This window comes from Arsenicibacter rosenii (assembly GCF_001870735.1).
In the GTDB taxonomy this organism is placed as follows: Bacteria; Bacteroidota; Bacteroidia; order Cytophagales; family Spirosomataceae; genus Arsenicibacter; species Arsenicibacter rosenii.
On sequence record NZ_MORL01000016.1, the window covers coordinates 1 to 115,343 of the forward strand.

Genomic DNA, 115,343 nt, shown 5'->3' on the forward strand with positions numbered 1-115,343 from the left:
GGGAGTGCAAAATTAGTGTTTTTCAAATTCGTTGTCAAGCGTTTTTCAAAATATTTTTTTCAATTTTTATTTCGAAATTCAGCTTGTCAAACGCCGTATCAGGAGGACTCTTTCGTGTCGGCTGCTTTCCCTCATTTGGGAGTGCAAAATTAGTATTTTTCAAATTTCGTGTCAAGCGTTTTTCAAAATATTTTTTTTAACCTTTCTGAAAAACAACTTGTCAATAATTAATTGATAGTCAGAGCGTTTGCTTTGTTTTCTCAATCGTTCCCCTCATTTGGGACTGCAAAGGTAGGGCATTTTCTACCCTCTTGTCAAGCCTTTTTCAAAAAAAAGTTCTTACGATTTCAAACAATCCGGCCAATCATTTGGTTAACAGACGATTGGCCGGATTGTTTTCTTAAACTTTTTTCAGAAGATGGTTCTTCTTGCCTTTTGAAACGAGTAAATATCGTCCCTGCAACCACTCCAGATTAAGAGCTAAATTCGGATCTGAAATCTTTGTTTTGTTTAAACTGACTGCATTTTGGGTAATTGCCCGTCTGGCTTCGCCTTTTGAGGCGTAGATCTCTCCTTTGGATATGACCGATAACAGATCTGTTATCGTTTGTGCTTCCGCCAATTCGCTTTCCGTGACTTCCGTTTGCGGTACGCCCTCAAAGATGATATCAAATTCGTCGGCTTTAATTGACCGCAGCGTGTCTAATGTGGCTTTCCCGAATAATACCTCAGACGCTTTCACGGCTAGTTCATATCCTGCTTCCGAATGAACACGGGTTGTTACCTCTCTGGCAATGGCTTTTTGCAGAACCCGCAGATGGGGTGCTTCAGCGTGCTGACGTTCTAAATCCTCAATCTCGTCTTTCGACAATAAGGTATACACCCGGATCAGCCGGCTGCAATCTTCATCGGCAGCATTAATCCAGAACTGGTAAAACTGGTACGGTGTTGTCATGCCGGGGTCCAGCCAGACGTTTCCGCTTTCGCTTTTTCCGAACTTTGTGCCGTCTGACTTCGTCACCAGCGGTGTCGTCAGGGCAAAGGCCTTGCTTTCTTCCTGCTGTTCTCCGTTGGCATTATCAATCCGCCGGATCAGTTCGGTCCCAGTCGTGATGTTTCCCCACTGATCCGACCCACCCATCTGCAGCCGTACGCCCTTATTCTTATATAACCAGTGAAAATCGTACCCCTGTAGCATCTGGTACGAAAACTCAGTGAATGAAATCCCGGTCTCAAGCCGTTTCTTCACCGAGTCTTTTGCCATCATATAATTGACGGTAATGTGCTTGCCGGCCTCCCGCAAAAAGCCAAGGAATGAAATGTTTTTAAACCAGTCGTAGTTGTTTACCATTTCAGCCGAATTGGCACCACAGTCGAAATCAAGAAATTTCTCCAGTTGTGCCTTAATGCCTTCCTGGTTTTTGCGCAGGGTCTCTTCGGACAGGAATTCCCGTTCTGCGGCTTTACCGGACGGATCTCCGATCATGCCCGTAGCCCCGCCCACGAGGGCAAATGGTTTGTGACCGGCCCGCTGCAGATGCACCAGCAGCATAATGGTTGCAAGATTACCGATATGTAACGACGAAGCCGTCGGGTCGAAACCGATATAGCCGGCCGTCATTTCCTTTACCAGTTGTTCTTCGGTACCGGGAGTCATGTCGTGCAACATGCCCCGCCAGCGTAGTTCTTCAATAAAATTCATAAAATAGTAGTTTATGGTAAAAGCAGGGATGAGTCGCCATAACTCAGAAACCGGTAATCGTTGGCCAATGCTTCATCATATACTGTACGCCAACCTTCGCCCAGTAGTGCAGCTACCAGCAGAATCAGTGTTGAGTTTGGCTGATGGAAATTGGTTATGATTCCGCGACACATCATAAACCGGTATCCCGGCATAATGTAAATACCCGTATGGGCAATCACCTGCTCTTTGTGTGCCTTATCCATATAAGTTAATACTGCGCCCAATGCCTGAACCGGTGCCGGCCGCTCTGGTTCAGGCACCGAATAGGCATAATGCTGATCGAGCCGGAACGGATCGGTATCCTGACGGATTAACTTGACGCCCATCCAGTACAGGCTTTCCAGCGACCGCATAGACGTTGTTCCGACCGGTAGCAGATGGCCGGCATGCGCGATAAAATGCTCCACGTTCTGACGGGTATATACTACCTGCTCGACATGCATCTGATGTTCCCGCACATTATCCGTTTTAATCGGCTGAAAGGTACCGGCCCCGACGTGCAGCGTCAGGAAATCGTGCCCGATGTTTTTCTCCGCGAGGTCAGCAAACACCCGGTCCGTAAAATGGAGGCCGGCAGTCGGTGCAGCAACGGCCCCTTCTTCCTTAGAATATACAGTCTGGTAGGTATCGTCATCGGCACGGGTGGCGTCCCGCTTCAGATAAGGCGGTAACGGCATCTGTCCGGCCAGCTGAATAACATGCGCGAAGGATTCCTCCGCAGGCTGCCAGCTAAACCGAATGAGCGAGTCCTCTTTATGTTCCCGGGCGGCCGATAAGACAATCGTCCGATCACCGGCAGGAATCTGCATCTGTAGCACCTCATCGTCTTTCCAGCGCTTCCGGTTTCCGATCATGCACTGCCAGACGGTCGTAGCGGTGTCCTGCATGGCCTCGCTCATGGAGCGGTCAGCAGGGACCGGGTTCAGCAAAAACAGTTCAATAACGGCACCGGTTGCCCGGGAGAACAACAGACGGGCCGGTATTACCTTCGTATTATTAAAAACAAGATAGCTGTGCGGCGGTACCCATTCGGCCAATGCATAAAAACGCTCATGGCTGATCTTGCCGCCCTGATATACTAACAGTTTTGACTGATCCCGCACCGCCAGCGGAAAGCGGGCAATCCGCTCGTCGGGCAGGTCATACAAAAACTGTTTATTACTCAACTCCTCCATTTCCTTATATAATCAACTTAGCCAAGTACCTCCTCAGCATCCGGCTTCATTAGCAGAAGCCGCACTGGTAACGAAATGAACACAAGAGCAATAATCGCGGTACTCAGCGGTAAAAGCCAGCTATAGTTCATCGAGTCGTTCTGGATATCCGACCGGTTCAACATAGAAAGAACAAACAAGGCAAGGGCCAGAATGGTATTAATAGCAGCCATCAGGGCATAAAACCAGTTCAGGATAACTTCGTTCAGCTGATCCCGGTGGGCTATCCAGTGCGGGGCAAACGGTAACCGCTCATTGGGCAGCTTCGGAAACAGGCGTGCAATTGAATTAATCAGCGTGTTGTTGATAAGGAATATGGCAACGCTCGCATAAAATATTGTTTCCCGGTCAATATACTTTGTTGCCTGACCAATATCGTTGAATAAGACTGCCACCTCGGCCGGATAGGCTATGTAACAACTGATTAGTGAAACAGCTACCCCCAGAATAGACCCGAAACGCCATACGCGGACAAAAAACGTTCCTACTTTCATAATACATTTAACATGTTACCTGACCAAAGCACAGGAGTAATACGGTGTTTATCCCGCTCCGGCCGGATATACAAGAATCTGTTCAGTTAATTAAGCTGCAAAGTTAGCCACAGATTAACCGGTTTTACACAGATATTTACAGATAGCCTGAGTTTGTCTGTATTTAACCGCATATTTACGAACCAATAAGGATTATCACCTGACTCATGAAGATTTACACGAAAACGGGAGACAAAGGACAAACCTCACTCATCGGCGGCCGGCGGGTCAGCAAGGCCGATCTGCGGATTGACGCTTACGGAACCGTCGACGAGCTGAATTCGTGGATTGGTCTCCTGCGGGATCAACCCGTTAATGAACCCCGGAAAGAAGTACTGAAAGAAATTCAGGACCGGCTGTTTACAGTTGGCGCTACCCTCGCTACCGATCCGGAAAAAGCGGTAAAAAAGGCGATTCCGGACATTATTCCGGATGACATCACCTTGCTTGAACAGAGCATGGACGAGATGGATACGCAACTGCCGCCACTCCGTGCGTTTGTATTGCCGGGTGGTCATGCCTCGGTATCGTACTGCCACCTGGCCCGTACGGTCTGCCGCCGTGCCGAACGGCTGGTGATTCACCTGAGCGAACAAAGCCCGGTTGATGAGCTGGTGATTCAGTACATGAACCGGCTGTCTGATTATCTGTTTGTCCTTAGCCGCAAAATGGCACAGGAACTGGGCAGTGAAGAAGTAGCCTGGAAACCACGGGTATAAGATGAAAGCAGCTAACCGGATTTTACATCATATCATTTATTTCGATGCCCACCAACGTTTACTGATTAGTGTATCGGTTGGCGGATTATCACTGTTGATTATTCATGGCAGCTTATCCTGGATTGCCCAGGCAGTAATTGCCTGGGTCTCGTATGCAAGTACAGCTTTATCACTAACCTGGACAACCATGCTATTAGCCCATCCGGCAGATATTTGCCGGATGGTACAACTTCAGGATGCCAAACGGTCACTGATCTATATAATTGTGGTAGTAGCAGCGATGGTTAGTCTTTTTGCTGTAATGTACCTCATCAGCTCGGTGCAGAATGAGTCGCAGAACATGATTGCCGAGCATATTATCCTGTCCTTGTTCTCAATTAGCTGTTCGTGGTTCCTGGTACATACGCTCTTTACAATTCATTATGCACATATATATTATGACAGCACGGAAAAAGGTAAATCCGGTGGCTTAGACTTTCCCGGCGGTGAAGCACCTGACTACCTCGACTTTGCCTACTTCTCGTTTGTGATCGGGATGACCAGTCAGGTGTCGGATGTGCAGATTTCGTCGAAACCCATGCGGCGGCTTGCGCTGTTACACGGCTTACTGTCGTTTCTGTTCAATGCACTGATCGTTGCGTTAACCATAAATACAGTTTCCGGGCTGTTAGGGCGTTAATCTGCGCAAATTCTGCACGATTATTGCCCGCCCATCACTAATTTAGGTCCGGAAAACGTTAGATGTTTTTGGGTTTCTCATTTATATTACGTTTTTAGTCACTTACTGACTGCATTTGTAAGCTGTTTTCGTTCAAGGCAACCTGATGAACTTTTTATATCCTCAGTTTCTTTTTGGCCTGCTGGCCGTTTCTGTACCCATTGCCATTCACCTGTTCAACTTTCGCCGGACACGCCGGGTTCTGTTTACGAATGTTGCGTTACTGAAGAATGTTCAGACAGAAACCAAGTCGTTCCGGCGGCTGAAGCATTTACTGATCCTGCTGGCACGCTGCCTGTTTCTGGCATGTCTGGCCCTGGCGTTTGCCCAGCCGTTTATTCCCAGCAAGAGTAAGCTTGGCCTGTCCCGTCAGGGTGTTACCAGCCTGTACGTTGATAATTCGTACAGCATGCAGAACGAGCAGAATGAAAAGCGGTATCTGGATATGGCCACCGGCAAGCTTGATGAGCTGCTGACCCTGTTCCGCAACGCCACCTCTCTCCAGTTAATTACGAACGACTTTTCGGCCGACGAACAGCGGCCGGGCAGTGCCGAAGCCATCCGCGACCGGGTCACTTCGGTGCGGTTTGCTCATACGCCCCGTAGCCTCGAATCGGTTTACCGGCGGCAGCGCAACCTGATGGCCACCCTGAACCCGGGCGGAAAAAATCAGTTGTTCTGGTTTTCGGATTTTCAGAAAAGTACAGCCGGTGAGCTCTCGCGACTCAAGACGGATACCTCCGACCGTGTTTTTCTGGTGCCTATGAACGCCAAACAGACCAAAAACGTCTATGTCGATTCTGTCTGGCTGGCTACGCCGTTTATCCGGGAAATGCAGAACAACAGCCTCAACATTAAACTCAGCAACGGTGGCCGCGAAACGGTCAAAAACCTTCCGGTACGGCTTTATATTGACAATACACAAACCTCGACCGGTACGGCCAACCTCGACAGCGAAGGTAGCGCGACCATTGCCCTGAACTTCAACGTAACGTCGAAAGGCTACCACCGCGGCCGGATTGTGTTCGAAGATTACCCGATCACGTTCGACAACGAATATTACTTTGTCATTGAAGCCTCACCCTCAATCCGGGTCCTGCACCTGTATGGCGAACGGGCGGGCGGCAATGGTATCGATTATGTATCGACCGTATACTCAAACGACAGTCTGTTTGTCCGCCGGAGTTTTTCTGCGCAGAACTTTGATGTCGGTCAGTTAAAAGAGACGGATCTGGTTGTGCTGGAAGGCGTCAGCCAGATTGCCGGTACACTTCGTACCGAACTGGACCGTTTTGTACGCCAGGGCGGCAGTTTAGCCGTTATTCCGCCCTCGACGCCGGATGTAAACAGCTATGGCCCGTTTCTGGCTGGTCTGGGCATAAGCGGCCTGCAGGTGACACCACCGGCGGCCAATGCGCCTACCCTGCCCCTCAACGACCCCGACCGGCGCAACCCGTTCTTTGCGGATGTGTTCCAGCAGAGTTTTCAATCGGAACCGCTCAACTTGCCGGGGGCCTTGCCGGTCTGGCGCTGGAATGCCGGTCAGCGGTTGCTGGCCATCCGCGACGGTAATCCGTTTCTGACCCAAACCACCGTTGGCAGTACAAACGGCCGGCAGGGTAAGGTGTATGTATTTGCGAACCCGCTCGGCAGCCAGTACGGCAATCTGGCCGAGCATGCGCTGTTTGTGCCGATTATGTACAAAATTGCCGCCCTGAGCGTGCAGGCGCAGCGAACCGCTTATTCGTTCGACGAAAACGTAGTCACGATCCCGGTTGCGAATCCGTCGGAGAAGGCCGTTTATAAACTGAAGAAAGATAAGCTGGAGATTATTCCGGTACAGCGGGTTATCAGCAACCAGCTGGTGCTGGAAATGCCGAAGAGCAATCAGCTGGCAGCCGGTCAGAATGTGGAAGCCGGTTACTATGAATTGCAGGACAACAATGGCAAAACCGAGCGGTTGCTGGCGCTGAACCACGGCAACGAAGAGTCGGCGATGAGCTTCTATTCGGCCGATGAGTTGCGGCAGGCCTTCAGCGGGCAACCGAATGTAGAAGTATTCGACAGTATTACCGACAATGATTTTGTTCAGGTTCTGGAACAGGAAAATCTGGGCAAAAGTCTGTGGAAATACTTCCTGCTGGCAGCGCTTGGTTTCCTGCTGTTTGAGATCGCCCTCGTCCGGTTTATGAAGGGATAAATGCTTATATTTGACCAGCTAACCTGCATCCGCTCATGCCTACGATTCAGTTACAACTACCGATTCAGCTTGAGCCGGGCGATCACCATCGTCTGGCCGAGGAAATCCGACAGATGACGGATGATGAGTTTTATTACTTCTGTCAGGACAATGCTGACTACAAGTTTGAAAGGGACGCTTTGGGTAATATTGACATCCTAGGACCAACAGGCGGTGAAACCGGCGAACGCAACAGCGAGTTAAATGCAGAGCTTGGGCTCTGGAACCGCAAAGACCGGACAGGCTTTGTGTATGATTCGTCAACCGGTTTCCGGCTACCGAACGGCGCCACACGGTCGCCGGATGTAGCATGGGTCTCAGCTGACCGCCGGAATGCCCTGACAGCAGAAGAACGTAAAAAATTCCCGCCCTTGTGCCCGGACTTCCTGGTAGAATTGCTTTCGGAGTCAGATTCACTCACAGAAGGCCGGAAAAAGATGCTGGAATATATGGATAATGGCTGCCTGCTTGGCTGGCTTATCTATCCAAAAACAGAAACGGCTTACATTTACCGCAAGGATGGTTCGGTCAGCGTCGTTCAGGGGTTTGACAATCATTTATCCGGTGAAGACATTCTGCCTGATTTCAGCTTTGACCTGTCACTGCTCCGGTAAGCAGGCCAATGCGGTAATACTGACAGTAATACACCTTACCAAACTCTTCAATAGACCGGCGATACGTGGGTTCAAACCCGTAGCGTTCATAAAAAGCCATTAATTTAGGGCGTGTCGCATCCGTTTCTAGCTGGATTTCGCGAACGCCCTTTTTTCGTCCCTCCGCCAGACAAAAATCAAGCATCCTCTGAAAGAGATTCTGCCCGGCAAAAGTGCGGCGAATAGCGACTTTATGCACAAATCCGGCCGTGCCGTCAGGGACGTTATCATAATACAGCGGATCTTTCCACTGAAGGATAAACGTAGCCGCAGGCACCCCATCGACATACATCACATAGCAGTTATCGCGTGTGTAGTCATCGACCAGCGTTTCAACAGACAGGTCCTCTATATCCCACATCACCTGCCCGTTATCGATCAGCCATTGCCCGACTTCGCGTAACACAGTGATAAACTCGTCCAGGCGGTCGTTGCGGAATGTAATCGTCATAGCTTATCGGGTTAAACGGTAAAAACAGCGGTAAATAAACAGGTTTTCAGCCTTTTCTGTATACCAACGAAACGTTATTCCTGTGAAAATACGGCTTTCTGTTATCCTGATCACCCTAGCTACCTGTGCCATGGCGCAATCTTCGTTTAAACCCAATTACGACGAAAGTAAGGTACCGGCCTATACCCTGCCTGATGTCCTGAAGATGCCGGACGGGCAACGGGTGGCTTCGGCAAAGCAATGGACAAGCGTTCAGCGGCCAGCCATTCTGCAACTTTTTAAAGAGCATGTGTATGGCCAGATGCCTGGTAACCCCCGCGTAGTTCGTTCCGTAGTGCGGTCAGTAGACAAGCAGGCATTAGGCGGAAAGGCTATCCGGAAGCAACTTACCCTGTTTTTTGGTAACGGCGACGACGCCCCAGGTATGGAGGTATTGCTTTATCTGCCCAAAACTGCAAAACCGGCCCCCGTTTTTGCCGGACTCAACTTTTTCGGGAATCACTGCGTCAGCAATGATCCGGGCATTCTGCTGTCAACGCGCTGGTTGCCGAACCGCAATGAAGAAGTCGTCAACAACAAAGCAACGGAAAAGGCGCGGGGTATGCAGGCTAGTCGCTGGCAGGTAGAGGAACTTATCGCCCGCGGATACGGAACGGCTACGGTTTATTATGGAGACCTCGAACCAGACCACGCAACGGGCTGGCAAACCGGTATCCGGACTACGCTGAAAAACGACCTGCACACAGCTCCCGAAGACTGGTCGGCCATTGGTGCATGGGCCTGGGGCCTCAGCCGCCTGATGGACTATCTGGAGACAGATCCGGCTGTCGATGCAAAGCGGGTGATGCTACACGGTCACTCACGGCTGGGCAAAGCCGCGCTTTGGGCCGGCGCTAATGACCCACGGTTCGCTATGGTGATTTCAAACGATTCGGGGGAAGGCGGAGCAGCCATTGCCCGCCGGATGTTCGGTGAAACCATTGAGCGGATTAATACCTCATTTCCGTACTGGTTTGTCGGGAAGTTCAAAAGCTACAATCAAAACGAAAACGCCATGCCAACCGACCAGCACATGCTGCTGGCTCTGGTAGCGCCACGGCCGCTTTATGTGGCGAGTGCCAAAGACGATCAGTGGGCCGACCCGAAAGGCGAGTTCCTGGGCGCGAGAGCAGCAGAACCGGTCTGGGCACTTTTTGGTAAACAGGGGCTGGGCATAACGGACATGCCACCGGTTGACCAGCCGGTCGGACAAACCATCGGTTACCACATCCGGACGGGCGGTCACGACATCACAGCCTATGACTGGCAGCAATATATCCGGTTTGCCGACCGGCATTCCGGAAAGCAGTAATGACCTGCAGCAGAACAGGCATATAACGGTAGCAGGCGCCCAAAGCAGACATTTTGACAAAGAAACAGCAAACAGCGTCCTGTTTTACGACAGATTGTCACTTAATCCGGTTTGGTACATGGTTTGTTAGATTAGCGATGTCTTTAAACAACAACCAACGAACAAAGTCATGAAATCAATAGCACGCTTCCATAATCATATTCCGTCTTTTTTTGACAACTTTTCGTTTGGCCGTGAGCTAAGCAGCGCCTGGACCAACGGTACCGCAACTCCGTCTGTTAACGTGGTCGAACACGAGAACGGCTTCCGGATTGATGTTGCAGCACCAGGCTTACCTAAAGAAGCATTTTCACTGAACCTTGACCAGCGCACGTTAACCATCACTGCCGTTTCTGAAGCAAAAAAAGAAACAAACGATGGTGAGAATTATACCCGCCGTGAGTTTAGTTATTCATCGTTCAAACGTAGTTTTACGTTGCCGGACACGGTAGACAGCGATAAAATTCAGGCGGGCTACAAAGACGGTATTTTGTCGGTTGACTTACCAAAACGGGAAGAGGCAAAACCGAAAGCCGCCCGGCAAATTGAGATTATCTAAAGCCCTTTAACAAGCGCTTGTTAAAATTTGTTAAGTAGCTAAATAGCTGAAATTTTTCGAGCGCTTGTTTTCGTTATTTTGTCGAAGGTTTTCTTCAGAACAACACAAAAGGAACAGTAAAATACACCCTAGTAAATTGACCATGAAAAGTAACTGGAAAGCATTAACGTTAATTTCGCTGTTATCAAGCGGTTTAACACTGGCTGCCTATAACTTCCTGGGTTTTAACAACAAGGACGTTATCTTTAGTGAATCGGGCGGCAACCCCATTAGTCGTTTAGTCTCTATGCCTGGCGGTGCAACTACTGCCGGTGCTCCCGGTGATTTCTCATACGCGGCCGAACTGGCTTCGCCAACGGTTGTACACATTCGTACAACGATGACCCGTACCGTTCGTCAGCAACAGGTTCCTGATATTTTCCGCGATTTCTTCGGTGATGATTTTGGCGGGGCACCCCGTCAGCAGCGCCAGCAGGGCCAGGCGTCCGGTTCGGGCGTGATCATCAGCAAGGATGGTTATATTGTCACAAACAACCACGTTGTGCAGGACGCCGACCAGGTTGAAGTCGTTTTAACGGATAAACGTAGCTTTAAGGCCAAAGTAATCGGTACTGACCCGCTGACTGACCTTGCCGTTGTGAAAATCGAAGCCGCTAACCTGCCTGCCATCACATTAGGTGACTCAGATGGGCTGAAATTAGGGGAATGGGTACTGGCTGTTGGTTATCCGCTCGATCTGGAATCGACGGTAACGGCCGGTATTGTGAGCGCGAAAGGCCGCCGGATCGGTATTCTGGAGCAGGATTTTGCCCAGCGTCAGCAACGCCAGGGTCAGGGCTCCGGCCAGCAAAAGGCGGTTGACACACCGGTAGAGGCCTTTATCCAGACTGATGCCGCCATCAACCCTGGTAACTCAGGTGGTGCACTGGTAAACCTGCGCGGTGAACTGGTCGGTATTAACTCCGCCATCGCTTCTGCAACCGGCTATTACAGTGGTTACGGTTTTGCCGTACCAGTATCGCTGGTGAAAAAAGTAACCGCTGATATTGTGAAGTTTGGTAACGTACAACGGGGTTATCTTGGTGTATTACCTATAGAACTTGACAGCAAAAAAGCGCAGGAGCTGGGGGCAAAAGTAGGTCGTGGTATCTACGTGAATGAAGTAACTGACAACGGTGCAGCGAAAGCTGCCGGTCTGCAGAAAGGCGACGTGATCGTGAAAATGGAAGGCCAGAGCATTGACTCAGATGCGCAGATGCGTGAAATTATCGGCCGTCGTCGTCCGGGAGATGCCATTACCGTAACCGTTAACCGGAATGGTTCTGAGCGCGATGTCAAAGTAGTACTGCGGAACCGCAACGGGGGGAACGAAGTCATCAAACGCGAAGAAGTAGCCGCTACCTCGTTAGGCGTACTGGGTGCTCAGTTCGAAGACCTGACCCAAAACGATGCCAAGCAGTTAGGTGTCAGCGGCGGGGTTCGTGTGAAACAAATCACCGACGGTAAACTGGCAGAGACGGATATTGAAGAAGGTTTCATCATCGTGAAAGCGAATGGCAAAAACGTAAAATCGGTTAAGGATCTGCAAGCCATTCTGGCTAATGTTCAGGAAGGGGAAGGACTGATGTTGATCGGTATGTATCCGAACAGCTCACGGATGTACTACTACGCCGTGCCTGTTTAAGTCTCTCAGATCAGATAAAAAAACGGCTGTCCGGAAAACCGGACAGCCGTTTTTTTATCTGTAAACCGTTTACTGTTTAATCACTTTAACAACCTGCCGGCTATTGCCGCTGATCGCCTGCACAAAATAAATGCCCGCCGCCCGTTTTAGCGGAATGATTCGGCGTTCGGTGGCCGATGCGGCCTGAATCACCTGATCGTGCAGCAGTTCGCCCTGTGCGTTCATCATCCGGAGGGTCAGTTCGTTACCTACTGCACCCTGCACCTCAACGGCAACCTGCTCTTTGTTGGTTGGATTTTCGAGCACAGTCAGTGTCAGATTACCGGCCGGCTCACCCGCAGTAATCCGTGCAGCACCTGAACAGAACGCAGCGAAGTTGAAGGTATAGTTGACCGTCACCCCGTTTTGCGTTGCATAGATCATCAGTGGTTTCGGATCGGCCCGTAGCCCTGGCTCCACAATGCCGGTCGGATTGCTGAGCGATGCCCGCTGCACACCGATGGCAATGTAATTGATCGGGCTGCCGTCTCCACCGGTTGTCCGGAACGTAATAGCCCCGGTAGCGCAGTCATATAAAGGTGCAGTCAATACCAGCGGCTGCATTCCACCCGTCGGCGATACGATGATGTTAAACATTGCCTGGGCCGACAAATTACCCGGATCAGTAGCGGTAATAATAACCGGATAGTTGCCCGATACGGTAGCCGTTCCGGAAATAGTACGGCTGGCAGCATTAAACGTTAAACCAGCCGGTAAACCTATTGCACCATAAGTCAGTCCATCGTTGTTGGGATCCGCAAATGTGTTTACCGGAATCTGGAAACTAAAGGCCGCTCCTAGTTGTACCACCTGATTCGTTAACGGCATTACCAGTACAGGGGGCTGATTGGCTCCGCTCCCCTGGCAATACGTACGGAAATTAAACAGGTATGATACCACCTGACCGTTCTGGCGGGCCATCAGGTTCAGCACCTTTGTATTCGGGTCACCGAGAATTGCCGCCTCAATGGTATGGGTCGGATTCGTTGTCCAGCCGGTCACCCCGATAGCCATATAGTCAATTGGTGATCCGTCGCCGCCGGTTGTCTGAAAAGTCAGCTTACCGGTCTGGCAATCGAATTGTGGCTGAACCAGGGCCAGTTGCTGAATAAACGTCATGGCCTTATCGGCCTGTATCAAGCCATAGCCGGTCAGGTAATCAAAACCGGTATCAAAATCTGGTGTTAAGGGATCATCCATGTCCAGCGTAGACCGCTGCAGGTAATCTTTCATCAGAACCGGAGACAGATTCCCTTTCGCTTTTTCGATCAGTAATGCACCGACTGCCGCTGCATGTGGTGCTGCCGCTGAGGTCCCGAAGAAATTGGGGATACCATCTTTTTCCAGATCGTTACTAGCTGCGTAAAAAAATGTAGTATTTCCTCCGTCCGGCGCCACAATTTCCGGTTTCCGGCGATATACCGCGCTGATGGCAGCATCACTGCCATCAAACAGAATGGGCACACCGCCCCCCGACGAAAACGTTTCGATAACCGGAGCGGCTAATGTTGTATTAAAAGCCGGTGTCAGTGTATAGCGTGCAGCACCGACCGCGATTGCATTTTCAGCATTGGCATGTCCGTAGCTTGTCCCGCTTTTTGTGTCGAAGGCCACACTTACATTGGAGCCGAAATTTACCCATTTAATCCGGGCCGGATTCGGGCCGCTATACCGCACCACAACCAGATCAATGGCAACCGTTGTTGAGGTAGCATTAGTGACCGATATGCGCTCAAAAGGGCCGGAAAAGGAATTTCCGTCCAGGCTCGACAGATCTGGCCGCAACACGTTGTTGTAGTAAACCAACAGGTCCAGATCCGTTTTAGCTGTATTGCCGTTCAGGGCATAAAACGAATCGGTCCATTGTAAAATCGCATCAAACGATCCGCGTGCCGGTATAATGATTCGTTGGGCAATCGCATTGGTCCCGAAGTCATGAGCTACCCCTAACGTTCCCAGAAAAGGATCGGATACCACTCTTCCTGAGCTTTTAAAAGGAGCTTCATAGGAATTACGGCCATTATTACCTGCCGCCGAGAAGTAGGAAACTCCGAATTTTTTCACTACATAATCAACAGCCTGTGCCACAATACCGTCCTGAAACATAGGCTCGGCGAAATAGATAATGTCATCGACAATAACTTTACAGCCTGCTTCTGCCAGTTTAATGATGCCTTCGGCAAAACCTTCCTGCCCGTTAAACGCTGTATGGAAGGCAATATCTGCCCCCGGCGCTACATCATGGACGATTTCGGCCATGGCCCGGCCTTCGTCTGTTGCGTCGTCAAACAGGTAATCTTCCAGTACCTGTACGTTAGGCGGCAGGTCGCCGGATGCAACGCCACTGGCCGCCCCGCCTAACCCATCAAAAGAGTCTGACAGAATCCCGACCTTGACTCCTTTGCCCGTTACGTTAGCCTGAGCCCGCGCCATGTCGGCCCGCATAGCTCTATCGCCTTGCGAGTTAACCGATCCGGTCTGTAATCTGGGTTTGTAGACCTGAGAGACAAATGCCAGACCGGGCAGATTTTTCAAGTCACCCAGCTTTGCCTGTGGAAAGAAACCAAAGATTGACCGGCCTTTTACCTTAGCTCCCTGAAGCCCGGCAGCCTGCAGCGTACTCAGCAACTCACTGGCATTGGCATCCGTTGCATAGGCATTGATCGCAATCAGGCCGTTTTTACTCCACAAGCCTGCATCTGTTTTCAGATCACCGTTCCCAGGCTCAGTAAACGCCTTATCGGGAGGCAGAAGTACCGTAGCCAGTTTCGCCTCTGCCGAGCGCTGTTTTAGTTGTCCGATAACCGTTTGGGCAGAGGCGGTTAACGCCGTTACCCCCACCGCAAGAAGCGGAATCAATAATCCTGCTGAAATTTTTTTTCGTATAAATGGAAGCATACAATTGGTGAGATGATTTGAAGTAGAAATATGACAAAACAAATGCAATAAATCAATACACAATCATGCTTTTCCCCATAAAGCACTGAGCGAATTTGACCGTGGTCAAAAGAGTATGTTTGACTCAAAAAATTATTTAGGTAATAGCCTGTCTCCCGAAGTCAGCAGCATTCTGTCTTTATCTCACTGATTATCTACATTTTACCAAGCCTGATTACTTTAAGCAATAGTTTTTAAAAAATTTTAAAAATTTACAGGGAGAACATTCGCTAATACATTGTTTTTCCTGAACTTTGCAATTCACTTTCAATCATCGTCAAAGTCAACGATATGATTACCGAATCATCAGTACTTGAGACGCCAACGGGCGGCCCCGTTCAGTCGGCGATCACGTACGAAAAAATCCCGACGCACATTTACTCAGACGCTAAGGCTGCCTCACGGGCTGTAGCGCGTGAGATTGCCGCTCTGATCCGGCAGAAACAAAGTGAAGGTTTGCCATGTATCCTGGGCCTCGCCACCGGTTCTTCACCCAAAACGGTCTATGCCGAACTCGTTCGGATGCACCGCGAAGAAGGGCTAAGCTTTCAAAATGTGGTTTCTTTCAACCTGGATGAATATTATCCGATGGAGCCTGACTCGCTACAGAGTTACTGGCGCTTCATGAAAGAACAGTTATTTGACCATGTAGATATTCCGGCAGGAAACTACCACATTCCGGACGGCACGGTAGCGTATGATAAAGTTGCCGAATTCTGCCGCCATTACGAAGACATGATTGAAGCGGCCGGCGGCCTTGATTTCCAGCTATTGGGGATCGGGGGTAACGGTCATATCGGCTTTAACGAACCGGGTTCACTGAGCAATTCCCGCACCCGTCTGATGATGCTTGACCACTCGACCCGGGCGGCCGCATCGATGGACTTCGGCGGACTGCCGCGGACACCGCGTAAAGCTATCACTATGGGGGTCGCCAGCATCCTGAACGCCAAACGGGTAGTCCTGCTGGCATGGGGTGAGCGTAAGGCTCCGGTTATCAGCAGCGCGGTTGAAGGCACCGTAACGGAACATAACCCGGCATCGTACCTGCAAACGCATCCGAATACCCTGTTTGTCATTGACGGAGCCGCTGCGTCGGGCCTGACCCGGATGAAAGCGCCGTGGCTGGTTGACTCGGTTATCTGGGACAACAAGATGAAGAAAAAGGCGGTTACTCACCTGTCGCTGACACTGGGTAAGCCGATCCTGAAGCTGACTGACCGCGATTACAACGACAACGGTATGAGCGATCTGCTCGCACAGTACGGGCAGGCGTACGACATCAATATTGACGTCTTTAACCAGCTTCAGCGCACCATCACCGGATGGCCGGGCGGTAAGCCAAACGCCGACGATACCTTCCGGCCGGAGCGTGCCCTGCCAACCAGCAAACGGTGTCTGATTTTCAGCCCGCACCCCGACGATGATATTATTTCCATGGGTGGTACGTTTCAGCGTCTGCAGGATCAGGGCCATGAGGTTCACGTTGGTTACCAGACTTCGGGCAACATTGCGGTAGCCGATGATGAAGCCCTGCGCTTTGCGGATTACGTGGTTGACTTCAACGAAAAATTCGGCATCAACAGCCCTGAAGCAACGCGGATTTTCCAGGATGCCGCTGCGTTCCTGCGGACGAAGAAAGACAGCGAAATGGATACTGACGAAGTGCGTTATGTGAAAGGGCTGATCCGTAAAGGTGAAGCTAAATCAACGTGTCGCTTCGTAGGGATTCCGGTCGAAAACGCCCACTTCATGAACATGCCGTTCTACGAGACCGGTAAGGTCGAAAAGAAACCACTGGGCGAAGAAGACATTCTGGTTGTGATGAAGCTGATCGAAGAAGTGAAGCCGCATCAGATTTACGCCGCCGGTGACCTTGCCGATCCGCACGGTACGCACAAGGTGTGTCTGGATGCCATCATGGAAGCCGTTCGCCGATTGAAAGGCAAGGACTTCATGAAAGACTGCTGGGTGTGGCTCTACCGTGGTGCCTGGGCCGAATGGGATATTCACGAAATTGAAATGGCGGTACCAATGTCGCCGGATCAGGTGATGAAGAAGCGGTTCGGTATCTTCAAACACCAGTCGCAGAAAGACGGTGTGGTCTACCAGGGCGCCGATTCGCGCGAGTTCTGGCAACGGGCTGAAGAGCGTAACCGCGGCACCGCTGAATTATACAACCGCTTAGGCCTCGCCGAATACGAAGCCATGGAGGCTTTTGTACGCTGGCAGTACTAATTTTAGAACAGGAGTACGGGATTACGGGGATTTTGCTGAACTTAGTATCACAGAATCCGGTAATCCCGTATTCGTTTCTGACCTTACGTTTCGCGCACATGCAAGCAACCTCAACGCCAACCACCACACCTGTATCTGCCGGTACGGCCCGCCAACGCCTTTTATCCCTCGATGCCTTCCGGGGCATTACCGTAGCTGCCATGATTCTGGTAAACAATCCCGGCGATTGGGGCCACATCTACCCGCCGCTGGAACATGCACCCTGGAACGGCTGGACACCTACTGACCTTATTTTCCCGTTTTTCCTGTTCATCGTCGGCGTATCGATTACGTTCGCGCTGGGCAATAGCGGGCAGGGAGCAAAAGGCATAGAGAGTATGCGAGGTGCGCAGTGGAAGATTGTGAAGCGGGGGCTGATCCTGTTTGGGTTGGGGGCTTTTCTGAACCTCTTCCCGCGTTTTGATTTCAGCAGTTTCCGGATACCGGGCGTTTTGCAGCGCATTGCCCTGGTGTATACCATCTGCTCCCTTATTTACCTCCGCACAAACACCCGTCAGCAGATACAGCTTGCTGCCATTCTGTTGATCGGCTATTGGCTGCTAATGACGCTGGTGCCGGTGCCGGGCGTCGGCTACGCCAATCTGGAGCCGGAGACCAATCTGGGAGCCTGGTTCGACCGGAGCCTGTTGGGCAACCACCTCTGGAAGAGTTCGAAAGTATGGGATCCCGAAGGGCTGCTGAGCACTATGCCGGCTATCGGTACCGGTCTGCTGGGTATGTTGACCGGCACGTGGCTACGGCGGCAGGACAAGCCCGTCACTGAGCGGCTGGCGGGTCTATTTACCGCCGGGGTATTACTCACTATCGGCGGCCTCTGCTTCGACGGCATTTTCCCGATCAACAAATCCCTGTGGACCAGCTCGTTTGTACTGTTGGCCGGTGGACTGGCCATGATCGGGCTGGCAACCTGCTACTACCTGATTGATGTGCTGGGCTACCGCACGTGGGCTAAGCCGTTCGTGGCCTATGGTGTCAATGCCATCACCGTTTTCTTTCTCTCCGGCCTAATTCCGCGTATCCTGAACATGATCCACGTCACCACACCCGACGGAAAAGAACTAGGTGCCAAAGAGTGGATGTACCAGACCTTTTTTGTTCCCTACTTCGCCGAGCCTATCAATGCCTCCCTCGCCGGCGCGCTCACCTTCGTCCTGATCTGGCTGGGAATTTTGTGGGTAATGTATCGGAAAGGGATTATTATTAAGGTGTAATCATGGACATTGGTTTAGCCTTTAGATAAAGGCTAAACCCCAATAAATAAAAATCAGAAACTTATCCCTACCTTTGCCCCTCAACTTCAACAATCCATGGTTCTGATCACCTGCTAAGTCCCGTCCGGGTGCAAGGCGTCCCGCACGGGTGACCACTTCCTGTTACCGCCGTCACGCGCTCCCTGTCGTGACGCACGCTTTCCTGTTTTCTTTTTTATCATTCATCCATCTGTCAATCCGGCATTACCGTGTCGCGTTGGTCTGCTGGTTTGCGCAGCAACCGCTGTATCGGTCTGCGGCAAACCGGACCACGATCATAGGCCGCAAAGTGCCTTTGCATCATGAAAAAGTTTCTTAAGCTACTACTGGCTGCACTACGCGGCTCAGAAAAAAATTACACGACCGTCAGCATCAATAAGGCGATCTTTCTGCTCTCCGTTCCGATGATTCTGGAAATGGTGATGGAATCGCTCTTTGCAGTCGTTGACGTGTTTTTTGTCGCCAAAATCGGCACCGAAGCCGTGGCCACCGTCGGGCTGACTGAGTCGGTGCTGACGCTGGTCTACTCCATTGCCATTGGTCTCAGTACGGCCGCAACGGCGCTTGTCTCCCGCCGTGTGGGCGAAGGCGATCACCGGTCGGCAGGCATGGCCGTGGGTCAGGTCATTCTGGTCTCGCTGGCGGCCTCGCTCCTGCTCGGTATTCCGGGACTGCTTTGGGGCGACGAAATCCTGCGGCTCATGGGCGGCGACGAACGCCTGATTGCCAACGGCTCTGGCTTCACCCGCATGATATTTGCCAGTTCGCCGGCCATTATGCTGCTGTATACCCTCAGCGGGGCCTTACGTGGTGCCGGTGAGGCGTCCGTAGCGATGCGGTCGCTCTGGATCGCCAACGGCATCAACATTGTTCTGTGCCCGATTATGATCTTTGGCTGGGGACCGATTCCCGCCATGGGCGTCATGGGGTCAGCCATCGCCACAACGGCCGGCCGGTCGGTCGGGATGATTTACCAGCTCAGTGCGTTTCTCGGCAATAAAAAGACGATTACTGTCTTTGGCAAAGACCTCCGCCCGAACGCAGATATGATCCGGCAGTTGCTGGGGCTGGCCGCCGGGGGTACAGGGCAATTCCTGATCAGCTCGGCCAGCTGGGTATTCCTGACACGTATCCTGTCGACGTTCGGCAGCGATGTGGTCGCCGGGTATACCATTGCGATCCGGATCATCATCTTTACCATTCTGCCGTCGTGGGGTATGGCCAACGCAGCGGCTACGCTGGTGGGCCAGAATCTGGGCGCGAACCAGCCCGACCGGGCCGAAGCCTCAGCGTGGCGGGCAGCTTTCTGCAATTTTGTCTTTTTGTTGCTGGTGGGCGTTGGGTTTTACCTTGGTGCAGAACCCATTGTGCGGTTGTTCAACGATACCCCGGCCGTGGTCGGCGTTGCCGTGCAGTGTCTGCGGATTTTCTGCCTTGGGTATGTATTCTGGGCCTATGGTATGGTGATCAGTCAGTCTTTCAACGGGGCCGGTGATACCAAAACGCCGACTATCATTAACATTGTCTGCTTCTGGCTGATCGAAATTCCGCTGGCCTATGCGCTGGCCGAATGGCTGGATTTCGGGCCGTCGGGCGTGTTCTGGTCGGTAGCCATCAGCGAGTCACTGCTCGCAGTTATTGCCGTGATTATTTTCCGGCAAGGCAAATGGAAACTGGTTCAGGTCTAACAATACGTCCCTAACGATGTTATCAGTATCTACGAAACAGTCATCACAGGCTGTTTCGTAGATACAACATGTCTGCACCTACGCTAAACCGCTTACTTCAGCATCTCGACGAACTGATGCACACCGACCGCTACGATTCAGATGAAGCCGGCGGCCTTTATGCCGGCATGTCATCCGGACATCCGGTCACCCGTCTGGGTGTGGCCCTCGACCCGTGGCCGGGCTTACCGGGTTGGGTCAGGCAGCATCAGATAGAAGCCCTCTGGCTGCACCGCCCCTGGAAACTCCCTCCCAATGCCCTGCCGGTTCCGGTCTTGTACCACCACCTCCCGTTTGATGAGCAGCTAACCATGGGATACAATATCCATCTGGCGGATCAGCTACAGCTGACAGGCCTGGAAGAATTTGGCTATAAACAATCGGTAAACGGGCTGCACCGCCCCATAGGTATGATCGGTAATGTGATAACCCGCCCCCCAGAATATTGGGTGAAAGAACTCGAAGGTATCTTCTGCGGCCTGGATGTATCGGCTATACGGCCGACCGGACCAATCCGGCGGGTTGCTGTTGTCGGTGCCATGTCGGAGGCTTTACTGGAAGAAGCAGAGCATCGCGGAGTCGACCTGTACACTACCGGGCAGTATCGTTCTGCTGCCGTCAGGCAAGAGCCCGCCGTATCGGTTATTGCAGTTGGCCATGAACGCTGTGAACGGCAGGGAATAAACACACTGGCCAATCTGTTAACAGCCACTCTGCCCGATACAGCCATTATTTTTCATTTATAATCAGTATCATAGTACGACTGCAATATTCTTATAAAAACTTGACTTTACCTTATATCCTTCGGCAAATTAAGGTTTTTTCAAAATTTTCAATGAAATTGCTCAACCATTAGCAAACACTTCGATCAGCATCCGCCTTAATTGAAAATTATGTAGTAATTGTAAACATTTTTTACCCTTCGGGTACAAGTTGTTTATGTGGTCATTCACTCTTTCGTTTGCCGGATAACCGGTCATGAATCCAACATGAAAGAATACATCCGTCCGATTAATCGTTTGCTGGTTGCCAACCGGGGCGAAATCGCGATCCGCATCATGCGGGCCGCGACAGAATTAGGCATTACAACTGTTGCCGTTTACACGTACGAAGACCGCTACTCGCTTCACCGCTACAAAGCCGATGAAGCTTACCAGATCGGCCGCGATGACGAAACGCTCAAGCCTTACCTCGATATTGAAAGTATCATTGCGCTGGCCAAACATAAACGGATCGACGCCATTCACCCTGGCTATGGCTTCTTATCTGAAAACGTAACGCTGGCCCGCCGGTGCCGCGAAGAGGGAATTATTTTCGTAGGGCCGTCTCCGGAAGCCATGGATGCCCTGGGCGACAAGGTCCGCGCGAAGAACCTCGCAACCAAGGCCAATGTACCGATGATTCCGGATACCCGGCTGGATCTGTCAGATTTCAGTGTAGCCCAGTCAGAAGTAGAGCGGATCGGCTTTCCGGTGATGATTAAGGCGGCAGCCGGTGGCGGTGGCCGGGGAATGCGGGTGGTCCGGAATCCGGATGATTTCGAGCGGTCGTACAATGAAGCCCGGAACGAAGCGAAAAACGCGTTCGGCGACGACACGATCTTCCTCGAAAAATTCATCGAAGACCCGAAACACATTGAGGTACAGCTCCTGGGCGACCAGCATGGCAACCTGATTCACCTCTACGAGCGTGATTGTTCGGTACAGCGTCGCTTCCAGAAAGTAGTTGAAGTAGCGCCATCCTTCGGCCTTCGGCAGGATACTAAGAATAAGCTGTATGAATATGCCCTGAAGATCGGGAAGCAAGCCGGCTATTACAACGCCGGTACCGTTGAGTTCCTGGTCGACCGGCACGAAAATATCTACTTCATCGAAGTAAACCCACGGATTCAGGTTGAGCACACGATTACGGAAGAAGTCACGGGCATCGATCTGGTCAGAACGCAGATTCTGGTGGCGATGGGGTATAAACTGTCGGACAACGGCATTTATATCAACCACCAGGACGAGGTACCGCTCAACGGCTACGCCATTCAGTGCCGGATTACGACCGAAGACCCGGGCAACGGCTTCAAACCGGATTTCGGCACGATTACAGCCTACCGGAACGCGGCCGGTTTCGGCATCCGTCTTGACGAAGGCAGCAGCTACGCCGGTATGCGGATTTCGCCGTACTTCGACTCGATGATCGTGAAGGTTTCCGCCCGCGGACGGACGCTGAAAGGCGCTACCCAGCGGCTGACCCGCGCCCTGATCGAATTCCGGATCCGCGGTGTAAAAACCAACATTTCGTTCCTGCTGAACGTGATCAGCCACCCGATTTTCCAGCGCGGTGAAGCACGGGTTTCGTTCATCGAGAATCATCCTGAGCTGTTTAATCTCCGGAAAACCAACGACCGGTCAACACGCGCCCTGCGTTACCTGGCCGAGGTGATTGTTAACGGCAATCCGGAAGTGAAATTTAAGGATCCGACAAAGGTTTTCCGTCAGCCGGTAGTCCCTGCCTTCGACCCGTATGCTGCGTATCCGAAAGGCAGTAAAGACCTGCTCCGTGACATGGGGCCGGAGAAATTTACGCAGTGGGTTCGTGATCAGAAGCAGGTACTTTATACCGATACCACCTTCCGCGATGGCCACCAGTCGCTGCTCGCCACCCGCGTCCGGACGAAGGACATGCTGGCAGTAGCCGAAGGGTTTGCCAAAAGCCATCCGGAGCTGTTCTCGATGGAAGTCTGGGGCGGTGCTACCTTCGATGTAACGATGCGCTTCCTGCACGAGAACCCGTGGAAACGCCTGCAGGCCTTCCGTGAAGCCATGCCGAACATGTTGCTGCAAATGCTGTTCCGTGGCTCCAATGCGGTTGGCTACTCAGCCTATCCCGACAACCTGATCGAAGAATTTGTGGAAAAATCGTGGGAAAACGGCATCGACGTCTTCCGGATTTTTGACTCCCTGAACTGGGTGGAAGCGATGAAGGTCAGTATCCGTGCCGTGCGCGAGCGGACGACCGGTATTGCCGAAGCCGCCATCTGTTACACCGGCGACATCCTCGACCCGAATCAGCATAAATACACGCTTCAGTACTACCTCGATATGGCGCGTCAGCTCGAAGACGAAGGCGCACACATGCTGGCCATCAAAGACATGGCCGGTCTGCTGAAGCCGTTAGCTGCGGAGAAACTTGTAACGGAACTGAAGAAAGCGGTTAACATCCCGATTCACCTGCACACCCACGATACGGCGGGTATTCAGGCGGCAACGTACCTGAAAGCCATCGACGCAGGTGTCGACATCGTTGACTGCGCGCTGGGTGCTCTATCCGGACTGACCTCACAGCCGAACTTCAACTCGGTTGTGGCGATGATGAAAGGTCATGAACGCGAATGCCCGGTTGATCAGCACTCATTGAATGCTTACTCAAACTACTGGGAAGATGTCCGCGAATGGTACTATCCGTTTGAGTCGGGCATGAAAGCCAGCAGCGCCGAGGTATACGAAAACGAGATTCCGGGCGGTCAGTACTCCAACCTGAAACCACAGGCTATTGCCCTCGGTCTGGGCGACAAGTTCGAAACCCTGAAGAAAAATTACTCGGTGGCCAACCAGTTGTTCGGCGACATTGTAAAGGTTACGCCATCGTCGAAAGTAGTCGGCGATATGGCCCTCTTCATGACCTCGAACAACCTGACGGCGCAGGATGTGCTTAGCCGCGGCGAATCGCTGTCGTTCCCTGAGTCGGTAAAAGAACTGATGAAAGGCATTCTGGGGCAGCCATACGGCGGTTTCCCGAAAGAAGTGCAGGACGTAGTGCTGAAAGGTGACGAGCCGCTGACCGGACGCCCGAACGAACACCTGGCACCGATCAACTTTGACGAAGACTTCGCGAAGTTCCAGGCCAAATACCCGAACAATGAAGGCTTCCTCGACTACCTGTCATTCCAGATGTACCCGAAAGTGTACGACGAATACTACAAAGCCCGCGAACAGTACGGCGAAGTGAGTATTATTCCGACACCGGCGTTCCTGTACGGTCTGAAAGAAAACGAGGAGATCATGATCCCGATTGATGAAGGCAAGAATATTCTGGTTCGCTTGCTGTTCATGTCCGAGGCCGACGATCAGGGAATGCGAACGATTACGTTTGAGCTGAACGGACAAAGCCGTCAGGTAAAAGTCCGTGATAAGTCGCAGAAGGTTGACCGCCCGCAAAACCAGAAAGTCAGCAAGGACGGCGACGTCGGGACACCGCTGCAGGGTCGTCTGTCGAAAATCATGGTGAAAGCCGGCGATGTGGTGAAGAAAAACCAGCCGCTGTTTGTGATCGAAGCCATGAAGATGGAAAGCATCGTGGCCGCCCCGCGCGAGGGCACCGTCAAGCAGGTTATTCTCCGCGAAGGCGTCGTTGTCGAGCAGGATGACTGGGTAGTGGAACTTGTCTGACAGCAGAAATGGTTTTAAACCGACAGACAACATCAGATTATGCGACTTGTTCTTGATAATGTGGCTCCTCAGTATATCGGCGTTCTACGCGAACTGGCAACTGCACTTCAGTTTACCATCAGCGAGGCTGATGTAAACGACAGGCGTGCAGAGATTGATCGCCGTATTGAACGATTAGAGGCCGGGAAAACAACTGTGGTTACACCTGACTGGGAAACCATTCAGCAGGAGAACGGATTGAGCTGATGAGATTTATCCGGTTTGATCCTGATGGCTGGGATGAATTTACCGGCTGGAACAATCGTGACCGTAAGGTTTGGTTGCGTATTGTGGAGCTTCTGAATGAGGTACAACGTAATCCCTTTAGTGGTAAAGGAAAGCCCGAGCCATTGAAGCATCAATATAAGGGGTATTGGTCTCGCCGGATAACGGATGAGCACCGGCTTATTTATAAAGTTACTGACGAGGACATTACTGTTATTTCCTGCGTTGGTCATTATTGACAGAACACTTCGTGGACTTATTAAAATATCAGTCACGATTTTATACCTTCTGAGGGGCAGCCGGACCGGCTGTCCCTTTTTTATTTTACAGCCCCAAAAATTATTGTCATTTCGCTGAAAATAAGCGACTATTACGCTGTTAATCAAACCGGAAACCTCTGCAACATGGAAAACCAACAATTGCCTCCTCCACTACCACCGGCTCAACCGCTCAGTCCGCAGGACGAACGTACCTGGGCCATGCTGGCTCACCTGCTGGCCCTGACCGGTCTTATGATTCCTTTTGGCAGTATCATAGCCCCGCTTGTGGTTTGGCAGGTCTACAAAGACAGGTCAGCCTATGTTACTTACCATGCTAAAGAATCGTTGAACTTTCACATTACGATCGCCCTTGCCGTGGTCGCCTGTATTATCCTGATGATTATTCTGGTCGGTCTTTTTCTGATCTGGGTGGTAGGTGTGGCCGCGCTGGTGCTTACCGTTGTTGCCGGTATAAAAGCCAACAACGGCGAGTATTACCGATACCCGCTTACGATACGGTTTATCAGCTGATGTAGCGCGGAATGATAGTCCGCGTAAAAAAAATAATGGCACCACTGAATCCAGTGATCTGCTTCAGTGGTGCCACCACGATACATACATGACAACAACCGGACTATCATTCCGGTTTACATCAGATTTTTTCTCCCTTATAACCGGCTCCGGCAAGGGCTTCCTGTATGGCTTCGGGCGTAGCGCCATCGGCTTCAACGGTAAGCACCCGCTGCGGACTGGTTAAATCGACTGACCATTTTGCAACGCCTTCGAGCGCATCCAGTCCCGGGGTTACTTTCGCGACGCAGGCGCCACATTTGATATTGGTTTTGAACGTTAGTGTTTCCATTATTTTATAGTTTAATGAACCGTAATCGTAAGCTGTTGGTCACGACCGATACCGAGCTGAGAGCCATCGCTGCCCCCGCAATCATCGGGCTTAGCAGAAACCCGAATGACGGATACAACGCTCCGGCCGCAATCGGGATACCAATCAGGTTGTAAATAAATGCCCAGAATAAATTCTGCCGGATGGTCTGCACAGTCCGGCGGGACAACCGCAGCGCTTTCGCCACCAGCAACAGATCAGAACTGATCAGGGTCATGTGGGCCACGTCCATCGCAATGTCTGAACCTTTGCCCATCGCCATGCTCACGTTTGCCCGCGCCAGCGCCTGCGAGTCGTTGATACCGTCGCCGACCATGGCCACTACCCTGCCTTCGCGTTGCAGCTGCACTACCAGTTGTTCCTTATCGTCGGGTAACACACCGGCCCGGACGTGTGTTATGCCCACCTGTCCGGCAACTGCCTTTGCCGTCTGCTCATTATCGCCGGTCAGCATCCAGACCTCGATGCCTTGTTGCTGCAATTCGTCAATCGCCGCTTTTGCCGTTGGTTTTACCGGATCGGTAATGCCCAGAACCGCCAGTACCTGCGTTGAATCCGCAAAAAAGACGACGGTCTTCGCCAACTGCCGTAACAACGCGGCTTGTTGCGATAGTTGATCCGGCAGCGAAATGTGCTCTTCGTCCATCAGCCGCTGATTTCCGACCCGGTACGTTTTATCACCGGCAATACCTTTTGCCCCCCGGCCCGTCAGGCTCTCAAAACCCGACAGAGCGGCATCCGGAACAGTCAGCGCCTCCACAACGGCGGCGGCCAGCGGGTGTTCTGACCGGCTTTCCAGGGCACGGAGTACACCGGAAACCGTCGATACCTCTACGCCATCCGCCCAGTACCAATCGGTCACTGTTGGTTTGCCAACCGTAATCGTACCCGTTTTATCGAGCACGACCGTATCTACCTTGTGCCCGAGCTCCAGGCTTTCGGCATCTTTGATCAGGATGTTAAGGTCTGCCCCCTTGCCGATACCGACCATAACCGCCGTGGGCGTTGCCAGACCCAATGCACAGGGACAGGCAATGACCAGCACCGTCACCATCGACATCAGCGCCTGCGGCAGCGCCTGTTGACCACCAAAGACCAGCCAGGCAATGCCGGTCAGCACGGCAATGCCTATTACTACCGGCACAAAGATACCGGCGATTTTATCGACCAGTTGCTGCACAGGGGCCTTACTTCCCTGCGCTTCCTGTACCCGGCGGATGATCTGCGCCAGAATAGTTTTGCCGCCAACTTGTTCAGCCACAAACAGAAAACTGCCTTTCTGATTCAGCGTACCGGCAAATACCGGACTGCCTGCCGTTTTTTCGACCGGCACGGGTTCGCCGGAAATCAGGCTTTCATCGACAAATGACTGTCCGGACTGCACGCGGCCATCGACCGCAATCTGCTCGCCGGGCCGCACCTGCACCACCATACCCGCCTGCACCTGTGCCAGCGGAATGGTCTGCTCCTGCCCGTCGGCCATGATCCGCACGGTCTTTGGCTGAAGGCCCATCAGCTTTTTCAGGGACGCTGTCGTATTCGCCTTTGCCCGTTCTTCGAGCCATTTCCCCAGCAGGATAAAGGCAATAACCACCGTCGCCGACTCAAAATAAACGTGCGGATGGCCCGCCTGCCCGAACGTATGCCAGGCTTCCGGAAAAAGCGTGTTGAAAGCACTGTAGAGATAGGCAATACCGGTCGAAAGCGCCACCAGCGTATCCATGTTGGCCTTGCCGTGGCGCGCCTGCTTCCAGGCGTTCACAAAAAACGGCCAGCCAAAACCGAATACCACAGGCGTACTGAGCACCAGCATGATGTAGTTGGCATACGGCAGATCCATCAGAAACATGCCCAGAATCACGACAGGAACCGACAAAACAGCGGCGCCGGTCAGGCGTCGGGTAAGCGACTGATAATGCTGCTGACGGGCGGCTTCGGCTTGCCGGCGGCTTTCTTCCTCATCGTCTTCAATCACGAGGTCATAGCCCGCCTGCTGAACGGCCTGTTGGAGGGAGGGCAGATCCGTAGCCGCCGGATCATAGTCGACGGCTACGGTCTGTGTAGCAAAATTGACCGAGGCATCGAACACCCCGGGCGTATATTTTAAGGTACTTTCTACGCTGACGGCACAGGCCGCACAACTCATTTCGAGCACGGGCAGCGTTTTCCGTATATGTTGCTGAGGCCCGCGAACGGGACCCTTTGTGATGGTTGCCATGTCTGGAAGCAATAGGGAACTATGCTTTTTACTAACATGACAAAGGTAAGGCCGGTTCACCCTGCCTTTTGTACAGGATTCGGTACCGGATGTACAGGATTTATAGCCCGAGGAAACCGCCGCCTTTCCACGTCTTGCGCATACCGCGCAGAAGGATCAGAATGGCGAAAATACCGAACAGAATAGCCAGCAGATTGATCTTCAGCAACGCAAATACGATGGCAAACAAAACCAGTACCACCCCCGCTTTCAGGTTCCAGTTGATCCGCTCCCAGGCGGTTTTCGGCTTTTTTTCCGGCAGGCCAAAAAACTCCCGCAGGGTCATCCCTTTTTTCTGCGTCTTTGGTCTCGGACGGGGTTGCTGCGGCTCAGACACCGGTGTATTGGCCGACACGTTCAGTAACCGCTGAATATGCTGCAAACGACGCTGCACCTGCTTGTTTGCCGACGAAGTAGTCAGTTGCCGGTCAACAGTAGCCACCGCTTCAGGCGTTACGGGTTCGGCGGGCAGCGCCTCAAAAGCGATGTCTGCCCGGGTTGTATCAACGGGTATGTCGGCAGAAGCCGTCGGTGCGGCGGCTTGTTTTGCGGCATAATGGTCTGTCGGGGTGCGCTGAAGTAACGCATACGGACGGTGGCAGGCCACCATCGAAGTCAGTAAGAGCAGGACAAGCCCGCGAACCGGAATTTTTCTCATTCGGTAATTTTTGTCGAAAACGGACAGGCAAAAATTCCATTAAACAACGGTTAAGCCAAGCCCTGCGATATAATTAAGCCGAAAAATTATTCATCTGCGCGGTTATCAATCAGTAATTCTGCCCGAACCATACACTCAAATCAATCGCTTTTTGCCAAATTAGACTGCATCTTTGTGAACGAGTGAGCCATTAAGCAGGGCCGGCTGGTTAAACGTGATCCGGATTCCGGTCAACGATTTCACCGTTGCCTGACGGAGTACTCGTCCATGTTTTCCTTCATTTACATAAATGCGACGTCTGATCTGGCTATTGCTCCTGATAACTACACCTGTTTTTGCACAACTGCAGCTCACGGCTCCGGTTGCCCGGCTGGTTGTCCAGCGCGGCAGCGACGGCACCGGTAAGCTGCTGGTAAGCGGCCTGATTAACGGCGTGGCCGCCGATCAGATTGACGCCCGGCTCACCCCCGTTGCGGCCAATCAGGGTGTGACAACCGGCTGGCAGACACTCCGGCTCGATCCGCAGAAAAATTTGTTTTACGGCTTTATTACCGGCTCCGGCGGCTGGTATATACTGACCGTACGGGCCACGCTCAACGGCGCCCTGATCAGTCAGACCACCCTGCAACCCGTCGGTATCGGCGAGGTGTTTATTACGGCCGGACAATCGAACTCCCGTGGCTTAGGTATCGGCGATAACGACCTTGGGGCCATCAGCGACCGCGTCAGCACCATTGACACCATCAACCACTATTATCCTCCCGGCAACTCACCCCTGTTTTCGTCCGGCGATCCGATGCCGTATCCGGCCTATAAGGCCTTATCAGCCACGCGGCGTGTTTTCCCGATGGGCGAAAGTTCGTGGGGATGGGGGGAATTAGGCGATTATATCGTCAATCGCTACAATGTGCCGGTTGCGTTCTATGATGCCGGCTGGGATTCGTCGACCATCGAAAACTGGATCAATACCGCCAATGGCATTCCGGCCTGCAACCGCTACTGGTGTAACGGCGACTGGCCGAACCTCCAGCCGTATACTAACCTCAAAAATCTGTTACAGTATTACGGGTCAACGGGCGGGGTCCGGGCGGTTTTATGGCATCAGGGAGAAGCTGAATATGGCGATAACGGCAGCGGGAGCGTACCGTTTTATGTAGACCGGCTGCGGCAACTGATTCAGCGCAGCCGACAGGATTTCAACAACCGGAATGTACCCTGGATGATTGCCAGGGTATCGTTCGACGGATCGGTCAATAAACCGGATTTGATTACCAAACAGATTGAGGTTGTCAACACAGGCGGGCTCAACGCTTTTCTGGGGCCCTTCAACGACACGATCATTAACCGGAACGCGGGCTCGGTCGACGTTCACTTCCGTAACAGCCAGCGTGTCACACCGTTTCCGTATTATTATCTGAACCCTAACGGTATTCCGGCCGACATGGGCCTCTCGCGTTTTGCCCGTAACTGGAATACCAGCCTCGACAATTCGTTTTTCCAGTCGGCCACGCCGGTTCTGCCCGATCAGCTGGCTGTTACCGGCCCTGTGGCCAAAATCATCCCGGCAGGCAGCAGCCTGAGTGTAGCGTTTGTTACAGCAGGGACATTCAACAACGATAATCAATGGCAGGTGCAGCTTCTGGACGCACAGGGGCGTTTTGTGACGCTGCTGGGTGGCGGTAGCAGCAGCCCTATAACGGTCAGTCTACCCGGCTCGGTTTCATCCGGAAGTTACCGGATCCGTGTCGTGGCAACCAATCCGGTTCTGCCGGGTGTCCCATCAGCTGTCTTTCAGATCGGTACCCCGCCGGCCTCCACTGACCTTCAGTTAACACAGACCCCCAGCCGCCGGACGGTTCCTATTAATGACACAGCAACCATTACCCTGCGCGTTCAGAACCAGGGGCCGGCAACGGCAACAAATGTAGTCGTTCAGGATCGCTTACCGGGCAATATGGTCTTTGACGCCGGCTCGGGTATTGCCCATCAGAACGGTGTGGTTTCTACCACCTTTACCCAGATTCCGTCGGGCTCCAGCGTATCAGTTACATTCAGGGTTCGCCTGACGGCAGCGGGCATCTACCGGAACGCTGCGGAAATCATGCTTGCCGACAATGCCGACCCCGACAGCCGTCCCGGCTCCGGCACGGCCGACGGCGAAGATGATACCGCCATCATCGACATCCGGACTACTCCGGTCAGCGACGCCGCCGTCTTTACCTCCCCGAACCCAAACCAGTTTCCGGTCCCCGCTGTCCAGTCTAATCAGCCAACGCCAAACCCCAATCTGGCCGATTTGTCGGTTCAGTTAGTGGCCAGTAACCGGGCCCCGGCACTCAATGAGGTACTGACTTATACGGTTCTGGTGAGCAATGCCGGTGGCGCAACGGCAAACAACATCAGTCTGGGTGCCTATTTGCCGCCCACGCAGCAGTTTGTGGCCGGTAACGCATTCAGTCAGAACGGCAATGCGCTGACGGCGACGATTGGCAGTCTGGGAGCCAACAGCACCACCTGGCTGGCTTTCAGAAGTCAGGTAACAGGCAGCGGGCAAAGCATCGTGAAGATTCAGATCACGGCTGCGTCGCCCGCTGACCCCGATTCAACGCCCGACAACGGCACCGATAACGGTGAAGATGATACCGCCCGGGCCGACGTCCGGGTACATCCTTAAAGAATGCTTTCGCGCACCCGCACCAGGCGTTCGAGCAAGCCCTGCAGCTGGTCGAGCGGCAGCATGTTGGCGCCGTCTGATTTCGCTTCGGCCGGTACAGGGTGCGTTTCGATAAACAGCCCGTCGGCTCCGACGGCAATAGCGGCTTTAGAAATGGTAGCGATCAGCGCCGGTTTGCCGCCCGTCACACCAGACGATTGATTGGGCTGTTGCAGGGAGTGCGTACAATCCATTACAACCGGTACGCCAAACTGCTGCATGGCCGGTATATTCCGGTAATCGACCACCAGATCGCCATAGCCGAATGAGTTACCACGGTCGGTCAGAATCACGGTAGCATCGGGGTTTACGGATTTTACCTTTTCGGCGGCAAAGCCCATGCTCTCGCCCGACAGGAACTGCCCTTTTTTGATATTCACGGCCTTACCGGTTTTCGCAGCCGCCTCCAGCAGCTCGGTCTGGCGGCACAAAAACGCCGGAATCTGGAGTACATCAACGGCTTCAGCCGCCATGGCTGCTTCTTCTGACTCGTGGATATCGGTCACGGTCGGAATATCGAACGTACGGCCTACTTCAGCCAGGATCGATAAGGCCAGTTCATCGCCGATGCCCGTGAAGGAATTCGCTTTTGTGCGGTTTGCTTTCCGGTATGACCCTTTGAAAATATAGGGAATGCGGAGCTTATCGGTTATGGTAACGATCTGTTCAGCAATGCGTAAGGCCATATCACGCCCCTCAATGGCACAGGGGCCTGCCATCAGAAAAAAGTTAGGCGAATCGGTATGTTTTAACTTGGTCAGCTGCATGTTTTACGGAATTTTTCAGAAATGCAAAGTTTGCAAAAAGCCAACGATTCTTTGGTGAGCAATCCTTGGCGACTACTGGTTTTATACTAGAAAAGTGGATAATTCCATAGGAATGCCTGATCCGGAGTGTCCGAAGAAACCACTCCTTTTACACACATAAGCCATTGACTGTAAGAGCACTAGACCACTTACTAACAAAAGAGATTAACGTTTTACCATCCAAAAAATTGTTTGACAATAAAGAGATAAATGGTTTTCTTTGCGTCGTTTTTTAACCCCAATGGACTACTAAAATGTCGGAAATTGCAACTAAAGTTAAAGCGATTATCGTTGAAAAACTGGGTGTAGAAGAGTCTGAGGTTACGCCTGAGGCAAGCTTCACTAATGACCTGGGTGCTGACTCACTGGACACAGTTGAGTTGATCATGGAATTCGAGAAAGAATTTAACATTTCTATTCCTGACGATCAGGCTGAAAACATCGGCACTGTTGGTCAGGCAATTACTTATCTGGAAGAAAACGCCGGCAAGTAATTATGTTTTAAAGTTGTAGAGTTGTTACGGTTCAGCGTTCGCTAAAACAACTCTGTAGTCTGGTCTCACTCTACAACTATAAAACTTTTTCCAGTTACTTTACAGAGTTCAGAATGAGCTCTTTTGATTTTTCCCCTACAGTCCATCTGTATGACGCTTAGACGAGTTGTCGTGACGGGCCTCGGTGCATTAACACCGATAGGCAACGACGTTCCTACTTACTGGGATAATTTAGCTGCCGGTACCAGTGGTGCTGGCCCCATCACCAAATTTGACGCCAGCAAATTCAAAACACAGTTTGCCTGTGAATTGAAAGGGCTGGATGTTACACAGTACATTCCTCGTCAGGATGCACGCAAGATGGATCCTTTCACGCATTATGCGTTGATCGCTGCCGATCAGGCTGTACGTGACTCAGGGTTAAATCTGGATACCATCAACAAAAACAAAGTTGGCGTTATCTGGGGGTCGGGCATTGGCGGTCTTAAGTCATTCGAAGAAGAAGTTATTAACTACGCTCAGGGCGATGGTACGCCTCGTCTGAACCCGTTCTTCATTGTCCGGATGATTGCCGACAGTGCACCCGGCCAGATTTCGATGCGCTACGGTTTCCGCGGACCAAACTACGTAACGGTTTCGGCCTGTGCGTCGAGTCTGAACGCGATGATCGATGCGTTTAACTACATCCGCCTGGGCCGGATCAACATCTGTGTGACAGGTGGTTCTGAGGCAGCGGTAACCCGTGCCGGTGTCGGCGGATTTAACGCCAACCGCGCCTTGTCGGAGCGTAACGATTCGCCGGAAACCGCCTCACGTCCGTACGACAAAGACCGTGACGGGTTTGTGTTGGGAGAAGGCGCCGGCGCCCTGATTCTGGAGGAATACGAACATGCCAAAGCGCGTGGTGCCAAAATCTACGCCGAGCTGATCGGTGGCGGTATGTCATCTGACGCTTACCACATCACCGCGCCACACCCTGATGGCCTTGGTGCTTACCTGGGTATGCAGGATGCCATGGATGATGCCGGCATCAAGCCTGAAGACATTGATTACATTAATACGCATGGCACATCGACCCCGATCGGTGACCCGCAGGAGCTGAAAGCGATTGAAAAAATCTTTGGTGAGCACGCGTTCAGGATGAACATCAGCTCAACCAAATCGCAGATCGGTCACTTACTGGGTGCCGCCGGCGCTGTTGAAGCCATCGCGTGTTTGTTTGCGTTAGAACGCCAGATCGTTCCGCCTACTATCAACCATTTTACGGCTGATCCTGAGATTGATCCGCGTTTTAATCTGACGCTGAATCAGGCCCAGCCCCGCAAAATGACGACAGTTATGAGCAACGGTTTTGGCTTCGGTGGGCATAATGCTTCCGTTATTTTCCGAAAACTTTCTGAATAGTGCAGTTTGCTTTGTCGCGCAGCGTTTTTCACCCCATACTGAGTTTCCTCCGGCTTTCTGACCTCGAGTCAAAACAAAAGCTGAAGAAGTCTATTACGCATATTATCGGCGAACGACCTTCTAATATCGGGTTGTATCAAATGGCGCTGCGCCACTCTTCTGCCTCGAAAGAGACTGTTATTCAGGGATTCCGCGAGTCAAATGAACGTCTTGAGTACTTAGGCGATGCCGTGCTTGGCATGGTTATCGCCGAGTTTCTCTTTAAAAAATACCCTTACAAAGACGAGGGCTTTCTGACCGAAATCCGCTCCCGCATCGTGAACCGGGAAGTGCTTAACGGCATTTCGCGTAAAATCGGGCTCGACCGGCTGATCGAGTACGACGGCAGCCGTACGCGCAATCTCCCCGCCCGTACATCCATGTACGGCGATGCGCTCGAAGCCCTGGTCGGGGCCGTTTACCTCGACAAAGGCTTCCGGTTTACGCGCCGGTTTATCCTTAAGGAGTTGCTGACCCACTACGATCTTGATGCCGTTGTGAACAACAACGCCAATTTCAAGAGCCGTCTGATTGAGTGGGCACAGCGTGAAGGCAAAGAAATCCGGTTTGAGATCATTTCGGAAAAAGGCAATAGCCACTACCGCGAGTTTATTGCCCAGGTCATGGTTGATGATGAGCCTTATACGACCGGCAGCGGCTACTCAAAAAAGAAAGCCGAACAGTCCGCCGCCGAGAAAGCCTTTGAAATGCTACAGTTGAAGTAGTTCTTACGGATTAAGCAGCGTATACAATCCTACCAGTAAAATCAGGAGCAATGAAATCAGCCGGAAGCGCTCGTACGTTAGCCGGTCCAGAATGATTTTGCCCATGTAGGAACCCATACCGGAAACCAGTAACAGCGGTATCGCCAGCATCAGATCGTCTGATACCAGATAATCCTGTGCCACATAGACGCCGAACCGCGTCGCATCTACGCCAAGATCAATCAGCGCCGAGGTCGCCAGAAATACGGCCTTATCAACTCTGAAGGCCGAAAGCGTCAGTCCGCGTATGGCACCGCCTGTACCAACCAGACCCGCCATAAAACCGGCAAGTCCGCCGCCGACAGCAGCATTCGTATTCGTAGGTGAAATAACAAACCCCGGACGCAGCAACAGAAAGCCGGCAAACAAACACATAAAAATACCCAGTACCAAGGTGGCCGTATCGCCCGGAATATATCGCGACAGCCAGGCCCCTACAATTACCAGCAGGATACTCGTTATTCCGATCCGGAGAAACAGTGACCAGTCAATACCTTCCCGAAACAACGCAATTTTAGACACATTGCTGAAAAGGTGAAGCATAGCCGTAATCCCCAGCGCCCGATGGAAGCCGAAGAAGTGAATGGCGAGCGGGACAAAGAATAGCGATGAGCCGAAGCCTCCGACTGTACCGATAATTTCGGCGAGTAATGCCAATGTATAGAAAACAATCATACCATCATTTTACCTGCTGAAAAGTAGGTTTTTCTCCGCATTTTACCAGCTATTTTCCGTTTTTTACGGGCAAGATGACCGAGGCCGGGCACCAGTAGCAACCTTTCCGGCACAAAGCAGTGTTAAACACATACATCAGTACCTTTTACCATGACAAATACGCTGACTCCGCCCGTGGCGGTCCCCAAACCAACCGAACTGACTACTCACGGGCATACCCGTATCGACCCATATTATTACCTTAACGACCGCGAAAATCCGGACGTTATTAACTACCTCAACGCCGAAAACGACTATCTGGAACAGGTGCTGGCTCCCGTGAAGGAATTCCGCGAAGCCTTATTTACGGAGATGAAAAACCGGATTAAGGAGCAGGATGAGTCAGTGCCCTACAAAGACGGGGACTATTTCTACTATTCACGCTTTGAAGTTGGGGGTGAATATCCGGTTCTGTGTCGTAAAAAAGGGTCTCTGACCGCAGCGGAAGATGTCATTTTTGACTGCAATGCATTGGCAGCCGGCCACGACTATTACAATCTGGGCGGCTACGAAATTTCGGACAACGACGAGCTGGCCGCTTTCGGCGAAGACACCGTCAGCCGGCGCAACTACACGCTCCGGATCAAAAACCTGGCAACGGGCGAAATCTATCCCGAAAGTATCCCGAATACCGAAGGAGGCAGCTACGCATGGGCAGCCGACAACAAACACCTCTTTTATATCCTCCGCGACCAGCAAACGCTGCTGGGTTATCAGGTATACCGCCATGAGCTCGGCACCGATCCGGCGCAGGATGTGCTGGTATACGAAGAACAGGATAACCAGTTTTATATGGGCCTGTACCGCATGAAGTCGAAGAAATACATTGCTATTGTGTCGGACCATAACGGCGTTTCGACGGAATACCAGTTGCTCAATGCCAGCGAGCCGACAGCGCCCTTCACGACCTTTTACCCCCGTGAGCGCGGCCACGAATACAGCCTGGAACATTTTCAGGATACGTTTTATATCCGTACCAACGACGAGGCGGAGAACTTCCGGCTTATGGCCGTGACAGAAGGGAAACAGGCCGATAAAGCCAACTGGCAGGAAGTTATTGCGCATCGGCCCGATGTGTATCTCGAGCAAATGGAGGTGTTTGCCAATCACCTGGTGCTGGGCGAGCGCCGCGAGGGTCTGGTACAGTTGCGGGTGATTAACCAGCAGACCCGGGAAGAACATTACCTCGACTTCGGCGAGCCGGCTTACGACGCCGGGATTTCGGTGAATGCCGACTTCAATACCAATGTGCTCCGGTTCGGCTATTCATCGCTGACAACACCGGGTTCGACGTTTGACTATAACATGGACAGCCGCGAAAAAACGCTTCTGAAACAGCAGGAAGTCCTGGGCGATTTTGACCGGACCAACTATGTTTCGGAACGGATTTATGCCACCGCCCGCGACGGCGCACAGGTGCCCGTCTCGATTGTGTACCGGAAAGATACGCCCAGAGACGGTTCGGCTCCGCTGCTCCAGTATGCCTATGGCTCCTATGGCTACTCCATTGACCCGACGTTTAGTTCAACCCGTCTGAGCCTGCTCAACCGCGGCTTTATCTATGCCATTGCTCACATCCGGGGCGGTCAGGAAATGGGACGCCGGTGGTATGAAGATGGTAAGATGCTGAAAAAACGGAATACGTTCACCGATTTTGTCGATTGTTCGGAGCATTTGATAAAAGCAGGTTACACCCGAACCGACCGTCTGTTTGCCATGGGTGGCAGCGCGGGTGGCTTATTGATGGGTGCGGTTATTAACCTGCGTCCCGACCTGTACAAAGGCGTTGTGGCCGCCGTGCCGTTTGTCGATGTGGTTACGACCATGCTCGACGAAAGCATCCCGCTCACGACCGGCGAATTTGAGGAATGGGGTAATCCAAAACAGAAAGTTTATTACGATTATATGCTTTCGTATTCGCCCTACGACAATGTTGAGGCCAAAGCCTATCCCAACCTGCTCGTTACGACCGGTCTGCATGACTCGCAGGTACAGTACTGGGAACCGGCCAAATGGGTAGCCAAGCTACGTACCTTGAAAACCGACAACAACCAGCTGCTGCTACATACCAATATGGAGGCTGGTCACGGAGGGGCGTCGGGGCGTTTTCAGGCCCTGAAAGACATTGCGCTGGACTTTGCCTTTGTCCTGAATCTGATGGGAATACGGAATTAATTATAAGGTGGCACGAATGGGCGTCCCTGTCAGAGTCGTGCCACCACTACACAGTTCTCCTGTCAATCTTATGCAAACACGACCAACTACCTGCCCGCGATGCGGAGAACCAGTTAGCTGCGGGGTCAGCGCCATCGGTCACTGCCCCTGCGCCGGTATTGTTCTGACGGAGCCCGAACGGGCCTATATCCGTTCGCAGTTTACAGACTGTTTATGCATAACGTGCCTTAAGACCTTGCAGGAAGCCTGTCAGGTGCAGAAAACAGACTAAGCTCTGGTCAGGGTATCCACATATTTCAACAGAGTCGGCATACGGTACGGACCGTCCATACTGCTGACCCACTCAGCGGCCTGATCGACCTCTACGCCGATGGCCGTAATGTATAACGGTTTCTGACTATTGCCTCGTATCAATGCTCGTTTCGCGGTCGTGATACGAACAAAATTGGTTTTAGCGATGCCGATCACGGGAATTCTGCCACCTAAAGCCTGGTACAGACGCCCACCCAGTCCAAATGATCCGGCATCGTCCAGATACACGTATCCATCTACCAGAATGGCGTCTATGTCTTCCTGCGGTATCTTTTCCAGTAAACTTAGCAGACACGGTAACTCCCGCCGGTAGAATTCCCCTGACACATAGTCTTCAATACCGTCACGGTCTTCGGTGTACACATGAGCCGGTTCGTTATCCTGCCAGCCCTTGAAGGCAATGCAAACGGTTTTGGCAGTATGGCCGGTATAATACGTGTCGAATGCTAACAACATGTGTGGTACTCGGTTATCGATTTACAATTCCTTGCCGCAGTGCGGACAAAAGCGTTTTTGGGAAGCGGTCTTAGTGGTCCGGACGTGGTCGAGAAAACCGGATACCAGAATACCGGTCGGCAGCGCAAACAAGCCAACGCCCATAATAGCCACCAGTCCGCCGAGCAGCTTACCCAACGGGGTAATCGGGTAAATGTCGCCGTAGCCCACCGTAGTCATTGCCGTAACGCCCCACCACATCGTCGCCGGAATGCTGGAAAACAGCTTCGGCTGTACGTTATGTTCGACGTAATACATCAGGCTCGACACAATAATCAGCATAAACACAATCAGGACCACACTCAGTACCAGTTCTTCCTTGCGGTCGGCTACGGCATGCTGAATCATCCGGAAGGCGTGCGAATAACGCGAAATACGGAATAACCGGAAAATCCGGAACAGACGAAGAATCCGGATAATGGCCAGATCGGCCGCAAATAACGTAAAGAAAAACGGAAAAATGGCCAGAAAGTCGATGATGGCCGAGGTCGAAAAAATGTAGCGCAGGCGCCCTTTTACGGGATGCTGGTACTTCTCGTTCTCGACACACACCCAGATGCGGAGCAGGTATTCAATGGTAAAAAACGTGACCGAAAACAGCTCAAAGTCGTAAAACAGCTTTTCATACTTCAGATTGTAGGCCGGTACGGTGTGCAGCACAATGGCCAGGGCATTCAGGGAAATGACCGTGACCAGAATCAGGTTAAAATATAAATTAACCCCACGGCGCTTGCCATAGGATGTTTCGAGCGCACGATAGAGCCGGTGCCGGATCGTATGCGTACGGGTTTTATAAGCAGGTTTTTCGGTGGCTAGCATATTTCAGGTGGTTTGCACCTAAAAATACCAGGGAACCCCGTTTGCTGCAATGATTTCCGCACTGGTTTTTCAAACGTACCGGTCGTTGTCCATCCTGATCGGTTCATCAACGACCGGTACATTACCAACCGCGTTCATTAGTACCCTCTAAGGGCATCGGTTAGCCGAAATAGTTACGCTTTGACTAGCCGTGCCGACACCGCAGCTGTTGCCCGACATCACGGTCAGGGTGTAGGTACCAGGCTCCTTAACGACCAGCCCCTCTACTGAATACGTTCCGGGATTCCGATAGATAGTACTAAACACATATCTGCCGGGCGTCGCTACGCCCGGCGTAGCGACGCCCGGCCCCGTAAAGACGAAGGATGTCCCCGTTGCGACGGCCTCAAGCCGGTAGGGACACGCCGAAGTAGCTGCCAGCAAACTCTGGATCGACGCTGAACCGGGCTGCTGCTGGTTCACGCCGACGGCCACTGTCCGGGTACACGTATTGACATTGTCGGTTACCGAAGCGTACAGGATCGTTACGCCCGCGGGCAGACTGTTGGCCGTAAACGTATTCGTTGCCGGGTTATAGGTACCGGCCGGTTGCGTCAGGGCAGCATCACGGTACCAGGTCGTACCGATACTAAAGCTATTGCTTCCGCCGATCTGAAGGGCATTGGCATATACCGCACTACAGGAGGTAACCTGCGGAATTATCAGGTCATTGTTTTCCACATTGGCAATCGGATTACCCTGCGGATAACTGATGGTTCCGTTGTTGATTATTGTAGCCGATACAGGCAGTTCCTGACTGATCTGTGAACTGCTTACCGTCAGCAGACCGTCGTTGGTAAACGAACCATCCTGATGCGAAACCGGCGCAAACGCCTCAATAATCCCGCAGACCTGATTCGTAAACAGGGCTTGATGACCGGATTGCGTTTTAACATTCAGAATAGCCAGCTCAGACGGCGGAACAACGGCCCCGATACGCATCAGACCCGCGTTGGAAAAGACTTCTACATTGGTCATTCCCCGCGTTACCCGGTCAATATGAATTTCGGCACCTGCACTGTTCATGAACAGCGTACCGGTGCAAAGCATACCCACCCCCATATTGGTAACGGAGCCGATTATCAGCTTGCCATCGTTGCGGAACCGGCTGTTCGGCAGGTTCCAGAGGCCATTACCAAGCGCCCGGTCCAGCCGGATGATACCGGTTGTAGTATTGGTAAAACTCCCTGCATTGTAGATATCATCCTGCCCCACAAAAGCAACGTCGCCAATCGTCAGGGCCGATGCGTTGACAAATGTTGCGGAACCACCATTGAACACCCCGTCACCGCCAACACCCGTACCGGTCCGGTTGATGCTGATGTTGCCCCCCGAAGCGTTTGTGAATGATCCGCTGTTGGAAATTCCCTGTCCGGCAACCGTACCCAGGCTGCCAATCCGGATGCCGGCGCTATTGGCCAAAACACCGGCGGTCAGTATTGCTGTGCTGCCGGTATTATCAATCTGAATCAGACCGGCACCCGTATTTGTAAACGATCCCGTACTGGTCAGCCTTACACCTGAACTGCTGACAGATGCCGAAGCCCCAACGGTAATCGTAGCCGAATTTACAAACCCGCTAGTGGTAACAATGGCATTCGGTACCCTGGTAATATGAATTTCAGCGCCGGTATTGTTCCGGAAAGGGGCATAATTCAGGATACCGGTACCGGTGTTGGCTATAAGGCCGACAAAGATTTTACCGTCATTAGTAAAACTCCCCGAAAGATTCCAGAGGCCATTGCTTGTTCCCCGATCCATCCGGATTATCCCCGTCGCTGAATTGATAAACGTGGCGTAATTTTCGATATCATTCTGGTTATTAAACTCAATATTTCCGATGGTAATCAGACCATCGTTCACAAACGTTCCTGAGTTATTCAATCCGCCAGACCCTCCCGCCCGGTTGATAGTTATTGATCCGCCTACAGCGTTTGTAAAGCTCCCTGTACCTCCGTTCAGAATACCGCTCAACGTAACCGCTACGGAGTTTCCGATGGATATAGCACCCGCACTCAGGACCGTTCCTGAATTCAACAAACCATATGTCGTTGAGCCATTCAGGCTCAGGCTTCCCGTAGCGGTGATTGTCAGTGATGCACCGTCTTTTACTTCTACGTATTTAGCCTCTGCCATCGTACTAAGTACCGGCTGTACGGTGGCGGTACCGGAAATGACCGCATTCAGCGTTGCCGTGGGAACGCCGTTGTCCCAGTTACCGGCATTGTTCCAGGCATTGCCGGAACCGCCCGTCCAGTTTGTAGTCTGGGCCATCAGGGTGGTCAGCGGTAACAAACATACCGCCAGCAGCAAACACAGGGCTGCCATAGAATGTACAGGTCTTTTTGTCATATAAGTTTTGCTAACTGACAGATTAAACAGAAGTAATCAATAGGCATAGAGCCGGGTAATGTGGTTATGTTCGATGGTATAAATCAGGCAGACGGGCTGTATGGTATCAGGCGGATCGCCCCGGGCAAGGCCTTCGACAATCACATGGTATTTACCAGCCGGATAAAGCTGCCGGATTTCCAGCGCGCGGCGGACGCCGGCATAGCGCAGGTGCCGGTAGTGGTCCAGTAACCAGGCTCTGGACTCTTCTACGTCGGCAAGCAGCATGGTGCGGTCCCGATAGCGTATCCGATCGGCACATAGTGTACCGGCCGCCTGCCAGTTCTGATCGTTCAGGTGTTTATGCAGCGTTTTTGTCAGCTGCATATTGGCCGTCTGCTGCTGTTCCAGCCCCGGGGAATCACCGGACTGACAGGCAGCCAGCACTAACAGCATGTAACCGGAAAAAAGGAACCTGACGCGGACAGGCATACGTGACAGACAGGCGCAGTTCATGGTAGCAGCAAGGGCTATGTTGCGGCCACAAGGTGAGGTTAAACCGGCAAAAAGGGCTCTGCTATTGTGTCAGAAACTTCGTTTATTAGTGCAGAAAGCAGAAAAGCTTCGTCTATTGTTGCAGGGGGAGTCTGTTAGTTTTCCGGCAGGTTAAACCGCCGCAGAACCGCCTTAAACACCGGCTGTGTATGGTAGTTACGGAAGGGTGGCATAACCCTGGTATCACGGTACAAATACCCGCCGTCGGCCGACCTTTTAAGGTAGTAGAGGCTGCTGTCTGTCTGGTTGAGGCCGGCATACACAACGGCCCGTTCATAGTCGGCCCGGGGTGTGTCGGCCGTCAGATTCCGGAGAAACTGAATGGCCTTCTGCCGGTCACCGCGCCGTGCTTCGCAATAGAGTAATAGCGGAATCTGCCCGCGGTCATCCGGATTCAGTACCATCATCTGCCGGAAACAAGCAGTTGCCCGGGTGTAGTCTTCCCGCGCCAGCCAGTAGTAAGCGATACTCATCTGAAAGGCGAACGACTTATCAAACAACCCGTGCCCCGCATCAATGCCGGCACGGGCAGAATCAAACCGGCCCGCCAACGCACAGTTCATAATATGTGCGCCCATCATGATCGGATGGAGCGGATCCAGCGCAATGGCCCGGGTACTGTACCGGACAGCCTCGCCAAGCTGACCGGTGGTACGCATCAGCAGGCCGAACCAATGACAGGTCTGGGCATCATTCGGGTTATATTGCAGGGCAATCCGGTAGGCGTTGGCCGAAGCCTGCCACTGATACGTTGAATAATACAGGCTACCCAGTACCGCATAGGCCGAACTGTTGGCCGGATCGAGTTCAATGGCCTTCAGCGCATTTTCTTCCGTCAGCCGGTTCAGCGTCGGGGTATCAATTTTCTCTGACCCGATCAGCAGGTGACAGGCAATTGCCTTCTGGGCATAGGCTTCGGCAAATGTTGAGTCAAGGCGAAGTGCCTGATCAAACCGGTTCCGCGCCTCCATCAGATCCGGTTCCAGCCGGCTCACCAGCAGTTGCTTCCCCTGGACAAACAGATTGTAGGCGCTGAGGTTATGGGTCCGGATATGAGCCAGCTTTTCGGAGACCGACGGAATAGTGGTCAGTTTCAGTTCACGGGTCACATCACGGACGATCTGCTCCGTCAGGGTAAAGAGGTTTTTATAGGCCGATTGATACGTATGTGCCCATAACCGGATATCGTCCCGGGTATCCATGATTTCTACTTTAACCTGTAGCTGATCAGCCGTTTTCAGCACACTGCCCCGCAGTACGGTAGCGACGTGAAGTTCATCGCCGATCTGCCAGATGCTTTTCTGTGTATCCCGGTACTTTTCCGACGACGAACGCGAAATCACCTTCAGCTTTCTGAAGCCCAGCAATGATGTATGAATCTCATTCATGATGGCTTCGCTGGTAGGGTCATCATTTGCCATCCCCAAACTGGTAAACGGCAACATGGCGATTGATTGTTCTGACGTATCCGGTGTACGGTCCGACGGCCGGAAAAACCACCGGTACAGGCTAAAACCAGTTACCAGCAACAGCAATACCGCAATGACAACCGGACGCCACTGTTTCTTTTTTGTGCTAACCGGTATTGGCGGCAGAATGGTCTCAGCGCCAATACCGGGGTCCTCAGCGGGTTGTGGCGGGGGAGATCCGGCAGGTTGCGGGGCTTTCCGGTACTGTTTCCGGTACTCCGTAGGGCTTACCTTATATTCCTCAATAAAGTAGGTACTGAAATTCTGAGGATTCTGAATGCCAACCAGGTCGCTGATTTCGGAGATACGCAGATCGGTGTCCAGCAATAAGCCGCCAGCCTTCTCCAGGCGGTATTTCCGGATATAAAGCGACGTTGAAAGCCCTGTGTACTCTTTAATAACCCGGTGTAGCTGCGAGCGGCTGACGCCAAGCATCTGGCAGATCATATCAACCGAAAATGCCGGATTGTTAAGGTTTTCATCAATCAACCGATGTAGTCTTTCGATGAAAAGCCGGTCATTACTAACCATATGGGCTGTTGTTATATTGACCCAATATAGCCTTTTTGATTTACTCGCCAGCGATTATTTCTAGTAGACGGTAACTATAGAAGCCCTAAAAGTAACTGATGTGGCTACGTATGATACAGCTGTCAAGCGGGATATCGCCGGCAAAGGAATCGGCGATCCGCTCAACAGGGTCAAAAAAAGAAAGGCCGGTTTTCAGGCAATCGGGGCGACATTGGGCCAGAAACCGGTCGTAGAAGCCACCACCATACCCGACCCGCTGCCCTTGTTGGTCGGCGACCAGCAAAGGGACCAGCACCACATCCAGAGCATCGGGTGAAACCGGTTTGTGGTGTGTCAGATCGGGTTCCTGAATGCCGTATGCGTTTGTGATCAGGGGCGTATCGGGTTGTAAGCGGACATGAGCTAAACTCCCCCCGCCAAAATCGGTCACCGGCACGATGACTTCTGCCCCCGGCTGTTGCCAGAGCCAGCGAATCACCGGCCACGTATCGACTTCATTCTGACGGGTAATGGGCAGGAAGCAATGCACCCGTACCGGCTCTGGAAAGGACTGTTGCCATACCGGAAACTGCGCCATGACCGTTCCGGCAATCTGCGCACTCCAGGCATTGACCGTGTCGCGGCTCAGTGCTTTACGTCGCGCCAGATACGTTTTCCGCAGTGATGCCTTATCGTGTCCGGAATCGTGCATTGGTTTTTAGCTTTCCAGACAAATCTGCATCCGGAAATCAAACGGGTCGAAATTATGCAGCAGTTTTTTCAGGAAATCCTTGTCGTTCAGGTAGAACGTCAGGTAGTTTTCGCTGCGTTCCTGCAGGCCGTCGCCGGGAAACAGTTCGTTTTTCACGGCCAGCAACTGGCTCACACCTACGGCCTGATTCCGTTCTTCGGCACGGCGCATTTTCTTTTCAAGGTTGGTTACGGCGTTGGCAAACCGTTTGGTCTCGGCCAGCACGGCTTTTTCCAGCGTCGGGTCTACCAGCATCGCCTTCTGCAGCATCATCTCCAGCGCCTGATTCACCAGCTTGCTTTCTTTACCGAATTTCAGGGCGTTGTGAGCGTGTTGCTCCACAAAATCGCGTTTGAGTTCGAACGTATTCCGGAACAAATCTTCGGGAGTAATGCCCAGCCGGGCGATGCGCTTAGCGCTTACCCGTGGTACGTACAACGCAAAGTTCCGTGGCATCAGGATCGGAAACGGCAGGTTGTAGTGGTCAAACACCGATTTCAGCTGCATCCAGTACGGCACCTCCGACGGGCCGCCGATGTAAGCCAGATTCGGCAGAATGGTCTCCTGATAGACCGGCCGCAGGACCACATTCGGGCTCAGCTTTTCCGGATATTCGGCCACCAGCGTGTCCATTTCTTCGGCCGTAAACGTCAGTTTCGTGTTCACGACGCTGAACGATCCGTTTTCCTTACGCTCTATGCGTTCCCGCAGCTGATCGTCCAGATAAAACAGGTTGATGTCGCGGGGTGAAATAACGGAATGGTAGCCCAGTGTTTCGAGCTCCTGCGTGGTTTGCTGCACCAGCCCGGCCGACGCCTGCTGAAACAGTTCTTCGTGGAGCACCGGCGTAAACAGCTTTTTCAGGTCGGCATCGTCGGCATCCAGACAAATCAGCCCTTCGCTGCCGAAGAGCTCGTTCATGTAATAACGGGCGGCATCGGCCAGCGTATCATGCTTCAGATAGGCCTCTTCAAACAGAAACAGCTTTTCGGGAATGGTTTTGAACAGGTCTGCCAGCTCCGCCGGATTCATGCGGCCAACGGCTCCCTTTTGGGTAGTCTGCCAGGTATGTTTGCGGCCAAAGAGGCTGAAGTGGTTGATTTCGTCGAAGTCATGGTCTTCGGTAGCCATCCAGTAAACCGGCACAAAGTTGTAATCCGGATAGGTCTCCTTCAGCTTTTTCGCCAGATTAATAATCGTCACCAGCTTATAGACCACATATAACGGCCCCGTAAAGATATTGAGCTGATGCCCGGAGGTTACGGTAAATGTATTCGGATCATTCAGGACAGCGAAGTCCGGCTTCTGCTGAATACCGGCATATTGCCGTTCCAGCACACTAACCAGCGTTTGCCGGTGTGCGGCAGGAAACGTCTTTTTCTGCTGAATTTGGGGTCCGAAGGCGTCAATCGATGGGAACCGGTTGTAGAATGGCGTTAGCGCCGGATTCTGGGTAATGTAGTCTACAAAAAAAGTCGAAAACTGACCTGTAGTGTCAAGTGGCAGGTACTGACAGTCCATGAAGGAGTAAGGTTTACGAATTATCACAACACACGAAAAAGCGCCAAGGTTCACCCTGGCGCCAATCATGCTGTTAATGCTTTGTTAATGTAGTTACAGTCTTGATTCAATATCCTGTGCAATATCCAGAATCTGTTCTTTTAATACAGGTAAATCTGTCTGTAAGATACTCCATATTAATGCTGCATCTACGCCAAAATATTCATGAACTAACAAATGTCTGAGTCCTATCACTTTGCGCCATTCTACATTTGTATATTCATCTCTCAAGTGAGAAGTCAGGCAATTACACGCTTCTCCTATAATTTCAAGCTGTTTGATGCAGGCATAGCGCATCATTGAACTCGCACAGAAGTCACTGAATTCCTGCTGATTAGTATAAGATTCCAGTTCAGTAATAGCATCAAGAATATGCCCTAACCGTTGCGGATCACCGATGCGGCCTTTCATAAATCAATGTCTTATCGGCTTGTATATAAGGAAGAATCCTGTCGGATACTCCCTCTGATGATACTAAATCGACCGGTCGATGCAGTTGATCTTCCAGATCCAGCTTCATCCCCACAAAACCTAACCCAATATGTGCTGAATAATCAAGTTCTACCAGAATATCAACATCGCTTTGCTCATCAGCATCCCCACGCGCAAATGAACCAAACAGATATGCTTTCAAGACAGGCTTATCCTGAAAATAGCGTTTAATTGACTGGATTTGATTTTGCGTAAGCGTCATCATCATTAAGGATTACACAACCTCCCCGTACAGATCAAACTCGTGGGCTTCGGTAATGCGGACATTGGCAAAATCGCCCTGACGAACAAACTGTGTGGCCTTCACCAGCACCTCATTATCCACTTCCGGCGAATCAAATTCGGTCCGGCCGATAAAGTAGCCTCCCTCTTTACGGTCGAACAGCACTTTATAGGTGTTTCCGACGCGCTCCTGGTTCAGTTCATAAGAAACGCCCTGCTGTACTTCCATGATGGCATCGGCACGCTCCTGCTTAATGTCGTCCGGCACATCGTCGGGCATCGAGAACGAGTGCGTATTTTCTTCGTGCGAATACGTAAACACGCCCAGGCGGTCGAACCGCATGCGTTCGACGAAATCATAGGTTTCGTCGAACATGGCTTCGGTTTCGCCCGGATGACCCACGATCAGGGTCGTCCGCAGGGCAATACCGGGTACTTTCTCACGGATGGTATGCACCAGTTCTTCCGTTTTTTCGCGTGTAATACCGCGCCGCATCAGCTTCAGCAGCTCCGTTGAGCCTGTCTGAAGCGGCATATCGAGGTACTTAGCCACGTTCGGGCGCTCGCGCATCACATCGAGTACGTCCATCGGGAAGCCCGACGGATAGGCGTACTGCAACCGGATCCAGTCGATGCCTTCGACATCGGCCAGTTGGTTGATCAGGTCGGCCAGATTTCGTTTCTTGTAAATATCAAGGCCGTAATAGGTCAGGTCCTGCGCAATCAGAATCAGCTCTTTGGTTCCTCGGCGGGCCAGCGACCGGGCTTCGAGAACGAGCTCATCGATTGACCGCGACACGTGGTGACCACGCATCAGCGGAATGGCACAGAATGAACACGGACGGTCGCAGCCTTCCGCGATTTTCAGGTAGGCATAGTGCGCCGGGGTGGTCAGTAACCGCTCGCCTACCAGTTCGTGTTTGTAGTCGGCTTTCAGCGTTTTCAGCAGCCGGGGCAGTTCGTTGGTCCCGAACCACGCGTCTACCGACGGAATTTCGACCGACAGTTCATCTTTGTACCGGTGCGACAAACAGCCCGTTACATACACTTTATCAACAATGCCCGCTTCTTTGGCGTCGGCATAGCGCAAAATGGTGTTAACCGATTCTTCTTTGGCGTTGTCAATAAATCCGCAGGTGTTAATGACCACAATATTGGCATCGTCTTTTTTCGACTCATGCGTCACATCGTAGCCATTTCCTTTGAGCTGCGTGAATAAAACTTCGGAATCAACCAGGTTTTTTGAACAGCCCAGCGTAACGATATTGACTTTATTGGTCCGTAATCCTTTTGTTTTCAATGTACTATCTGCTTTAGCAGCCAATCGTGGCTCTCTCAATGGCCAACGTTGAACTATTCCTCAAAGTTCGGAAAAATAGTACACCGAAAAAAACCTTCCCTACTTCCGGACCGGAACAAACAGGACGGCATCGGCCACGACAGGCCCGTCGGGCTGGCTGGCGCCGATCTCCACAAAGCCGTTTTTACCCGCGCTGAAATCATATTCACCCAGAGCTACCCACTCGCCCGACGTTTGACCAACAACCACAATATCAGCCGGTTTAACTTTAATTTCCTTTTTGGCTTTACCATCCGACACCGTAATTCCCAGCTCGGTGGCACTTTTAGCTAGTCGCGGGAAATACGTAAACACCTGATATTTTCCCGGACGCGTAATTGTCGGGGTAAACCGTACTGAAGGGGTGCCGTTCTGCGCTTCATAGACCAGATACGACGCGCCATAACCGGCCTTACTCTTGTCGGTTTTCCATTCGCCCGACGCCGTAATACCGTCTTTATCTTCGTTATCCACCAGAATTTCAGGCGTCGAACCGTCGGCCAGCGGGTTCATGTTCAGTTCCCGCTGCAAACGGGCAATGTCTACGTGATGCACATCGGTTTTGGCATCAATCGCCATGGCGGCGGCCAGTGCTGTCGACTGACCCAATACCATAAACACCGGCTCCATCCGGATGGAACCATAGGCAATGTGGCTGGCCGACAGACAGACCGGCACCAGCAGGTTCCGGCATTCGGTTGCCTTCGGAATCAGGGAGCGATACGAAATCGGATACGGCCCAAACCCGCCTACTTCGACATTTCCTTCGTTTTTGACGATCAGCTTACCGTCTTTTTCGATCACCAGCCGCTGGCAGTTGTGAGAATCCATGGTATAGGCCGCCAGCCCGACGCCATCGGTCACGACTTCCTTCGCCTGGCAGTTGGCCTGCGTCATGACATAGGCCCCGATCATCCGGCGCGCTTCCCGCACATACAGCTGCGAGCTCCAGTTGCCGGTATCGGTGTATTCGTCTTTCGGATAGCCCCACTTCCGCATTTCCCTGCGCAAGTCTTCCGGCACGCGCGGGTCATGACCAACAAAATAGAGCAAGCCTTTAGTATACAGCTCGTGATCGCGGATGATGCGTTCCCGTTCGGCATAGTCCGCATCCGGATAGCGGTAATTCATGCCAATCATATCCGTCGAAAAGCCGTTGCGGTTGTTGATGTCCGTTTTTTTGTTCGGCATTCCGCTCCAGATAAAATAGTCGTTCAGTGTTTTTTTCTGCGGTTGAGCCGCCATCAGCCGGGCCAGCAACTCGTATTTGGTAGAGTCGTAGCCAGCCGGGCGGGTAATGGCCACCTGATTGGCAGGGTCCGACGACAGGCAGATGCGGTAGTTATAGGCCTGTACCGATTTATCACCGGTGCCGTTGGGAGCGAGTTTAGCGGTGCTGATTCCCCACAGCAAGCCGGACTCCGGTTTGCCCGGTACCCTGTATGGATCAAGGCCATCGGGCAGCTGGTGACCATTCATGAGCTGTACACCGCTCAGCGTCTCGTTATACACCGAATTATCTTCACGACCAACGAAATACGACACACCGGCTTTGGCCATCAGATCCCCTTCGTAGGTGCAGTCGATGAACATTTTGGCGCGGACAGTCTGCTTTTTCGCCGGTGCATCCGATTGCTCCAGCACAATTTCCTGAATCAGGCCGTCTTTTTTCTTCACGCCGGCCAGCCGGTGTTTGTACAGCACCGATACGTTTCCGCGCTTAACATAGTCGTTGAAGAGGTCTTCGGCCACGTGCGGCTCAAAAATCCATTGTTCAAATTTACCATAATGCTGACCGATGCGCCGGTAATAATCGCGGGCAAGGCCGGTGATGGCGTATTTATTGCCGATGTCGGTCAGGCCGAGGCCGCCGGAAGTCATACCGCCCAGATGCCGGCCGGGCTCAATGAGCAGTACGGTTTTGCCCATTTTACGGGCGGTATAAGCGGCAATTACCCCGCCGGAGGTACCACCGTAAACACAGATATCGACTTGCTGCTGCGCCACGGCTACCGACGCCAGCATGCTCAGGAAAAGGATTTTCAGGATTCGCATAGGGATTTGAGGGGGTAATGGTGCAGGTCGGACCTTCCTGGAAGTTTAAAACTTCCAGGAAGGTCCGACCTGTATATCGAAACACAGATCAATCACTTACCATTCAGTGCTTCCCACTGAGCGGTTTCAAAGGTCGGGTCGGTGGGCGAGAGTTTTGGCGGATAGATCAGAATCGCTTTTTGTTGCAGGAGCGACTTTTGCAGGTCTTTCACCGGCAGGGTGTGTACCGTCTTATTCTGCTGAATGCACAGCGCACCGGCCGTACCGGCAGCCTGTCCCAATGCCATCCAGCACGGTTCCATCCGGAGGGTCGAAAAGCCGATGTGCGTGGCCGAGGCGGGTACCGGAGCCAGCAGGTTCTCAATCGGTGAGTCGGGCACAATCACGCCATAGGGCACGGTGTAGACCGCCGACGGATAGCTCAGGAAGCCGTCGAGGTGAATCCGGCCTTTTTCCCGCTTCCGGACCGCATGCGAATCAAGGGCGTAATGACTGGCCGTAATGCTGTCGGCATGTACCGGCGGACGACCACCTGGTTGCGTTGGCCGGGCGTCGTGGGCCTTGAAAATGTATTTGCCTTTCATCCGGCGACCTTCGCGCACGTAGAGCTGCCGCGGGAAGTTGCCGTTGTCGGTATATTCGTCCTTAGCCCAACCCCATTCCGAGCATTGTTTCCGGAACCACTCCGGCAGGGCGGGGTCGTTCTGAGCGAAGTAAAACAAGCCTTCGGTATACTCCCGCAGACGTTGCGCAAACCGGTCGCGCCATTCCCAGGCCGATGTTGGATAGGGCCAGTTTTCTTCCGGCAGATCGGTCGAAATAAAGGCCAGGTGCTGGTTGTTCCCGTCGTTTTTGCCGTTCGGCAGCTTCACCATATTGGTCAGCCACGCAATCCCTTTCGGCATCCCCGGCACAACCGGCGGCATACCCGCCTTTGCCAGTCGCTCGTTTTCAGCCTTTTGGGCGTCGGTCAGTTTCAGGACATCAACACCCGTATGAATACCGGTTTTCACATCATCCACCAGCGACATATACTCTTCGCGGTTATAGCGGGCCGGTTTCTGAATTTTCGTCCGGATTTTCGGATCGTTGGTCACACACAGGCGGTAGTTGTAGGCCTGGACCGCATTATCAGCCTCAAATGTTGAACCGGGGCCTTCCTTCCCGCCCCAGTGCTTATAAACGCGGCCGGCACCGATCTCGTCGTATTCCGATTTTCCTTCACGACCAAGCATAAACGGCACACCCGCCGCTGCAATCAGGTCGCCCTCGTAGGTGGCATCCACAAACATCCGCCCCTGATATGTCTCCGGCTGCCCTGTGTTGCGGTTAATAACCCGAATGCCCTGAATCCGGTTTTGCTGAATCGTCAGGTTTTCGGGTTCAAAATCAAACTGCCGCATCGTCAGCACCGTAATGGCCGGATGTTCGCGGAGCAGGTCTTCGAACACCTTTGCCGCTACCGACGGCTCAAAGTGATAGCCGTCCGAGCAATCTTTTACCTGCTGCGAATCAGCGCCGTACGTATCGACATACTGCTTTTTGATGCGCTGTACAAACTCCAGAAACAGCCCGCCGGTCGCACCCCGGGTAGCAATATCGGTCGCCCCCAGGCCGTTGGCTGGTAATCCGCCCATGTAGGCCGTCCGCTCCAGAATCAGGGATTTTTTGCCCAGCCGGGCCGCTGCCACCGCCGCCATGATGCCCCCGGGCGTACCGCCGACAATGATCAGGTCATAGTCGGCGGGGGCCGGAGCGGCTGACGTATGGATAGACAGTGCAGATAAGCCGGTTGTCAGCGCCAGCCCACCCAGCCCTGACAGTTTTATAAATTCGCGTCGTGTTGCGTGCATATGTATGTAGGGGCGACCCCACGTGGTCGCCCGTTAAAATTTTCCCCACGTGGTCGCCCATTAAAAGTTTCCACCCCACGTGGTCGCCCATTAAAAGTTTCCGCCCCACGTGGAGTCATCCGTTAAACCAATATAAAAACGTGTTTCTGAAGTAAGCACCCATCCGTCGCTTTATACCGATCTACCTGATACTTAATAGCCTGGATTTTGCGTCAGCGCCTTATTGGTAACGGTTTCGATGTTCGGAATCGGCCACAGGTAATCGCGGTTCGTATTGAACACCCGCACCTCCACCACCCGCATATCCGCACGGTTGGGCACCACGCTGTAATCCGGTGTACCGTTTTCGTCGATTTTCGGTGCCGTTGCCAGTAAGCCCTTCGGAATCCGGCCGAGGAAGTTACCGGGCATTACCTTATCGGCAATTTTCCAGCGGCGGATGTCAAACAACCGCAAGCCCTCATTCGCCAGTTCGTACTTCCGTTCTTTCCGGACTGCCGACCGCAGCGCCGCCTGTGACTGACCCGTTTTGATGGCCGGCATGTTCACCCGCTGCCGCACAGCGTTGATGGCATCGTATACCGACTGATCAAGCTGATTGGCTTCAATTTTAGCTTCGGCATAAATCAGCAGCACCTCGGCATACCGGATCAGAATCGCGTTGATTTCCGAATTGCTGCGGTCATCCTTGTCGGTCATATCCGTGTATTTCCGCCAGCAATACCCCGTGTAGGTCGCAAAGGCGTGAATAGCGTCCTGATTATCAATCCGCGTGGCCGGTGTGGTGTTGTAGTTCCAGGTCTTCACACTGTCTTTGTGCGTTTCGAACTTAAAATTAAAATAGTTCGATCCGGGTACGGCCATTGTAAAGTCGAGGCGCGGGTCACGGTTTTTAAACGGATCTTTGGGGTTATACAACGGCGACTTGTCGATTGACAGGCCATCGGTACATTCGTAGGAATCGACCATGCACTGCCCCGGCACTTTGTTGGAAGCTCCCTGTGCATTCCGCGACAGCAGGTTCTGCGGCGTGGCGTGCGTTTGTGTGCCTTTCAGGTACTGAAACGCAAAAATAATCTCGGTCGCTGTCTGCCCTTTATACGAAAATAACTCCCCGAAGTTGGTGTGCAGCTTGTGGTAGTTAAGGTCCATGACGGCCTTTGCGGCCGAGGCTGCTATATCCCATTTTTCGTTGTAGAGCGCAAACCGGGCTTTGGTCGCCAGAGCCGCTCCTTTCGTGGCACGGCCGTTATTTTTTGCATCATAGCTAACCGGCAGATCTTTGGCGGCTTGATCGAGTTCGTCCAGCATAAACGTCACCAGTTCGGCCTTCGGGCTCTTGGGTATCTGTGCCTCCGACAGGGCCAGCACATGGGTAACCAACGGCACCTCTCCGAACAAACTGACCAGATAATGATAGGTGTAAGCCCTGACAAACCGTGTTTCGGCCTTGTAGCGCGCAAACAGCGCTGCGTCCATTTTGCCCTGCAGCTTGTCGATATTGTCCAGAATGAAATTACAGCGCGCAATGGTTTTGTACGATTCTTTCCAGACCGACACCACAAACGAGTTATTGCTGTCGTGGCTGCCTTTGCCGATCTGCTGCCAGGCGCTGTTGTTGCGGTCCCACGAAATATCGGTCACCACATCGAGCAGCAGCGGTACCGGCATCCCGTCGCTCGGTGTGTAGGTCATGGCTTTATAGGCCCCGTTGACCGCCAGCAGCAGCTCACTTTCGTTGGAGAAAAATGATTCGGCCGACGGGCCTTCGAGCGGATACCGCTCCAGATAATGGTCGTTACAGGCGGGCAGGGTAAGGATCAGACCAGCCGCCAGCATTCCGTATTTGATGTATTTCAACATGATGAGTTCAGCTGTTTATCAGAAGTTTGCGTCGATACCAAAGCTATAGAGCTTCACTTGCGGGTACGCGTTGCCCACGCCCACCGGCGTTTCCACATCATACCCGTTCCAGAATTTATCGATGGTGAACAGGTTCTGACCATTGGCGAAAATCCGCAGGTTTTTGATACCTGCCCGCTGTACCACCTTCGACGGAATCGTATAGCTCAGCTGCACGTTTTTCAGGCGCAGATATGCCGCGTTTTTCATCCAGAAACTCGACACCTTTTCGTTGTTGGCTTCGCTGAAGGCCAGACGCGGGAACATGGCGTTCGGATTCTCCGGTGTCCAATGGTTTTTGTGCTGTTCCTGCACGGTACCGCCCAGGTAGAACGGCATAATACCCTGCTGGTACAGGAAGCCATTGGCTTTGCCCACACCCTGCACCAAGACATTCAGGCTGAAGCCTTTCCACGACGCATTCAGGGTGGTTCCGTACGTAAACCGCGGCAGCTGACTGCCCAGCACCACTTCGTCGCTGGCGTTAATGATTCCGTCGTTGTTCTGGTCCTTATACTTAATATCGCCCGGTTTGATTACCCCGAACTGCTGGGCGTGGCTCGCCACCTCATCGGCGGTCTGGAACAACCCTTCGGCCACCAGCCCGTAAATCGAAGCGGACGGATAGCCTTCACGATTTACGGTCAGACCGGTTTGATTCACCCCGCGCATGTCAATGACTTTGTTTGTCAGATCCGAGATATTGAAACCCACGTCGAACTTAAAGTCCTTAACAGCAGCGCGGTAGTTCAGACCAAGCTCCCAGCCACGGTTGTCGACAATACCCGCATTCTGCGTTGGTGCGCCCAGGCCGATGATGCCGGGAATATCCAGCGTCAGCAGAATGTCGTATGTGCGCTTGTAGAAATAGTCAGCCGTCAGCGTAAAATGCGAAAACAGCGTAGCGTCGAGCCCTACATCGGTCATTTCACTGGTTTCCCACGAAGTTTCCGCATTCGCCATTGTATTCAAGGCAGCCACATTAACAATCTGCTTACCGAATGTATAGGCGCCGAAATTCAGGTACGACGTAAAGCCGTATGTACCGGTCGTATTCTGGTTGCCCAACCGCCCCCACGAACCGCGCAGTTTCAGTTCATTGACCACATGCGACAACGGCTGCATAAAGTTCTCCTGCGAAATCCGCCAGCCGGCCGATATCGATGGGAAGAAACCGTATTGCCGACCGGCCGCAAACCGTGAAGAACCATCATAGCGTGCATTGGCTTCGAGCAGGTATTTCTGTTTGTAGTCGTAGTTAATCCGGCCAAAGAGCGACTGCAACGCCCACTCAGATGCACTACCCGACGACCGCTGAATATCTGAGGCACCAGCATTCAGCACCTGATAATCAGGCAGGATAAATCCTTCGCGATAGGCCGAACTGTTGTCGTTCCGGAAGTCTTCGCGCTGGAAGCCCAGCAGCATTTTTACCCCGTGATCACCGAATACCTTGTCGGCCGTTACGGTACCGCGCAGGGTGTTGTAGAACGACCGGCTATTGGCTTCGGTCAGCGTACTTTTGGCTGGTGCCAGGAAGCTGAGCGTCCCGTTTGGCTTGTAGGTCTGTACGGCTTTATTGAAGTTTTTGTCGAACGAGATGGCATACTTTGGCGCAAAGGCCACTTCGGCCGTCAGCCAGTTGGTCGGGCGATAGGTCAGTGCGCTGTTCAGCAGCACATACGGGCTGTTGTTTTTGCGGGTACCGCCGTCGCGTGAAAAGGCAATCGGATTATCACCGTTCCAGCCATCCCCCCATGTTCCGTTTGCGTTAATGCCGATCTGGTTGGCCGGAATCCGGTTCATCCAGTGAAAGACCTCATCTGTACCCCGCCCCGGTTCTATCGTAGTAGGTGCGACAAGCTGCAAATCGACCCGGGCGCTGAATTTCTTCGAGAGCTGAATATCGGCGTTGTTCCGGATTGTATACCGCCGGAAGCTTGAACTTTCGATGATGCCTTTCTGGTCGAAAAAGCCGATTGATGTCAGGAACCGGATACGGTCGCTGCCACCGTTGATGCTCAGGAAGTGGCTTTGCTGTAAACCGGAGCCGGTCAGCACGGCCTTCTGCCAGTCGGTGTCCGGATACAGATCACGGTTAGTGGCTCCTTCTGTACGGTATTTCTGGATCAGATCATCCGAATACAGCGGAGAGCGGCCAACGTTCACATAGGCTTCGTTGGTCAGCAGCATGTGATCAACCGCGTTGGCCATTTTCGGCAGGTTAGTCGGTGCCTGCCAGCCTACATAATTGTTGTAGTTCACGGAAATCCGGTTGCTTTTGGCCCGTTTCGTCGTCACCAGAATTACCCCACCAGCTGCCCGTGACCCGTAAATGGACGAGGACGCGGCATCTTTCAGCACCGAAATCGTTTCGATCAGATTCGGATCAATGTTATCAATTGACCCTTCGATCCCGTCGATCAGTGTCAGTGGTGCTGCCTGTCCAATACCTCCCAGACTGTTCCGGATCCGGATAGTTGCTCCGTCGCCGCCCGGCCGGCCCGAGCTCGTTTTTACGATGACACCCGGCATCAGGCCCTGCAGCGCCGAAGACGTTTGTCCGACCGGACGTTTGGCAATTTCGACCCCATCGACCGCCGCTACGGCACCGGTCAGGTTTACCTTTTTCTGCGTGCCGTAGCCAACGACAACCACCTCTTCCAGCGATTTTACGTCGTTTTCAAGCGCGACATTAATCTGTGTCTGGTTTTTTACCTCTACTTCGCGCGTTTCGTAGCCGATGAACGAGTAAATCAGCGTAACGTTGCCGTTCGGTATGTTCAGCAGGTAGTTGCCGTCCTGATCGGTGGTGGTGCCACGGGTGGTGCCTTTCACTACCACACTCACACCCGGCAGCCCGTTTCCGGTTTTGTCGGTTACCTTACCGGTGATCCGCTCATCAGCCGCCGTAGCCGATGGCTGCACCGACTGGAGCTGATTCATCACGGGCACCATATTCTGCCCGCCCACCGGCAGCGCCGTTGTGTAGGTCATGGCACTGAACGGAGTCATTACCTCATTCGTCTGCCGTTTGGGCGTAATGATATAGGCACTCTGATTCAGTTTTTTAAAGCGGAGCCCCTGCGCTTTCAGCAGCGCAGTCAGATTGGTTTCCAGTTGAGCATTCAGGTCAATAACGGCCGATGTCTGCCGGTCTGCCACGAATTTATCCTCAAACAGAATATCAATGCCATAGTGATTTTTCAGGTTCAGCAACTGCTGCTTCAGGGAGTGTTTTTCCCTGCGGGACGCTTCGGTCGAAGTCCGTTTCTTTCCCTGTGCAAAGGCCCAGGTCTGAGCTTGCACCCAACACGGAAAACCAGTCAACAAGGTACCAGTAAGCCAGGCTATTGGTAACAACTTTTTCATTGTTAATCAGTTAAAGGTTGAACTACTAATTACGATTTACGAAGGACGACTTACGATATGCTGAAAATCTCTTTTTCAGCACGTTTTCAAGGCATTCTTCTGAAATGGAAGTAGTATAAGAGGTTACAGTCTGGGTGGTATAGCAGAGAGTGTCAGGGTTTTGCCGGAACGGGTCACCTGTAACTCAAGCACTTCGGCAATGGCCCGGATCAGGTCATTTGAGGTGCGGGCCTTGTAGGTACCGCTCAGTGTACGGTCGGCCAGGGTTGTATCGGCCAGCCGAACGGTCAGGCCATACGTTTCCTTAACCATATTGACAATTTCGCGCAGGGGCGTATTGTCGAATACAAACTGGTGCGAACGCCAGGCCGCGAAGGTCTCGTGATGGGTATTACGGCCCTGCGTCAATTCTCCCTGCTGCGAGAGTGTTACCCAATCGCCGGGTTTCATCATCAGCTGCTGCCGCTGCGCATTGAGAGTCGGATAACTTAGCTGCACTTTACCACGGTTCAGCGCCACTTTTGTCGCATGCGGGCGGGCCATAACCGAAAACTCAGTGCCCAGCACTTCCACTTCGACCCCATCCGGCGTTTCGACCAGAAACCGCTGGTGCGTAACGGTGTGGCGGACATCAAACACGGCTTCTCCCTCCAGCCGGACACGGCGCGTCGACTCACCGAAGCCAAACCGCGGGATATACAGCATTGAATGTCCGTTCAGCGTAACGACCGAACTGTCAGGCAGTTTCAGCAAGCGGGTCTGCCCGAAATCCGTTGCGTAGACCTTATACCAGACAAGATCCTGGCCAGTATAGGCCAACACACCCAGCACCAGGCTCGCCGCAGCGGCCCACAGCCACGTCCGGCGGCCAATCCGCACCAGTTGTTGTCGTTCTTCGTACTCGTACGGATCGATTACCGCAGTCTGCGGCTGGTCAATGCGCTGGCGAAATCGGCCGAGAGCCTGATCAATGTCAGGCGCATACTGGGGCACGCGTCGTTCCCATTCTTCCAGCCATCGAAAATACAGCTCGCGGTTGGCGGGCTGCTGCTTCAGCCAGTCAGCAATCATTTTCCGTTGAAGCGGTGTGACCTGACCGGCAAAATAGGCCTGCATTAATTCTTTTGTCACCATGTCAGCTTGATGTATAATGGACAATGAATAATGTATAATGATTTGGCATAAAGCGACTTACGACATCACATCATACTCATGGAGCCTCAAATCAGATTATCATTTTACATTGTTCATTACTCTTCCCCATTGTTCATTTTACATTGTTCATTAATTTTCCCCGATCCAGTTGGCGAGCAGGGCAAGAAACAGGACATTTTTCTGTGTCAGAATTGTTCTGAGCGTGGCAATCGCCCGCAGCAAGTGATTTTCAACCGTTTTAGGGGCGAGGTTAAGTTCGGCAGCAATTTCCTTGTATTTCTTGCCTTCAAAGCGACTCATCAGAAAGATACGCTGCTGCTGAGGGGTCAGCTGACGCATAGCCTCGTCGAGGGCTACCTGTAATTCATCCTGCTGCATGAGCCGGTCGGGCTGAGCTGCTTCGGCTTCGGGGCGATCCAGATCATCGGGCATCGGTTCCTGCCGGTTTAGTTCCCAGCGGATGTAGTTATACGCGCGGTTGCGGACCGCGTAGAACAAGTAAGCCCGGAAGGAAGTCGTCACGTTGAGGTAAATTTCCTTAACCCAGAACGCATAAAACACATCACTCACGAGGTCTTCGGCAACCTCCCGGTTTTGCACAAACCGAACCGCATGGCTGCACAACGGCCCGTAATATTGCCGGAATAATAATTCACACGCCTGTCTCGGATTATGGCTGAAGGCCTGCCGGATAAAAAACTCACCATCGTCGTCGGCCTGGGCCAATTCGTCGGCAGGATGCATGGGCACAATACGGGTAGACCATTTTTCTGAGGGCTGATCAGGGTTGAGCTTCGATAACATACGCTTCAGGGGTATGACATACTAAAGACAAGGTCAGGGCGCAAATCCCCCAGAAATTTTTTATTATTTCTCCAAATAGTTAAGCATATGCCCCCCAGGCATTGGAAGGGCATATGTTGTCAGAAAAATCATTTTGCAGCAGCCTGCATCAATACCGGTTTCATACCGGCAGCCCGATTGTGGCTCAACATCCGGCGGCTTCCACCGCTCCGCTGTTATGTCCCTGACGAGACAAGTCTGTGAAACGTGAATTCATTTACAACATTGTAAAAAATTTACGTTTTTTGTAAATTCGTAATTAAATTATGTGGGGATGTATTTGCTCAATAAGGGTTCAGATCCACCTGTACCTGTCGAGGCTATCATAGAGCCTGTGGCCATTAGTGACCTGAAAAAGCTGACAAAAAAAGATTTCTATTTTGTATGGAAAGACTTTCTGGAAACCGAACTGTGGAAATTAAGAACGACAGAAAGCAGAGAGATTCTCGGTGTCATGTCGCTCACGTATTACCCGCTTGAATACCGTATTGAAATTAATCTTATTGCCAGCCGACGGGATAACACTGGATCAGACAAGCAATATGATCGGGTTGCCGGTTGTCTGATTGGCTGGGCATGCCGGCTGGCAGTGAAGGAATATGCCCATCTGGCAGGAATATCACTAAAACCCAAAACACGTTTAGTAAAACATTATCAGGAAAAGTATGGTATGCTGAGTGGTGGGCAACAATTGTACCTTGATGGACGCCCTCTTTATCAGCTTATAGAAACGTATATTGATCATGAACCTTGACGAACTTACTCCTGAAGAACTAGCAGATGGTTTTATGATACCGGCCCGAATGACTCCTGAACAGAAACGCCGGGCAGATCAGGAATTAGCCGCTATTCGTCAGAAGAGATTCACAGAACAATCTGAGCAGGATATACTCTATGGCCGGATGCTGCAATTGAAAATACATATCGAAGACTATATCAAGCAAGACACGTTTGATCCCAACAAAGACTTTTCATACTTCCTCAGGTCGTACATTGATATTCAACATAAAAAAAAGGTCGACATAGCATCTGAGCTTGATATTCACCAAACTAAGCTTAGCCAACTCCTGTCCGGACGCCGGGAACCTTCTGAAGATATTTTTATCCGGTTAGAGTTTCATTCTAATCAGTTTATTTCTGCCCGTGACTGGTTTCGTCTTTCTATGAAACAGCAGGAGCATGCGATTATGACAAATGCTTCACTCAGGAATAAAGAAAAAAAGCATGTTAAAGGGCATTTGAACCTGAATGCATCCATCCGATAGCTCATAACCCGTGGCTACCGACAGCTACCGACGCTCCGCTGTTATGTCCCTGACGGGACAATGGATGTACACACCATTTTTTTAAAAATTCTGACTTACCTTTTGGCACTTCGACAGATTAAGGCAGTAAATCAACGTGACAGAATGCGTTTACCCATCATGCCGGGTACGTAAATGCCCGTTGCTTATTTTTACCAGACAGCCGCTGTATGCCGAATGTTTTCCCCCGTTTTCACGACGACCGGGATTTATACGAAGCCCTGCTACAACGCCATGACCGTGCGTTTGACTACCTCTATGCCGAACTGGCCCACCGGTTCCGGCATTGGGTGATCCAGCATAACGGAACCGGCATGGACGCCGAACTCGCCACCCGAAAAGGGCTATGAAACTGACCGAAGCACAATATGAATTGATTGAAGCCTATCTGAACCGGGAACTCTCCCCCACCGATCAGGCTACTTTTGAGCAGGACATGGCACAGGATCCGGCCCTGGCCGAGGCCGTTGCCCTGCAGCAGCAGGTCAGGGACAGTTTCCGGGCCATTGGGCTGGAACGCAAGCTGCAACAGGCCCGTGAACGCTGGCAGGTATCGCAGGCCCGCGAAAGCACACCGGAAACAATCATCCGGCCGATGCCGCAGCCACTGCCCCGGACAAGCAACCGGATGTATTGGCTGGCAGCCGCTTCGGTGTTGCTGGCCGTAAGCCTGGGGATCTGGCTAGACCGGTCGCAGCAAACGGAACGTACCACCAGTCTGGCGTTCAACGAAGCCTACCAACCTGACCGGTCCGGCGATCTGAGCCAAAGCTTCAGCACCGATATGCGGCCGCGTCAGCAGGCACAGTTCCGGGCGATCTACCACCAATACCAGACCGGGAATTACGACGCGGTGATCCGCGAGCTGAAAACGCTCCCTGCCGATCAGCAGACGATCCATTACCGGAATTATATGCTGGGCCTGAGCTATCTGGCCAAAAAAGAACCGTCCAAAGCGATTCCGTACCTGACGTCGGCCCTGAAAACGCCCACCAGAACATTACACCAGAAATCGGAATGGTTTCTGGCACTGGCCTACCTGAAAAACGGCGAAACGGTCAACGCACGGGAAGCCTTACAGCGCATTGCCGGATCAGCGAGCCATCCGTATCGTAGGCTGGCGGAAAAGGTACTGGCGAAGTTTTAGTTTTTTGTCATTCCGGAATCACGAGGGATCTTCAGGCTATCAATAGTATTGGCCAATGAGATTCCTCGTGACCCCGGAATGACAAAACTGGTCAGCCAGCCAGCTACTGATTCGTCAGTGTTTTAATCTCCGTATCGGTCAATACGCGCTGATAGATGCGGATATCATCCATCGCGCCATTGAAGAAATATTCGTAGTCCTTAATCTGGGCACCGAAACGCAGTTCACCGCCCAAACAGTTGTCGTAACCATTGCCCGGCAGGGTGTTATTAGTAGCAAAAAGCTGACCACCGATGTAGAGTTTAGCGACATTGCCGCCCAGGGTAAAAGTCAGGTGATACCACTGATTTGCCTGAATCAGGCCGTATAACACGACCTCCTGCCAGCCTCTCGATACCTGGCAGCCACCGTTTTGCTTAAAAGCGACAACGACTTTTTGCTGTGACCCGCCGTTTTCCGAGGGTTTCAGCTGGGCGGCATACTGTTCCGAATTGCTGTCGGCAAAACGGGACTTGTTGAAGAGCTGCATGGCCGTTCCGACTACTGTCGGGCGGACCCACATGCTGACTGAAATCGCTTCCGGCCGCAGGGAAGCATGATCCGCGATCGTGAGATAGTCGGTAAGGCCATTCAGCAGGATGGCCCCGTCCGGATTGCCTTTGCGATCGGTGATAAACGTGGGTTTACCGACCATTTGGGCGTTATTGCCGGTTCCGCTGGCATCGGCCGTCGATCGGTTTGTAAACGGCAGGTACAAGACTAGTCCTGTATTGGAAACAGCCTCGGCCTGCGTGGTAAACGAGCGCGGCGGTGTTCCGTAGACCACGCCCTGCGCCGTACGGGCATAGGTGCGGTAAGTATAGGGTGTATTTGGTGTCAGGTTGTTCAGCACCACCGGCACATTGCTGCCCACAATCGGGTTAGTGACTTCAACGAACGGCGAATTGGTTACCTCGGGGCTGGTGTTGGCCGATGAATAAACGATACCGAACTGTGTCGCTGCCGGTGAACCGGGATTGTCGACACGCAGAAACAGCCTGGCCGTTTTGTCATCCACGGTGGGTGTGCCACTCACCGATACGACCGCCTGCGAGCCTGTCGTTATCGACTTGACGTTGCCGTAGCCCTTACCGGCCTTGTTTTCAGCAAAGGCCCGCAGGTAATACACCGTATTGGCGGTTAACTGACTGACAACAAAAGACTTGATTTCGTTCAGCGACGGAGTTCCTGTCAGCTGAATAACCTGATCATCGACGGTTGGCAGGCTGTTGGTACTCGAGTAACAGATGCCATAACGTGTAACGGTTGCGTTTCCATTGTCGGTCAGCATCATGCGGAGCGTCGCTGATGACACAGCGATAGCCGCAGGGTCTAATGTTGTCACGGCAGGTACTACGGCATCGCTGACTTCGATACTCAGACTCAGCGGCAACGACTGTTTACAACCGTTGCTTAATGTCGCTTTGACAACATATTTACCGGCATTTTTGTAGGTGTGCTGAATGATGGTTTCCGTGTTCCGCTTCGTGTCACCATCGCCAAATTCCCAGAGAATTTCATCGATGGTGCCCGATGGTTGCCGCAGCGAAATAGTCGTTACCAGCCGGTCGGCCTTAACGTCCAGACTGGCAGACAGCGGATTGCATTGGCGAAGTTGCTTTTGGGCGGGGAGTTCTTCCCAGGTAGCACAGCTCACGACGCTCAGCGTCAGAACGAGCAGTGCGGTGTAACCGATTATGCGGTGGGCAAGATCGGTTTTTACTTTTTTGACGTGGTTTTTCACGTTACTTTTAGCGTTTGATTTATGAGAATTCACACGGTTACTATACTTATGGTCAAGAAAAAGCAACATAAAAACGCCCGATTGGTCCTCTTTTGTCTGATGAGTATACTCGGGGCAGGATGTTCGGAGTGATCGGTCAATATTCCCGGCAAAAAACTCTACCAGGCTCCTCAGGTTGAAACCCTTACGCTGGGGTATTCGTCGGTGTCGGTACAGGCAAAGGCGCTGAATGTTACCGAAACACCCTTGCAGAGGTTTGGTAACATTCAGCGCTTTTGCCATCAGTGTGACCAATCCGAATGTACCCCTTTACGGCATCATCCGGACGTTTACGACGGCAGAGATTGTTCCGGACATACATACCCTGAGCTTACCCGCTTCTCCGGCATCCACCTCCGCACAGGCACAGATGCAGATCAACAATATCAGTCAGCTTACCTTAAAGGAAATCGGCATCAGCTTTTCGCTGAACAATTCCAATCCGACGCTGGCCGATAATGTTGTCCGTACTGACAAACCGGCTGAATTCCGGTCGCTCAATACCTTCGCACTGAAAGACCTCGCCCCTTCGACAATCTACTATTATCGGGCCTATGCCATCACGCCGCTGAAAGAAAACGAACCGTTCTACGGCAATGTCATGAATTTTATCACACCGGCCCGTACGCCCTAAAACGTGTAGCGGGCCGCTACCCCGACCCCGGTTGGGGCTGGTTGCCAGCTAAGACTCTTACGGTTGGTTTTCGGTTTTCTGATCAGGAAATATACCTCGGCTAATACAGCCGCAGAGGCTACCCCGATACAGGCTTTGTAGAGACTGTTTTTGCTGCGGGCTTTTTCGGCAGCGTTATACGCTTTATCCCACTGATCCTTTTCGGCCTGTGTCAGGATTGTCCCGTCATTGTCAGGATCAACCGAAGCATTGATGCTTTTTAATTCGCCCAACTTATTGTTAAACTCGCTTTTGAGCGTGTAGGCATATATGTTTGCCCCCAATCCGACCACGCCGATAGCGGCAATAACTCCCGTACGGGCCAGTGATACGCTTACGGGCGCCGGTTTGCGAACCGGTACAGACGGCACCGGCGAGGGGGGCACCGCGGCGGTGGTAACTGACGTTACCGGTGTCTGAGCGACCGGCTTTGCTGCCTCCTTCGCGGCCTGTACGGCCTGTGCTTCTTTCAGGTAATTGTCGCTGTTCTGAATCTGAATCTGCAGAATGTCTTTCTTGACGGCATACGACAGCGCTTCTGTATAGGCCTTTTTAGCCTCGCCGTATTTCTTCCAAGCATAGGCTATGTTTCCCTGGTCTGTCCAGTAATCGGTCAGGTTGCTTTTGGTAATCATATCTCCCGGATTGATGGTCAGGACCTGTTGCCAGAAACCCACGGCCTCTGCTCCCCGTCGGGCGCTGATGGCCTTTACGGCCTGATCACGCAGATACAGACAACGGTCGATGTCGGCAATCCGGGCGGTGGCATAGGGATCTTTCTCAAAGCCGGGTACTTCCAGACAGTTCTGATACTGCCGCCTGGCTTCCAGGTACCGTCCTTGTTTCAGCAGATCATCGGCTTTCTTTTTGTACTTGTCATACTCATCATCCAGCGTCGGGCGGGGGACCGTGTGCGGAACCGTTCCGGAGGGAGTAGCGGCAAAAACGGGTAGCGCACTCCCGATAAAGAGGAGCACAGCCATGATGTACAGTTGTTTCATACTTGCTTGTTGTTGTAGCAGTCTGTAGTTATGGTGGTTAACAATTATAAATTACGGTCGCATTCCTTAATTTTGGCCCGCACATCTGCCGTGTTCATCAGCGTCTGCGCGACCAGATACCACGATTTTGCGCCCTCGTATTCTTCCCGCTGAAAAATCAGGTCGGCCTTTGTTAAGTACGTGCTATACAGCTCCGAAGCCGCGCCGGTGATCAGCCCTTCCGCTTCTGCCAGCTGACGGGCCCGGGCAAAGGCCGTCATGGCCGCACTTTTGTTGTTGCCGTTTTTGATGGCGCTTTCTCCTTCCGAAATCAGTTTTTCGTAGTCCTGCTGTGCCTGCTCACGGCGGGCCCTGGCTACAGCCGCCGCCTGTTCCTCTGCGGTTGGGCCGACGGGTGTCGGCAAGGCTGGTCCAACCGTTGTTTTAGTTAGTAGCGCGGCTTTCGTGATGGCTGTCTCTGCTGATTTCAGTGATTTAACTGCCGGTTGGGTAACCGGAGCCGACTGGGTTGGGCCGGACAGGGCAGCAGTTGTACGATCTACCGTTTTAGCGATGGCCGCACCGGCCGGTTGGTCGGTCGTACCGGTTCTTTTCCAGACAACTATCCCACCAAGCAACACCGCCGCCACAGGAGCGGCCCAGATCCAGCGCGGTTTGGCCGCAGGACGCGGCGTGCTGTTTCCGCCATACACATCCGTCAACGGGCTATCGGTCAGAGAAGGTATTACAGCAGGGCGAGGTTGGTACACATCGGTAAAGGCGCTGGCGTCGTGCCGCAAGTCGGTAGCATCTTCAGCAATCATAACCGGCTTCGGCCGCATTTCCTCCTGACAGCGGCGAATGCCTTGCAACGCGCCGGTATGTCCGGGCTCGTGCGACAGGGCTTCTTCATACCACAACTGCGCCCGGGCAAAATCCTGCTGCCCTATGGCCTTTTCCGCCTTTTGCAGCAATCCGTCGACCAGGTGCCGGTTAAGCAGCCCGAGGAGTTCCTCTTCTTTGCGGGCCCGTTTGCGGATATCTTTTACCAGACACCGCTTCACCATGGTCCGGCAGGGTTCCGGCAAACGATCCAGGTCTTTGGGCAAGGTAACCTTAACAATTTTCTTTTCGATCTCCCGCTTAATAAGCTGCTCGCTGCCCTGGCGTGCATCTGACGCAAAGGGCTTTTCACCCGTCAGCATTTCGTAGAGAATGACACCAAAGGCCCACAAATCAAGGTTAAAACTTACGCGGCTACCTTCGATCTGCTCCGGTGCCTTACAGGAAGGTGTCCCGCGGCCGTCGCTCAGATCAAAATCGGAGCTATCGATCTCGTCGTCGCTGACTAGCTTACTGAGCCCGAAATCGGCGATTTTAGGCACGAACCGGTTTTGTTTGTCGCGGGAAATGAGGATGTTCGCCGGTTTAAAGTCACGATGGACAATCCGGTGCTGGTGCAGGTGCGGCAAGCCGAGCAAAATGCCCCGCGTGAGGTCAAAAATATCATCGGGAGAGAGTTTCCGGTGTTTGAGCAGGTCCGCGAGATTGCCATCGGGGTAATACTTCATGAGGGCAAAATCGCTGATTCCGGTATCGGTCTCGAGCCGGTAGCAGGCGTCGTAACGGGCGATATTGGCTTGCCGGGGCACGCGTTGTGCCAGTTCGAATTCGGCTTTCAGTGATTTGGGGTCGTTGCCTTTAAACTCACTGATTTTAATAGCGACCCATTCCGTCTCAACCTGATCTTCTACCTTAATCACTTTTCCATATGACCCGCTTCCCAACAGCATCCCCTCATCGTTGGGCCGCATTGGGTATCGTTTCCGGAATTCCTGAAAAGACGTAAAGTGTTGGTTCATGGCGGGCACGTTAAATCAACATTTCTTGATTCAAAGATAGGCTAAAGGCTCTTTATCCGGAAACTTCCCGCAAAAAATGGATAACGTACTACCCGCCAGACCACCTTGTTACGCCGCCAGATGCAGCGTTTATTGCTGTCGTTTTTTAAAACCATGCAAATAACCGGCTGGCCGTGGCGACCGGTTTGGGTTTCCCAACCGATTTGATATGGACCACATACCCGGAATAATTATCTTTTACCTGATTTTCACAACGTTGCAGCAATATACGGAGTTTGTCTTCGTCAGAAACGGGGGCGCTCAGGATGGTTTCCAGCGTCGGTTCGTCAACCTGTTCGAGCATCCCGTCGGAACAAAGCACAAAGTAATCGTCTTCGCAGACATCATTCAGGTGAACCACCTCCGGCTCAGGAACGCTGATAGGCCCGCCGGTCAGGTCGGTACTGCTCAGGCTCACCGAACGGCTCAACCGGTTCCGCCACGGATGACGCAACGCCTGATCGGCCGTGATAATCCCCGCATCAACCATATCGTTGACCTGTTTGTGGTCGCGGGTCTGAAAAATAACCTTGCCGTTGCGCACCTGGAATACACGGCTATCGCCGATATGGGCTACGGTCGCGCCCTGTTCATGCAGGTGTAAAAACGCAACAGTTGATCCGATGCGGTTAATCAGCGGGTTCGACCGCATAAACCGGCCATACTGACTCAATGCTTGTTCAACGACTTCCCGGAGGTGGTCACGCGTAAAAACGGCGGGACAAACAACAGCCTCGTACCGTGCAAAGGCCTCACAAAGTAATCGGCTGGCCACCTCCCCCTTATCGGCTCCTCCCATGCCATCACATACCACAAACACCCGCGTCTGGTGATTGGCAATGCCTGCTGCCGGATAAAGTGCATCCTGATTCGTTGGCCGCTGGCCGGTTTCAGTAAAGGATAAAGGTAAGTGTGTTTCCATAGTTAACATTGGTGTTTACTGCGTCTGGTCGGGATCAAACGCAATGGGAATTTTATACGTTTCCAGCACGGCAGGACTGACACGGACATGCTCCAGCCGGAAGGTGTCAATCCCTCCCAGCGTAATCAGGCCGCCATCCGGCACGTCCACAACATCGGTTGGCAGCAACCGGATCTGTTCCAGAAAGGTGCCGTTCAGGCTTGGCTTTACGGCCGCCGCACCTGGTTCAACCGCACCGTCCTGCAACTGATAGCGAAACTGCCCGCTCCATTTATCAAATACAACCGTCAGTGTGCAATGCCGCCGGCTGATGAAGCAACGGTTATCATGTAAATAGCGCTCCATCCGTACCGTACAGGTTTCTGAAGTGCCCAGGCTGTTTAGGCCGTACCGGATCGGATACGAAACCGCCGGATTACCGGTATACACAAGCCGGCCAAATCCGGGAAGGTTCTTTGCCTTGTTTTCATCGTAATAAAACGAGGTCGTCAGCACATTAACCTGCCCGCATCCGATGTGTGAACAAACAATTTCGCCTCTGGCCTGATCGGCGGGTTTAACCATCAGACTCCGGCCACAATGCCGGCACTTCATTAACGTATTTTTGTACGGTGTCATATTCTGGTAATCTAACAAACAGAAAAATAAAGTTACATTTTTTCAGTCCGTGTCGCTACCAGGGTGTACATTAACTGCTTGTTATTGTTGGAACGGTAGGTTTGCTCGTGGTAGGTCATTTTCACATCGCCGAAACCGAGTACGTTCAGGTACTGAATCAGCAGTTCAGGGCTGATGTGCCACCACGTTTCCAGCGGCCCCTGTGCCTGCCGGTTCGGCCGTAAAATCATGCTGGGCCCAGACACTTTTTGCCGGATGCGGCTGAGCAGACGGCCGGCCCATCCACTGGTAAACGTATGCAGTATGCTTTGACGGCGGTTATCCAGAATCTCGGTAATAATAATCTTCTCACGGGTCACGCGGGCCGCCTGCTGAATAGCCAGCAGCGGGTCGCGGGTGTGCAGCAGAATACTGCCGAAAGTTGTAATATCCACTTCATTCACCCCGGCCGGTATCCCGTAAACTGTTCCATGAATAACCTTGGCATTAAGTGAAAGTAAACGGTGGGTAAGCCAGAATGCATTGTTTTGCTTCCGGATGTGTTCTTTCCTTTCCTGGGCCAAGCCATCGGTATCAATACAAGCAAACGGTACCACATCCCAGTCAAAGTCTGGCGATAAGTCATAGCAAGTCACCCGGGCGCCCTGCGACTCCATGTACCAGGTCAGAAACCCGTTGGCTGCCCCCATTTCGAGCACGTGTTTGCCAGCCAGCGGTACATGACCCAGGTAGTTGCCCGCAGTCCGGCGCAGGTCCCATTCACCGTCAACAGTTCCGAAGCCCGGCAAGTCGACAGTATGGTAAAAAACACAGTCGGACAGATCCGAAACGTATCGCGGTTCGGCATAAGTTAGTGTTGGCAATGTTTTCATGGTAATATGTATGCAATAATTTGTGAAAATTGTGCTATGTCATCCAAATACAAGTTAAGATGTACATATATTTTTTTTTCAATATTACATATATATTCAGGTAGTATATATGCATAAGCCTGAAACTTATAAGCCGTTTGATAATCTCCTGACCGGAGCAGGGTCTATATATAAATGAAACGCTATTAGCTATTTCGCAGTAAAGCCTACCCTTATCCGGGCCGACGTATCGCCGAAAATCACGCGTCCGTCGAGGGTATACGTCAGCTTAGCCAGATTACCCGTTGTACCGGCAGGAATCGTTATGGCATGTTGTAAAACAACCGGATCTGCCGAAGACGGCAACTGACCTGTTGACCACACAGCCGGATCCGTCCAGCTTCCTTCCTTAACCGTATAGATTGTTGTCTGTAAGGTCTGTTTGGCAAAAACCCGGGTGTAGCCATAAATTGTGGAGGTTGAATCAGGTTGCGTTGTACCGCTGATAAGGTAATTCCCGTTGGGTAATACCGCCATCGCCTGAAGCCGGTCGTTGCCTTTGCTGATCAGTTCGCTCCAGATACCCAAAAAGCTGCTCCCGTCGAAACCGGCTTTAAATACCGCAAAGTCGGACCCCTCGCGGGCGCTGATGACATTAGCACTGATCAGATAACGCCCGTCGCGGTCGCGGCTGAGCTGGTGGTTTTCCGTTGCGCCGGGCCGTGGACTGGCAAAAATCGGGTTGCCGCTGAGCCGCGTACCATCGGGCGCGAGCCGTTCCAGCCGGATTTCGTATGTATTGGTGACAGCTACATAACCATCCGCCCGTTGCCGACGGGATGATGTCCTGGTAATAGGTCAATCCGGTATTTTTCAGCCACTACTGCTGCCCCGTCCCGTCGAGCCGGACGATCCACCCTTTCGGGAGGCTATCGGTTTGCGTCACGTATTTGCCGGTCAGTACATATCCGTCATCAAACTCACACCCGCCTCCGACCGTGTTGGCGCCGCGGATCGCTGATTCACCAACCGCATCAACGCTCGCCGAAAATACTACATTCCCCGCGGCGCCAACACGTTTTATACCGATATACCGGGTTGCCCTTGGATACGAATCGGTGTAAGCAGCCAGGCAACCGCCATCGCTCAGGCTACGGATAAAGGCAGGTGAAAACGAATTAAGCGACCCCAACGGGAGCTGGTACAAATCGGTATACCAGACCGTTTGACCGGCTTCATCCAGTTTCAGCAGAAAGATGCCCTGCACCCCGCTGAAACCCCTATAACGGCCATAGACAAAATCCCCCCCCCCGACGGCAGCTTTCATATCGACCGGATACAGCAAGGTGTAAAACTGTACGGAAAAATTATCCTTCAGCTTCACACTGCTGATCACCTCGCCGGTAGCCGACAACCGGACCACCATTGCTCCGCTGGCCTGCCCGTCCGGCACCGGCAATCCGTCGATGGCACCGGTACCGACCACCAGCATCACGCCGTTGTCCGGCGTTGGGGCACCTACACAGGCTGTAATAGAGGGCGCGTTGGCCGATGACGACGTAAACGTCCGTTCAGAGACAATCGTTGATGCCTGTCCCCAGGCTTTTGCGCTCACCAGCAGGCCCGCAATCAGAAGTACTAAAACACTTAGCCACAGGGCAGCAATTCTGTTAAGGTTTTTCATAACAAAGTTTTTTCAGGCAATAGTCTATGAGACAGACCGGAAAACTGGTCCGCCCGTTGCACACCCTGTGAAAATCTGATTAAACCGCCTGCGGTTCGTCTATATCGTCGGCACCGGTATCGGTTACGTACCCGTCATCACCGGTATCATAATGTTCCTCTTCCTGGTAAGGCATTTCATCGTCGTCGCTGACCTCATGTTCAGCAACCGTTAGCAGCGGTGTTACCACCGGCTCATCAAATACAGACTCCATCAACTCATTAGCCATTGCCTCTTCAAGGCCTTGCTGTAGTGTACTGTTCGGGAGCATAAACGGTTCGTCGAGCCGTATGCTTTGCAGGATCTCGTGGCTGGCGGTATCGATCTGATACACCACATCCAGCCCCTCATCACCCGTGGCGTCCACCACCCTATAGGTAAAACCATCGGCCCCTTCAAGCACCAGGGTATCAACCACACCATCATGATCAAAATCGAGGCCCATTACCCGCTGATCGTTCATAACCCCCTCAATAATGATCGGATCGGCGGGTGCCGATGGTTGTTTCTGGCTCTGGCTGTCGGGCTCGTAACCGACACCTGCCAGAAACTCATGTCGTTGCTGCAGGGATAAATCCTGCCATTCTTCTTTCGTAAATGTGTTAAACAATCCGCCTTTCCAGACGAACACGCCGCCCGGCCCGATTTCGTCACGGGCGACGGCAAAGGCCTCGCCAAAAGGACGGTTGCTGTTCACCTCACGGGCAACGGTCACGTCCGCCAGGTGCAGTTTACCACCGGCTACCGCTACCGGCCCGTCGCCGGGCACGGGTAGCTGCGGATCGGCGTCCGGCTCACCATCCTCTGTCGGCTGAGCCAGTAAGGTCCAGGTAGCACCACCCAGCAACAGAGCGGCTGTAGTGATACCGGCCAGTTTTGATTTGTGTAAAGCAGGTGTGTTCGCCGACGCCTGCGCGACATGTGATGAAAACGCATCGGTTGGCGGTTCTGAGTTAGCGTACAATTTCGACATAGCCGGAAAGCAATTAGCCGGATAAAGCTCTCTGATGCTTTATCCGGTGAGGTTAAAAAAGGTAAGTCAGTTTTTTGAAAAAATTTTCAGGATACCCAGATGGCCTTGCAGCGACGGCAGGTTTTCTGCTGGGCGAGCTGCGCCCATTCCTGGCTATAAAAAGGCAGACGACACTCCGGATTAGGGCACCGGTACCGTTCACGATACTCTTTATCAATCACTTCCATTTTTTCGTCGGTCGACAGCAGTGTAGAGCAGAGGGTTGGTACCAGCATACTCAGTCCTGCACTCGACAGTACCGGCAAAAAACCAAGAGCGGTCCCGCCCGAACCCAGCACAGCCCCGACGCTGACCACCGACGACAGTATGACACTGCCGGTCCGGATCATACGCTCACGGTTGCGGCAATCGCGTTTGAGTTGGGGATATTGTTCGTAAACCTGTTTCAGGGCCGCAAATTCGGCGGTAAAGTCAAGCGGCTCTTTTTTGGCAACGGCTTCTTCGGCCGGGGGTGGCGGCAGGTATCGGGCAATGAGTTCACGGGCAGTGGTCGTCGTGTCGCCGAAGGTCAGGACATCGTTACTATCGATGAGTTTTTTGATGCTGGATTTTCCATGCAGCATTCAGAGAATCCAGCATCCAGAAAATCCAGAACCTCAAAGCGTACGCAGAAAGGCAATGAGCGCCCGTTTTTCGTGGGGCGTCAGAGAAAGTTTCTGATCGGGCAGGGTTTGGTTGGGCAATCCGAAGCCAAGGCCATTCCCACCGCCCTTATCGTAAAAATCAATGACCTGCTCCAGCGTCGGGTATACGCCGTTGTGCATGTAGGGGGCCGTATTGGCCGCCTCCCGAATGCCCGGAATCTTGAATGCCCGCAAGTGAATGGCCAGCCGCGTAACCCCATACCGCCCCGAATCCGGGCTAACGCTCCGATTATCGGCCGTGGCCGGTACGCCGATTACTTCACTTTCTGTGCGGGTATAATCGGGCGGCACCGTACCGTTGAAAATCGGGTAAAAATGACAGGTACCACATTTGGCCTTGCCCATAAACAGGTTAAATCCCTGTTGTTCCTCAGTGGTTAGCTGCGTAGCCGGGTCACAGCGCATGTAGCGGTCAAACCGCGTGTTAAAGCCGGTCAGCGACCGGACATAGTGAGCAATGGCATTGCTGATGGTTTCGCGCGAAACGGCCAGTCCGCCATAGGCCCGCCTGAATGCCGCCATGACCGCCGCATCGGCCTGAATGGCGTTGAGCGCAGCAGGCCACGAACCGCCCATTTCACGGGGATTGTTGAGTACATCGTGAATCTGCTCTTCGATGGTCAGCGACCGCGCATCCAGAAACTGAAATACCTGTAAGCCAGCCTGCAACAGCGTCGGGGTGTTTCGTCTGATCCGGTCATGGGCCGAGCCGAGCACCAGTGCCGTCGTCTGCCCATCGGTAAATGCCCGTTCGGGCTGATGACAACCTGCGCACGAACGACGTGTCAGCGGACGGGCATTATCGGACAGCAGCGTACCCGAAAACAGCATTTTGCCCAGCGCAATACGGTCGGGGGTCGGCTTCGGCGAACCGACGGGCGCAAACACATAGGGATCAAAAATACCGGAATCGCTGAGCGTCCGGGCCGACGCTGCCAGCATCCGCCGCCCGGTCAGCACGGGAATGTGCAGTTTTTGCTGTGTTTCCGCCAGCGCCTCACCTAACGGATTAGCAACGGTCCGGATAAATACCAGCCGATCGAACCCCTCAAACGAAGACCGGCGCAACAGGCGACCGGCTTTGGCAAACAACCGGTCAAGCTTACCCGCCAGAGCCGGATCAGCCTCCGCCACGGGATAGTGTGCCAGAACACGCCTGAGGGCCTGCATGCTCACGCTGGCCTCCGGCAGACTCTGCCGGTCGACCGGTGAGTCGAAGCCGGAAATCCCAAGCGTAATAATCCGGAACAGTTGCAGACGCATGGCGTCAAACACCTTGCTATCCGTCAGTTGTACCGACGTACTCACCTGCCAAAGCAACCGGATGGTTTGCCGGATTCGGGTCAGTTGGGTGAGTACGGCTGTTTTTTCGCCGGGATCATACGGGAACAGCGTTTCTTCTATCACCTGAAATCCTTCGGGATTAATCTGCTGCCCGACCCCGCCTTCCAGTTCACCTTCGGGCACCGGCGGACCATTCAGCCGGCGGGCCGAATATGGGTAGAGTGCTTCGGTCAGCCATTCAATCCGTTTATAGGCCAGCCGCGCCTGCCGGAAGCGTTGCCGGATCCCCCCTGGCGATTTCCCCCCGCTGACCGCCCGGTACAGCCCTGCCGTTGCCGAATCGAGTGCTACCACATCGGCCACATACATCGCCCGGATTGTCTGCCCCGGCGCGAGGTCAGCCGGCGGTCGCCACGCGGGGAGGCTGGCGAGAAGGAGGATGAGGAGAGATAGACGGGAAGTCATCGGGGAGTGGGGTTAACCAAATGTGTATAGTACCTTATTGAGCGTTACCATTAACTGTTACAAAATAGCTATTGTGCCTGACCATCCTATGATCTAAGTGCCATACATGTTGTCATAATGTTGAAACAGAAAAACCCCCTAAACAGCGATTTTAGGGGGTTTTTGACGGTTTTAGTGGTCCCGACGGGAATCGAACCCATATCAAACGTTTAGGAAACGTCTATTCTATCCGTTGAACTACGGGACCAATATGTACTTATTCTTCAATCGCTGTCCCGACGGGAATCGAAGGCGGACGCGCCCCCGGCCATAGCAAACGTTCAGGAAAAGGCTCCGAGCTGGCGCTCCGGTTCTATCCGTTGAACTACGGGACCAATATTCGTGGCCGGAACTTCCCGAAAGTTTTACACTTTGGGAAGTTGAGATTGCTATCCAACCGTACGGGCGACCCCATGTGGTCGCCCATCCCCATGTGGTCGCCCCTATCAGGAAAGGCGATCCCAACAAAAACAAACCTATAGAGTCTTATCGACCCCATAGGCTTTCCATTACAAAATTGGCTAAAATCCGGCAACTACCCAAGCGGGGCCGCATCTTCTTCATACGCATCCCCGAGCGGAATAAAGGTCCAGTTCGGATAAATGGTATAATGCTTTTCCTTTACCAGCTTAAAGAGCGTTTCCCGCAACTCATCGAGGTTCTCGCGGTTCTGCGCCGAAATAAACACGACGTGGTCCGATTGACGCGTCAGGTACGTGCGTTTCAGATAGGCCAGTGCCGTTTGCTTCTGTTCTGCCGCTGATGGCGGAGCAACTGCCGCCACCGGCTCGTTCTCGTCCCCGCTTATTTCGTGCACCGGTTCCGGCAACCATTCTTCCTTCGGCACAAAGGCATCAATTTTGTTGAAGACCAGAATCGTTGGCTTATCAGCCGCCTTTATGTCCGCTAAGGTCGCCTGTACAACGTCAATGTGCTCTTCAAACGATGAATGAGACACATCGACAACATGCAACAGAATGTCGGCCTCCCGTACCTCGTCCAGCGTCGATTTAAAGGACTCAATCAGCGTCGTCGGCAGCTTCCGGATAAACCCGACCGTATCGGTCAGCAAAAACGGAATGTTGCCCAACACCACCTTACGGACCGTCGAATCGACCGTGGCAAACAGCTTGTTCTCCGCAAAGACGTCGGCCTTGGCCATTGTCCGCATCAGGGTCGATTTGCCAACGTTGGTGTAGCCCACCAGCGCTACCCGTACCAGCCGGTCACGCTCTTTGCGGCGCGTCTGACTCTGCTTGTCAATTTTGGCCAGCTTTTCTTTCAGGAACGCAATCCGGTCCTGCACAATCCGGCGGTCGGTTTCGAGCTCCTTCTCCCCCGGACCACGCATCCCGACGCCCCCTTTCTGACGGCTTAAGTGGGTCCACATCCGGGTCAGGCGTGGATACATGTACTGGTACTGGGCCAGCTCTACCTGTACGCGGGACTGAGCGGTCTGCGCCCGCATCGAGAAAATGTTCAGAATCAGCAGACTCCGGTCCAGCACCTTGATTTCCTTAAACTCCGCTTCAAGGTTACGCACCTGAGCCGGGGTAAGGTCATCGTCAAAAATGATGGTATCAACCGGATTATCAGCAATATAAAGCTGAATCTCCTCCAGTTTACCCTTACCGACAAACGTACGGGTATCCGCACGGTCCAGCTTCTGGGTAAATGTTTTTTTGGTAATCACCCCCGACGTCTCCGCCAGAAACGCCAGCTCGTCGAGATATTCTTTCGTCTGATCGGCGGTCTGTTTCTGGGTGACTAAGGCCACTAATACGGCCGTTTCGGGTTGTTTATGTGTTTCGATCATGTAATCTGAATAAGGAATACAGACCGGTTCAGACACGATGTCTGTCGCTACCGGTTTGCATTATATTGGCTTGATGAATGTCATACAGACCGGCAGCCCTGAACAGAGCGGTACGGTATGATGGCGTTTTTGACACCACACAGGCGGATACACAGGCTTGTGCAGCAAAAGAAGGTCGGTTTACAGAATCATTGGCGTACTTGTTTTCCGGGCTTACTGATTATACGTACGTTGCCACATCGAAAACATCACTTTTTTCACTATTCTTCATGTGGCGACCCAAAGGGCCTTATTCATTAACACGTTACTTTATGGATTAGTTTCGGCCTTACGCACAACCGGTTCCAGTACCTTCCAGACGTTTTCGGCTACCATCCGGTGACCCTCGGCCGTGGGGTGAATCCCGTCGGCCTGATTCAGACGCGGAATTCCGCCGACACCTTCGAGCAGAAAAGGAATCAGAATGGCGTTGTTTTTGTCGGCCAGCTGTTTAAATAATTCACGAAACTCTTTCGTGTAGGTCGTACCGAGATTAGGCGGGATCTGCATACCGGCAATAACAATCGTAGTTTCCGGATTTTTGTGGCGTACGGTATCCATGATCGCCTGTAAGTTTTCGCGGGTAGATGAAAGCGGTAAACCGCGCAATCCATCGTTGCCACCCAGTTCGAGCACGAAAATATCGGCCGACTGACGCAGCACCCAGCTGATCCGGCTCTTCCCGCCTGCCGATGTCTCGCCACTCAGTCCGGCATTGACCACTTTATACGGCAGTCCGAGCGAATCAATCCGTTTACCGATCAGGGCCGGAAAGGCCTGCGAAGGATCAAGCCCGTAGCCCGCCGCGAGACTGTTCCCGTAAAACACGATTACCTTTTTAGCAACTGCCGCAGATGACGTAGCGGCCGGTGCTGATGCCTGTTTCTCACCGGAAGCGGTCTCCGCATCACCCGATGATTTAGAGTTACAGCCAGCCAGCAACGTACACACCAAGGCTGCACCGGTTAAGCCGCTAACTACCTGTCTCCAACGAAGATATGGCATCGCTTTCTTTTGCATAAAAATCATTAGTTTTCTTATCTGAACAACGAAATTAAACAGAGGTTTTACCCTTTAACAGTTCTTTTGGTCCATTCATCCGATTTTCTGTCAAAGATGGAAAGAATCCGGCCCAAATCAGTGTTACCCAACAGATCATCGTTCGCAATGCCTTGCCGGCACTGCCTTTTTTTCATCCATGAGCATCTTACGTGTCGACAATCTAACAAAATCGTACCAAAGCGGAGGCCAGACGCTGACGGTCTTACATAGTGTCAGTTTTGCACTCGAAGCGGGCGACACCTTTTCCATCGTCGGGCCATCGGGCAGCGGCAAAACCACATTACTCGGTCTTTGTGCCGGGCTTGACCGGGCCACCTCGGGCAGCGTTTACCTCAACGGCGTTCAGCTCGACAACCTGAGCGAAGATCAGCGGGCCGCGGTCCGGAATCAGTATGTGGGCTTTATTTTCCAGAACTTTCAGTTGCTGCCTACCTTAACGGCACTCGAAAACGTAATGGTTCCGATGGAACTCAGCGGGCTGGGTCGTCAGAACGGCCGCAGCATCGAGCAAACAGCCCGCGAGCTGCTGGAACGCGTCGGCCTCGGCAAACGCGGCCACCACTACCCGACCCAGCTCTCGGGCGGCGAACAACAACGGGTCTCCCTGGCCCGGGCCTTCGCTAACCGCCCTAAAATCCTCTTTGCCGACGAGCCGACGGGCAATCTCGACACCGACACCAGCGCCACCGTTGTGGACCTGCTGTTTGAACTCAACCGCGAAGCCGGCACCACGCTCGTCCTCGTCACTCACGACCTCGACCTCGCCGCCCGCACCCAACGCGTCATCCGGATCAAGGGGGGACATGCAACCGGAGATACAAATACTATTGCGCGATTGAGTGATTGAGCGATTGCGTGTGTTCACGACCTCTGCTCCGCTCAATCACTCTTTCACTCAATCACTCATTATGAATATCTCATGGCTTTTTCGGATGGCGTGGCGGGATAGCCGCCGGAGTCGTCACCGGTTATTTTTATTTATGTCGGCCATTGTGCTAGGGATTGCGGCGCTGGTCGCCATCAATTCATTCAGCCACAACCTCGCCCGAAGCATCGACGATCAGGCCCGCGAACTGCTGGGGTCCGATTTGTCGCTATCTGCCAGCAAACCGGTTTCGTCGACGCTGCTGAATAAGGTCGGCAGCGAACGCAGCACGGAGATATCATTTGCGTCGATGGTGTTGTTTCCCCGCACCGGAGGCGTCCGGCTCGCGCAGGTCAAAGGGCTGGAGGGCGGGTTCCCGTACTACGGCGTCTGGGAATCTGAACCGGCCAACGCGCCCGACCTCTTCCGGCAAGGAATGACCAAAGGCCAGCGCATTGCCCTGGTCGACGATGCGCTGCTGATCCAGTTCGGGGCCAAACCCGGCGACTCGGTCCGCGTCGGTAACCTGTCGTTTCTGGTAGTTGGCCGCGTCCTGAAAACGCCCGGCCAGTCGGCAGTCGCCACCACCGTAGCACCGACCGTCTTTATTCCGGCCCTGCTCCTGCCCCAAACCGGCCTGCTCCAGAAAGGCAGCCGTGTCTCGTACCGGTTTCATTACCGCTTCCCCGACACGACTAATGTCGAACGGCTGGTTAAACGGTTTGAACCGGTTCTCGACAAGCAAGGTATTAACTACGACACCGTTGCCGAACGCAAACGGCAGACCGGCCGGGCCTTTGAAGACCTCGGTGAGTTCCTGAATCTGGTGGCATTTGTGGCGCTTCTGCTTGGGTGTGTGGGCGTAGCGAGCGCCGTTCACCTGTATGCCAAAGAAAAAATTGCGTCGGTAGCTATTCTGCGCTGTCTGGGCACCAGCGGCTGGCAGGCCTTCCTGATCTACCTCATTCAGACCTCGCTGATGGGTTTGTTCGGAGCCATACTGGGATCGGCGCTGGGGTCGCTGGTACAGCTCGTTCTGCCCGACGTATTCGGCAGCTTCCTGCCCGTCACCGTCGATACGTCCCTGTCGTGGGTAGCCATTGGTCAGGGCGTCGGCACCGGTCTACTGGTGGCCGTCCTGTTTGCGTTGCTGCCGTTGCTGAGCATCCGTACCGTTTCGCCGCTGCTGACCCTGCGGGCCGGTTACGACGAGAGCGCGGATCAATCAGGCCGCGACCCGCTGCGGTGGGGCGTCTATATCCTGATTCTGCTGTTCATTTTCGGGTTTTCCTTTTTACAAACCATGAGCTGGAAAACGGCCCTTGGCTTCACCGTCGGCCTGCTCGTTGCTTTTGGTATCCTGACGGGTATGGGGCAGTTGCTGATGTGGGCCGTCAAACGCTTTTTCCCCGTTTCGTGGAGTTTTGTATGGCGCCAAAGCCTGGCCAGTCTGTACCGGCCCAACAACCAGACCCTGATTCTGATTATTTCCATCGGCCTGGGCGCCTTTCTGATCAGTACGTTATACCTGACCCAGAACCTGCTGCTGAGCCGTGTGGCGTTTTCTGCCAATGGCGGCGAAGGCAGCGTCCGGCCCAATATGGTCTTGTTCGACATTCAGAACGAGCAGAAAAACGGGGTCTTGCAACTGGTGAAACAACATAACCTGCCGGTGGTGCAGTCGGTGCCGGTGGTAACGATGCGGCTGGCCGACATCAATGGCCGGTCGGTAGAGGCGATCCGGCAGGATACGGCGTCTAAAATTCCGGAATCGGCCCTGACCCGCGAGTACCGCGTTACCTACCGTGATTCGCTGATCGACTCCGAAAAACTGATGACGGGTAAAGCGCCTTCGCTGCAGGACGGTATTCCGCATATTTCGGTGGAGAAAGACTATTTCGCCCGGCTGAAGCTCAAATTAGGTGATACACTCACATTCAACGTGCAGGGGGCTCCGATTCAGACCATCGTCAGCGGTACCCGTCAGATCGACTGGAACCGGGTGCAGACCAATTTCCTTGTGCTCTTTCCGGCGGGTGTGCTTGAGCAGGCTCCGCAGTTTCATGTGCTGATGACCCGCGTGGCCGACAACAAACAATCGGCGGCTTTCCAGCGGGATCTGGTCCGGCTCTACCCCAACGTATCCGCTATTGATCTGGGGCTGATTCTGAAAACAGTTGACGAACTGCTCGACAAAGTGTCGTTTGTGATCCGGTTTATGGCCCTGTTCTGCATTTTCACCGGCTTACTGGTGCTGGGCAGTTCAGTGGTGATCAGCCGGTATCAGCGGATCAAAGAAAGCGTATTGCTCCGGACGCTCGGGGCCAGCCGCCGCCAGATCCTGAACATTACGGCTATCGAATACCTGTTTCTGGGCGTTCTGGCAGCGTTGTCAGGCATCTTGTTGTCAGTCTTTGGTAGCTGGGCCTTAGCGTATTTTGTCTTCGAATCGCCGTTCCGCCCCGATGTGGTGCCGCTGCTGCTGATTATCCTGATCATCAGCGTACTAACTACCCTCATTGGTCTGCTCAACAGCCGCGATGTGGTGGTACGCCCGCCGCTGGAAGTGCTGCGGGCAGAGGGGTAAAGCAAGACTATTTGCCGAGTTCCTGTCGTATGTTTTTCACGAAAGCGACAGGAACTTCGGCAATAGCAGCAATCTGGCTATCTGATACAGTCATCGTTAAAATCAGATTTTTTACAATGCTCGTTTTTGCTGTTTCTAAACCCTGCTCTATACCTTTTTGCAAGCCTTCTTTTCTCGCCCGGTCAATAATCATTTCCTGAATTCCCATAGTTGCTGACTTATCACTTAAACCTGCTATTGACTCTTAAAATTTAACACTATAGGCTGGATCGGCAAACCGAACATAATACGGCAAAAACGTCAACAAATCGCTGACTTTTTTGCGGGGCAACTGTCGGGAAAGTAGCCGGCGGGCTAGTGAAAACTTTAAAGCATACAGGTTTTCATCATCCAGCTGCTTTTTCTGTATCGCGAGCAAGGCCGTCAGAACAACAATAGCAAACGGATTTTCATTTTCATTCAACTGAAATTCAGACCATCTCCAGTGCCTGCGCCAGATCAGCAATCAGCACGGCGGGGTCTTCCAGGCCAATATATAGCCGGACTTTATTGAAATTGTCGGGGTTGGCGTTCGGCGTGTCGGTGGTTCGGGAGAATGACACACTCGCCGGAAATACCAGCGATTCATGCCCGCCCCACGATACGCCCAGCAGGAACCGCTGCAAGGCATCGGCAAACGCATCAACGCGGTCTATCTGACCGGTATTCAGCGCGATGGTCAGCAATCCGCCACAGGCTTTCATCTGGCGTTTAGCCAGTTCATACTGCGGGTGCAGCTTCGAGAACGGGAAATAGACATGCTTTACTTTCGGGTGATTTTCCAGAAAGGCCAGCACCTGCAAAGCACTCTGACTGCTTCGTTCCAGCCGCAGTTCAAGCGTCCTGAGGCCACGGATCATCAGCCACGCATTCTGCGGCGAAATGATGCCGCCGAAAGTCATGTATTCCGCATGAAAAATCTTCTTCATCATGGCATTTGTCCCGCAGATCACACCGGCAATCAGGTCGGAATGCCCGCCGATGTATTTCGATGCAGAATGCAGGCTCAGGTCGATGCCCAGTGCGATAGGCTGCTGATACAGCGGCGTTGAGTAACTGTTATCAATCATCGTCACGATCTCCTGACCAGCTTCTTTCCGCGCTTTTGCGATGGCAGCTACCGCCGCCAGATCCTGCAACTCAAACGTAAAGGAGTTCGGTGATTCGAGGTAAATAATCCGCGTGTTCGGCTGAATGGCGTTTTCGAAGTTTGCCGGATCGGTACCGTCGACAAAAGTGGTCGTCACCCCGAAGCGGGGCAACCAGTCAGTCATGAGCCGGTAGGTCCACGAATACGGTTTACTCACCGAAACGATGTGATCGCCCTGCTGTACGTTGGCCAGAATGGCGGTCGACATGGCCGTGCTGCCGCTCGACACCACCAGCGCATCCTCCGCACCTTCGAGAGCGGCCAGCTTTTTCCGCAGAATCTCAACGGTCGGGTTGTTGCCGCGGGTATAAAAATGCTTTTCGTACTCGTAATGCATGTCGTTGCGCATCGCATCGACACTCGGGAACGTAAAGTTGGAAGACTGGATAATTGGCGGTGCGATGGCGTTGAAGTAATTCCCGCGCTCTTCGCCTAATTCGTTCAGGATGTATGAAAGGTCCATAAAGGTATGTATGATTTACGAGGTACGTATTACGATGTACGATTTACAAGGTAAACCAACAGAGCTTTGAAAAAGTAATAACCTGTTAATCAAGCTAAAATATTCGCTTTAGCAGATAATACAGCGGCCAGCCGCTTAGAAACAGCCCCCAGCCCACGGCAGCCGTCAACGGATCACTGATCACTACGTTGACCGACACGACTACCAGGAACAGGATAAACAGTAATGGAATAACGGGATAGGCCCAAACTTTATAGCCCGTGTGCGGATCATTGCCCGCCACCCGCCGGCGGAAAATAAACAGGGTTGCCGCCGCACTGGCCAGGGCAATGCTGTCAATCGACATCACATAATTCACGATTTTCTCGAACGTGCCGAGGAAGAAAAGCGAAATGAGCATGATCGCCAGCAAGAATGTCAGCGCGAATTCCTGCGTCTGGGTCCGGGCATTAACCCGCTTAAAGGCCGGTGGCAGAATCCCGTCGTCGGCCATCGCGTAGTAGACCCGTGGCAACGACAACAAGCTGGCATTGAGGTAGCCCAGCACCGACGTAAAGATGGCAACAGACGCCAGTTTTCCGCCCCATTCGCCAAACATCGCCCGCGCCAGATCGGCAGCAACCAGTTTACTGTTGGTTAGTCCGGTAAAGCCAAGCTGGTGATAATAGGCGTAGTTTAGTCCCAGATACAGGGCCATGATCAACAGCATACCACCGATAATGCCCCGTGGCGTATTCCGGACCGGATCTTTAATGTCGGCCCCGAAATTGAGCACCTGCTGATAGCCGCCATAGGTGTAAAACACCGCAATCAGGCTCGCAAAAAAGCGCCATGCGGCCCCATGCGCTTCCGGTATGGCAGAGCCTGGTCCGGCTTCCGTTAACGTAGTCTCACCGGCTCCCGACATAAAAATGCCCAGGCAAAGCACCAGCATCAGCCCGACTTTCAGACTGCTCAGGATATTCTGGGTACGGGCACCGGAACGAATGCCCAGCATATTGACCACGTAAAAGAAGAGCACCATACCGATGGCGGTCATGTTGATACCCAGCCGGGTATGGAGGTCTTCCGGCAAAAACGGATTCACGTATTCGGCGCCAATCAGGGCCACACCTACATTACCGGCCCCGTAGGTGAGCACGATCACCCAGTTCAGCATAAAGGCAAAAACCGGATGAAAAGCGGTCGAAATGAGTTTGTAGAAACCGCCGGGAAAGTGATAACGGGCCCCGATTTCGGCGTAGGTAAGCGCCCCGCACAGGCTGACAAGGCCACCGGCCATCCATGCTGCAAAAAAAATCGTGGGCGAACCGGCCGATTCCGCTACAATGGCAGGCGTCCGGAAAATACCAATACCGATGACCAGACTGACAACAATCATCATCAGGTCAAATACCGAGAGCTTAGGTTGAATCATGATAACTCAAATAAACAACACGCTAAACGTTTTTGCTACTCCCCTGCCGAATTAGCCCCGATTTGTCCGTCCGCTAATGGTCATGGCGTTGTCCGAAAGCGGACAGAAGCCACCCAAAAACCAAGACAAACGCCTGACTATCAGCCATAAAAACACTTTGGCACTGTGCTTGAACAGAGTAGAGAACGGTGCTGAAGTCAAGTTGCAGAAGCGGCGAAAACGCTGACTCCGAAACAAGCTCCCCTTCGCCTGACCTGTTTGGTCCTGATTCTTCGCCCAACATGGTTTAACGTATGGTAACTTATATTACATGCAGGTATCGCTAAATTGCCGTTATACGATCAAATATACCTTATTATGATTTCGCTTAAAAATATCTCCAAATACTATCCTGCCGGCTTCGGACGGGTATACGTGCTGCGCAATATCAGCCTCGACATTGCTGAAGGTGAGTTTGTTAGCATCATGGGTCCGTCCGGTTCCGGTAAGTCGACACTGCTCCATATCCTGGGTCTGCTCGAAGAACCGTCTGAAGGCGAATACCTGTTTCTGGATACGCCGGTCCAGAAACTGTCCGAAAAACGCCGGACGGATCTGCACCGCAACCACATTGGTTTCGTCTTTCAGGCCTATCACCTGATCGACGAACTGACCGTATACGAAAACATCGAAACGCCGCTGCTCTACAAAGGCATGTCCTCTTCGGAGCGTAAAAGCCGCGTGGCCGATCTGCTCGACCGTTTTAATATCGTAGGTAAAAAAGATCTTTTCCCGAATCAGTTGTCGGGCGGTCAGCAGCAGTTGGTGGGCATTGCCCGGGCAGTAGCCGCACGGCCACGGGTTATTTTCGCCGATGAGCCCACCGGCAACCTGCACTCCGACCAGGCAAAAGAGATCATGGAACTGTTCAAAAAACTGAACCAGGAAGATGGGGTAACCATCGTACAGGTGACCCACTCCGACGTGAATGCGGCCTATGGCAACCGGATCCTGAACCTCAAGGACGGCTGGCTCGAATCAACGCCCGTCCCGACGCTGTAAAACGGCTCTGCCGACAGGATTACAGGATGTTCCGGATAAAAAAGACAACCAACCCTGTAATCCTGTCAAACGACAATACCGGCGCGGGTGAGCAGCGGCATGATGTCGGGAGCAGTGCCTTTGTAAAGCTGAATGCCGGCCACGTTGGCACAGAAGATCACATCGGCATCTTGCAGGACATCCGGCAGAAACAGGCCTTCCAGAACCGGCATTCCGCTACGCAGCAGTTGCCGCCGGATTATGCCGTTGATACAGCCCGATTGCAGCGACGGCGTGTACCAGGTTCCGTTTTTACCCCAGAACAGGTTCGACGCCACGCACTCAGCCAGGTGACCGGCGGTATCCAGCAAAACAGCATCCCCGGCCCCCTGTTGCTGCCGGTAATGACCCGCCAGCACATACGGTAAAGCGTTCAGGGTTTTGCAGGCCGAGATCGTTGAATGGCTCAGCCGGATATCCGGAAAAAGACAGAGCCGTTGCTTAACCGTCACGGCAAACGCCGCTCCCGGACGCGCCGTCAGCAGCCAGTCGGCGTCGCAGGTTGCGGGCGTATACAACCCGCCCGGCTGCCGCCAGACCTGGAGTTTGATACGCGCCGGCTGACCCGTCAGCCGGTTTGCCCCGAGCAGTTGTAAAACGGCAGCGTACAGAGCCTCCGCTGTCATACCGGCAGGGCGGTTCAGGTGCAGTGCCTGCATCCCCTCACTGAGGCGGGCCATATGATCCGGCCAGAACCAAACGGTGTTTTGTTCGTACCGAATGGTTTCAAACAAGCCGTCTCCATATTGAAATGCCCGGTTGTGGGAGCTTGCCACAAAACCGGTTTCCGGCACTATGTCCGAATTATAGACCAAATACATATGCCAAAATTACCGTTTATCCCAAATCGGTAGAAGCGCCAGATTTAACTTCGTAACATTGAACCATTAAACAACGCCAACGTATGAATTTTGTGCGTGCAGGAATCTGTTGGGCTGTCGCCCTCTCTATGTATGCTGTTGCTCCGGCAACGTTTGCGCAAACCGCCGCGAATGCCGTATCGCCCGGAACAGGGGCCGCAAACCGGCTGAGCTTACAGCAATGTATTGAAATTGCCCTTAAGAACAACATAACCATCCGCCAGGGTCAGTTGCAGGTCGAAAACAATGCCCTGCAGTTGCGTCAGGCACGGCTGAACCAATACCCGACGGCAAACTTCAGTGGCAGTCAGGCATTCAACTCCGGCCGTAACGTCGATCCGTTTACGAACCAGGCGGTTCAGCAGAACATTACCTCCAGCAATTACCAGTTAGGTACCTCTGTTACCGTCTTCAACGGTTTTGCGCTGAAAAACCAGATCAAGCAAAATGACCTGGCGCTTCAGGCGTCGCAGCAGGAGCTGAAGGCTACACAGAATAACACCTCCATTACGGTGGCCCAGAATTACCTGAATGTGCTGACCGGTCAGGAACAATACGCTATCGCGCAGCGGCAGGCCGAAGTAACGCAGGCCCAGCTCGACCGTACGCAGCGTCTGGTAACGGCCGGTACACTGCCCGAAGCCAACCTGTATGACCTCCGGGCGCAGCTGGCACAAAACCAGGTAGACATTGTTAATGCTCAGAACACCCTGGAACTGGCTAAGGTTGCGCTTCAGCAGGCCATGAACGTGCCGATCCAGAATATTGAGGTAGAGCCGATCAACGTGCCGAATCCAAGCACAGCCCCGTACATGGAAAGCGTGCAGCAGATTTATGAAACAGCAAGCTCGTTTCTGCCGGATGTGCAGGGGGCCGATCTGCGGGTGCGAAGTGCCGCATTCGGCGTAGAGGCCGCCAAAGGGGGCTTGTATCCGTCGCTGTCTATCAACGGCAACCTGTCGACCGTTTACTCCAGTGCTGCCCGCCAGCGGTTTATCTCAAACGGGCAAAAAGTTACGGTGCCGACGTCTTATTTTATTCCTCTGCCAGACGGTACCCAGTTTCAGGTACTGACCCAGACACCCGACGGATCGTATTCAAGCTTTAACTATTTCGAACAGTTACAGAACAACCTGAACGAATCCGTATCGCTGTTCCTGCGGGTACCGATCTTCGGGAACTTCCAGGCACGTAACCGCATTACAACGGCCCGGATTCAGCAGCAGAACGCCGAACTGAACTCACAGAACATACGGTTGCAGTTACGCCAGCAAATCGAAACGGCCTATACCAACATGCGGGCCGGTGCAAACCGCTACCTGGCCACCCAGGCTCAGGTAACTTCGCTGGAACGGGCTTTCCAGGCAGCCGAGAGCCGCTTCAACGCCGGTGCCCTCAACGCAACCGAATACAATATTGCCAAAACCAACCTCGACCGTGCGCGGGCCAGTCTGGTACAGGCAAAATACGATTACGTGTTCAGAACGAAAATCTTAGATTTCTTTCAGAATAAACCGCTCACATTTGAATGATTGAGTGAATGAGTGATTGAGTGAGTGAATAGCACCATAGTCAATCAATCATTCTGTTAATCATTCACTCATTAATGATCAATATGAAAAAGAAGTCAAACCGTATCTGGTGGATACTGGGGGGTGTGGTTGTGGTGTTGGTTGGCGGGTTAGTCGCGGCCAAACAAGCGGGCTGGATTGGAAAGCCGAAAACGACAGAGGTTGATTTTGCTACGGCAAAACGGACAAACATCATCGAACGCGTAAGCGCTTCGGGCCGCGTACAGCCGCAGGTCGAAGTAAAGATCAGCCCCGACGTATCGGGGGAGATCATTGGCTTATACGTCAATGAAGGTGATTCGGTGAAAGCGGGTCAGCTGCTGGTAAAAATCCGGCCTGACAACTACGAATCGCTGCTGTCGCGGGCTGAAGCTACGGTAAACCAAAGCCGTGCGCAGCTCGAACAATCCAAAGCCTCCGTCGCTCAGTCGGAAGCACGGCTTATCCGGGCCAAAACCGACTATGAGCGAAACCGCAAACTCCTTGCCGACAAGGTAATTGCCAGTACTGACTTCGAACAATCAGAAGCGAACTTCAACGTGGCCCGGCAGGAAGTAGAAGCCGCCCGCGCCAACGTAAAAGCGGCTCAGTTCAGCATCCAGAGCGCTGAAGCCAGCCTCCGCGACGCCAGAGAAAACCTGCGGAAAACAACCATCTATTCGCCGGTAAACGGTACGGTCTCCAAACTGAACGTCGAACAGGGCGAACGCGTGGTCGGTACGTCGCAGATGGCCGGTACCGAAATCATGCGGCTGGCCAACCTCAACAACATGGAGGTGCGGGTCAACGTCAACGAAAACGACATCGTACGGGTCAGCATGGGTGATACGGCTGATATTGAAATCGACTCCTACACCACCGCCGGCCGGAAGTTCAAAGGCGTGGTCTACGAAATTGCCAACACAGCCAACGGCCTGACCAGCTCGGCCACCGGGGCTTCGATGTCGACCGACGCCGTGACGGAATTTGAGGTTAAAATCAAAATCCTGAACAGTTCATACCGCGACCTGGCGGCTCAGAAAGGCAAGAAGGGCTATCCGTTTAAACCGGGTATGACGGCTTCCGTAGAAGTGATTACCGACCGGAAAAACAACATCCTGACCGTACCGATTGCTGCTGTCACAACCCGTAGCAACACCCCGGCGCCGGATGCCGGCAACAATAACGGTTCGGACAACAACGGCAATCAGGACCAGAAAGAAAATCAGCCAAAAAAAGAGGAAGCGGTGAAGGAAATCGTCTTCATCAATCAGGGTGGCAAGGCCGTCGAACGCGAAGTTAAAACCGGCATCAGCGACTTCGAAAACATCGAAATCAAGTCAGGGCTGAAAGACGGGGAACAAATTATATCGGGTCCTTTCCTGGTCGTGTCCAAGAAACTTAAGAACAATGACCTGGTAGTGAAACGCGACCCGAAAAAACAGCAGAAACCAGCGGAGAAGGAAAACTAAACCCGCTCAAGACGCTAAAGAGATATACTCCCTCCGGCCCTGCTCCGGCAGTCCGGTCCGGCGAGGGAGAAACCGCCAAAAGCAGGTTTTCTACGCCTGAAAAACTCAGATTAATAATAACGGACAATTGGTTAAAAGACGCCGGGACATTCCAGGCGTTTTTTCTTTTTTAAAGCAATCCGGCACACAACCTTTTCCGTTAGTTTTCTATCTTATACGTAGAACCGATACAATGTTTCCGGACAACGATAAACAACTGGCCATGTCTTGTGCCGAGGGCGACAGCGCTGCTTTCGACCGGCTTTACCACCGCTATGCCCCGAAAATGCTGGTGGTATGCTCGCGCTATGCCCGCGACCGCGACGAAGCACACGACCTGTTGCAGGAAGGTTTTATCCGCGTATTCGAACAGATTCACACGTTTAAGGGTGCAGGCTCACTGGAAGGCTGGATCCGGCGCGTGATTGTGTCGGTCGCCCTGGCCAACTACCAGCGCCATCACGCGGAACGTAGCCAAACCAAAAGTCTGTCTGCTGAGTTTACCGACGATGATCAGCCATTCCGTGCCGAAGAAATTACGGCACAGATCGCGTTTGATGATATGCTCCGGATGATTCAGCAACTGACGCCCGCCTACCGCATGGTTTTCAACCTTTATGTTTTTGAAGGCATGAAACATCATGAAATCGCGGAACAGCTGGGCATAAGCGAAGGGACCTCCAAGTCGAATCTGGCCCAGGCCCGGCGCATCTTACAGGAGCGTATTACGAAAGTAATGTTTGATCTATCTTAATCATGAACACCACGAACAACTTTGACGACAATGAACTGGATGAAGCATTCCGGTCGGCCCTGGACGACCGCCGTATGCCCGTTCCGCCGGCCGTCTGGGCAAATGTCCGGGCAACGGCACTGGAGAAACAGCTGATTAAAACACGGATACTCAACAACTGGCTGAGGGGAGCCACGGCGTTGCTGGCCGCCTGTCTGGCGCTGGCACTGTATTTTCTGGGAAAGCAATCCGTTAGCCCGGCTACGGACGGGAAATCAATGGCCGCCACTACGAAGCAGCAGCCGGCCAACCCGACCGGCGCCCCAACCAATGCAGACAGCGATTCGCCGGATAAACCACAAATCCGGGCGGGCCTGCCGCTGGGCATGACCGTAGATCGTGGGCAGTTAACGGCTATCGAAAAACGGGCTGTTCAGCCAGCCCAGGAAGCCGCCTCGCCCACCCTGACAGGCCGTCCGGACAGCAAGCTGGCAGAAACGCTCCCGGCCCAGGCCGACGAGGCCGCAGAAAGCAGTAATGATTCCGAACGGACAGCCGAACCGGCCCTGGCGCCTACCAAAAACCGCGCGGAAGACGAAATGCCTGAAGGTAGCGAAATGCTTCCGACTGCCCCTGAATCAGAAAATAACCTGATCATCAACAGCCAGTCGGAGCTAATGCATCAGCCCGACGGCAGCAATGCCACCTACCAGCCCGTTCTGATGCCGCAAACCCCGGCCGGGGCCTATCCGATGGCGCCCATCCGGAGCCTGAACGAGCCGCAGACCGGGGCCGGTCAGTTGCAGCGTACTGCCGTACAGCCCTATAGCTGGTCTGTTTTCCGGATGTTTGATTACCTGGCCCCGTTGTTGCCAAAACCGGCTACGAAACGTGTACACAAAAAAAATAAGGCCGGCAATTAATTGCTTATCAGCATATTACAAATACCCCTAAAAAAAATTTACATTTTTTTACACGTTGACACAACCATTTCAGGCCGCTTTCTATCTTGTTATTGTAAGGCACACAGGAAGGCTTTAACGTGTGTCACTAAACGAGTCTACTCTTTCTAATCTTATCATATTCGAACGAAGTTATAAATGGCTGGCAGCGCAATCTGTCAGCCATTATCTTTGTTATATGATACCTGAACCTTTCCGTGCCGCCATCATCGGCGGTGGCCGCATTGCCGACAACAATCACATACCTGCTCTAAAAGCCCTGACCGGCCGCGTTGAGGTGGTAGCCGTTTGCAGCCGCGATCAGACAAAAGCCCGTGCTCTTGCCGACCGGCATAATATCCCGCACGCCTTTTCCGATGCCGCTGCTATGTATGCCGTTGCGGCCCCGAATCTGGTGGTGATCTGTACTCCCAACAAGCTGCATTATCCCTTTGCCCTGCAGGCCCTCGAACAGGGCTGCCACGTCTTTTGCGAAAAGCCGCCTACCCTGACCGCACACGAAGCCCGCCACCTCGCCGACGTAGCTGCCGGCAAAGGGCTCATGCTGGGCTATAACCTTCAGCTCCGGCAGACCGCCGAATGGCAGTTGTTCAGCCGTTGCAAAACCGAAGGCCGCCTCGGCGATCTGTACCACATCAAAGCCAGCTTCCTGCGCCGGCGCGGCATTCCGGGGTGGGGTTATTTTACCAACAAGGAAATGCAGGGCGGCGGGGCGCTTATGGACCTTGGCGTTCATGTGCTCGACCTGGCATTGCTGGCGTTCGATTATGCACTACCGACACAGATTCTGGGCAATACCTACGACGTGATTGGGAAGGCGGGCGGCAAAGGCCTGATGGGCAGCTGGGATCCGGCACAGTTCGGGGTCGAAGATGCCTGCATGGCCTACCTGTCGTTTGCCAACAAAGCGTCCATTATCCTTTCGGCTTCGTTTGCCCTGAATCAGCAGGCCGACATCGACCGTAATCTGGAGTTATTTGGCAGCAAGGGCGGCGTACGGCTGTTTCCGTTTGTGCTGCACACTGAACTCGCCGGTGAGCTGGCCGATGTACATTTCCCCTACCTGCCCGACACCGACATTCAGCTCAAAAACACGGAAGCCTTCGTGGATGCCTGTGAAGGCAAAGCCTCAACCGTCTGCACCGCTGAGCAGGGCGCACGACTCATGCAGGTGGTAGAGCAGATTTACGGGCAAGCCTGATTAAGTTGCTGAACGGTCCGCCCTTAAACCAACTAGTTTACCACATAGAGTACATCAGAAACTATACTCTTTGTTTTTCTATGTGCCTATGTGGTATAGGCAACAGGGTCACACGCTGGAATGGCTGAACACTCCGGGGGAAAAGTTAGTTTTCCCGGAAATTGTTTCAAGCGTTATGAACAGCAAAACTCTATCCAACTCCTTCCGGCAATGGTCGAAGCCCGCTTCGTTGCCACTGCTTCTGAGTGTGCTGTGCGTCGAAACCGGCTCGGGCCAGCCTGTCCGCGGTATGGTTCCGGCATTCAACCACAACACAGCTATCGCTTCATCCACCGCATTCCTTGTTGCCAAGCCGGCTACGACACCAAAGACCGTGAAGGTGGCCGACATTACGGTGGCCGACATTACGGTGTCGGGTAAAGTGGTGGATGCACAGGGCGGCGGACTACCCGGCGTCAGCATTTCCATCAAAGGCACCACGCGCGGCACTACCTCCAATGTCGACGGTACGTTTCAGTTAAGCGTTACGGGACCTGAAGATGTGCTGGTATTCAGCTTCATCGGCTACACCACGCAAGAGGTCGTTGTCGGTACGCAGACCGTACTTAATATTACCATGGCCGAAGACAACCAGACTCTGAACGAGGTGGTCGTGGTTGGCTACGGTACCCAGCGAAAACGCGACGTTACCGGCTCGATTGCCAGAGTGCAGGGCGACGATATCATTAAGTATCCTGTACAAACGCCAACTCAGGCCATTCAGAGCAAAATGGCGGGGGTACAGATCATTGCCTCAGGCCAGCCAAACTCGCAGCCGCAGATCCGTGTCAGAGGAACCGGCTCGGCCCTCGCCGGCGTGAATCCGCTGTATGTAGTCGACGGGGTGCTGACCGATGATATCCGGAATATCAACAACACGGACATCCTCAGCATCGAGGTACTGAAAGATGCATCGGCCGCCATTTACGGGGTACGGGCCGCCAACGGGGTGGTGATCATCACGACCCGCAAAGGCAAGTCGGGGGCCACGCAGGTGCGCTACGACGCCAATATCGGCTTCCGGCAGGCATCGAACCTAGTGCAGATGGCTAACCGCGATCAGTACATCAGCTACCTGCGCGATGCTGCCCCCAACCAAAACGTCAGCAATCCGCCGCTGACTACCGATCAGACTGTCAACTGGTATGATCTGGTACTTCGGAACGCGCCGCAATCAAGCCATAACATCTCGATTTCAGGCGGTGGCGAACGGAACACGTTCTTTATCAGCGGCGGTTATTTCACCGACTATGGTGTGGTGAATACCAACGATTTTAAACGGCTGACCTTCCGTGCCAACAACGAGGTTAAGATTTCAAACAAGCTGACATTCAGCAACCAGCTGTCGTTTTCGCGTGGTAATGAGCGGCCGGTTGAGCTGGGCGATACCTACCGCAGCGTATACCGGGCCTCACCGATTGTGCCAGGCAAGGTGGGCGAAAAATATGGTAACCTCTCGGCCTTCGGCAACGTGGGCAACCCGCTGCTGGGCATCGAATCACGGAACCAGCGGATTCTGAATAACCGGTTCCAGGGCAACGTCGCCCTCGACTACAAACCCGTCGAGTGGCTGCGGCTGCACTCGGGCTTTAACACCGACCTTGTTTTCAACCGTGACCGGACCTACCTGCGCAGTTTTGAAAACGACGCGAATACCTTTATCACCGCAGGCGGTAACCAGCGCCGGCAAAACAGTCAGCTGAGCCTGACCGAAAACAAATCCCTGCGGTATATCTTCGATAATACCGTTACGTTCGACAAAACGTTTGGCAAACACGGCGTTACGTTCCTCGTCGGGTCGGTGACCGAACAGTTTACGTCTGATTTTATCAGCGGCTCGCGCATCAACGTACCGAACAACCCCAATCAGTGGTATCTCGGCCTGGGCAATCCCGATCAGCAATCGTCGAACAACAGCGGCGGCGATTTGCAGACCCGGCAGTCGTTTGTGTCGCGCATCAACTACAGCCTCAACGACCGCTACCTGCTCAACGCCTCGATCCGGGCCGACGGCAGTTCTAAATTCCGCGAACGTTGGGGCTATTTCCCGACGGTAGGTATCGGCTGGGTGATCTCGGAGGAGAATTTCATGAAGAGCCAATCGCTGTTTAACTTCATGAAACTGCGGGGTAGCTGGGGGATTCTGGGTAACGACAACATCGAAAGCAGTGCTTACATCCTGACCGCTGCCGTCAACATTCCGTACTTCTTCAACAACGGTCAGACCCTCGGCACCGCCATTCAGGACATCAAAGACCAGCAGTTGAAGTGGGAACGGACTGAACAGATCGACGCCGGTCTGGAGTTTGTGATGCTGGGCAACAAACTGTCGGGGGAGATTGATTACTACAGCAAAACCACCCGCGATGCCCTCGCCTACCGCATCATCCCGGCCATTTTCGGCGATCCGGACAATCAGTTGCTGACCAACATTGCGTCGTTCCGGAACCGTGGCTTTGAGTTTTCGCTGAACTGGAAAGACGAGATCAAAAAGGGCTTTACCTACAGCATCGGTGGTAACCTGACACTGAACAAAAACGAACTCGTCGGCCTCAACGGCGGACAGGCGCTGCTGGCCGGTTCGGTCGGGCAGCAGGGGCTCGTGACGCGGACCGACAACGGTCAGCCGGTGGGTAGTTTCTACGTGCTGAATGCCATCGGCATTTTCCAGAATCAGGCCGAAATCGACGCTTCGCCGGTGTTTGGCACCCGCGCCAACGTCCGTCCCGGGGATCTGAAGTACCAGGACATCAACAACGACGGCGTCATCAATACCGACGACCGGATCTATGCCGGTTCGTACCAGCCTAAGCTGTATTACGGGATTAACCTGAGTCTGAGCTACCTGGGTTTTGACCTGGCCGCCGATGTGTACGGCAACGCCGGTAACAAAATCTACAACGGCAAGAAAGCCTTCCGCTTCGAAAACACCGACAACATCGAAGCCGCCTACGCCGATGCCCGCTGGCAGCAGGATCGCCCGTCGCAGACCGACCCGCGCATCATCACCTCCGCCACACCGGCATCCACCTACTTTGTGGAATCCGGCTCGTTTGTCCGGCTCAACAACCTGACGCTTGGCTACACGGTTCCGTCGTCGGTGCTGAGCAAGGTAAAGATTCAGACGGCGCGGCTCTATGTGACCTCACAGAACCTGTTTACGGCCAAAAAATTCAGCGGGTTCAGCCCCGAATTGCAGGGCGGTCCGCTGGAGTCGGGCATCGAACTGAACGCGTATCCGACTACCCGCACGTTTGCCGTCGGGCTTAACCTGGGCTTCTAATTCAAAGACATCATAACCATGAATCATACACGCAACATACTGGGCATACTGGCCATAGCAGCGGCTTCGGCGGCGGGCTTAACGGCTTGTAAAAACTTTCTGGATGCCGCTCCGCAGGGTCAGATCGAAGAAACGGCGATCCGGAACGACCCTGCTGCCGCCCAAAACCTCGTGACGGGCGTATACAACACCATGTGGGACGGCAGCATGCACGGCTTCGACTATGTCGGCATGACCGATATCGCGTCCGACGATGCCGATAAGGGCAGCACCGCCACCGACGGCGCCAATACCTACGGCACCTTCGACAACCTGAACCCGACGGCCGGTGTCGGGAACCTCAACAACGTGTGGTCGGCTTATTTCCGCGCCGTTGCCAAGGCCAATCAGGCGCTGGCCCTGATTCCGCTGAGCCCCGCTGACCAGACAACACGCAACCGCCTCGAAGGCGAAGTACGGTTTCTGCGGGCCTATTTTTACTTTAACCTGGTCCGGTTTTTCGGAGGGGTACCGCTGATTACGAGTGTGCCGCCGGTCGAAGAAATCAATAATAACCAGTTGCAGGCACGCGCAACCAAACAGGCCGTTTATGACTTCATCATCAGCGAACTGCGGTTTGCGGCCAACAACCTGCCCGTAAAAGCACAGACCCAGACCGGCCGTGCCACCAAAGCAGCGGCAATGGGGATGCTCGCCAAAGTGTATCTGTACCAGAAAAACTGGCAGCAGGCCTATAACCTGACCGACTCGATCATTAAAAATCAGGTGGGTAGCTATGACCTGCTGCCAACGTATGCCAACATATGGCGGGAGACCGGGGCCAACAGCGTGGAATCACTCTTTGAAGTTCAGACCGGCATCAACCTGGCTTGTAACGCGGCCATTCCGATCTATGTAGTGTCGCAGGGCCCGCGGGCGGGTGGCAAACGCGGCTGGTCTGATCTGGGTTTCGGCTTCAACACGCCGTCGCAGTCGCTGCTGAACGAGTACGAGGTCAACGACCGCCGCCGCGACGCAACGATTATTTTTATCAACCCTGCCCCGCGCGGCACGGTGCTGTGGGATGGCTTCCGGCTGCCAAGCCGCGACTCGGTCGAAAACGACCGGTATAACTACAAAGCCTACCACAGCCGGACGGCCGAACGCAACTGCGGTGTCAACGACCGCCTGCCGAAAAACCTGCGGGTGCTGCGGCTGGGCGAAATTCTGCTGATTCACGCCGAGGCAGCCCTCGGTATCGGCCGCAGTGCTGATGCCCTGACCGACATCAACCGCCTGCGCGCGCGGGCCGGCCTGACGGCACAAACGAGTATTGACCTCACGAAAATCTGGCACGAACGCCGCGTGGAAATGGCGATGGAGCAGGATCGTTTCTTCGACATTGTGCGGCAGGAAGATGTGCAGTCGGGTCGGGCGGTGCAGGCCTATGCGGCCCACGGCAAGACGTTCGTAAAAGGTAAAAACGAGGTATTCCCGATCCCGCAAACGCAGATTCAGCTCAGCGGCGGGATACTGACGCAGAATCCGGGGTATTGATGAGGTTTCGCAGGGTTGACCGGCATGCTACCTCACCCCCTGCCCCCTCTCCTGTTTTCAGGAGAGGGGGTATTTACTGACACTTCCCCTTTAACTTAAGCAAAAGGGACTTTCCGGGCACTAAAAAGCCCCTCTCCTTCCTTCAGCTAAGCTTGCAGGAGTTTTAGAGGTAATTGTACTCACCCCCTGCCCCTCCCGAATCGTCGGCCCGGCCAGAAAAACAGGAGAGGGGGTGTTTACTGACACTTCCCCATTTAGGTTAAGCAAAAGGGACTTTCCGGGCACTAAAAAGCCCCTCTCCTTCCTTCAGCTAAGCTTGCAGGAGTTTTAGAGGTAATTGTACTCCCCCCCTGCCCCTCCCGAATCGTCGGCCCGGCCTGAAAAACAGGAGAGGGGGTGTTTACTGACACTTCCCCATTTAGGTTAAGCAAAAGGGACTTTCCGGGCACTAAAAAGCCCCTCTCCTTCCTTCAGCTAAGCTTGCAGGAGTTTTAGAGGTAATTGTACTCACCCCCTGCCCCTCCCGAATCGTCGGCCCGGCCTGAAAAACAGGAGAGGGGGTGTTTACTGACACTTCCCCATTTAGGTTAAGCAAAAGGGACTTTCCGGGCACTAAAAAGCCCCTCTCCTTCCTTCAGCTAAGCTTGCAGGAGTTTTAGAGGTAATTGTACTCACCCCCTTCCCCCTCCCGAATCGTCGGCCCGGCCAGAAAAACAGGAGAGGGGGTGTTTACTGACACTTCCCCATTTAGGTTAAGGGAAAGGGACTTTCCGGGCACTAAAAGGCCCCTCCCCTTAATTCAAGGGGAGGGGTTGGGGTGGGGTCCTTCCCTTTCCCCTTGCGCGAAAAACAAACCACGACACCCGCCATGTCGTGGTTTTTCCGTTTTTTTACGGCATGGATAACCAACCCGTACGCATTACCGTTGTTGGTGGAGGAAGCTGGGCGACCGCCATCATCAAAATTTTGTCGGAAAATAACGTCAACATCCGGTGGTGGCTTCGGAATGAAGCCGACGCCAACCATATCAAGAAATTTCATCACAACCCCGGTTATTTAAGCGACGTCCGGATTTCGCCCCGCAAAGTCCGCGTCTGCACCCGTATCCGCGACGCCTTCCGCCAGTCGGAGTACGTCATTCTGGCGGTGCCCGCCGCCTTTATTGCCGATGCGCTCAGCCCCCTGACAGCCAAAGACTTTGCCGGCAAATGTGTAATTTCGGCCATTAAAGGCATGATTCCGGACAACAACCAGCTCGTGACCGACTGGGTTACCGATCAGTACGGCGTACCGGCCGACCACGTCGCGGTGATTGCCGGGCCGTGCCACGCCGAAGAAGTGGCCCTTGAAAAACAATCGTACCTGACCATCGGCTCGGCCGGGCCCGACAGTGCCGGCGCGGTGGCCGGCCTGCTGACCTGCCGCTTTGTGCAGGCCTCTCCCCTCGACGACATCTACGGCATTGAATACAGCGCGGTGATGAAAAACATCATTGCCCTCGCCTGCGGGATCACCCACGGCCTCGGCTACGGCGACAACTTCCAGGCCGTACTGGTGTCGAACGCCATGCAGGAGATCAAGCGGTTTGTGGATGCGGTCTACCCCAAACACCGCGACCTGAGCGGTTCGGCCTACCTCGGCGACCTGCTCGTGACGGCCTACTCCCCGTTCAGCCGCAACCGCACCTTTGGCAACCTGATTGGCCGTGGCTACACCATTCAGTCGGCGCAGGCCGAAATGAAGATGATTGCCGAGGGCTACTACGCCGTCAAGAGCATTCACGAGATGAACCGGCAATACGGCGTATCGATGCCGATCACCGAAGCTGTCTACCAGATTCTGTACGAAGGCGCCTCCCCCGTCGCGGAGATGAACGAGCTGAAAGGAAAGCTGAAGTAAGCTCGTTGGGGGCTGACTGCTACCATTGTCTGTCTGCCTGAATGCCGGAAGAGCGCTAACCATAGCCATATAGGAGGCAAAAACATGTTAAAATCTTTGTTTTTCTATGTGGCTATGTGGTATTTAGCCCTTTATGTCACCCGGCAATCCCCATGAAGCTACTGAACACCCTCCTCTCCGTCTGCCTGCTGACGATTGGCGCCGCCTGTAACGGGCAAAGGAAAACCGATACGCAGCAAGCCGCCAAACCGGCCCCGACCGTCATCCGGCCGTTTAAGGCGGCATCCGCCCTTCCCGACTTCGACACAACCCTCGTCAGTCAGTACATCCGGAGCATTTTTCAGGATTCGAAGGGGCAGTTGTGGTTCGGCACCATTGGCGAAGGCGTGGTGCGGTACGACGGCAAAACGCTGACCTATTTTGCCCGTCCCGCCGGCTTTATCAATAACACCGTTTATGCCATCAACGAAGACCGGCAGGGCAACCTGTGGTTCGGGACCGACCAGGGCGTTTACCGGTACGACGGCAAAACCTTCCGGAACTATGCGCAGAAAGACGGGCTGACCCACCCCGACATTACCCGCAAAGGCATCCTTGTCGACCGGACGGGAGCGGTTTGGGTAGGTACGCACCGTGGTGTGTTCCGGTACGATCCGGTTGCCGACCAGAAGGGCGCACCGGCCTTTTCCCCTTTTCAGGCGTTGCCGCCGGTCAACGTGGCGGGCATCCTGGAAGACCGCAGCGGGGCGATCTGGTTTGCGACCTCCGACAAAGGCGTTTTCCGTTACGACGGCCAAAGCATTACCACGCCGGTACAACAGGAAGAACTCGGCGAAAACTATGCGGGCGGCATCGCGCAGGACAAGGCCGGCAACCTGTGGTTTACCTTTAAAAACGGCATCTGCAAATACGATGGCCACACGCTGACCGAATACACGGCCAAAGACGGCCTGGGCGGCACCGAATTCTGGGGCATCTACATCGAGACATCGGGGATTATATGGGTAACGGCTCGGGGCAGTACCACGCGCTTTGACCCGACTATGCCCTTACCGAACCCCAAGGCATTCAGGGTATTCACTCAGGCTGACGGCTTAACCTGCTGTGTACAAAGCATGTATCAGGACAAGGCCGGCAATATGTGGTGGGGCACAGGGCAAGGGCTTTACCGCTTCGACGGCAACCGGTTCTACCAGGTAAAGCAGCGCGGCCCGTGGTGAGCCTGATGTAATGCCACGCCTCAAAAGAAAGTATTACCATACCTTAAAATGGTATTTTGTTTTTAAAATCTATTTACTTTCTTTGCGCTTAACCACCACTAAGTAAACACATTGCACCCATTGACACACACCGGTCTGCTTCTCCGCCCGCCTGAATCAGGCGAGGGTTTCTGTTTTGTTTTTTGGAATAGCTGATAGGATGATGCTTTGGGAAGAACTCTCTTATAGAAACATATGCGCGTTTTGCATTGTTGATGGAGAATTAAACGGTCTGACAATACAGAATGCGCATTTCGTATTGTTTCAGCTAAGCTGCTGAAGCTAAAACAGGTTACAGATCTCTATATCAACAACTTACGTAAAAGAAAAACTGAATATTTGAAGTATTTTGACATTTCTTGATTTTATCTCAGACAGGCGTAAGTTGCGTCTATTTGAGAGTTAGGCACAATACTATGACAGAACTGACACCAGAACAAATTCAACAATACAAGGAAAGCTTTGAACGTATGCAACGCTACGACGAGCGACTTAAAATTGCTGACAATCTTAATCGAGAAAAATTAGACGAGTTGGTAGACCTTGTGAATGAAATATTCGCAAGGAATAACGTGGTTGACAGAATTGACAAAAGCCATATAAGATTTAATGCGGACTATATTGGCAACATTGTCAAAATTGACGATAAGAAATTATCTGAAATAATTTTCAACGAAATCTACCCCAAACCGACCCTTAAACTTTATTCTCATTTCACAAACTTTAATGCCGCTTGCAGCATCTTAAAGAACAAAGAGCTTTGGTTATTTAATCTAATAAACAATTTTGGGGCAGATGAGTTTCGGCTATTTTACGAGGAGCATAATATAGACGGTTACAAACATTTTAAAGAGACGTTTGGAATTAAAACGGATTATAGGTCTTTGATGAGCGAAATTTTTTCTCTGTGTTTAACATCTGACAATAACACATCACCTGACCTATGGAATTATTTTGGTTATAGTGGAACGGGAATAAAATTGACTTTTGAAATTGAAAGCAAGATCCCAGACTTTAGAGAAGTATATTATTCAAATAAGGACAATCCTCAAAAAATCCCTTTTTTAGCAGACCTCTTTGACACTATTCTTTCAAAATATAACTACCCCTTAAACTTCACCTACATCTCGAAGATTGGAGCATTTTATATTCACGGGAAATTTGACAATGAGCAAGAGTATCGTTTTTTGGTGAAGCGGACTTCAGACATTTACAATGCGTGGGACTTTGTACCAGTAGTCTTTAATAATGACATTACTTACATCGTTTTGCCTTTTAGTTCAAGACTTGCAGAATTCAAGCTGAAGAAAGTCACGAAAGGACCAAGATGTAGCGATACTAACTTCGACATAATAAAAAGCATTTTGCAGACAAATTACACTGACACGATTGATATCGAGGAATAAGTACTGTGTCTAACATTGCATTGGCAATATGGCGGGGCGACGAATATATTCTCATCTTTTTATTCGCTACTCAGCTTCGGTTTCAACAGACGAATAACTCCGAGCAACAGAATAAACAATGAGCTTTAGTATCTTTAATGAGCAGCGGCACTGGGCAGACGTAACACAGAATACCGCCACATCGCCAATGCTTTAACGTTAGGCACAATATTAAGAAACCACCGTATGAAGAATAATTCAAGAGCAACAATTGCATTTATTGCAGGCTGCATCATTTCAAATAAGCAAACTTCTTCTGTTTACGATTACCTACAATCTAAACATATATTAATAATTGGAACTATCAATGGATCAAACATTAATTTGTATGACCATGACCAAGGATGTCATTTGACAGGAAATGTAAGTAATTCCTCGTTTAATTTATATCATTATGGAGACGCCCACCATATTAGCTTTGAAATTAAGGGTAAAGAATTTAATGGTTATGATTATGGGTCAAGTTTCCATTTTAGTGGAAGTGTCAACGGAAACTCTATTTCACTGTATGATTATCAACATTCAAAGCATTTTAACTATTCAATCTAAAAAAATAAAATATGACAAACGCTAACTTGTTACCTTACTATCCAAGATTTATTTTCAATTGTGATGATGGAAATTGTTTGACAACAGGAGATCTTGAACTATTTAAATTTATAAAAGAAAAAGGCTCAGAATATGACATTAGCCGTTTTAAAACAGGAGAAAGAATTGAAATTTCTTGGGTAAATGAAAATGATGAGACAGAAGTCAAAACTTATATCATCGACCATATTGACATCCATCAAATAAAATATGACCTTGATGAACCAACATATGGACTTAATTCCAACGACTGTACAGCTCTTGCTGGCAAAGAGAAAAAATGGATGATGGAGATTTACATTTTTTTGAATACAGTAAAATAAAAAATACTGTGTCTAACATCGAATTGGCAATAGTGGGGCTGACAGTTGTAAACTCAACATTTGTAATTCTATTGGGTATTTGTGCAAATGTTGGGCTGATGTTTTCCAAATGCCCCACCATCGCCAATTCGTAGCCGCTCCGACGCAATTGGGAGGGGGAATGCAGTGCGCCAGTTTTGGCGCTAACTTCGGCGTGGGTAAAGCTTGTTTTGGTAGCGCCGAAGTTAGCCCAAAACCATGAAAAAACACTTCGTCAATGCTTGGGGTTAGTTTGCAGGTGGCCCTTATCTACTCTCCCAACTTCGTGGAACTGGCGGCAAGCTTAACAGACTGGTCATATAGAAAGCAAAATGAACGCAGAATTTATATACAGACCTGTTTCGGGACAATATCCTGAGAAGCATTTTGGACAGATAACCCCAAATTGTCTATGGGTTAAGTTTGAAGATAAAGACGGACAAGTATGGGTTGGTTCATTTAAACAAAGTTGGATTGAGCAGGGAACATTTATCATAAAACTAACAAGTAAAGAAAAAGCATTTATTGTAGCAGGTGGACAAAGCTTTTTAATAGACCTAAATACACGAAAACAACTTAATAAAACTGAAATCTCTGATACCAAGACAGCGATTGTTGACGAGAAAGAAGAAAACATTTACTATTCAAGTGGTTTTGACCTACGATATATGGACATTAATGGTAACGACTTTGTGCTTTTTGACAATTACTACTTTGACAACATAAAACTCAATGAAATAAGAAAAAAGAAACTGTATGCGACTTATTGGAATTATCAGACGAGTAATGAACCCTTCCGTTTTGAAATTGACGTTTTGACAAAAGAAGTAAAAGACTCATATTACAACTCATAAAAGAAATCATATCCATATGAATATCACAAATCGGCATTATTAACCAAATTGACATAATAGATAATGAAATGGCAAGAAAGCCAACCATTAACACGGGTTTTGCGTCAGGCGAAGTTGACGTTCAAAATTGAAGCTTTGTGCCTCTAATAAACTTTAGTAATAAATTGAAACTTTGTGCTCCGAAACCCGCCCGAACGGAAAGCTCTATCCGTTATGCGGCATTGTAGGACGACTAAACCGACAATATGAAACCAGTAAAATCGACAGCAGAAATATTGGCTTTTAAAGCACTCAACCGAGACATAGAAAAGACTTGGATTGATTGGGCTGTTGACATGCTTATGGCTGGTTTCGACACAGAGAACTTAGCAATACTCGCTGGTGAATTTGAGCCTTATAATCAATTTCAGCTGCAGGACTTGACGAGCAAGATTCTTGACGAATTGCGGCTCGACTATTCAGACAAAAACCAGACCATTAAAAAGTATGCTTGCTATCTCATTGACAAATCACTTGAGGGAGAACTCGACAACGCCAAAGTTCTTGACAAATTGAAAGACATTTGCATCGAACTTGATTATGAAAAATACTTATACGACTTTTATTTACTTTACTTCGCCAAAGACGACTTATCCTATTCAGAGAATCAATGGTATTGGGACGGAGCGACAAGAGAAAATATTGATGAGATAATAACAGACTATTTTAAAAACTGGAAGACAAACTGTATGACATGTGAAGAAACAACGACCGCACAACACGGATTTTAAGTCAGGCAGGGTGATGTACGAACTTGACGTTTTGTGCTTCTATTCAAGTTCAGTGCAGGTTGACAGCTTTGTACTCCGAAATCCGCCCGAACGCAAAGCCCTGAAACCGTTAGCGGTAATGCTAATGTAACAAAGAAATAAAAGAGATGCCACCATATTACGACATATACGGACTTTCAAGACATCGTAATAAAAAAACCATTGAGAAGTTTCTAAGCTATTTTTCAATAAGGGGAGATATTGAAAATAGAGAAGAGGAAGAAATTACCGTTCACAAAAATGAGAAGTACAATATAAAAGAAACCTGGACATCAATAAACTCTTTAACAGAAGTAATTGATTTCGGCCTTGAAAATAAAACTTTGGGTTTTGCTTTTTATATAAGTAACCACCTAAAAGAAGGAGTAAATAATATTATATTAAAGTTTACGTTTGATGGAAAAATCATATTTGGAATATCTGTTGAAGAAAAGAGAATATCTGACAATGGAAAGCTAATTGACAATTACGACAAAGCTCTTGAAATTGAAAAGACAATTGCAGAACTGACAAACTCTACAAAAACTTCCATTCAATTTGAATACGCACCATCAGACGATGAAGAAGAGTTTGACAGTGATATTGAAATGTGGCGAACTATGAATGAAGAGAAACGAAAAATAATAAGCACTTACCGCTAACAAGGGTTTTGCCCCGTTTTCGCTCGCGTTCCGCGAGTGGAAAATATCAAAAAGGGCTCGCTACGGCGCACCGTTCCGGCCCGAAAGCTGGCCTGTCACAAAACAACATAAAGAGCGGATCAACTCCTTGGGCTTTTTTACACATGAGAATCTTACACAGCATGCGATTATACACACAAACGTTTCATTATGAGACAAATACCTTTTCTGTTTTTATTAGCTATTCCATTGAGCTGTACTAGCCGAAAATCCGAAACACTGTCCACAACGAAACCTGATACCAGCCTACCACCTGCATACATTTCCATTGATACAAGTGACGGGCAACCATTCCGGACGGTGATTGATGAAAACAATACCAACCTTCAGGTCTCTGAACAGGAGATTCAGTTTATTGACAGCCTGCTTCAACGACATATAGACACACACAACCGCAAATCAGATAAAGTATTCTTTATTGACCTGTCGACATATAAACGCCAGTATTTTCCCACATTAAACGCCAGGAAAGAGAAAGAAGTAGAAGTAAACTGTTTCTGCTCAGCTCCCGACAACGATGACTGGAAAACCCGACGGATAATGGGTAAAGACGGTGGCAATTGCTACTTTACCGTCACTGTAAACATAAAAACCGGACAGATTTCACGTTTCCATATTAACGGATTGGCATAGATTTAAGCCTCGTAGCCACGCATAGTGCCGATGCGAAACCCATACCTGATGCTTGTGGACCAGGCAACAAACCATTATCTTACACCTTTAGACATGAAACACCTCAACATCACCGCCGCCTTTCTTTTGTTGATGGCATGGCTCGCCCTGTGCAGCTACAGTTATATGTATCGCCGGATTGTAGTCACGCTGTTTGCCCCTGAAAACACGGTTTCCTTCAGGTACACAACGCGGCGGGCCGAATTCAACATGAGGGAAGAAGTATCCTGGAAAACCGGAGAACGAAAATACGCTACCATCGAAGCCCATTTCAACCGCTACAGGCAGTGCCACCCGACTACGGCCGATACGGTCCTCTATCGCACGTTCCGGAAAGACGCCTGGCAGTTCTGGAACTGGTTTGCGTTTTTCACCCATCCCCGCTATAAGCTGCCGTACATCGATCCAGCTACGGTACCGCAAAGCCCCCGCACAATACCGCCAGGTATCTGTCCGGAGGAGGGCTGAGTCTGCCCAAAAAGGTGTAGCTTCGTCAGGCAAACAGAACAGGCCTGAAACGCCTGCGTAGTCAGTGTGTTAGCACGGGACTCCGGTAACGCAACGGGCGCGAAAAACGGTGTACGAACAAACAGAAATAACAATACAATGAAAAAGGTAACAGGAATCGGGGGCATTTTCTTTAAAAGCAAAGACCCCAAAGCAGCCACCGAATGGTATCAGAAACACCTCGGCCTCGACACCAACCCATACGGAGCAACATTTGCGTGGTATGAACGCCCGGACAGCCCCCAACAAGCACAGACGCAATGGACACCGTTTCCACAGGATTCCGGCTATTTTGAGAAGGACTACATGATTAATTACCGGGTGGAAAACCTGGAAGCGCTGGTTGAGACGCTGAAAAACGAAGGCGTGACCATCGTTGACGCCATCGAAACCTATTCGTATGGCAAGTTCGTGCATATTCTCGACGGTGAAGGCAACAAAGTGCAGCTTTGGCAACCCATTGACTAAACCCATACCTACCCGAATGCAGGGTACAGTCATTTTAAACAACACGTCTGATGAAACAACTATTTATCAACCTGCCGGTTAAGGATGTCGACGCCTCAAAAGCTTTTTATACACAGCTCGGGTTTACCGTTAATCCGTTGTTTACCTTCGACGATCAGGCCTGCATGGTCTGGAGCGACCAAATCTATGTCATGCTCCAGGCTTATGATATGTTTTCGTCGGGCAACCCCAAGCCCCTTGCCGACCCCGCCAGCCATACCATCGCCACCTTCACGCTTCCGGTAGACAGTATTGAGCAGGTGCATGAAATCGTCGGAAACGGGCTGAAAGCAGGCGGAACCGAACACACGCCCATGCTGGATGAGGGCTTTATGCAACTCCGCAACATTGACGATTTAGACGGGCATACCTGGGGGATCATGTACCTGGACCTGAATAAATTTAAACAGATGACCGGCCGATAACCGCTCAGCCATAACCTACAGAGTACGTTTTAAAAACACCACTGACATCATGACCACGAAAATACTTACAGGCGAGTTAATGCGCTATGACGAACAGGGAATGGAAGGCGGTGATCTGATTATAGTCGAGAAAACATATAAAGGTCTGGGGCCTGCGGCTTATACCCTGTCGAATGGCAGTAAGGTATGGGACCACAACGACAACAACCGCTCCGGAATAATTACCGCGACAGAAGCTTTCCTTGACAACAGGTGGTTGCCATTCCCTGATCCGATCTGTCACGATAAAGACTATCAACTGTCGTCGCTCTTCCTTGGCGAGTCCAAAGGAGACCGGGAGGCAGACAGACGGCTTTCCAGGAAATATCATTTTACGATCAGCTACGCCGTCGAGCGGCTTAATGATCTATATGGAAACGGCAACTGGCGAATCGACCGACACCTTCCGTTTGTTATCTTAAACGACGGTAGTCATGTTCATTTGAGAGATACGCCAACTACCACGCCCTCAAGACCTTATAGCATCAGCACGGATACCAAAATGAGATTTACCGTAAGGTGGCACGATGGGGTAACCCAATATCATGTATCCTCAGACAATCTGTTTGTAGAACAGTGGGACTTAAAAGGATTGCATAGGCTGAACGATACCGATATGCTGAAAGTGCTCGATCCTGTCACCAACCGCATTATCTGCGAAGGCCGGTTAAACACAATACCCTTGAAAGTATTCAGCGACACGCCTAAAGGCCATTTTGAGCACGACAGCAGCGGCCACTGGGAGCAATACTTTTCAGGTGGCTACTTCGCAGAACTGCACCGATATACAGATTAGTAACCCAACTTCACATTCTCCGGCAAATAGCAGTTCGCTCTGTCCTACCCAGCCCCATCCTATCCCGCATAGTCGGATTTGATGCGTTCGCTGCCGCTTGCCTGTTATATGGTTTTACCATACCTTACGGGTACCTCTTGCTGAATTATACAACTTTATATGAAAATTGGCTTAGTCAGACACTTTCACGTACAGAAACCATTCCCCGAAAAGAAGCTTTTGTCAAAGGATGATGTAATTCAATGGTTTGCTGAATACGACCATACCGAAACCCTTGCCTATAAACATGTTGATCTGGCAGGCATTCCCTGGCAACACTGTTATGCCAGCCCCATGCGCAGGGCCGTCAGCACCGCACAGCATATTTACTCCGGACCTATCAGCGAAATAACGGCACTACAGGAACTGAACATCCTGCACCGGTTGCCGGACCGCATCCGGCTCCCGTTCCTGCTCTGGGCGCTTCTCGTCCGGATTAAATCACACTCGTCCAACGCCGACATGGATGCTTTCCGGAATGACATCTGTGCGTTTCTGGATACCATGCTGGCCAACAACAACGGCAATATCCTGATCGTCAGTCATTGGTTTGTGATGCGGATTATGCGGGAAGAACTGATCAAACGTAACTTTACCGGCAACTGGTCCAGATCCATTGACAACGGGGCTCTCTATGTCTTTGAACGCGCCTGAGTATACGACCTTTCACGACGGCTGTGTACTTTTGCGGCAATGAGACGGCTAACCATACTATTTATTCTGATTTGCGCCGGCGCATTCGGGCAAACCCCGAAAAAGCTGAGCCGGCCGGAACGCGATTTCGAGGCTTTCTGGACAACATTTAAAGACAACTACGCCTTCTTTCGGCTCAAAGGCGTGAACTGGGACAGTACCTACCTGACATACAGACCACTGATTACGCCGAAAACGCCCCAAAAAGCATTACTTTCTGTTTTCGGGCAGATGGTTGATCCGCTGAAAGACGGCCACATTACCATCTCAAAAGGCGACGACATCCTGTACAAAGGCAAACACGAGTCGCAGTTCCGGCAGGAATTTAAGGGCATTGAACAGCAGTTCCGGCAAACCGTTGACACAACGCTGCAACGGTATGGATTTCAGAAACCCGCTGGTGTGGGTCCGGTGTTTAAGGGCGAACACCTTTATTACCTGTCCACATCGGCCGACGTTGCTTACCTCCGGATCACCCGCTGTTTTGGCACACCGGAAAGCCTCTTCGACGACCGGAAGGAAGCGGAAGACCTTAAACTGATGCTTCACCTGGCAGATAGCCTGCTGAACCGGATCCGGCACACCAAAGCCCTGATTATTGACGTACGGACCAACGGCGGCGGGCACGGCGGCCTTGAACTCGCTTCCCGGTTTATCAAAGCCAAAACGCTGACCCATTATAAGGCCATCCGGCAAAAAGGCAGTTATGATACCTTTACCGCGCCCGAACCGCAGTATAGTCTGCCCAACACCGGAGTTCAGTACCTGAAACCGCTGCTTATCCTGACCAGTGACCGGACCGCGAGTTCGGCCGAAGACTTTACGATTGCGCTCTACCGGCAGGACAACGTCACGACCATCGGGACGCATACGTCCGGTATGCTATCGGATATGTTCAGCGGCGAGCTGTCGGACAACATTGCCTTTACCCTCTCCAATCAGGTTTATTACTCGGCAGACAACCAAATGCTGGAAGACAAGGGTGTTCCCCCAACCATTACCATCATCAACACCCGACAAGACATCGCGGCCCGGAAAGATCCTGTGCTGGTGAAGGCTATTGAGGTGATTGCGGATAAAAATGGTCGTCGTTAGGCTTATAGAAGTGCGTGCAGATAATTTGCCGTATTAATTAACCCGTTACGCCTGAAACTTTCTAATACCGCAAACTCGTCCATTGCCGGATTACGTTTATTTAATACTAACTCCTTAAATGCCCGCAATGCTTTGTCATGATTCAAATCAATAATGTCTGTCAGGAAATCATCTGCGGCAACGGCTTTAAGATCAAAAGTTGCTAAATACTCATCCGGGAAATCTTTGAGGTTATTGGTTACAATTATGTTCGCATTCGCTCTAATAGCAGCAGCCAACACATGCCTGTCTTTTTCATCCGGTAAGGCTAATGTGGGAATCAGGCTTTCATAATTCCGTACCAGGGCATCAGGAAATGCCAGATTGGCTTTATTTACCCGCTTAGCTGCCTCCGGCTCAGATATGCCTTTTCGTATCATAACCTCTTGCCACTCATCAAAAATAGTACGGCTCCACTTTGGCGTATATAAATCATAATATGCAAACCAAAACAGTAAATCCCTGATAACAACCGGAAAAACCACATTTGTATCAAGAACGGCCGTAAACCGCACACTATGAATCATAAAGCCCTATTTCTTCGTCAAAATTCATTATATCGATAATGTGTTTTCTCTGTTCTTCTTTCATCTGTTGCTTATACGTTATCACATCTTCCAGTAAAATTCGCCGGTGTTTACCTACTTTCGTGAAGGCTATTTTCCCTTCTTCCAGGAGCTTAATTAGATGAGGTCTGGAACAACCAAGAATTTCAGCGGCTTTCTGTGTTGTTACCTCTGCCGCAACCGGAACAATAGACATTGGCTTTCCTTCACTCATTGCCTTGAGAATTTCACTTAATAACTGCAAAGCCCGTAACGGAATCCGGATGCGTTCATGCGTTTCTTCGATTTCAATTTCTGTTTCTTCGGCCTTAAGCAGCGTCAGAACGGATGCCAAAGCTGAATAAGACTCAATAGCTACCTTCTGCTCTGCTTTTGTCGGCCTTTTTATTTGTGCTAAAGTTTCCATATATCGCTGTTTTACCAGCAAATTTAAACAAAATATTCGCAACAAACGAAATATTCGCAACAAGTACCTCTCCAAGCAGATTGGTAATCTACTTTCGTTATACTCCGGATATGTAAATCCGGAGAAGTGGAGGTATCTTGCTTCATAATCCTCTTTCGGTCAACACAATACATATGGACAATTCACGTATTTACAAGATGTCGTTTGCCGGCGTCTATCCGCACTATATTCAGAAGGCGGAGAAAAAAGGCCGCACCAGGGCCGAGGTCGATACCATTATCCGCTGGCTCACCGGCTATTCGCCCGAAGCATTGCAAGCGCAGATCGACGCCCGGACCAACTTCGAAACCTTCTTCGCCGAGGCTCCGCAGCTTAACCCCAACGCGGTTAAAATCACCGGCGTTATCTGCGGATACCGGGTCGAAGACATTGAGGACCCCCTCGTACAGAAGGTCCGTTACCTGGATAAACTGATTGATGAACTGGCGAAGGGCAAGGCTATGGCGAAGATTTTGCGGGGGTAGTATTGACCTAAACGAGTCTTCCGTATTAATTTTGCGGGAGTACTACCGCTAAACGTAGCGGCAGGTGTCATGCTTTAATAAATGAAATTTAACCACTATCTTTTATTTATTAGATTATGTCTGCGTTTCGTTCAAACATCACAAAAAACAAGGTAAACCCTCGTGGGCTGGTTGTGTTTTTTTTGTCTGGACTCCTCACAACCTCACCCCTTTTCGCCCAAACACCCGCAAAGTCCGGCGACAAATCGTCGCTCAAGTCGGGCCTCGTCAACTTAGAGGCGGCCTCCACCGAAACGTTCCGGTTCTCGACCTCGCTGCACAACGGAACCCCGAAAGCCAAACTGTATGATCTGCACGCGCAGCTACCCGCCGGATGGGCCGGTGTGTTCAGGGTCATGGGCAGCCCGGTGACGGCGGTCAACGTTGAGCCCGGGCAGTCGCAGGAAGTAACGGTGGAGCTGCTGGCGCGCCCCGACACCAAACCGGCCAAATACACGGTGCCGTTTACCGCCACTGCCCCCGACGAGAACCTGAGCCTCAGCCTCGAAGCCGTCGTGAAGGGCGCTTACGGCCTTGAACTCACCACGCCGACCGGCCGCCTCAGCGACGACATCACCGAAGGCAGCAGCAAGGAAGTGCATCTGCTCGTGAAAAACACCGGTACGCTCCCGCTCGATAACCTGGAGCTGACCGCGCAGACGCCGACCGGCTGGGACGTTTCGTTTGCCCCCGCCAAAACCAGCCGCCTCGACCCTGGTAAGGTCACCGACGTGACGGCAACCATCAAGGTGCCCGGCAAAACCATCGCGGGGGATTATGTCACCACCCTGACCGCCAAAAACAACAACTCAACCGCCAACGCTACCTTCCGCATGACCGTCAAAACCTCCCTCTTGTCGGGCTGGTTCGGCATGCTGACCATCCTCGGCGCCGTTGGTCTTGTCTTTAACCTTACCCGCAAATACGGCAGACGATAAGGACTATGGAAAATCCTGTCATTGACTTGAAGGGTTTGACAAAATGCTATGGGTCGCAGAAAGCCGTTGATAACCTGAACCTGTCGATCAGCAAAGGCGAAATTTTCGGCTTGCTCGGCCCTAACGGCGCTGGCAAAACAACCACCATTCTGATGATGCTGGGCCTGACCGAACCTACAGCGGGCACGGCCACGGTCTGCGGCTACAATGCCACCACCAACCCGATTGCCGTCAAGAAAAAGGTGGGGTATATGCCGGACAGCGTCGGGTTCTACGACAGCATGTCGGCCCTCGATAACCTGGTTTACATCGGCCGGCTCAACGGCATTCCGGAGGCGGCCGTCACTGACCGCGCTCTGGAGATGCTCGATGTGATCGGTCTGGGCGGGTCGGCCCACAAGAAAACGGCCACCTTTTCGCGGGGGATGAAGCAGCGGCTGGGCCTTGCCGAGGTACTGCTCAAACGCCCCGAAGTAATTATTCTGGACGAACCAACGCTCGGTATCGACCCCAGCGGCGTCAGGGAGTTTCTGACGCTCATTCACCGCCTGAGCCGCGAGCAGGGCCTTACGGTGCTGTTGTCGTCGCACCACCTCAACCAGGTGCAGCAGGTCTGCGACCGCGTCGGCATTTTTGCCGGTGGCCGGCTACAGGCGGAGGGCAGCATGGACAAACTGTCGCGCCACCTCTCTACGAGCGAGGGTTACATGGTCAGCATTACCGTTGGCGAAAAACTGCCGGTGCCGTGGCCGCTCAGCGAGCCTCTGCGGCAGCTTCCGGCGGTGCAACACGTGACGGTCAACGGGCAGGTAGCGGAGATTACCTGCCATGCCGACATCACGCCCGAGCTTGTCCGGTTCTTCGTACACCATGGCCTCGATGTGATGGGTGTGCATAAGAAGCAGTACGAACTCGACGACATTTACCAGAAGTATTTCGACGATCATGCAACCGAAACCAATACCCATGAAAAGTCTGGCCGTCTTTTCCAAAGGACGTTTACTGCCTATCAGCAGGCTTCCTGAGCTGTTTACCCGCCCCGCGTCTGCGTCGGGGCCGTTTGGTGTCATGGTCCGGAAAGAGGTGGCCGACCACATCCGCAGCTGGCGGTTTATTGTCCTGCTATCGCTGATCGGTCTTACCTTTCTGGGGTCCATGTATGTGTCACTGAGCAACATACGCGCCGTGGTGGCCAATCCTGACGACACCGACCGGTTTTATCTCTACCTGAAATTTCTGACCATTACGGACGGCACCCTGCCGCCCTTCCACGTGTTCATGAACTTTCTGGGGCCCTTGCTGGGCATCAGCCTGGGGTTCGACGCCATCAACGCCGAGCAAAACAACGGCACGCTTACCCGCCTGATGGCGCAGCCGGTCTACCGCGACAACCTGCTGCTGGCCAAGTTTGCCAGTGCCCTGCTGGTGGTCAGCTACCTGTTTGCTGCGCTGGCGCTGCTGCTGGTCGGTGCCGGAATGCTCACAACGGGCGTCGGCATTGAGCCGGAAGAAATCCTGCGGATTATCAGCTTTGTGGGGCTGAACATTGTCTATGTCGGGTTCTGGCTCAGCCTGTCGATCCTGTTATCGGTCCGGTTCCGGCAAACGTCGACCTCGGCGCTGACGGCCATTGGTATCTGGCTGTTTTTCACGGTATTTTACAGCATCGGTGTCAATCTGGCGGTCAAGGCATTTCTGCCCGACCCTGCCTATGTGCTGCCGCACGACGCCATCCGGTACAACAATCTGGTGCTGAACCTGCTCCGGCTGGCCCCGGGACAGCTCTACACCGATGCGACGACCACACTGCTCATGCCGTCGGTGCGCAGCCTGGGCCCGCTGACGATTGAGCAGATGGCGGGTGCCATTCCCACGCCCCTGCCTTTCCGCGAGAGCCTGCTGATTGTGTGGCCGCAGGTAAGCGGGTTGCTGGCCGCCACGGTCGTGTGTTTCGCCCTGGCCTACGCCTCGTTTATGCGGCGCGAGATTCGGGGGTAATGCGGACTATGCCTATGGACATGTACGCCCGACAGTCAGGGTACGGCTGACGGGCGTACCGGTACCGCACGCATTGGCATTGGTGACGGTCAGGGTATAAACGCCCGCCGTTGTGAGGCCCTCCGCCGCTACATCGTACGTACCGCTTTGCCGGAATACCTGACTGAATACGTATCCGCTGGCATTGGTCACCACAAATGATGTACCGGAAGCCAGGCCCTGCAACCGTACCGGGCAGGCGGCCTCGTTGACCGACAGCGCATGGATCACCGCCGGCGCCGGCAACACCAGCCCCACCACAGCGCTCCCGCTTGCCGTTGCTGAACAGCTTCCGGCCAGACAGGTTGCCGAAATCACCGTTGTACTGAGCAGGTTGGTCATCGTCAGTACCGGGCCGATAGCTCCTGAAGCCCAGTGAACGGTGCCGGCCAGACAGCCTGTTACAGATAAACTGGCCGGTTGGCCCTGG

101 protein-coding genes and 1 tRNA gene (1 of these 102 running past the window's edge) are annotated in these 115,343 nt (G+C 52.4%); 55 read left to right on the forward strand and 47 right to left on the reverse strand.

From position 1 onward, the window contains the following. Positions 1–400: 400 nt before the first annotated feature. From tyrS to BLX24_RS21680, 3 genes are read right to left on the reverse strand one after another with little or no spacing between them, the layout of a single operon-like run. A complete protein-coding gene (gene tyrS / locus BLX24_RS21670; RefSeq protein WP_071505306.1) occupies positions 401–1,702 on the reverse strand; it encodes a tyrosine--tRNA ligase in 1,302 nt (433 codons plus the stop codon). Positions 1,703–1,713: 11 nt separating this feature from the next. Continuing rightward, complete coding sequence (locus tag BLX24_RS21675; RefSeq protein WP_071505307.1) at positions 1,714–2,919, reverse strand: S-adenosylmethionine:tRNA ribosyltransferase-isomerase; 1,206 nt, start codon at positions 2,917–2,919, stop codon at positions 1,714–1,716. Between the two features lie 17 nt (positions 2,920–2,936). After that, positions 2,937–3,452 (reverse strand): hypothetical protein, encoded by a 516-nt coding sequence (locus BLX24_RS21680; protein WP_071505308.1) that lies wholly within the window; start codon positions 3,450–3,452, stop codon positions 2,937–2,939. A 206-nt stretch (positions 3,453–3,658) separates the two neighbouring features. Between BLX24_RS21680 and BLX24_RS21685 the strand changes: the two genes are divergently transcribed. From BLX24_RS21685 to BLX24_RS21700, 4 genes are all read left to right on the forward strand, one after another. Then, positions 3,659–4,210, forward strand: a complete 552-nt coding sequence (locus BLX24_RS21685; protein WP_071505309.1) for a cob(I)yrinic acid a,c-diamide adenosyltransferase — start codon at positions 3,659–3,661, stop codon at positions 4,208–4,210. Position 4,211: 1 nt separating this feature from the next. Further along, on the forward strand, positions 4,212–4,889 hold the full coding sequence (locus BLX24_RS21690) for a DUF1345 domain-containing protein (RefSeq protein ID WP_071505310.1): 678 nt from the start codon (positions 4,212–4,214) through the stop codon (positions 4,887–4,889). A 145-nt stretch (positions 4,890–5,034) separates the two neighbouring features. Next, the gene (locus BLX24_RS21695) at positions 5,035–7,128 is read left to right on the forward strand and encodes a BatA domain-containing protein (RefSeq protein WP_071505311.1); all 2,094 of its coding nucleotides are present in this window, start codon (positions 5,035–5,037) and stop codon (positions 7,126–7,128) included. Positions 7,129–7,163: 35 nt separating this feature from the next. Continuing rightward, positions 7,164–7,781, forward strand: coding sequence for a Uma2 family endonuclease (locus BLX24_RS21700; protein WP_083422108.1), 618 nt, complete (start codon positions 7,164–7,166; stop codon positions 7,779–7,781). Here BLX24_RS21700 and BLX24_RS21705 read toward each other — a convergent pair. Further along, entirely contained in the window at positions 7,753–8,271 is a 519-nt protein-coding gene (locus tag BLX24_RS21705) for a GNAT family N-acetyltransferase (RefSeq protein WP_071505312.1), read from the reverse strand. The two genes, BLX24_RS21700 and BLX24_RS21705, sit on opposite strands and share 29 nt — an antisense overlap. Before the next feature lie 82 nt (positions 8,272–8,353). On the opposite strand from BLX24_RS21705, the gene BLX24_RS21710 reads away from it, so the two are divergent. The 3 genes from BLX24_RS21710 to BLX24_RS21720 all read left to right on the forward strand — a co-directional run bounded on the left by BLX24_RS21710 (position 8,354) and on the right by BLX24_RS21720 (position 11,904). Continuing rightward, positions 8,354–9,622: a glucuronyl esterase domain-containing protein gene (locus BLX24_RS21710; RefSeq protein WP_229201864.1), complete on the forward strand. Its 1,269-nt coding sequence runs from the start codon at positions 8,354–8,356 to the stop codon at positions 9,620–9,622. A 169-nt stretch (positions 9,623–9,791) separates the two neighbouring features. Next, positions 9,792–10,220 carry an Hsp20/alpha crystallin family protein gene (locus tag BLX24_RS21715; protein WP_071505314.1) on the forward strand — a complete coding sequence of 143 codons (429 nt, stop codon included), beginning with the start codon at positions 9,792–9,794 and terminating at the stop codon, positions 10,218–10,220. 142 nt (positions 10,221–10,362) lie between these two features. Next, entirely contained in the window at positions 10,363–11,904 is a 1,542-nt protein-coding gene (locus BLX24_RS21720) for a Do family serine endopeptidase (RefSeq protein ID WP_071505315.1), read from the forward strand. Positions 11,905–11,973: 69 nt separating this feature from the next. On the opposite strand, the gene BLX24_RS21725 is transcribed toward BLX24_RS21720, so the two are convergent. Then, on the reverse strand, positions 11,974–14,841 hold the full coding sequence (locus BLX24_RS21725) for a putative Ig domain-containing protein (protein WP_083422109.1): 2,868 nt from the start codon (positions 14,839–14,841) through the stop codon (positions 11,974–11,976). Positions 14,842–15,171: 330 nt separating this feature from the next. On the opposite strand from BLX24_RS21725, the gene nagB reads away from it, so the two are divergent. The 8 genes from nagB (at position 15,172) to BLX24_RS21765 (ending at position 25,649) form a co-directional block, all read left to right on the forward strand. Continuing rightward, positions 15,172–17,118: a glucosamine-6-phosphate deaminase gene (gene nagB / locus BLX24_RS21730; RefSeq protein ID WP_071505317.1), complete on the forward strand. Its 1,947-nt coding sequence runs from the start codon at positions 15,172–15,174 to the stop codon at positions 17,116–17,118. 98 nt (positions 17,119–17,216) lie between these two features. Then, positions 17,217–18,389, forward strand: coding sequence for an acyltransferase family protein (locus tag BLX24_RS21735; protein ID WP_071505394.1), 1,173 nt, complete (start codon positions 17,217–17,219; stop codon positions 18,387–18,389). A gap of 341 nt (positions 18,390–18,730) precedes the next feature. Next, entirely contained in the window at positions 18,731–20,116 is a 1,386-nt protein-coding gene (locus tag BLX24_RS21740; RefSeq protein WP_071505318.1) for an MATE family efflux transporter, read from the forward strand. Positions 20,117–20,184: 68 nt separating this feature from the next. Next, positions 20,185–20,901, forward strand: a complete 717-nt coding sequence (locus BLX24_RS21745) for a Nif3-like dinuclear metal center hexameric protein (RefSeq protein ID WP_071505319.1) — start codon at positions 20,185–20,187, stop codon at positions 20,899–20,901. A 243-nt stretch (positions 20,902–21,144) separates the two neighbouring features. Continuing rightward, positions 21,145–24,594, forward strand: coding sequence for a pyruvate carboxylase (locus BLX24_RS21750; protein WP_071505320.1), 3,450 nt, complete (start codon positions 21,145–21,147; stop codon positions 24,592–24,594). 39 nt (positions 24,595–24,633) lie between these two features. Next, on the forward strand, positions 24,634–24,840 hold the full coding sequence (locus tag BLX24_RS21755; RefSeq protein ID WP_071505321.1) for a hypothetical protein: 207 nt from the start codon (positions 24,634–24,636) through the stop codon (positions 24,838–24,840). After that, positions 24,840–25,097 carry a Txe/YoeB family addiction module toxin gene (locus BLX24_RS21760; protein WP_071505322.1) on the forward strand — a complete coding sequence of 86 codons (258 nt, stop codon included), beginning with the start codon at positions 24,840–24,842 and terminating at the stop codon, positions 25,095–25,097. Before BLX24_RS21755 ends, BLX24_RS21760 begins: the two co-directional genes overlap by 1 nt. A gap of 165 nt (positions 25,098–25,262) precedes the next feature. Continuing rightward, positions 25,263–25,649, forward strand: coding sequence for a DUF4870 domain-containing protein (locus tag BLX24_RS21765; protein WP_071505323.1), 387 nt, complete (start codon positions 25,263–25,265; stop codon positions 25,647–25,649). Between the two features lie 121 nt (positions 25,650–25,770). Here BLX24_RS21765 and BLX24_RS21770 read toward each other — a convergent pair whose 3' ends face one another. The 3 genes from BLX24_RS21770 to BLX24_RS21780 all read right to left on the reverse strand — a co-directional run bounded on the left by BLX24_RS21770 (position 25,771) and on the right by BLX24_RS21780 (position 28,934). Further along, the gene (locus tag BLX24_RS21770) at positions 25,771–25,980 is read right to left on the reverse strand and encodes a heavy-metal-associated domain-containing protein (protein ID WP_071505324.1); all 210 of its coding nucleotides are present in this window, start codon (positions 25,978–25,980) and stop codon (positions 25,771–25,773) included. 4 nt (positions 25,981–25,984) lie between these two features. Beyond that, positions 25,985–28,237 (reverse strand): heavy metal translocating P-type ATPase, encoded by a 2,253-nt coding sequence (locus BLX24_RS21775; RefSeq protein WP_071505325.1) that lies wholly within the window; start codon positions 28,235–28,237, stop codon positions 25,985–25,987. Between the two features lie 100 nt (positions 28,238–28,337). Further along, complete coding sequence (locus BLX24_RS21780) at positions 28,338–28,934, reverse strand: hypothetical protein (protein ID WP_071505326.1); 597 nt, start codon at positions 28,932–28,934, stop codon at positions 28,338–28,340. Between the two features lie 289 nt (positions 28,935–29,223). On the opposite strand from BLX24_RS21780, the gene BLX24_RS21785 reads away from it, so the two are divergent. Further along, the gene (locus tag BLX24_RS21785) at positions 29,224–31,608 is read left to right on the forward strand and encodes a sialate O-acetylesterase (protein ID WP_071505327.1); all 2,385 of its coding nucleotides are present in this window, start codon (positions 29,224–29,226) and stop codon (positions 31,606–31,608) included. Here BLX24_RS21785 and kdsA read toward each other — a convergent pair. Next, complete coding sequence (gene kdsA / locus BLX24_RS21790; protein ID WP_071505328.1) at positions 31,605–32,414, reverse strand: 3-deoxy-8-phosphooctulonate synthase; 810 nt, start codon at positions 32,412–32,414, stop codon at positions 31,605–31,607. The genes BLX24_RS21785 and kdsA overlap by 4 nt on opposite strands. 293 nt (positions 32,415–32,707) lie before the next feature. On the opposite strand from kdsA, the gene BLX24_RS21795 reads away from it, so the two are divergent. The 3 genes from BLX24_RS21795 (at position 32,708) to rnc (ending at position 35,115) form a co-directional block, all read left to right on the forward strand. Beyond that, positions 32,708–32,947 carry an acyl carrier protein gene (locus tag BLX24_RS21795; protein ID WP_071505329.1) on the forward strand — a complete coding sequence of 80 codons (240 nt, stop codon included), beginning with the start codon at positions 32,708–32,710 and terminating at the stop codon, positions 32,945–32,947. Between the two features lie 150 nt (positions 32,948–33,097). Beyond that, positions 33,098–34,351 carry a beta-ketoacyl-ACP synthase II gene (gene fabF / locus BLX24_RS21800; protein ID WP_071505330.1) on the forward strand — a complete coding sequence of 418 codons (1,254 nt, stop codon included), beginning with the start codon at positions 33,098–33,100 and terminating at the stop codon, positions 34,349–34,351. Next, positions 34,351–35,115 (forward strand): ribonuclease III, encoded by a 765-nt coding sequence (gene rnc, locus BLX24_RS21805; RefSeq protein ID WP_177225890.1) that lies wholly within the window; start codon positions 34,351–34,353, stop codon positions 35,113–35,115. The genes fabF and rnc overlap by 1 nt, the downstream gene beginning before the upstream one ends. A gap of 3 nt (positions 35,116–35,118) precedes the next feature. Here rnc and BLX24_RS21810 read toward each other — a convergent pair whose 3' ends face one another. Further along, positions 35,119–35,829: a sulfite exporter TauE/SafE family protein gene (locus BLX24_RS21810; protein ID WP_071505331.1), complete on the reverse strand. Its 711-nt coding sequence runs from the start codon at positions 35,827–35,829 to the stop codon at positions 35,119–35,121. A gap of 150 nt (positions 35,830–35,979) precedes the next feature. Between BLX24_RS21810 and BLX24_RS21815 the strand changes: the two genes are divergently transcribed. Both BLX24_RS21815 and BLX24_RS31765 read left to right on the forward strand, forming a co-directional pair. Continuing rightward, a complete protein-coding gene (locus BLX24_RS21815) occupies positions 35,980–38,043 on the forward strand; it encodes a S9 family peptidase (RefSeq protein WP_071505332.1) in 2,064 nt (687 codons plus the stop codon). Positions 38,044–38,113: 70 nt separating this feature from the next. Continuing rightward, entirely contained in the window at positions 38,114–38,314 is a 201-nt protein-coding gene (locus BLX24_RS31765) for a cysteine-rich CWC family protein (RefSeq protein ID WP_177225891.1), read from the forward strand. Here BLX24_RS31765 and BLX24_RS21820 read toward each other — a convergent pair. From BLX24_RS21820 to BLX24_RS21895, 16 genes are all read right to left on the reverse strand, one after another. Then, positions 38,311–38,811 carry an endonuclease V gene (locus BLX24_RS21820; protein WP_071505333.1) on the reverse strand — a complete coding sequence of 167 codons (501 nt, stop codon included), beginning with the start codon at positions 38,809–38,811 and terminating at the stop codon, positions 38,311–38,313. The two genes, BLX24_RS31765 and BLX24_RS21820, sit on opposite strands and share 4 nt — an antisense overlap. 21 nt (positions 38,812–38,832) lie before the next feature. Further along, the gene (locus BLX24_RS21825; RefSeq protein WP_071505334.1) at positions 38,833–39,669 is read right to left on the reverse strand and encodes an ion transporter; all 837 of its coding nucleotides are present in this window, start codon (positions 39,667–39,669) and stop codon (positions 38,833–38,835) included. A gap of 147 nt (positions 39,670–39,816) precedes the next feature. Beyond that, complete coding sequence (locus tag BLX24_RS21830; RefSeq protein ID WP_071505335.1) at positions 39,817–42,036, reverse strand: hypothetical protein; 2,220 nt, start codon at positions 42,034–42,036, stop codon at positions 39,817–39,819. 60 nt (positions 42,037–42,096) lie between these two features. Next, positions 42,097–42,495: a nuclear transport factor 2 family protein gene (locus BLX24_RS21835; protein ID WP_143092751.1), complete on the reverse strand. Its 399-nt coding sequence runs from the start codon at positions 42,493–42,495 to the stop codon at positions 42,097–42,099. A gap of 194 nt (positions 42,496–42,689) precedes the next feature. Then, positions 42,690–44,594, reverse strand: coding sequence for a helix-turn-helix domain-containing protein (locus BLX24_RS21840; RefSeq protein ID WP_071505337.1), 1,905 nt, complete (start codon positions 44,592–44,594; stop codon positions 42,690–42,692). Positions 44,595–44,679: 85 nt separating this feature from the next. After that, positions 44,680–45,285 (reverse strand): 5-formyltetrahydrofolate cyclo-ligase, encoded by a 606-nt coding sequence (locus BLX24_RS21845; RefSeq protein ID WP_071505338.1) that lies wholly within the window; start codon positions 45,283–45,285, stop codon positions 44,680–44,682. Between the two features lie 6 nt (positions 45,286–45,291). Then, positions 45,292–46,845 (reverse strand): bacillithiol biosynthesis cysteine-adding enzyme BshC, encoded by a 1,554-nt coding sequence (gene bshC, locus BLX24_RS21850; RefSeq protein WP_071505339.1) that lies wholly within the window; start codon positions 46,843–46,845, stop codon positions 45,292–45,294. A 93-nt stretch (positions 46,846–46,938) separates the two neighbouring features. Further along, positions 46,939–47,295, reverse strand: coding sequence for a HepT-like ribonuclease domain-containing protein (locus BLX24_RS21855; RefSeq protein ID WP_071505340.1), 357 nt, complete (start codon positions 47,293–47,295; stop codon positions 46,939–46,941). Next, positions 47,276–47,581, reverse strand: coding sequence for a nucleotidyltransferase family protein (locus BLX24_RS21860; RefSeq protein WP_229201865.1), 306 nt, complete (start codon positions 47,579–47,581; stop codon positions 47,276–47,278). The genes BLX24_RS21855 and BLX24_RS21860 overlap by 20 nt, the downstream gene beginning before the upstream one ends. A gap of 9 nt (positions 47,582–47,590) precedes the next feature. Continuing rightward, positions 47,591–48,898: a 30S ribosomal protein S12 methylthiotransferase RimO gene (gene rimO, locus BLX24_RS21865; RefSeq protein WP_071505341.1), complete on the reverse strand. Its 1,308-nt coding sequence runs from the start codon at positions 48,896–48,898 to the stop codon at positions 47,591–47,593. A 99-nt stretch (positions 48,899–48,997) separates the two neighbouring features. Next, entirely contained in the window at positions 48,998–50,992 is a 1,995-nt protein-coding gene (locus tag BLX24_RS21870; protein ID WP_071505342.1) for an FAD-dependent oxidoreductase, read from the reverse strand. 92 nt (positions 50,993–51,084) lie between these two features. Beyond that, positions 51,085–52,845 (reverse strand): FAD-dependent oxidoreductase, encoded by a 1,761-nt coding sequence (locus tag BLX24_RS21875; protein WP_071505343.1) that lies wholly within the window; start codon positions 52,843–52,845, stop codon positions 51,085–51,087. A gap of 192 nt (positions 52,846–53,037) precedes the next feature. Continuing rightward, the gene (locus BLX24_RS21880; protein ID WP_071505344.1) at positions 53,038–54,708 is read right to left on the reverse strand and encodes a RagB/SusD family nutrient uptake outer membrane protein; all 1,671 of its coding nucleotides are present in this window, start codon (positions 54,706–54,708) and stop codon (positions 53,038–53,040) included. 18 nt (positions 54,709–54,726) lie between these two features. Continuing rightward, positions 54,727–58,119, reverse strand: a complete 3,393-nt coding sequence (locus tag BLX24_RS21885) for a SusC/RagA family TonB-linked outer membrane protein (protein ID WP_083422111.1) — start codon at positions 58,117–58,119, stop codon at positions 54,727–54,729. Positions 58,120–58,242: 123 nt separating this feature from the next. Next, positions 58,243–59,253 (reverse strand): FecR domain-containing protein, encoded by a 1,011-nt coding sequence (locus BLX24_RS21890; protein ID WP_071505345.1) that lies wholly within the window; start codon positions 59,251–59,253, stop codon positions 58,243–58,245. Positions 59,254–59,403: 150 nt separating this feature from the next. Then, entirely contained in the window at positions 59,404–60,078 is a 675-nt protein-coding gene (locus BLX24_RS21895; RefSeq protein WP_229201866.1) for an RNA polymerase sigma-70 factor, read from the reverse strand. 313 nt (positions 60,079–60,391) lie between these two features. On the opposite strand from BLX24_RS21895, the gene BLX24_RS21900 reads away from it, so the two are divergent. From BLX24_RS21900 to BLX24_RS21915, 4 genes are all read left to right on the forward strand, one after another. Beyond that, positions 60,392–60,871: a hypothetical protein gene (locus BLX24_RS21900; RefSeq protein WP_071505347.1), complete on the forward strand. Its 480-nt coding sequence runs from the start codon at positions 60,392–60,394 to the stop codon at positions 60,869–60,871. Then, positions 60,861–61,382 carry a hypothetical protein gene (locus tag BLX24_RS21905; RefSeq protein WP_071505348.1) on the forward strand — a complete coding sequence of 174 codons (522 nt, stop codon included), beginning with the start codon at positions 60,861–60,863 and terminating at the stop codon, positions 61,380–61,382. Before BLX24_RS21900 ends, BLX24_RS21905 begins: the two co-directional genes overlap by 11 nt. Positions 61,383–61,591: 209 nt before the next feature. Then, positions 61,592–61,771 carry a hypothetical protein gene (locus BLX24_RS21910; RefSeq protein WP_071505349.1) on the forward strand — a complete coding sequence of 60 codons (180 nt, stop codon included), beginning with the start codon at positions 61,592–61,594 and terminating at the stop codon, positions 61,769–61,771. Then, entirely contained in the window at positions 61,768–62,568 is an 801-nt protein-coding gene (locus tag BLX24_RS21915) for an anti-sigma factor (protein WP_071505350.1), read from the forward strand. Before BLX24_RS21910 ends, BLX24_RS21915 begins: the two co-directional genes overlap by 4 nt. A 103-nt stretch (positions 62,569–62,671) precedes the next feature. On the opposite strand, the gene BLX24_RS21920 is transcribed toward BLX24_RS21915, so the two are convergent. Further along, positions 62,672–64,351 (reverse strand): LamG-like jellyroll fold domain-containing protein, encoded by a 1,680-nt coding sequence (locus tag BLX24_RS21920; protein ID WP_177225892.1) that lies wholly within the window; start codon positions 64,349–64,351, stop codon positions 62,672–62,674. 256 nt (positions 64,352–64,607) lie between these two features. Between BLX24_RS21920 and BLX24_RS21925 the strand changes: the two genes are divergently transcribed. Then, entirely contained in the window at positions 64,608–65,024 is a 417-nt protein-coding gene (locus tag BLX24_RS21925) for a hypothetical protein (protein WP_071505351.1), read from the forward strand. Here BLX24_RS21925 and BLX24_RS21930 read toward each other — a convergent pair. From BLX24_RS21930 to BLX24_RS21990, 13 genes are all read right to left on the reverse strand, one after another. Continuing rightward, positions 65,021–66,064, reverse strand: coding sequence for a tetratricopeptide repeat protein (locus BLX24_RS21930; RefSeq protein WP_071505352.1), 1,044 nt, complete (start codon positions 66,062–66,064; stop codon positions 65,021–65,023). The genes BLX24_RS21925 and BLX24_RS21930 overlap by 4 nt on opposite strands. Positions 66,065–66,108: 44 nt before the next feature. Next, complete coding sequence (locus BLX24_RS21935) at positions 66,109–67,905, reverse strand: serine/threonine-protein kinase (RefSeq protein ID WP_071505353.1); 1,797 nt, start codon at positions 67,903–67,905, stop codon at positions 66,109–66,111. Positions 67,906–68,050: 145 nt separating this feature from the next. Continuing rightward, the gene (locus BLX24_RS21940; protein WP_143092752.1) at positions 68,051–68,866 is read right to left on the reverse strand and encodes a PP2C family protein-serine/threonine phosphatase; all 816 of its coding nucleotides are present in this window, start codon (positions 68,864–68,866) and stop codon (positions 68,051–68,053) included. 15 nt (positions 68,867–68,881) lie between these two features. Next, entirely contained in the window at positions 68,882–69,484 is a 603-nt protein-coding gene (locus BLX24_RS21945; RefSeq protein WP_229201867.1) for an FHA domain-containing protein, read from the reverse strand. Positions 69,485–69,516: 32 nt separating this feature from the next. Continuing rightward, a complete protein-coding gene (locus BLX24_RS21950; protein WP_071505355.1) occupies positions 69,517–70,356 on the reverse strand; it encodes a class I SAM-dependent methyltransferase in 840 nt (279 codons plus the stop codon). Between the two features lie 189 nt (positions 70,357–70,545). Beyond that, the gene (locus tag BLX24_RS21955; RefSeq protein WP_071505356.1) at positions 70,546–70,923 is read right to left on the reverse strand and encodes a hypothetical protein; all 378 of its coding nucleotides are present in this window, start codon (positions 70,921–70,923) and stop codon (positions 70,546–70,548) included. A gap of 292 nt (positions 70,924–71,215) precedes the next feature. Continuing rightward, the gene (locus tag BLX24_RS21960) at positions 71,216–72,019 is read right to left on the reverse strand and encodes a hypothetical protein (RefSeq protein ID WP_071505357.1); all 804 of its coding nucleotides are present in this window, start codon (positions 72,017–72,019) and stop codon (positions 71,216–71,218) included. 79 nt (positions 72,020–72,098) lie between these two features. Next, positions 72,099–73,031 (reverse strand): hypothetical protein, encoded by a 933-nt coding sequence (locus tag BLX24_RS21965; protein ID WP_071505358.1) that lies wholly within the window; start codon positions 73,029–73,031, stop codon positions 72,099–72,101. Between the two features lie 86 nt (positions 73,032–73,117). Beyond that, positions 73,118–73,654 carry an Rcat domain-containing protein gene (locus BLX24_RS21970; RefSeq protein WP_229201868.1) on the reverse strand — a complete coding sequence of 179 codons (537 nt, stop codon included), beginning with the start codon at positions 73,652–73,654 and terminating at the stop codon, positions 73,118–73,120. Between the two features lie 33 nt (positions 73,655–73,687). Then, a complete protein-coding gene (locus tag BLX24_RS21975) occupies positions 73,688–75,484 on the reverse strand; it encodes a cytochrome c peroxidase (RefSeq protein WP_071505359.1) in 1,797 nt (598 codons plus the stop codon). Positions 75,485–75,659: 175 nt separating this feature from the next. Then, positions 75,660–75,731, reverse strand: a tRNA-Arg gene (locus BLX24_RS21980). A 327-nt stretch (positions 75,732–76,058) separates the two neighbouring features. Next, positions 76,059–77,339 carry a GTPase HflX gene (hflX, locus tag BLX24_RS21985; protein ID WP_071505400.1) on the reverse strand — a complete coding sequence of 427 codons (1,281 nt, stop codon included), beginning with the start codon at positions 77,337–77,339 and terminating at the stop codon, positions 76,059–76,061. A 309-nt stretch (positions 77,340–77,648) separates the two neighbouring features. Further along, complete coding sequence (locus tag BLX24_RS21990; RefSeq protein ID WP_229201869.1) at positions 77,649–78,398, reverse strand: arylesterase; 750 nt, start codon at positions 78,396–78,398, stop codon at positions 77,649–77,651. Between the two features lie 178 nt (positions 78,399–78,576). On the opposite strand from BLX24_RS21990, the gene BLX24_RS21995 reads away from it, so the two are divergent. Together BLX24_RS21995 and BLX24_RS22000 are read left to right on the forward strand one after the other, a co-directional pair. After that, a complete protein-coding gene (locus BLX24_RS21995; RefSeq protein ID WP_071505360.1) occupies positions 78,577–79,287 on the forward strand; it encodes an ABC transporter ATP-binding protein in 711 nt (236 codons plus the stop codon). A 61-nt stretch (positions 79,288–79,348) separates the two neighbouring features. Further along, on the forward strand, positions 79,349–81,892 hold the full coding sequence (locus BLX24_RS22000) for an ABC transporter permease (protein ID WP_229201870.1): 2,544 nt from the start codon (positions 79,349–79,351) through the stop codon (positions 81,890–81,892). A 7-nt stretch (positions 81,893–81,899) separates the two neighbouring features. On the opposite strand, the gene BLX24_RS22005 is transcribed toward BLX24_RS22000, so the two are convergent. The 3 genes from BLX24_RS22005 to BLX24_RS22020 form a co-directional block, all read right to left on the reverse strand. Further along, the gene (locus BLX24_RS22005; RefSeq protein ID WP_071505362.1) at positions 81,900–82,100 is read right to left on the reverse strand and encodes an RpnC/YadD family protein; all 201 of its coding nucleotides are present in this window, start codon (positions 82,098–82,100) and stop codon (positions 81,900–81,902) included. Between the two features lie 262 nt (positions 82,101–82,362). Then, entirely contained in the window at positions 82,363–83,544 is a 1,182-nt protein-coding gene (locus BLX24_RS22015; RefSeq protein WP_071505364.1) for a trans-sulfuration enzyme family protein, read from the reverse strand. 94 nt (positions 83,545–83,638) lie between these two features. After that, on the reverse strand, positions 83,639–84,961 hold the full coding sequence (locus tag BLX24_RS22020) for an APC family permease (RefSeq protein WP_071505365.1): 1,323 nt from the start codon (positions 84,959–84,961) through the stop codon (positions 83,639–83,641). Between the two features lie 357 nt (positions 84,962–85,318). Here BLX24_RS22020 and BLX24_RS22030 point away from each other — a divergent pair, with 357 nt between their 5' ends. Continuing rightward, positions 85,319–86,002, forward strand: a complete 684-nt coding sequence (locus BLX24_RS22030; protein WP_071505367.1) for an ABC transporter ATP-binding protein — start codon at positions 85,319–85,321, stop codon at positions 86,000–86,002. Between the two features lie 65 nt (positions 86,003–86,067). On the opposite strand, the gene BLX24_RS22035 is transcribed toward BLX24_RS22030, so the two are convergent. After that, a complete protein-coding gene (locus BLX24_RS22035; protein ID WP_071505368.1) occupies positions 86,068–86,862 on the reverse strand; it encodes an aminotransferase class IV in 795 nt (264 codons plus the stop codon). An 83-nt stretch (positions 86,863–86,945) separates the two neighbouring features. Between BLX24_RS22035 and BLX24_RS22040 the strand changes: the two genes are divergently transcribed. From BLX24_RS22040 to BLX24_RS22140, 22 genes are all read left to right on the forward strand, one after another. Next, on the forward strand, positions 86,946–88,433 hold the full coding sequence (locus tag BLX24_RS22040; protein ID WP_083422114.1) for a TolC family protein: 1,488 nt from the start codon (positions 86,946–86,948) through the stop codon (positions 88,431–88,433). Positions 88,434–88,516: 83 nt separating this feature from the next. Next, the gene (locus BLX24_RS22045) at positions 88,517–89,923 is read left to right on the forward strand and encodes an efflux RND transporter periplasmic adaptor subunit (RefSeq protein WP_071505403.1); all 1,407 of its coding nucleotides are present in this window, start codon (positions 88,517–88,519) and stop codon (positions 89,921–89,923) included. Between the two features lie 262 nt (positions 89,924–90,185). Continuing rightward, positions 90,186–90,716, forward strand: a complete 531-nt coding sequence (locus BLX24_RS22050) for an RNA polymerase sigma factor (RefSeq protein WP_177225893.1) — start codon at positions 90,186–90,188, stop codon at positions 90,714–90,716. 2 nt (positions 90,717–90,718) lie between these two features. Next, positions 90,719–91,618 carry a hypothetical protein gene (locus BLX24_RS22055; RefSeq protein ID WP_071505370.1) on the forward strand — a complete coding sequence of 300 codons (900 nt, stop codon included), beginning with the start codon at positions 90,719–90,721 and terminating at the stop codon, positions 91,616–91,618. Positions 91,619–91,835: 217 nt separating this feature from the next. After that, complete coding sequence (locus BLX24_RS22060; RefSeq protein ID WP_071505371.1) at positions 91,836–92,858, forward strand: Gfo/Idh/MocA family protein; 1,023 nt, start codon at positions 91,836–91,838, stop codon at positions 92,856–92,858. A gap of 175 nt (positions 92,859–93,033) precedes the next feature. Further along, the gene (locus BLX24_RS22065) at positions 93,034–96,180 is read left to right on the forward strand and encodes a SusC/RagA family TonB-linked outer membrane protein (protein ID WP_229201871.1); all 3,147 of its coding nucleotides are present in this window, start codon (positions 93,034–93,036) and stop codon (positions 96,178–96,180) included. Positions 96,181–96,198: 18 nt separating this feature from the next. Further along, positions 96,199–97,716: a RagB/SusD family nutrient uptake outer membrane protein gene (locus tag BLX24_RS22070; protein WP_071505372.1), complete on the forward strand. Its 1,518-nt coding sequence runs from the start codon at positions 96,199–96,201 to the stop codon at positions 97,714–97,716. A gap of 897 nt (positions 97,717–98,613) precedes the next feature. Beyond that, complete coding sequence (locus BLX24_RS22075) at positions 98,614–99,615, forward strand: NAD(P)H-dependent glycerol-3-phosphate dehydrogenase (RefSeq protein ID WP_071505405.1); 1,002 nt, start codon at positions 98,614–98,616, stop codon at positions 99,613–99,615. 152 nt (positions 99,616–99,767) lie between these two features. After that, a complete protein-coding gene (locus BLX24_RS22080; RefSeq protein WP_071505373.1) occupies positions 99,768–100,835 on the forward strand; it encodes a ligand-binding sensor domain-containing protein in 1,068 nt (355 codons plus the stop codon). A gap of 455 nt (positions 100,836–101,290) precedes the next feature. Beyond that, complete coding sequence (locus tag BLX24_RS22085; RefSeq protein ID WP_071505374.1) at positions 101,291–102,280, forward strand: hypothetical protein; 990 nt, start codon at positions 101,291–101,293, stop codon at positions 102,278–102,280. 225 nt (positions 102,281–102,505) lie between these two features. Then, complete coding sequence (locus tag BLX24_RS31770) at positions 102,506–102,868, forward strand: hypothetical protein (protein ID WP_083422115.1); 363 nt, start codon at positions 102,506–102,508, stop codon at positions 102,866–102,868. Positions 102,869–102,879: 11 nt separating this feature from the next. After that, positions 102,880–103,230, forward strand: coding sequence for a hypothetical protein (locus BLX24_RS22090; RefSeq protein WP_071505375.1), 351 nt, complete (start codon positions 102,880–102,882; stop codon positions 103,228–103,230). Between the two features lie 350 nt (positions 103,231–103,580). Further along, positions 103,581–104,102 (forward strand): hypothetical protein, encoded by a 522-nt coding sequence (locus BLX24_RS22095; RefSeq protein WP_071505376.1) that lies wholly within the window; start codon positions 103,581–103,583, stop codon positions 104,100–104,102. Positions 104,103–104,347: 245 nt separating this feature from the next. Further along, positions 104,348–104,872: a hypothetical protein gene (locus BLX24_RS22100; protein WP_071505377.1), complete on the forward strand. Its 525-nt coding sequence runs from the start codon at positions 104,348–104,350 to the stop codon at positions 104,870–104,872. A 146-nt stretch (positions 104,873–105,018) separates the two neighbouring features. Further along, a complete protein-coding gene (locus tag BLX24_RS22105; RefSeq protein ID WP_071505378.1) occupies positions 105,019–105,552 on the forward strand; it encodes a hypothetical protein in 534 nt (177 codons plus the stop codon). A 189-nt stretch (positions 105,553–105,741) separates the two neighbouring features. Continuing rightward, positions 105,742–106,224, forward strand: coding sequence for a hypothetical protein (locus BLX24_RS22110; RefSeq protein WP_143092753.1), 483 nt, complete (start codon positions 105,742–105,744; stop codon positions 106,222–106,224). Positions 106,225–106,317: 93 nt separating this feature from the next. Beyond that, positions 106,318–106,731 (forward strand): hypothetical protein, encoded by a 414-nt coding sequence (locus BLX24_RS22115; protein WP_071505380.1) that lies wholly within the window; start codon positions 106,318–106,320, stop codon positions 106,729–106,731. 138 nt (positions 106,732–106,869) lie between these two features. Continuing rightward, positions 106,870–107,238: a VOC family protein gene (locus BLX24_RS22120; protein WP_071505381.1), complete on the forward strand. Its 369-nt coding sequence runs from the start codon at positions 106,870–106,872 to the stop codon at positions 107,236–107,238. Positions 107,239–107,288: 50 nt separating this feature from the next. Beyond that, the gene (locus tag BLX24_RS22125; RefSeq protein ID WP_071505382.1) at positions 107,289–107,702 is read left to right on the forward strand and encodes a VOC family protein; all 414 of its coding nucleotides are present in this window, start codon (positions 107,289–107,291) and stop codon (positions 107,700–107,702) included. Between the two features lie 49 nt (positions 107,703–107,751). Then, the gene (locus BLX24_RS22130) at positions 107,752–108,537 is read left to right on the forward strand and encodes a hypothetical protein (RefSeq protein ID WP_071505383.1); all 786 of its coding nucleotides are present in this window, start codon (positions 107,752–107,754) and stop codon (positions 108,535–108,537) included. Positions 108,538–108,696: 159 nt separating this feature from the next. Next, positions 108,697–109,230: a histidine phosphatase family protein gene (locus BLX24_RS22135; RefSeq protein WP_071505384.1), complete on the forward strand. Its 534-nt coding sequence runs from the start codon at positions 108,697–108,699 to the stop codon at positions 109,228–109,230. A 39-nt stretch (positions 109,231–109,269) separates the two neighbouring features. Beyond that, complete coding sequence (locus BLX24_RS22140) at positions 109,270–110,364, forward strand: S41 family peptidase (RefSeq protein ID WP_071505385.1); 1,095 nt, start codon at positions 109,270–109,272, stop codon at positions 110,362–110,364. 2 nt (positions 110,365–110,366) lie between these two features. Here BLX24_RS22140 and BLX24_RS22145 read toward each other — a convergent pair whose 3' ends face one another. Both BLX24_RS22145 and BLX24_RS22150 read right to left on the reverse strand, forming a co-directional pair. Beyond that, on the reverse strand, positions 110,367–110,930 hold the full coding sequence (locus BLX24_RS22145; protein ID WP_071505386.1) for a VapC50 family PIN domain-containing toxin: 564 nt from the start codon (positions 110,928–110,930) through the stop codon (positions 110,367–110,369). Beyond that, positions 110,920–111,375, reverse strand: coding sequence for an excisionase family DNA-binding protein (locus BLX24_RS22150; protein WP_071505387.1), 456 nt, complete (start codon positions 111,373–111,375; stop codon positions 110,920–110,922). Before BLX24_RS22150 ends, BLX24_RS22145 begins: the two co-directional genes overlap by 11 nt. 173 nt (positions 111,376–111,548) lie before the next feature. On the opposite strand from BLX24_RS22150, the gene BLX24_RS22155 reads away from it, so the two are divergent. The 4 genes from BLX24_RS22155 to BLX24_RS22170 all read left to right on the forward strand — a co-directional run bounded on the left by BLX24_RS22155 (position 111,549) and on the right by BLX24_RS22170 (position 114,874). Next, positions 111,549–111,899: a DUF2200 domain-containing protein gene (locus BLX24_RS22155; RefSeq protein WP_071505388.1), complete on the forward strand. Its 351-nt coding sequence runs from the start codon at positions 111,549–111,551 to the stop codon at positions 111,897–111,899. 116 nt (positions 111,900–112,015) lie between these two features. After that, positions 112,016–112,876, forward strand: coding sequence for a COG1470 family protein (locus BLX24_RS22160; RefSeq protein WP_071505389.1), 861 nt, complete (start codon positions 112,016–112,018; stop codon positions 112,874–112,876). Positions 112,877–112,881: 5 nt separating this feature from the next. After that, entirely contained in the window at positions 112,882–113,901 is a 1,020-nt protein-coding gene (locus BLX24_RS22165; protein WP_071505390.1) for an ABC transporter ATP-binding protein, read from the forward strand. After that, a complete protein-coding gene (locus BLX24_RS22170) occupies positions 113,843–114,874 on the forward strand; it encodes an ABC transporter permease (RefSeq protein WP_083422116.1) in 1,032 nt (343 codons plus the stop codon). Before BLX24_RS22165 ends, BLX24_RS22170 begins: the two co-directional genes overlap by 59 nt. Positions 114,875–114,886: 12 nt before the next feature. Here BLX24_RS22170 and BLX24_RS32785 read toward each other — a convergent pair. Further along, positions 114,887–115,343 carry part of the coding region annotated (locus tag BLX24_RS32785; protein WP_177225894.1) for an immunoglobulin domain-containing protein on the reverse strand (this coding region is incomplete at its 5' end). The annotated region continues 717 nt past the right edge of the window, so 457 of the 1,174 annotated nt are shown.

Bases quoted from the DNA above. Each gene is read 5' to 3' on its own strand.
- tyrS (WP_071505306.1), bottom strand. From the start codon at position 1,702: ATGAATTTTATTGAAGAACTACGCTGGCGGGGCATGTTGCACGACATG.
- BLX24_RS21675 (WP_071505307.1), bottom strand. From the start codon at position 2,919: ATGGAGGAGTTGAGTAATAAACAGTTTTTGTATGACCTGCCCGACGAG.
- BLX24_RS21680 (WP_071505308.1), bottom strand. From the start codon at position 3,452: ATGAAAGTAGGAACGTTTTTTGTCCGCGTATGGCGTTTCGGGTCTATT.
- BLX24_RS21685 (WP_071505309.1), top strand. From the start codon at position 3,659: ATGAAGATTTACACGAAAACGGGAGACAAAGGACAAACCTCACTCATC.
- BLX24_RS21690 (WP_071505310.1), top strand. From the start codon at position 4,212: ATGAAAGCAGCTAACCGGATTTTACATCATATCATTTATTTCGATGCC.
- BLX24_RS21695 (WP_071505311.1), top strand. From the start codon at position 5,035: ATGAACTTTTTATATCCTCAGTTTCTTTTTGGCCTGCTGGCCGTTTCT.
- BLX24_RS21700 (WP_083422108.1), top strand. From the start codon at position 7,164: ATGCCTACGATTCAGTTACAACTACCGATTCAGCTTGAGCCGGGCGAT.
- BLX24_RS21705 (WP_071505312.1), bottom strand. From the start codon at position 8,271: ATGACGATTACATTCCGCAACGACCGCCTGGACGAGTTTATCACTGTG.
- BLX24_RS21715 (WP_071505314.1), top strand. From the start codon at position 9,792: ATGAAATCAATAGCACGCTTCCATAATCATATTCCGTCTTTTTTTGAC.
- BLX24_RS21720 (WP_071505315.1), top strand. From the start codon at position 10,363: ATGAAAAGTAACTGGAAAGCATTAACGTTAATTTCGCTGTTATCAAGC.
- BLX24_RS21725 (WP_083422109.1), bottom strand. From the start codon at position 14,841: ATGCTTCCATTTATACGAAAAAAAATTTCAGCAGGATTATTGATTCCG.
- nagB (WP_071505317.1), top strand. From the start codon at position 15,172: ATGATTACCGAATCATCAGTACTTGAGACGCCAACGGGCGGCCCCGTT.
- BLX24_RS21735 (WP_071505394.1), top strand. From the start codon at position 17,217: ATGCAAGCAACCTCAACGCCAACCACCACACCTGTATCTGCCGGTACG.
- BLX24_RS21740 (WP_071505318.1), top strand. From the start codon at position 18,731: ATGAAAAAGTTTCTTAAGCTACTACTGGCTGCACTACGCGGCTCAGAA.
- BLX24_RS21745 (WP_071505319.1), top strand. From the start codon at position 20,185: ATGTCTGCACCTACGCTAAACCGCTTACTTCAGCATCTCGACGAACTG.
- BLX24_RS21750 (WP_071505320.1), top strand. From the start codon at position 21,145: ATGAAAGAATACATCCGTCCGATTAATCGTTTGCTGGTTGCCAACCGG.
- BLX24_RS21755 (WP_071505321.1), top strand. From the start codon at position 24,634: ATGCGACTTGTTCTTGATAATGTGGCTCCTCAGTATATCGGCGTTCTA.
- BLX24_RS21760 (WP_071505322.1), top strand. From the start codon at position 24,840: ATGAGATTTATCCGGTTTGATCCTGATGGCTGGGATGAATTTACCGGC.
- BLX24_RS21765 (WP_071505323.1), top strand. From the start codon at position 25,263: ATGGAAAACCAACAATTGCCTCCTCCACTACCACCGGCTCAACCGCTC.
- BLX24_RS21770 (WP_071505324.1), bottom strand. From the start codon at position 25,980: ATGGAAACACTAACGTTCAAAACCAATATCAAATGTGGCGCCTGCGTC.
- BLX24_RS21775 (WP_071505325.1), bottom strand. From the start codon at position 28,237: ATGGCAACCATCACAAAGGGTCCCGTTCGCGGGCCTCAGCAACATATA.
- BLX24_RS21780 (WP_071505326.1), bottom strand. From the start codon at position 28,934: ATGAGAAAAATTCCGGTTCGCGGGCTTGTCCTGCTCTTACTGACTTCG.
- BLX24_RS21785 (WP_071505327.1), top strand. From the start codon at position 29,224: ATGCGACGTCTGATCTGGCTATTGCTCCTGATAACTACACCTGTTTTT.
- kdsA (WP_071505328.1), bottom strand. From the start codon at position 32,414: ATGCAGCTGACCAAGTTAAAACATACCGATTCGCCTAACTTTTTTCTG.
- BLX24_RS21795 (WP_071505329.1), top strand. From the start codon at position 32,708: ATGTCGGAAATTGCAACTAAAGTTAAAGCGATTATCGTTGAAAAACTG.
- fabF (WP_071505330.1), top strand. From the start codon at position 33,098: ATGACGCTTAGACGAGTTGTCGTGACGGGCCTCGGTGCATTAACACCG.
- BLX24_RS21810 (WP_071505331.1), bottom strand. From the start codon at position 35,829: ATGATTGTTTTCTATACATTGGCATTACTCGCCGAAATTATCGGTACA.
- BLX24_RS21815 (WP_071505332.1), top strand. From the start codon at position 35,980: ATGACAAATACGCTGACTCCGCCCGTGGCGGTCCCCAAACCAACCGAA.
- BLX24_RS31765 (WP_177225891.1), top strand. From the start codon at position 38,114: ATGCAAACACGACCAACTACCTGCCCGCGATGCGGAGAACCAGTTAGC.
- BLX24_RS21820 (WP_071505333.1), bottom strand. From the start codon at position 38,811: ATGTTGTTAGCATTCGACACGTATTATACCGGCCATACTGCCAAAACC.
- BLX24_RS21825 (WP_071505334.1), bottom strand. From the start codon at position 39,669: ATGCTAGCCACCGAAAAACCTGCTTATAAAACCCGTACGCATACGATC.
- BLX24_RS21830 (WP_071505335.1), bottom strand. From the start codon at position 42,036: ATGGCAGCCCTGTGTTTGCTGCTGGCGGTATGTTTGTTACCGCTGACC.
- BLX24_RS21835 (WP_143092751.1), bottom strand. From the start codon at position 42,495: ATGCTGTTAGTGCTGGCTGCCTGTCAGTCCGGTGATTCCCCGGGGCTG.
- BLX24_RS21840 (WP_071505337.1), bottom strand. From the start codon at position 44,594: ATGGTTAGTAATGACCGGCTTTTCATCGAAAGACTACATCGGTTGATT.
- BLX24_RS21845 (WP_071505338.1), bottom strand. From the start codon at position 45,285: ATGCACGATTCCGGACACGATAAGGCATCACTGCGGAAAACGTATCTG.
- bshC (WP_071505339.1), bottom strand. From the start codon at position 46,845: ATGGACTGTCAGTACCTGCCACTTGACACTACAGGTCAGTTTTCGACT.
- BLX24_RS21855 (WP_071505340.1), bottom strand. From the start codon at position 47,295: ATGAAAGGCCGCATCGGTGATCCGCAACGGTTAGGGCATATTCTTGAT.
- BLX24_RS21860 (WP_229201865.1), bottom strand. From the start codon at position 47,581: ATGATGACGCTTACGCAAAATCAAATCCAGTCAATTAAACGCTATTTT.
- BLX24_RS21870 (WP_071505342.1), bottom strand. From the start codon at position 50,992: ATGCGAATCCTGAAAATCCTTTTCCTGAGCATGCTGGCGTCGGTAGCC.
- BLX24_RS21875 (WP_071505343.1), bottom strand. From the start codon at position 52,845: ATGCACGCAACACGACGCGAATTTATAAAACTGTCAGGGCTGGGTGGG.
- BLX24_RS21880 (WP_071505344.1), bottom strand. From the start codon at position 54,708: ATGTTGAAATACATCAAATACGGAATGCTGGCGGCTGGTCTGATCCTT.
- BLX24_RS21885 (WP_083422111.1), bottom strand. From the start codon at position 58,119: ATGAAAAAGTTGTTACCAATAGCCTGGCTTACTGGTACCTTGTTGACT.
- BLX24_RS21890 (WP_071505345.1), bottom strand. From the start codon at position 59,253: ATGGTGACAAAAGAATTAATGCAGGCCTATTTTGCCGGTCAGGTCACA.
- BLX24_RS21895 (WP_229201866.1), bottom strand. From the start codon at position 60,078: ATGTTATCGAAGCTCAACCCTGATCAGCCCTCAGAAAAATGGTCTACC.
- BLX24_RS21900 (WP_071505347.1), top strand. From the start codon at position 60,392: ATGTATTTGCTCAATAAGGGTTCAGATCCACCTGTACCTGTCGAGGCT.
- BLX24_RS21905 (WP_071505348.1), top strand. From the start codon at position 60,861: ATGAACCTTGACGAACTTACTCCTGAAGAACTAGCAGATGGTTTTATG.
- BLX24_RS21910 (WP_071505349.1), top strand. From the start codon at position 61,592: ATGCCGAATGTTTTCCCCCGTTTTCACGACGACCGGGATTTATACGAA.
- BLX24_RS21915 (WP_071505350.1), top strand. From the start codon at position 61,768: ATGAAACTGACCGAAGCACAATATGAATTGATTGAAGCCTATCTGAAC.
- BLX24_RS21930 (WP_071505352.1), bottom strand. From the start codon at position 66,064: ATGAAACAACTGTACATCATGGCTGTGCTCCTCTTTATCGGGAGTGCG.
- BLX24_RS21935 (WP_071505353.1), bottom strand. From the start codon at position 67,905: ATGAACCAACACTTTACGTCTTTTCAGGAATTCCGGAAACGATACCCA.
- BLX24_RS21940 (WP_143092752.1), bottom strand. From the start codon at position 68,866: ATGGAAACACACTTACCTTTATCCTTTACTGAAACCGGCCAGCGGCCA.
- BLX24_RS21945 (WP_229201867.1), bottom strand. From the start codon at position 69,484: ATGACACCGTACAAAAATACGTTAATGAAGTGCCGGCATTGTGGCCGG.
- BLX24_RS21950 (WP_071505355.1), bottom strand. From the start codon at position 70,356: ATGAAAACATTGCCAACACTAACTTATGCCGAACCGCGATACGTTTCG.
- BLX24_RS21960 (WP_071505357.1), bottom strand. From the start codon at position 72,019: ATGAAAAACCTTAACAGAATTGCTGCCCTGTGGCTAAGTGTTTTAGTA.
- BLX24_RS21965 (WP_071505358.1), bottom strand. From the start codon at position 73,031: ATGTCGAAATTGTACGCTAACTCAGAACCGCCAACCGATGCGTTTTCA.
- BLX24_RS21970 (WP_229201868.1), bottom strand. From the start codon at position 73,654: ATGCTGCATGGAAAATCCAGCATCAAAAAACTCATCGATAGTAACGAT.
- BLX24_RS21975 (WP_071505359.1), bottom strand. From the start codon at position 75,484: ATGACTTCCCGTCTATCTCTCCTCATCCTCCTTCTCGCCAGCCTCCCC.
- hflX (WP_071505400.1), bottom strand. From the start codon at position 77,339: ATGATCGAAACACATAAACAACCCGAAACGGCCGTATTAGTGGCCTTA.
- BLX24_RS21990 (WP_229201869.1), bottom strand. From the start codon at position 78,398: ATGCAAAAGAAAGCGATGCCATATCTTCGTTGGAGACAGGTAGTTAGC.
- BLX24_RS21995 (WP_071505360.1), top strand. From the start codon at position 78,577: ATGAGCATCTTACGTGTCGACAATCTAACAAAATCGTACCAAAGCGGA.
- BLX24_RS22000 (WP_229201870.1), top strand. From the start codon at position 79,349: ATGAATATCTCATGGCTTTTTCGGATGGCGTGGCGGGATAGCCGCCGG.
- BLX24_RS22005 (WP_071505362.1), bottom strand. From the start codon at position 82,100: ATGGGAATTCAGGAAATGATTATTGACCGGGCGAGAAAAGAAGGCTTG.
- BLX24_RS22015 (WP_071505364.1), bottom strand. From the start codon at position 83,544: ATGGACCTTTCATACATCCTGAACGAATTAGGCGAAGAGCGCGGGAAT.
- BLX24_RS22020 (WP_071505365.1), bottom strand. From the start codon at position 84,961: ATGATTCAACCTAAGCTCTCGGTATTTGACCTGATGATGATTGTTGTC.
- BLX24_RS22030 (WP_071505367.1), top strand. From the start codon at position 85,319: ATGATTTCGCTTAAAAATATCTCCAAATACTATCCTGCCGGCTTCGGA.
- BLX24_RS22035 (WP_071505368.1), bottom strand. From the start codon at position 86,862: ATGTATTTGGTCTATAATTCGGACATAGTGCCGGAAACCGGTTTTGTG.
- BLX24_RS22040 (WP_083422114.1), top strand. From the start codon at position 86,946: ATGAATTTTGTGCGTGCAGGAATCTGTTGGGCTGTCGCCCTCTCTATG.
- BLX24_RS22045 (WP_071505403.1), top strand. From the start codon at position 88,517: ATGAAAAAGAAGTCAAACCGTATCTGGTGGATACTGGGGGGTGTGGTT.
- BLX24_RS22050 (WP_177225893.1), top strand. From the start codon at position 90,186: ATGTCTTGTGCCGAGGGCGACAGCGCTGCTTTCGACCGGCTTTACCAC.
- BLX24_RS22055 (WP_071505370.1), top strand. From the start codon at position 90,719: ATGAACACCACGAACAACTTTGACGACAATGAACTGGATGAAGCATTC.
- BLX24_RS22060 (WP_071505371.1), top strand. From the start codon at position 91,836: ATGATACCTGAACCTTTCCGTGCCGCCATCATCGGCGGTGGCCGCATT.
- BLX24_RS22065 (WP_229201871.1), top strand. From the start codon at position 93,034: ATGAACAGCAAAACTCTATCCAACTCCTTCCGGCAATGGTCGAAGCCC.
- BLX24_RS22070 (WP_071505372.1), top strand. From the start codon at position 96,199: ATGAATCATACACGCAACATACTGGGCATACTGGCCATAGCAGCGGCT.
- BLX24_RS22075 (WP_071505405.1), top strand. From the start codon at position 98,614: ATGGATAACCAACCCGTACGCATTACCGTTGTTGGTGGAGGAAGCTGG.
- BLX24_RS22080 (WP_071505373.1), top strand. From the start codon at position 99,768: ATGAAGCTACTGAACACCCTCCTCTCCGTCTGCCTGCTGACGATTGGC.
- BLX24_RS22085 (WP_071505374.1), top strand. From the start codon at position 101,291: ATGACAGAACTGACACCAGAACAAATTCAACAATACAAGGAAAGCTTT.
- BLX24_RS31770 (WP_083422115.1), top strand. From the start codon at position 102,506: ATGAAGAATAATTCAAGAGCAACAATTGCATTTATTGCAGGCTGCATC.
- BLX24_RS22090 (WP_071505375.1), top strand. From the start codon at position 102,880: ATGACAAACGCTAACTTGTTACCTTACTATCCAAGATTTATTTTCAAT.
- BLX24_RS22095 (WP_071505376.1), top strand. From the start codon at position 103,581: ATGAACGCAGAATTTATATACAGACCTGTTTCGGGACAATATCCTGAG.
- BLX24_RS22100 (WP_071505377.1), top strand. From the start codon at position 104,348: ATGAAACCAGTAAAATCGACAGCAGAAATATTGGCTTTTAAAGCACTC.
- BLX24_RS22105 (WP_071505378.1), top strand. From the start codon at position 105,019: ATGCCACCATATTACGACATATACGGACTTTCAAGACATCGTAATAAA.
- BLX24_RS22110 (WP_143092753.1), top strand. From the start codon at position 105,742: ATGAGACAAATACCTTTTCTGTTTTTATTAGCTATTCCATTGAGCTGT.
- BLX24_RS22115 (WP_071505380.1), top strand. From the start codon at position 106,318: ATGAAACACCTCAACATCACCGCCGCCTTTCTTTTGTTGATGGCATGG.
- BLX24_RS22120 (WP_071505381.1), top strand. From the start codon at position 106,870: ATGAAAAAGGTAACAGGAATCGGGGGCATTTTCTTTAAAAGCAAAGAC.
- BLX24_RS22125 (WP_071505382.1), top strand. From the start codon at position 107,289: ATGAAACAACTATTTATCAACCTGCCGGTTAAGGATGTCGACGCCTCA.
- BLX24_RS22130 (WP_071505383.1), top strand. From the start codon at position 107,752: ATGACCACGAAAATACTTACAGGCGAGTTAATGCGCTATGACGAACAG.
- BLX24_RS22135 (WP_071505384.1), top strand. From the start codon at position 108,697: ATGAAAATTGGCTTAGTCAGACACTTTCACGTACAGAAACCATTCCCC.
- BLX24_RS22140 (WP_071505385.1), top strand. From the start codon at position 109,270: ATGAGACGGCTAACCATACTATTTATTCTGATTTGCGCCGGCGCATTC.
- BLX24_RS22145 (WP_071505386.1), bottom strand. From the start codon at position 110,930: ATGATTCATAGTGTGCGGTTTACGGCCGTTCTTGATACAAATGTGGTT.
- BLX24_RS22150 (WP_071505387.1), bottom strand. From the start codon at position 111,375: ATGGAAACTTTAGCACAAATAAAAAGGCCGACAAAAGCAGAGCAGAAG.
- BLX24_RS22155 (WP_071505388.1), top strand. From the start codon at position 111,549: ATGGACAATTCACGTATTTACAAGATGTCGTTTGCCGGCGTCTATCCG.
- BLX24_RS22160 (WP_071505389.1), top strand. From the start codon at position 112,016: ATGTCTGCGTTTCGTTCAAACATCACAAAAAACAAGGTAAACCCTCGT.
- BLX24_RS22165 (WP_071505390.1), top strand. From the start codon at position 112,882: ATGGAAAATCCTGTCATTGACTTGAAGGGTTTGACAAAATGCTATGGG.
- BLX24_RS22170 (WP_083422116.1), top strand. From the start codon at position 113,843: ATGAAAAGTCTGGCCGTCTTTTCCAAAGGACGTTTACTGCCTATCAGC.